This is a genomic window from Nodosilinea sp. FACHB-131, assembly GCF_014695395.1.
Lineage (GTDB): Bacteria > Cyanobacteriota > Cyanobacteriia > Phormidesmidales > Phormidesmidaceae > Nodosilinea.
Genome location: NZ_JACJOF010000033.1, coordinates 113,568 through 206,832, shown reverse-complemented (window position 1 = coordinate 206,832; position 93,265 = coordinate 113,568). Strand labels below are relative to the sequence as shown.

The window sequence follows — 93,265 nt, the reverse complement described above, 5'->3', positions numbered from 1 at the left end:
GGGTGGTTAAAGAGCCGGATTCGCAAACACCTCCCCCATGCCGACGGCTTACGTGCCGCTATTGAAGTCGTGCTCAAGCAAGCCGCGTCCTAACCTAGATGACCACAGCTATATCTTGAATATCTTATAGATAAGGTGAGTAAACATATCCTGTCACTCACCAAGCAGTAGGTTGAAAGGTAGTGTCGTTGGCAATCAGAACCATATCGCCAGTTTGTTTAATCACAAACAAGCCTCGCTGGTAAGCATAACGATCTACCCCTTCATCCACCTCAATACCCGCTACGGCTCCGTAGATGCGGTAGTCGCTGTAATGGGGAAACGCCTGCCTAAAGCAATCCAGCCGGGCCAGAAAATCGTCTATATCCTGACGAGAGAGCCGCGACTTCACCTCAATGGCGACAGCCACATCCCCATCGACCGCAAAAATGTCGATCTCCATCTCTGCACCCGGTCGTCGCGATCGCATGCGACGAGACGTTTCTTGTACCTGAATACCCCGCTCTTGAAACAGGCGCACCACCGAAGGCTCAACCAGGTTCTCGACAAACTGCCCCCAGCGGGTCGTTAGCCCGGCGACCTCTCGACTAGTATTGGCCGCAATGCGCTTTAGCTCTTGCAGCTGACGCTCAGATTCAGCAAAGCGGCGATCGGCCTCTGCCTGGGAGGCTTGAAATAGGGCATAAATATCGTCAATGGTGACGGGTTCAGCCACAGTCTGACTCCTGCCTTTGGACGTTTCCTTCCATTATGCGTTATGGCCAAAAAGTGCTAAAAGCAGCCCTTCTCCCGCCTGGGAAAGGGCTGCTTTTGTGCTGCTCTCCTAAGCAGGTCGACCGGGATCGAGGTGATCTAGCGCTTTTAATACTGCACCCACGTCCATCGATAGGTATTCGCCGAGACGGAGGATGTCGTTGACTTGGGCGCGGCTATCCTGGCCGAGGGGCTTCCTAGACACCGCTGCCTGCTTGAGCAGGGCAAACACCTGGCGGTTGAGGTGCTGGTAGTACAGCTCCTGGGGGCGTTCTAACGAAAGGCCCAAGTTGAGCTGCTGGCCCAGGTTAACCAGTCGCCCCAGCCAATCCACATCGGCGGCGAGGGATTCTGTGGGTTCCTGGTTGAGAATTTGCCAGACCGATCGCCCGATCAGCCGCTCCAGCATGGGCTTGGCTGCCGCTAACGACAGCGAGGCATTGCAGGTGCTGGCTTCGGTGGCGATCGCCTCCAGCTCATTCAAATAGTCTTCCCCCTGGCGTAAGGGGCTGGCAGTGGGGTCACTGGTCTCGCGTTCGAGCGACTGGAGTACTTCCATCGCTCTATGGCTGAGGGCAATATCTGCCGCCACTTGCAGTTCTTTCGGTACAGGCAGGCCGTCGCGGTGGAAGGCGCGCAGCACCCCGTAGTTGTCGCGGTAGACCTGGGCGTAGAGCTGGTCGAGGCGCAGCAGGGTGTCTTGGGAAAGCAGGCCCATCATGCGGTGGCGCTCTTCGGCAAACAGGTCTTGCAGGCCGTAGGTGTGGGGGCCAAAGGCGCTATTGATGGCGAGAATCACCTGGGCGGCGCTGGCCTGGCTGAGGCTCTCAAACACGGCGGCTTTAGCCTGGGTGTAGTCGAGGCGCGATCGCACCCCCTTGATCCCGCAGTGGAAATCCCAGCCGCCCAGGTGGACTACGGCAAAGGCGAGGCTGAGGCTTTCGCGGGTGATGGTGGAGGTGATTTCGACCAGGCCCACCGCGAGGGAAATCGGCCCCAGGCGCTGGCGGCGGTAATCGTGCTGCTCGACGGTGTAGCAGTAGACGGTCTGTTCGCGGTGGTAGTCGGTAAACAGCGACCCCATAGCGTAGTGGGCCACCACCTGCTCTAGCGAAATGCGAGAGGGCTTTACCAGAGCCTCGTAGACGCCAGATCCGTGGACAAATTCGCTAATATTGCTGGGCGCGAGACCGAGGCGCTTCACAAATTCAGCTTCCAGGGCGATCCCCGCGACTTCGCCAGCTAGCTCCATGGCGCGGGCGGCGTAGCGCAGAATCTGAGTGCCCTCGGGGCGAGAGAGTTCTTCAAAGAACCAGCCGCAGCTGGTGTACATGAACAGGGCGTGGCGCTGCATTTCGAGCAGTTGCAGGGCGGTAACTCGCTCGATCGCCGAGAGTTTGTGGGTTTGGTGGGTGGCAAAGAACGCGTCAAGACTCTCGGGGCTGCGATCGCCCATCACTGCCACGTAGGCATTGCGCGCCGCCCAGGGATCGCGCAGCAGGTCAGACCCATGCGTTTCGTAGACGGCAACTAGCTGATCGCGCAGCCAGTCGAGGGTGTCGCGCAGGGGGCGTCGCCACTGCTGGTGCCATTCGCCGCCGCCGCCACAGCCGCAGTCATCCTGCCAGCGATCGACGCCATGGGAGCAGCTCCAGGCGGTGACGGGTTTGAGTTCGGCTTCCCAAGTGGGCGGGTGAGTAGCCAAGTAGTGGGCGTAGTTGGTTACCGTCCAGCCCTGGCGGGGAAACTCGTCGGTGAGGGCGTAGGCCAGGGCTTTTTCGGCCCCGCCCCGGTGGTGGCCAAAGGTCTCGCCATCGGTGGCAACTGAGATCAGCTGAAAGGGCCGGTGATCCCCGTGGATAGCCTGGCCAATGCGCCCGACAAAGTGCTGGGATGAACTCAGCACGTCGTTAAAGCCCATGTCACGGGAAATCGGACCATCGTAGAAGAAAATGTCGATGTAGCGGCTGGGGTCGGGGCTGCCGTCGGCATGTTTGAGAAAGCAGCGGTAGGGACGGCTGGGGTCGATCTGGCCACCGCCCACCTCTTGCCAGGTGTCGCGTTCGCCGTTGTAGCTGACCATCGGGCGGCAGCGCTGCACCTGCGACGGCGCCAGAATGGTGAACTTGATCCCCTCAGCGTGAAGTACGTCTAGCGTGGGGTAATCAATGGCGGTTTCCGCCAGCCAAATGCCCTCAGGGTTGCGGCCAAAGCGGCGGCGAAAGTCTTCGATGCCCCAGTGCACCTGGGTGACTTTGTCACGCGAGTTGGCCAGAGGCAAAATGATGTGGTTGTAGACCTGGGCGATCGCATTGCCGTGGCCGCTCAGCCGCGCACAGCTGTTGCGATCGGCGTCGATGATCCGCTGGTAGGTTTCCAGGTCGTGGCGCTCCATCCAGCTCAGCAGGGTGGGGCCAATGTTGAAGCTGATGTATTCAAAGGTGTTGACGATGCGCACCACCTCGCCGCGCTCGTTGAGAATGCGGGCATAGGCATTGGGCCGGTAGCACTCATTGTGAATGCGTTCATTCCAGTTGTGGAAGGGGGCGGCGCTGGGCTGCTTCTCGATCGCATCTAGGTAAGGGTTTTCGCGAGGCGGCTGATAAAAGTGGCCATGCACGCAAACAAAAACCCCCGTGCTAACAGCGGGGATCAGTCCGTCGTTGGGTCTTTCATAGGCCGTGGGGGTCGCAGAATGAGCCTGCAATGCCGAATGCTGGAGTGAGTCAGCCATAGGAGAAAAATGAGTGAGGAATTGGGCAAAGTGGCCAGCCTAACCATGAGCTGTGCCACTACCGGGGAACGGGTTGGAAAAAACTTTGGCAGCCGGGGATCAAAGTCCAGAGAACAATGCGGCGGCGGGAAAGGTAAAAGACCGTGAGTGCCGTTAGGGTCACTTGGGGATCAACTAGGGACCGAGCTGGTCACACCGGGCACTGGGAGCAACTGACGTCATTGGGTTGTTTTTTTACCCAATATAACTTTGCTGATTTTAACTCTCTTTATGAAAATCAGCCGCTTGCGCTTAACCTCCGTTGATGTTTTTCAACAGAGTCAACGACCTAAACTCACCGTCTAAACTACGACAATCGGGCGGTTTGCCCATCCACCGTGGGAGAGAAGAAGGGCTGTAAAACTAGATGAGGCTCCTACCCGCCCACGCCTCCCTGGGGTAGCACGACGGTGACTGTGGTGCCCGCCTGGGGCTGGCTGTCGAGGTGAATGTGCCCTCGATGGGTATCGACGATTACCTTGGCGATCGCCAGCCCTAGCCCCGTGCCCTGCTCCCCGCTGCGCAACCGCGAGGGATCGGCTCGGTAAAAGCGATCGAAGGCATGGGCGATGGCCTCGCTATCCATGCCAATGCCTGTGTCCTGCACAGTTACTTGAACCGCTGGCTGCCCCTGGTGCTTAGTAGGCTTGACTTTGACCGTCACGGTGCCGCCACTGGGGGTGTACTGCACCGCATTGCTGATCAAGTTGGTAAATAGCCGGGTGAGCTGGCTGGGATCGCCCAAAATCCTGGAATTAGCGGTCGGGGGAGTCGCTAACAGGGCCGAGGATTTAGACCTTAGTTTGCCAGGAATGTCTTCCGCCACATTCACCCGCAGCGCGATTTGGCGCTCGGTGGCCATCACCTGCTGTTCCTCCAGCACATCCTCCAGCAGCCCCTCCAGACTGACGGAAGCGGGGGCTAGGGCAATCAGCCCGCTCTCCTGACGGGCCAAAAACAGCAGGTCATCCACCAGCCGCCCCAGCCGTCGGGTAAGCCGCTCGATCACCTGAAACTGCCTCTGCTGAATCTCTACATCGGGGTTAGGGTCCGACAGCGCCACCTGGGCATTGGTCTGAATCACGGCGATCGGGTTGCGCAACTCATGGGAGGCGTCGGCGGTAAACTGCTTGAGCTGCTGGTACGAGTCGCGCACGGGGGCCATAGCGATCCCCGACAGCAGCCAGCCAATCGCCGCCACCGCCCCCACCATTAGGCTGGTGCCCAGAGCTAAATCCACAATTAAGCGCCGGCTGGGTTTCGTCACCTCAAACCAGGGGTGGCTAACTCTCAGGTAGCCCAACACCTGGCCATCAGCCTGCACCCGCTCCGTGATTTGGCGAAAAAAGGTCTCTTGACCCACCCGCACCGTTTCACCTGCTGGGTTCACGTGCAGGGGCACGGGCTGTAGATCGGTGAAGGTAGACCACAGCAGCTGCCCACTGGGGCCAAACCACTCCAGGTCAATGTGGTCGTCTTCGACGGTGCGGGCGTTGTCGCGAAAACTAGCCTCTACGTTGACGCGTAACGGTGGGTCGTTGGTGTCAACGGTGGCGAAGATGTGGTCAGGACCGACGTCGGGCTCAATGACGAGCGATCGCTCCACAATTTCCACCACATGATTGAGCGTGTCATCCACTCGCTCAACTAGAGTGGTGCGCACGTAGAGATAAAAGCCGCTGGCAAATAGCAGCAGCAGCACCGCCGTTACCGCCGTATACCAGAGCGCCAGTCGCCGCCGAGTTGCCTGAAACATAGACATCTAGGTCAATTTTTGAGTGACAAAATTCAGAATTGCTGTGGCTAACTCTATGGCCTGTTGGGCATCTTTTTCTTCGGATTTGAGGCTGTGAGGGATAGCGAAACACTGTGGCGTAGGGAGTTAAGATATCCGCTGCATCATCTTGGTTAGCCATTTCTCGACCTCTGCACGCTTATCCTCAGCCATAAAGAACTTTGCCCTGTCGAAGCGCTTGACAGACTACGGAACTCACTACGTTCTTTTTGCGTTCGACCTCTTCGCGGGTCATTACCAAAATATCCTTGGGAATACCTAACCCTTGCAGTGCTCTGTAGACAACGCGCGCCTGTCGGTAGCGGGGCTCGTCTGACTGCGAAACAATCATGAGTAGGTCAATATCGCTATCTTCGTTGGGCTCGCCATAGGCATAGGAGCTAAACAAAATGATCTGCTCTGGCTGAAGGGCAGACACCAAACGCTGGGTGATTTGATCGAGCAGATCGGTGGTGAGTGGTGGCATGGGTTGCCTAGCCCTAGCAAGGTAGGGGGCGATCGCTGGTTCTATCCTAATCTAGCTGCCTGCGGTGGCAAACCTCCTGCTCTACCATGGGTAAGAATATGGAGAATTCCCCGATAGAAGCCTGACATTGTACTGAGGAGAGGATACGTGCTCAACCTTCTAGCTGCCACAAAACCCTTAAAACGCCTGGGCTTTATGGCCCTCGTTGCCACGGTGACCCTTGGCTTTTGCCTCTGGCTGGGCGGGCTCGGTGGGCAGCCTTCAACCGCTTTGGCCCAAGCTGAGCCTGCCGTAGAGCGGGCGACCCCCACCAACGCTGTGGTTTACCACTTCACCATTGGCGATGCTAAGGCGACAGTGATCAGCGACGGCACGCTGACTTTTCCTGTGGGGTTCTTGGTGCCCAATGCCGATCCTACTGATGCCGCTGCCGCGCTGGCGGACAACTTTTTGCCGACCGACAATGTCTTAGCCCATCTCAACGTTCTGTATCTAGAAACCGATGAGCACCGGGTGCTGATCGACGCCGGGGCGGGCAACACTTTTGGCCCCACGGTTGGCTATCTAGTGAACAATTTGCAGGCGGCGGGCATTGCCCCCGATACCATTGACACCGTTATTTTGACCCACGCCCACCCCGACCACATCGGCGGCATTCTCGACGACAGCGGCAATCCGGTATTTGTCAACGCCAGCTACTACATCTCTGCAACCGAGTGGGACTTCTGGACGGCACCAACGGTGGAAATGCCCAACTCGCTGGCGGATGCAGACACCCAGGCGAGTACGGTGGCTGTAGCGAAGGAATGGTTAGGGGCGATCGCCAGCCGCACCACCCGCTTTGCCCTCGGCGACGAGATTATCCCCGGCATTGTCTCGGTGCCTTCGGTAGGCCATACCCCTGGGCAATCCTCTTACCTGATCACCTCTGGCGACGACAGCCTGCTGGCCACGGGGGACGTGTTCTTTAGCGACCCCCTCAACCTGGAGAACCCCGATTGGGAAGTGGCCTTTGACACCGATCCCCAGGCCGGAGTGGAAACTCGAAAAGAACTGCTGAAAACCGTTGTGGGCGATCGCCGCCTGCTGCTGGTGCCCCACATGCCCTTCCCCGGCCTCGGCCACGTGCGTGCCCAGGGCGATGCCTATGGTTGGGAGCCGATCGTCTGGGATTTTGGGTTTGAGTCGTAACTAGGTTTGGAACTCTAGCCTCAAGAAAAGTAGTGAGCGGAATCCAGATGCTAGCTCTGGATTCCGCTCGTTGTGATGGAATGTGTGGCGATGGGGCGCATGCTGCTCAAAGCGTCTAGCTAGAGGCTACCCTGACAGTGCAAGCCCCATGGGATCGTGCTGTGGTAGATAATCCCCAGACTCAGGTAAAAGCGGCTCGACCCCGGCGGCGAGGCAAAGGCAAACAGGATAAGGCGGAGCAAGCTCCTGTTCTCACTCGTAAAGAGGAGCGAGCTAAAAAGCGCAAGGCCCAAAAGGCGCGCAAAGAATTGATTCAATACCTAGCAGCAACGTTGTTTGTCGCCGGGCTGATCGGGGTACTGCTAGCGCTGTTGGGGGAGCCTAAGCTGGCGTTGGCAGCGGTGGTGGCGATCGCCTGTCTCGCCCTCTCCTTCAAATATCCTCGCCAGGCCATCTATGGGCTGATTATCTACGTGCCCTTTAGCGGCACCGTTACCTACGCGCTCGGGGGCAGCGGCATTTTGCAGCTGGCTAAAGATGCGATCTACATCCCAGCGCTCCTCGGCGTGATTCAGTTTTGTCGTCGTACTCGGCAGCCTCTGATTATTCCTCAACTGATCAAAGTGCCGCTGCTGGTGCTGCTGGGGTTGTGTAGCCTGACTATGTTGGTGGTCAACGGCGGGCAGCAGCTCGATGCGGCCGGGGGCGAGGTGCCAATTTTGATTGGGGTGCTGGGCTTAAAGGTGCTAATCGGCTACGTGCTGATTATTCCGTGTATCTATTATTTACTGCGCGATCGCGAAGACGTCTACTTTCTGCTGCGCCTGCAAGTGGTGCTGATTTTGGTCTGCTGCGGCCTAGGCTTTATTCAATACATGATGCTGCGACTGGGCATTTGCCAGGGCACCATCGGCGAGGGCGAAGACCTGTTTAAGGCATCGCTAGAGTCGCGCTGTTTTGTTGGTGGGTCGCTGCTGTACACTCCAGCCCAGGGGCAAATTCGGCTGCCCGGCACCTTTAACGCGCCCTGGCAGTGGGGCTGGTTTTTGATTTCGAGCGGCTTCTTTGCCTTTGGCACGGCGTTTAGCGATCGCAGCCCGCTTTGGCGCATCGTGGGTTTGGGGTCACTGGCAGCGGTGGGGGTGATGGCGGTGGTCTCGGGGCAACGCATCGCCCTAGCCCTGGTTCCTGTCACCATTGTGGGCCTGCTGGTGCTGACGGGTCAGGTGGCCAACCTGAAGCGCTTTCTCCCAATTGGTATTGGTCTGGCGCTGATCTTGAGCGTGTTTATGCTCCAAAATCCAGCGGTGGTCAACGAACGGTGGGCAAGTTTCGAAAGCCGCTGGAGCGCCTCGCCGCCCCACGAGTTTATTGTGCAGCAGTTTGAGTGGGCTCAAAAGCAGCAGGAGGGTATCTTGGGCCGGGGGGTGGGCCGCGCCACCAACGCTGCCCGCATTTTCGGCAAAACCGAGCTGGTCGAAACCTACCACCCCAAGCTGATGTATGAAATCGGTCCCCTGGGGTTGCTGGCCACCCTGGCGGTATACCTCACGCTCACCGTCGCCACATTCAAAGCCTATCGGTCGATCAAAGACCCTAACCTGCGGGGCTACGGCGCTTCTATGTGGGTGTTTGTGCTGTTTATCAGCATTTTTCCCTACTATTACCCGCTGGATGTGGATCCGGTGAACGTGTATTACTGGCTAGCAGCGGGTATTGTGCTCAAACTGCCCGAAATTGACCAAAAAGAGCGGTTGCAGCAGCGTTTAGAGGAAACCAGTCGCCGCCGCAAACTCACCAAACGCGAGCGCAAGCAGCTCCAACAGCAGGAGACGATCGTGTTTGAGTAAAGGCATCTGCTCCAGAGGGATGCGTTGCCTCTAGAACTGCCTGTTCGTGCAACTTAACGTGCTCCAGAGGGGCGAGCGTGGTAAAACTCAGGGAAAGCAGTGAGTCATAGTCGTCGCTACGAAGGTTAGGAGGTTTTCATCGGTAGCTCGTAGGCGATGGCTATCCGTCAGTCCGCTGCCCTAGTATTGACTACAGGCGATCAGTACTGGCCTAAGCGAACTAGCCAATGTTATTCATAGTACGCTTGAACCAAGCTAGACTATACTCTCCCCATCCACGGTTTCTACGGAGACGGCTCAATGGCACAGGCAAAACGTAACGGCGCGATCGCAGAGTCAGACAGCGCCACTGTAGATTTAGACGCGGCGGCTCCAGTCGATGACGATGGCGAAGACACCGTTGTTGAAGCGGTCGATCATGATCAAATCGACGACCTGTTCAAGGACCTCAAGACCTTACTGAGCACCGTCGAAAAGCTGCAAAAAGCCCGGCAGGATGTGGGCGATATCAAGCCTTTAATTGTGCGGCTGCTCGATGGCGAACTGGTATCGGGAGACGATTTAGAAGAATTGCGCGGCGGCATTAGCGGTCTCTCTAAATTGCTGAAGCTCTACAGCGACTACCAAGGAGCACTGGAGCGCGCCCAACCGGCCCGAGCGATTTTAGATCAGCTGCTCAAGTCGTAATTATCCACAGGGTGTCTTTGGCCGTTCTGTGGTCAGATGGCTAGCGATTCAAATGCCGCTTCACCGTCATGCACTCCCCACGCCATCGGACTTTTAAGGTTGGGACTAGCTATGCTGCCACAAGATTTTGGGCGTTTAGCTAAAACACCAGACGCTGAAGTCTTGATCGACAGCATCCTCGTTCAACGGTTGCTGCACGACCAGCACCCCGATTTGGCGCACCTAGACATTGTGCCAGTCGATGCGGGTTGGGATAATGCCATGTTTCGTCTGGGCGATTCCGGGACGGATACTGGTTTCGAGTCGGTTCCCGTTTCTAGGATGCCGCAGGCTTTACGCTGCGCGAATCGCTTGTCTGTGCGGCTTCCCCGCCGCCAGATCGCCGCTGCCCTAATCGAGCATGAGCAAACCTGGCTGCCGCGCCTTGCCGCCCAACTGCCGATCGCCGTTCCTGTTCCCTTTCGCGTGGGCGTTCCGGCCTGCGGCTATCCCTGGCGGTGGAGCATTTTGCCCTGGCTCAGCGGCAGCCCCGCCGATCTAGAACCGCCCCATCCAGAGCAGGCCAGCCGCTTTGGGGAATTTCTCCGAGCCTTGCATACTCCCGCGCCAGCCAATGCGCCTAGGAATCCCTTTCGTGGCGTGCCGCTGAAAGACCGGGCAGCAGCAATTTCAGAGCGCCTGGCGCGCCTAGAACCCAAAACCAATTTGATTACGCCCACCCTCAAAGCGCTGTGGCAGACAGCTCTGAGTGCGCCGATCGATACCCCACCTACTTGGCTCCACGGCGATCTCCACCCTCGCAACATCCTGGTTGAAGACGGCGTGCTGACCGGTATTATCGACTGGGGCGACATCACCTCGGGTGATATCGCTACTGATTTAGCAGCGGTGTGGATGCTGTTTGAGGATGGGACGGCTAGGCGAGGGGCGATCGCCGCCTATGGTCCTATTTCTGAGGCCACCATACAGCGAGCCCTGGGATGGGCCATTTTCTTTGGTGTGGTGCTGCTGGATACTGGCCTAATGGATCATCCCAGGCATGCTGCGATCGGTGAGAAAACGCTGCAACGAATTGCCGAAGTTGGAGACAACGGAATTTAGCTGAGCTTTGGCAGAAGCATTCCCGCTCAGAGGCATCACTACCGAGCGTTCCACGCTGCTGCCGCATCACTAACTGCCTGGTCTACTGGTTTTTGGCCCAGCATTGCCGCTTGCAGGTTGTCGTAGATGATCGCTTGCAGTTCCTTAACCCCATCCATAGCGGGGATTAGCACCTCAGCCTGGTTCATCTGCTCGGTGCTGACCGATCGCGCCTTTTCCACGCCCTTGGTGCCCTCGGCGGCAAAGTAGCCATCCTCAAGCGCCCCGGTGGTAGAAGGCAGGACGTTGGCGGCTTTGGCAAAGCTGAGCTGGTTGGCGTCGTTGGTGACATACAGCGCAAAATCGAGCGCCGCATCGGGCACATCGGTCCCGGCCGGAATCACCACATTCATCACGGCGACGTTGGTTTTGCCGGTGTCGCCGGTGATCTGGGGGCCGCTGCCGGTGACGGCAGCAATGTCAGGGGCGTTGGCCTCAATGGTGGGGAAAAACTCGGCCCCGGTAGACAGCAGCGCCACTTCCCCTGCCTGGAACAGCTCGATCGCCCGGCGATGGCCCTGGGTCAGCACCTCCTGGGGCAGCAGTTCTTGCTGGTAGAGGTCCGTCCAGTATTGGAAGACGGCGCGGCCTTCGGCGGTGTCAAAGGCGGCCTGGCCCTGGTCATCCACCAGCTCGACCCCCATCTGCACAAAAGATTGCAGCACGTCGGCAGAATCTTCGGGCACAAAGGTGGTGAAGTAGGCGTATTTGCCGGTTTTTTCTTTCACCTCACGGGCCACTTCGGCTAGCTCAGCATAGGTGGTGGGCGGGGCCACCCCGGCCTCATCCAAGAGCGCCTGGTTGTGCAAGGTGACGTTGGTGGTCAGATACCAGGGAATGCCAAAGCTCTGGCCATTGAGAGTGTTAGCTTCCCAAATGTTGGGCAGATAGACCTGCTTGGCCTCGGCAGACACTTTTTCATCCAACGGCAGCCAGGCATTGCGGCTGGCTAGCTGGGCCGCAAAGTCGGGGTTGAGGTTGACCACGTCGGGAGCGGTGCCAGCCGTGACGGCAGTGAGAATTTTGCTCTGCATGTCGGCCCAGGGCACATCCACCCAGCGCACGGTGATGTCGGGGTTTTGCGCTTCGTAGTCGGCAATCAGCCCGTTGAAGTAGTCGGTAAAGTCGGGCTGAAGCTGCATGGTCCAAAACTCGACTTCTTGACTGCCACCCTCGGCGGGGGCGGTAGCGCTGGGCTGTCCGCCACCGCAGGCTACTAGCCAGCTCATCATCAGACCCAGCAGGGCAAACAGACCAAAGCGGGCGTAGGGGCGGAGTCTCATGGCGAAAAAAGAAGAAGGAAGAACGAAGCGGAAAAAGGGCGCACCCAGTCACGGTTGTTCATTTTCGCTTAATTTGTGCGGTTGTGGCGGGGGTTTTATAGAATCACCTGGACGGCGCTGGCGCTGGCGATCGCCCGCTCCTTGGCCTCTTCTACCGTATCTCCTAGGGCTAGAGCCACTCCCATGCGGCGGTTGGGATGGGCAGTGGGCTTACCAAACAGCCGCACTTTACTGGTGGGCACCTTCAGCGCCTCGTCCAGGCCGGCATACTGGGGATGGTCGCTGGCTCCACTGGCCAAAATCACCGCCGAGGCTCCCGGTTGCACCAAAGTGATTTCGCCAATGGGCAGGCCCATGATCGCCCGCACGTGCAGCTCAAACTCTGACTGGTGCTGGCTCACCATCGTCACCATGCCGGTGTCGTGGGGGCGAGGGCTGACCTCACTGAAGTACACGGTTTGAGGTTGATCTGCCGCTCCGGCGATGAATAGCTCGACTCCAAACAGACCCCAGCCGCCCAGGGCATCGGTGACCGCTTTGGCCATTTCCTGGCAGGCCGCCAGGGTATCAGGGTGCAGGGCGCAGGGCTGCCACGACTCGCGGTAGTCGCCCGCCTCCTGGCGGTGACCGATGGGGGGGCAAAAGTGGGTGCCGTCGATCGCCCGCACCGTCAGCAGCGTGATCTCGGTGTCAAAAGGCACGAAGCCCTCAACGATGACGCGATCGCTCTTGCCCCGACCCGCTTCCCCCGCATACGTCCAGGCAGGCAGCACCTCAGACTCTTGGCGCACGGTGCTCTGACCTTTGCCAGAAGAACTCATAATCGGCTTGACCACACAGGGCAGGCCGATCGCTGCGATCGCCTCTAAATACTCGGCCTCGGTACCGGCAAAGCGAAAGGGCGAGGTCTTCAGCCCCAGTTCCTCTGCCGCCAGCCGTCGAATGCCCTCGCGGTTCATGGTTAGCTGGGTGGCCCGAGCGGTAGGAATTACCCGCCAGCCTTCGGCTTCCAGTGCTACAAGGGTCTCGGTAGCGATCGCCTCCACCTCCGGCACGATCAGCCCTGGCTTCTCCTGCTCCACGACTTGGCGGAGCGCTCTGCCATCCAGCATGTCGATGACGTGGCGGCGGTGGGCCACGGTCATGGCCGGGGCATGGTCGTAGCGATCGACAGCAATTACCTCCAGACCCAGGCGCACCGCTTCAAGGGCCACCTCACGACCCAGCTCACCCGACCCTAGCAGCAGCAATCGCTGGGCATCGTTGTTTAAGGGGGTGCCCAGGGGTGCCAGGGGTGATGGAGGAGTAGTCATAACAAGTTGCTCCAGGCGGATAAAAAAGACAGCGCGTAAAGAAATACAGCGACAGGGCCATAGTTTCTCAATATTAGGTGCTCACTTTTCAGAATTGTGTGTAACATCGCTGGTGATACCAAGCTTTAGTTGGCTTGGCATTACCTCAGGATCAACGGCGAGACCATTGGGTGTGCGGGTAGGAGATACAGCATCGGCTGTCTCCCAACCCAGAAAATAGTGCTTAAAAAGAAAAGTGGAAAATCTGAATTAAATTGTGTACCATTCGTTAGCACTTTTCCCCCAGGGATAATTGCTGGGCCGCTGGATCTCTTCTTGAGTGCCTGAAAAAGGCTTTTTGGGAAGAAAGAAACGGACTCGTTTGGGTCTGCTTGGTTGTCACTTTAACCGGGCAGGTTTTCTATATACCCACCTGTTTTTCGGATACTACCGTGGATAGTCTCAAAGCCATTTTTAGTCGCAAGCCTCGGGGAGTTGGCATTGAGCTCACCCCTGAAAGAGTTAATTTGGCCCGCCTAAAAAAGCAGGGAGCCTCGCTTAAATTAGAAGCCCTGGCCTCGGTAGAACTGGCCGAGGGCATTTACGAGGAAGGCCAAATTTTAGACACCGCCGCCATGGCCGACGCCATTCAAACGGTGCTCGCTGAGAGCAAGCTCAAGGTCAGGCAGGCCACCACCGCGATTCCAGGGCGAGCGATTACCCGCGTCATTCCTGTGCCCGCCGAGCTCGACGACAACGAGCTGCGCGAAATGGTGCTCAACCAAGAGGCCAGTCTCTACCTGCCCTTCCCCCGCGAGGAGGCCGATGTTGACTATCAAAAGCTCGGCTACTTTGTCGACGAAGACGGCATTGAGAAAGTGCAGGTGCTGCTGGTGGCAGTGCGCAAAGACCTCACCGACCCCTACATTGAGGTGTTTCAGCAGGCGGGGCTGGCGCTCAACGTGCTCGAGACCTCCAGCTTTGCCCTGATTCGCACCATTCGTGAACAGCTGCGGCAGTTTACGCCCCAGGAGGCCGCCGCCGTAGTCGATATCGAGTTTGAAAACACCGAGATCTCCATTGTGGTTGACGGGGTGCCCCACTTCTCGCGCACCGTACCCATTGGCACCTTTCAAATTCAGAGCGCCCTCAGCCGCGCCATGAATTTGCCCCCCTCCCGCAACACTGAGCTGCTCCAGGGCATGACGGTACCGATTCAGACCATGGATACCGTGGGTGCGCCCCAGCTGGGCAATACCAACCCTGGCACCACCGCCATGCTGCGGGTGCTGGGTGAGCTGTCTGACGAACTGCGCCGCTCCATTGACTTTTACCTCAACCAGGGCGAAGACATGGAGGTGGCGCAGCTGCTGCTGGCCGGACCGGGAGCCTCCATTGGGCAGCTCGACGAGTTTCTGGCCCAGCGGCTGAGTCTGCCCGCCAGCCAAATCGACCCGATCTCAGCGCTGTCGTTGGAGGTGGCTGAAGATATTCCCGAGAGTCAGCGGGCGGGGTTGGCAACGGTAATTGGTCTTGGCATGCGGGAGGTGTAGCTATGTACGGTCTCGATATTAATTTTCTCAAGGACCGCGAGGTTCGCGTCTTTGAGGCCAAGCCCCGGGCTCGGGGTGGCGGGGTGGCCCCGGGCGATCGCAGACCGCTAGTTTTGGGGTTGGCGGCGGCGCTGGTGCCCCTAGCACTGGTGGGCGGCTACTGGGCGGTGACGCGCAGTCAGGTCAACCAGCTTCAAACCCGCAGTGCTGCACTGGACGCTGAGACGGCTCAGCTGCAGGGTCAGCTCCAGGAGATCAGCGGTATTCAGGGGCAGATCGACCTCATTCGGTCTGAGATTAACGCTTTCGTAACGGTCTTCAACGATATTCTGCCTTGGTCGGCGCTGCTGCAAGATATTCGCACCCGCACTCCGGCTCGCGTTCAAATCGTCGGCCTCAGTCAGACGACGACTACCCCCGAGGCAACTGATCCCAACGTTGTGCCGGAGTCATCTGAAGGAATTTCTATTAACGGTGTGGCCTGTTCCTACGACGAGATCAACGACTTTGCCCTGGTGTTACAGCGATCGCCCCTGCTGCAGTCCCAAACCGTGGCGATTAGTCAGGCCCAGCAGCAACCCACCCTGCTCGACCCCCAAACCCAAGGCCGCTGCCCAGGCACCCCTGTGGGTGACCCTGACTTTTTAATCGACTACACCATCGGGGCCAACATTACTGATACCCCAGCCTCCCAGCTGGTAGACGAGCTTGAGCGCCAGGGTACCGTCGGCTTAGTAACCCGTCTTCAGGCCCTGAGAGAAAAAGGAGTGATCGAATGACCGCATCGGGTGATTTCCTTCCCGCCGACGACCAGGCTTTAGACGTCGGCCCTACTTACCCCACAGCCTTTGGTATTGAGCTCACCCCCAAGGTGCAGGGCATTGGCCTGGCGGTACTCGGGCTGATTGGCGCATTTGCTCTGTACAACTTTGTAGTCAAGCCCGTGCAGGAGCAGAAAACTGCTCTAGAGGCCGAGGTTGCCCAAAAGCAGGCTCAGGTTGACCAGCAGCGGGCCAGTCTTCAGGATCGCGCTGCGCTGCAGGCTGAGCTGAACTCGGCCTTGGAGCAGCGGGTAGGCGTTTACAGCCTTTTAGGCGGTTCCCAAACCCTGGACACTCTGCTGCTCGACATCAACCAGCAGATTCAGAACAGCAACGCTGCGATCGCCGACGTGCTGCGGGCCGATCCGGCTCGCCTCGACAACGCTCAACTCGCTGCCCTAGGGCTGACCCGAGAACAAATTCAGCGGGTCAAGACTCAGTTTGCCGATACTCCTCAGGTGCAAAAGCAGCTCTTTTCTTCGGAGCTACTGCGGTTTAACCCCAGCCCGGCGGAGCCGGTCACTGACCTTGGCCCAGAACTAAGCGGCAAGCTAGAGCGCGTCACCGTCGATGTGTCGATGCAGGCGCTGTTCCCTCAGACGCTCAGCATCATGCGCAATATCGAGCGCTTAGAGCCGCTGATCATCATTAAAGATGTGCAGCAGAGTATTGCGCCGCCGCCGGCTGATACCACCGAAGAGGAACTGCTGGGCATTAGTCGACTGCTGCTCACCGACTACACCCTCGAAGTGCTCGTGCCCGTTGGCGACCCCAGCGTACCGCCCGAGCCGCCCCCGCCGCCCGCTCCTGCTGAGGGTGCAGCCCCCGCCGAGGGTGGAGCCCCCGTCGAAGGCACGCCTCCGCCTGAGGGTGGCTAAGCCAAACCTTCAAGCCCCGTTGCTACTGCCACCCCAGTGGCCCGATCTACCCACCTAGCCCAGTCAACCCCGCGCGGCCTGGCCGCATCTGTGATGGAGGAGTGAACCGTGAACCGTCTAATGAACCTGCAACCATTTTTACTTGGCAGCACCCTCGTTGCCCTAGCTGCCCAGCCTGGCCTGGCCTCAGTAACCAGCATTACCAATGTCCGTCTAAACCCCACCGCCACGGGGTTAGACCTGGTGTTTGAAACCCAGGGAGGCGATAACAGCAGCGTTTTTACAGTAAGCCAGGGCAACACCCTGCAAGCCGATATTACCCGTGCTCAGCTCAACCTGCCCGATGGGGGCAGCTTCAACCAGGCTAACCCCGCTCCCGGCATCAGTCAGGTATCCGTGGTCCCCCTCGATGCCAACAGCGTTCGCATCACCGTCAGTGGCACCAGCCAGCCCCCCACTGGGGAAGTGGAATCCAGCGACAATCAGGTGGTGCTGTCGATTCGCAACGATGGCGAGACCGCCCAAGCCCCTACCCCAGTGCCTGCTGAGATAGAGACCGTGCCTGCTCCAGCCGCTCCTCCCGCTGTGGCTCAAGCTGCCCCAGAGCCAGCTCCCGAAGCTAACCCAGAGCCGGCCCCAGAGGTGCCCACACCGGCCAGTCCCGATGTGCTGGTACCCAACCCTGAAGTCACTATCGACGGTGCTCCCGTACCTCGTCCCCAGGTGCAGCAAACGCCCCCCTTCTTGCCCCGTGCTGTAGCGCCTCCGATTGGCGATATTGCTGTAGCGGAGGGAGTGCCCTCCTTCAATAACATCAACTTAGGTAGCAACGAGCGGATTCCCAAACTGCTGCTGCGGGACGCTCCGGCCCGCGAGGTTTTGTCACTGCTGGCACGAGCTGCAGGCCTCAACCTAGTGTTTACTCCTGCCGGCGGGGGGGCTGAGGCTGGGGCTGGGGCAGAAGGCACCAGCGCCGATGGTCCACCCGTAAGTCTAGATATTGAAAACGAGTCTGTGCAGGATGTGTTTAACCACGTCCTGCGGGTGACTGGCTTGCAGGCTAACCGGGTAGGCCGCAGTGTCTACGTTGGCCCAACTCTGCCAGTCTCAGCCCAAAACGTCTCTGCTAGAACTCTACGGCTGAATCAAGTTGACGCCACTGTGGCCACCAACTTTCTGGTAGCCCTGGGAGCGGAGAGCGCCGTTAGCCGAGAGCGCTTGGTCACTAACGTCAATGCTGTGACCGTTGCAGAGGGAACCCCCCCCATCACCGAAACCCAGACTTCAACGGTTGATCAAATTGAGGTGAGCCGAGTTGACTATGAAGATAGCCAAGGGATTCTTCGCGGGTTGCAGGTAGTTGCCGACGAGCGCACTAACTCAGTAACGCTCGTCGGCCGAGCCGATCTGATCGCTATTGCCACCGAGCAGCTCACCCGCATTGACCTGCGGAGACGGCAGGTTGCCGTCAACGTCAGAGTTATTGATATCGATCTCAACTCTCTTGATGCTTTTGGTACCAGCTTCTCGTTCCAAAACGGGCTGTTTGGGGTGCTCAGCTCTGGCGGTCTCGGTATTCTCAACATTGGGGATGGTGGTACACCCAACCCGGCAAGCCAGGCAACTCCTACGGGTACGCCCATTCTGCCGCGTACATTGGGTGGCCCCGGTACCAATGCCACCTCCGGCAATTTCTTGGCTCAGCTGCTAGGGACGGTACAGAATGGCAACGGCAAGATTATTACTGACCCTACTTTGATTGTTCAAGAGGGGCAGACGGCTACGGTTCAGCTGACTCAAGATGTGGTAACTGAGTTGACACAGACCATCGAGGTGACTGAGACGGGAACCTTGACTACCCTGGATATTGAAACCGAGCCGGCTGGCTTAATTCTGCAAATTGACGTCGATCGCATCGATGACAATGGCTTTGTGTCGCTCTCGGTGGCTCCCAGTATTTCAGCCCCGACCGACAGCTTCACCAGTGATGCCGGTACGTTCTTCCTGCTGTCGGAGCGTCAAATTAGCTCCGGCCAGGTGAGAATTCGCGATGGTCAAACCCTGCTGCTTTCCGGCATTATCCAAGAGTCGGAGCGCAACAGCGTCAACAAGATTCCCATTCTGGGTGATATCCCAATTCTGGGGGCGTTGTTCCGCAGCACAGTTACCGACAATCAGCGCCGAGAGCTAATTGTGCTGCTGACGCCGCAGATTTTGGATGACTCAGACCAGTCAACCTTTGGGTATCAGTACACCCCCAGTGAGTCTGTGCAAGAGATTCTGGAAAATCGAGGGCGACAGGAGGAATAAGCTGGCTTCCTCCCGAGGACTGACTATTTCGGTGGGCAAAGGTTCACGGTTCTTCTGTAGAAGAGACCACTAATTCAAGGGGCAGAGGCGATAATGAAGCGCCTTTGCCCCAATTTTTTCTTCCGCTTCTGTAGCGATTGCCGGCTTGGTCGAGACCCTATGCATTGCCATCGATCGCGTTGCCTATTGGTCAGTGCGCCGCTCCGTTTTTGCTAGTGGTAGCAACTTGTGGCCTCAGCACCATGGCGATCGCTATACACAGAATCGGTGCCTACTCGGCAAAGTAGCCGCCATACATGACGTATTCGTCGCTCTGAAGTTGGTCAGCATTAGGGTAAAAGGCGACCTCAATGGAGTTGGCTGCGTTGGCATCGGATTTGGGAATGAGCTTGATGTAGCGGTTTTGGGTGTCGTAAAAGCTAGGGTTGGCCTCTAGCTCCAGTAGGTAGCCGCCTTCGGTGCTGATCAAGGTGTAGGAGCTGGTTTGGCCGCTGCCCCACTGCACCTGGTCGGGGGTTAAAGTCATAGGGCCAAAGGCAAGCAGCACGTCGCTGAGGGGCTGCCACTCTTTGACGAGGGCATTGGGCAGGGTGGCGGTAGGCGTAGTTGCCGGGGCGGCTGGGGTGGCTGTTGGAGCCTCAGTGGACGGCACGGCGGGCTCAGGGGCAGAGTCGGTAGGAGCTGCTGGAGCAGGGTTGACGGCTTCGGTTTGGGGAGGGGTGCTGGGGCGGCAGCCGGCGATCGCAACCCCAGCGGCGATCGCCATTGCCCACGCCAGGGTAGGGCGACGGCGCTGAAGCGGCGACTGGTCAAGTTTCGCGGGCATAACTGTACTCCCGAGCACTATTTGGTGCCATGGTAGCGTTTTGCTAGCTTGTCGATGCCGCCTTTTTGGCGGCTAAGATGCGGAATAATGGCTTTTTTGGGGCAGGATGCGTCTGCGATCGCCAAGGTGGGTAAAGTAGAGGCAGTGCTGCTCTGGCCTCGGTCTAAACTAGGGCGGTGGTTGTGATCGCAGCGATTTGTCTATCCCAGGGCGATCGCTACAGTTGGGGTGAACCCAGGAGACATGGCTATGGCTCAGACGGTGCGTTCTGCCGCAGTGACGGCAACACCAGCAACCCAGTCGGATGTCGAGTTGCGGCGGGTAGTGAAGGCCTTTGGGACAGAGGTAGCCGTTCGCGATCTTGACCTGACGGTGCACCAGGGCGAATTCTTTAGTATTTTGGGCCCTTCAGGCTGCGGCAAAACTACTACCCTGCGCCTGATTGCGGGTTTTGAAACTCCCACTGCTGGCGATGTGCTGATTCAAGGGGCTAACGTGAGCACCGTGCCCGCCCACCGCCGCCCCGTCAATACCGTCTTTCAAAGCTACGCCCTGTTTGACCATATGACGGTTAAAGACAACATTGCCTTTGGCCTCAAAATTCGCCGCATGGGGTCGCTCCAGGTGCGCGATCGCGTTGCCGAAGCCCTGCGCCTGGTGCGTATGGAAACCATGGCCGCCCGCTACCCAGCCCAGCTTTCTGGTGGGCAGCAGCAGCGGGTGGCCCTAGCCCGCGCTCTGGTTAACCATCCAGCGGTGATGCTGCTCGACGAGCCCCTTGGTGCTCTAGATCAAAAGCTGCGCAAGCAGATGCAGGTCGAGCTGGCCAACTTGCACCGGCAGCTAGGCATCACCTTTATTATGGTCACCCACGATCAAGAGGAGGCCCTGTCGCTCTCTGACCGCATCGCCGTGATGAACAACGGTCAGATTGAGCAGATCGGCACTCCCAGCGACATCTATGACCGTCCCCGCACCGCCTTTGTCGCTGATTTTATCGGCGATACCAATCTGCTGCCTGGGCGCATCGACCAGGCCTACCCCAGCCAGGTGCAGGTCACTACCGACAGTGGTTTGCGGGTGTTGGCCTGTACGGCCAGCAGCGGCGGTGCCCAGACCGTGGTGGTGAGCGTGCGACCCGAAAAAATCAACCTCAGCCTCAGTGCGCCGGCTGCCGCCAATAACTGCTACCAAGGGCACATTAGCCATCTGATGTACCTCGGCACGCACCTGCACTGCGTAGTGCGCCTAGGTTCAGGCGAGACCCTAATGGTGCGCCAGCCCAATCGGGCCGAATCGCTGGGAGTCGATACCGCTGTGTATGTGCACTGGGCCGCTGACGATTGCCTGGTGCTCGACCCGGCCTAAGGGCAGGTTGCTTCAGGTCGGCGATCGCGGCTATTGAGCGTTACCCTGGGCTGATCGCCATATACTTAGAAGCTAAAGATGAGGTCACTCCCTCTGAGCGCTAAAGTCGGCGCCGACCGCTGCTATTCCTAGCCCCCTTAGCCCCCCGGAGAATGCCTGTGCCTGGAACGCGACTACAAACTCCCTCCTTCTCGCGCCGTTCTGCCGTGAGCCGGCGGCGGTTTTTGCAGGGGTCAGCAGCGGTCGTGGCAAGCCTAGCGGCAACCAACTGTCGCCAAAACCTGGCAGGGCCGCCAGCGGGCGGGGGCGCAAACGACGGCACTCTGCGCATTTACACCTGGGCCAACTACACCGATGATGGCCTGGCCCAAGCTTTTACCGAACGCACGGGCATTCCGGTAGTAATTGATATTTACGATTCTAATGAGGTCATGCTAACCCGCCTGCAGGCAGGGGGCGGTGACGCCTACAGCATCATTTACCCCTCTGACTACATGGTGTCGGAAATGCTGGAGCTAGACCTGCTCACCGAACTCGACCAAAGCCTGCTCACCGGGCTAGAAAATCTCAGAGCCCAGTGGAGCAACCCCGCCTACGACCCCAACAACGCCCACAGCATACCCTTTTGTTGGGGCACCACCGGTCTGCTCTACAACCGCGAGGCTTCCCCCGGCGAACCCATCGACTGGAACTTTCTTTGGGATAACCAGGCTAAACTCTCCCGCCGCATCACCATGCTGGACGACATGCGCGAAACCTTGGGAGCTACCCTAAAGTCGATGGGCTACTCCTACAACTCCAACAATCCGGCGGAGATTGAAGCGGCCTACAACCGTCTGCTAGAGCTGAGGCCCCATATCGCTGCCTTTAAGACCACGGGCTTTGAGAATGAGCTGCTCAGTGGTGACCTGAGTGTGTCAATGGCCTACTCCAGCGATGCGATCGCCCTCACCCTCGAAGATGACCGCATGCAGTACATCATTCCCGCCAGCGGAGCGTCGCTGTGGACCGACACCCTGGCTATCCCCGCCACCGCTCCCAACGTCGACGCCGCCTACCAGTGGATTAACTTTCTGCTGGAGCCGGAGGTGGCCAGCGCCGCCGTGGAGCGCCTATTCTTTGCCACTGCCAACCAGGCCGCCTTTGACCTGCTGCCCGCCGACATTCAAAACAACGCCGACCTTTACCCCTCCGACGAGATTTTGGCTAAGAGCGAAGGCATTGTGGCCGTCGATACCGCCAGCACCGATCTGTTTGACCAGTTTTGGACTGAAGTGACCAGCGCTTAAGGAGGATATGGGTGGATGGGTAGACGGGTGGATGGGTGGGCTAACTAGATAGAGGAATGAAGCAGTAACAGCCCGTACTCCCTACCCACCCATCCACTCCCTATCCATCCATCCCCATTCCCCTATGACCCCTGCCCCCTCACCTACTCCCGCTGTAACCTGGACCGATCGCCTCGCTCCCCGGCGCTGGCTGGGACCGGTGACGCTGCTGGGGCCAGCGGGGGTGTGGCTGCTGGTGCTGCTGGTGCTGCCCACCCTGCTGATTCTTGAGATCAGCCTGGTGCCGGGGCTGCGGCTGGGGCAGCCCAGCGGTGGCTACGGCCTGGGTAACTACCTGCAAATTTTGCAGCCGGTGTATCTGCGGGTGATCGGGCGATCGGTGGCGTTTGCGGTCGGCTCCACGGCGCTGTGCCTGCTGCTGGGGTTTCCGGTGGCCTACTGGCTGGCGCTGATGTCGCCCCAGCGCTGGCGCAACCTACTATTGGTGGCCTTTATTCTGCCCCTGTGGACATCGTCGCTGCTGCGGGCCTACGCCTGGACGACCATTCTGCGCCCCAGCGGCGTGCTCAATGCGATGCTGGCGGCGATCGGGCTGCCCGCCCAAAACTGGCTAAACACACCTACGGCGGTGTTCATTGGCCTCACCTACAGCTTTTTGCCCTATATGGTGCTGATTCTCTACGCCTCGCTCGAAAAGCTCGACACGCGGTTGTTAGAAGCGGCTGCTGACCTGGGGGCTACCCCCCGCCAAAGCTTTTGGAAAATTACCGTACCCCAAACCCTACCCGGCATCGCCGCCGCCAGCCTGCTGGTGTTCATTAGCACCCTCAGCGATTTTGTAGTGCCCACGCTGCTTGGTGGCGCCTCGTCGATGAATATTTCGCGGCTAATTTACAACCAGTTTCTCGGTCCTACCCGCGCCTGGGGATTTGGCTCAGCCCTTAGCATGGTACTGATTTTGGCGGTGAGCCTAGCGATCGCTCTCCTAATTCGTTACGGCGATCGCAACACCATCACCGAAGCCTGAGGTTCGCCTCTAAAGGTGTTAATTCACAGCTCGCACCCAAGATTTGTCGAACTGTGATCGCTACCACGACTTAACCCACCCTCCACCCTCCTACCCATCCACCTCCCCATGCCCTCCCGCCCCGTCACCTGGCCTAGCCTCTTCACCGCGCTGATGTACGCCTTCATGTACTTCCCAATCATTGTGCTGGGGGCGTATAGCTTCAGTGACTCGCGCTACAGCGCGAGCTGGGGGGGCTTTAGCCTGCGGTGGTACCGGGCGCTGTTTAGCGATCGCCGTCTGCTGGCGGCCCTGCAGGACAGTTTGGTCATCGCGATCGTGGCCGTGGCGATTTCGGCGGTGCTGGGCACCCTGATGGCGATTGGTCTGGCCCGTCACCGGTTTCCGGGCAAAGGGCTATATCGAGGCATGTCGTATCTGCCGCTGATTATTCCTGACATTGCGATCGCGGTGGCAACCCTAGTTTTTTTGGCATCGGTAGCGGTGCCCCTCAGCCTGGGCACCATCATCGCCGCGCATATGGTATTTTGCCTGGCCTACATTGCGGTGGTGGTGTCTAGCCGCATCCAGCGCCTCGACCCCAACCTCGAAGAAGCTGCTCTAGATCTGGGGGCAACCCATACCCAGGCGATGCTCAAAGTGCTGCTACCCCAGCTAGCGCCCGGTATTCTGGCAGGCTGTCTGCTGGCCTTTGTGCTCAGCATGGACGACCTGCTGATCTCTAGCTTTACCGCTGGGGGCGGTGCTAACCCTCTGCCCATCGAAATCTTTAGCCGGGTACGCACTGGCGTCAAGCCCGACATCAACGCCCTGAGCGTGATGTTGATTTTGGGCTCGGCTCTGCTAGCTGGGCTAGCCGAATATGTGCGCTATTGGGGCGATCGCCAGCGCCAGAAAATCTAGGGCCACAATCGACCTGCCGGTCTGGGGAACCTGCTGGGAGGTTTGAGCTTCTATAGAGGAAATGCAATATTCAGGCCGCTCACCTCATTGGGCTTGATTAATTTGTGTCGCTCAATTCAGCAGTGGCTCGCTTACTGCATAGAAACTGTTTTGTGGTGATTTAAACCACAACCAGAGCTGCTTTCTATCACCGTTTGACCAGCTTAGGATCATGCTTGGCAAAAGGCTGTATCACTCTTTAATTGAGAGTTACAGGTGATATTGGGTATAGCCTCAATAGCTCAGGTCGTCACTATGCCTCAAACCACTAGCCAGTCGCTTAAAGCTCTCGTCGATCAAATCTTTGCCGAACGCCGCATAAGTCGCCAAGTGCAGCGAGAGTTGATGGAGATTCTGCTCAGCCAACCCACTCTGAGCAATCAAGACCATGCGACGGCCCAGCGGGTGTTTGATGCGATTCGTCAGGGACGACTGCGGGTGGTTGATTAATATTGTCTAGCTGATGACTTGCCCTACCAAAGGCAGGCCGCAACAAAAAAGTTAAAACAAACGCCGCCCAAGCTCGTAGCTCAGACGGCAGCGCGATCGCTAGAACGCCATCCCAAATGCCTCTAGCCTATGGTGAGGCCGAAGCTGTAGCGGTTTCGGATGGTCTAGACCTCTTTGCCTTCCTCTGCATCAACGGTAGGAACGAAGTCAGGCTTCTCTTTGTTTTCCCAACCTGCGGGGCGCTTGGAGTTATACCAGGCGACGGAGCCAAGGGTAACTGCGGCGATAAAGCCCACTACATACACCAGCACAAGAGATGAACCTGCACCAGCCTCACCTGCGGTCGCTGCGGTCGCAAAATAGAGTGACATAGCTAACTAAACTCCAAAATCAGTTGTGTATCATCCTACGACGGCAGGTTACTACCAGGGATCACCCCCAGGTCTGACCCTTGGGAGGTCTGTAGGCTTGTGTTAAACCCTAACTCTCTACCTCAAGGCCTATTCCCCACCGGCTGGCGGCGGCGCTTCGAGGGGCGGCGGCGGCGCCACAAGCGGCGGTGGGGCCGGAGCGGGAGCAGGAGCCGGTGGGGCGGGAGCTACCGGGGCGGGAGCCGGTGGGGCTGGGGCTGGGTTCACTGCTGCGGGGGGATCCTCCGTAACGACAGGGGCCGGGGCTGCCGGTTCGGGTGAGGCTGGTGGGCTGCTGCTGGAGCTATTGTTAGAGGCTCGTGCCGGAGGCGCTGCGGCTTCACCGCCACTGTTAGAACTACTCTCCGACCGTCGCGATCGCCGGCTTTCCCCGCCACCGGAGCTAGAGGCCGCCTCTGACGATCGCGACGGGCCATTTTCAGCCACCACGCGACCGGGTTTGACCGGGCTGAGGGTAATGGTGCCTTCACGCCCGCCCAGCCGAGGCAGGCTGGGAAACTCCTCGACGGGAATGTCGTCGGTGAGCTTAGCCATAAAGTTGCGCCACACCCCAGCGGCCATACTGCTAGCGCCGCTGGTAGGGGTGTTGTCGTCGTTACCCATCCACACGCCAGCCACCAGCTGAGGAATGTAGCCGACGAACCACAGGTCACGATACTCTTCGGAGGTGCCGGTTTTGCCCGCTACTGGCCGCCCTATGTAGGCATTGCTGCCGGTGCCGCCCTCCACAACACCGCGCAGCATCCAGGTCATAATGGCGGCGCTGTCGGCATCGATCGCTTGCTCCGACTCGTTAGGGCGCTCGTAGATCACCTCGCCGCTGCTGTTCAGCACCCGGCGAATGCCGTGGGCAGGGCGATGAATGCCTTTGTTGGCCAGGGTGCCATAGGCGCTGGTGAGCTCTAGCAGGTTGACCTCAGAGGTGCCCAGAGCGAGGGAGTAGGCGGGCAGCAGCGGCGACTCAATGCCCATGCGCTCCGCTAGTTTCACCACCGGGTCAAAGCCCACATCCACCAGCAGCTTCACCGCCACAATGTTGACCGAGTTGCGCAGGGCCTGGAGCAAATCCATGTTGCCGCTGTAGTTTTTGCCGTAGTTCTTAGGCTCGTAGCCGTCAACTACGTAGCGGGCATCCATGTAACTTCTGTAGGGCGATATGCCGCCGGCGATCGCCGCTGCGTACACAAAAGTCTTAAACGTAGAGCCCGGCTGTCGCTGCGCCTGGGTCACCCGGTTGAACTGGTTTTCACTGGTGAAGTCGGTGCCCCCCACCATGGCTTTGATCTCGCCGTTGCGGGGGTCCACCGCCACTAGAGATACCTGGCCCACATTCTGCCAACCGCTGTAGTCGGCGACGGCCTCCTCAACGGTTTCCTCAGCCCGACGCTGCCAAACTACGTTGAGGGTGGTTTCTACCGTCAGCCCTCCTGCTTCTAGCTGGTCAGGGGGCAGCAGCGCTTCCAATTGCTTTTGAATGTAAATCGTGAAGTAGGGAAACTCGCTGTAGAGAAACTTGGGCTGGTTGGGGGTGACCGCCACCTCTGCCGTGATCGCCTCTTCAGATTCAACGCCGCTGATGGCCTCGGTGGCCAACATGCGGCGAATAACCCGGTTGCGCTGGCTGCGGGCCGCATCGACATTCACCGTTGGTGAATACAGGCTGGGGGCTGGGGCCATACCGGCAATCATGGCGGCCTCGGCCACGGTGAGCTGGTCGATGGTTTTGCCGAAGTACACCCAGGAGGCGTCGGCTACACCATAGGCTCCAGAGCCCAAGTACACCAGGTTGAGGTAGCGCTCGATAATTTGCTCTTTGGTCAAGCTCTCTTCCAGCTTGGAGGCCATCATGGCTTCTTTGATCTTGCGCTGAAAGCTTCGCTCTTGGTCGAGAAAGACAATGCGAGCCAGCTGTTGGGTAATGGTGCTGGCCCCTTCCACTAAGTCTCGGTTCTGCACGTTAGCCCAGACGGCGCGGGCAATGCCTCGGTAGTCAACGCCGTTGTGCTCGTAGAAGCGCTGGTCTTCTGAAGCAATGAACGCCTGCACCAGGTGCTGGGGCATGGCGTCGTAGGTGATCGTTTCGCGGGTGGCGGGGCCAAGCTTTTGCAAAATCACCCCGTCTGCCGACGTCATGGTGATGGTGCCGTCGCGCTGGTAGGTGAGGGCCTGGTTGGGGTCGGGCAAATTGGCGTTCGTCGCCTCGATCACGCGGTAGGCGCGGGTGCCGCCTCCGGCTATGCCCGCCCCAGCCAGCAGCACCGCCCAAAACAGGGGGCGCAAAAACAGCGGCCGATAGCTGCGCGGTAACTCTGGCTTTTCGCCCGATGGCCCAGACTGGGGCTCTACCCGCTGGGGAGAAACCCGTGAGCCATTGACCACACCGCCCCTAGATCTGCTGCGCCCTGAGGGCCGCGACGATTTCCTCGAAAGAAACGGCAGCCGGGTTAACCAAGATCGAGCCATAGCAGCGTTGCCTTTCACATCCTCTGTGAACTGTATGGGGTTTCGGCCATTTCTTCAAGGGTACAGTCCGTGATTACGCGGATCCCTAAAGCGCCGTATGCCCCAAGGCCAGCCCTGTTACCAGCATACCTAACACCAAAAAAGGCTGGGCGCTGGCCTGATATTTGACGTCGTTTCCCAGAGGATCGCGCAGGAAATACATGTCTTGGAAGGTGATCTGGGGAATGATCAGCAGCACCAGCAGCACCGCGTAGAGGTTTTGGTGAATAGCCATCAGGTAGGCGGCAACGCCTCCTTGAAAAATATCGATCGCCAGTACGCAAATCCACGCGGCGGTGGTGACACCAAACATCACCGGCAGCGACTTGAGGCCCATCTGGCGATCGCCCTCTACGCTCTTAAAGTCGTTGACCACCGCAATGCCCAAGCCCGCTAGGCTATAGAACAGGGTGAGCACCACAATTTTCCAGGTCAGAGTGCCAAACAGGGCATGGCCCGCCCACCAGGGCAGCGCGATGTAGCTGGCCCCCAGAGCGTAGTTGCCCAGCCAGCCGTTCTGCTTCAGCTTCAACGGTGGGGCCGAGTAGATATACGACACGAACGAGCCGCCAATGGCCAGGGCGGTGATAATTGGAAAGCTGTGCCCCGCCCAGCGATCAAGGCTAAAGGCAATGGCGATACCGGCCACCAGCAGCACCAGAATCTGGGTCACCACCTGGGGAATGGAGATCGCCCCCGAGGGGATGGGTCGGTAGGGCTCGTTGATGGCATCGATCTCGCGATCGTAGAAGTCGTTGAGGGTTTGGGTGTAGCCGGTCAGCAGCGGCCCCGCAAACAGCATGCAGGCAGCAGCGATCAGCACGTGCTCCAAACTCCAACGATAGTTGCCGGAGGAGGCCGCTCCGCACACCACGCCCCAAATCAACGGGATCCAAGTGATCGGCTTCATCAGCTGGAGCCGAATCTTCCAAATCGAGGTCTCGCCCGACTTGGCACCCTTCATGCCTAAGAGCTGACGAGCGGCGTTGCCCTGGGCCTCGGGGGCGATTTCAGCAGCAATCTCAGCAGCAGGGGTCTGGTCTAGAGCGTCGTTGACCGGAGTGGAGGACGGTGGTTCAGCCATGGTGGTGGAATGCTACAGGTCGAAAACTAGGGTCACTCAACAATTAGGCGATCGCCCAGCCTTCCCTGGGGGAATCGCGATCACTACTCACGGTGCCACATTTTCCGGGTCAGAATCAAACCCCAATCGAAGTGGGGAAGATTTTCCTGCCAACCCGTGACATTGAGCCGTCATCAGCGATTCCCCTCTAAGGAGGCCGTGCGATCGCTTTAGCTGAAGGAAATTACCAGGTGCTGATCTTGAAACTTGGCTCCGGCTACCGCTTTGCCCTGCAGCCCTGGAGGCAGCAGCAGGTTGCGCCGCTGATCGCCCGCTTCAATCGTGACCTCGGGGCCATACTGCGTGAGCTTGACCTGAGTTTTGTCAAAGCTGGGTAAGAAGAGCCGCACGGTCTTAGCCGCCGCATCTATGCTAACCGGGCGAGGAGCTGCCGTCGCCCACTGGGCCGGGTCGGGCAGGGCGGCGATCGCGCTTTCCCAGCCCTGCTCTACTACCGAGGGCAGCGCCACCTGGGGCAGGGGAGCAAAGGCTGTCGCCTGCTCATCGTCTAGGGAGCCCCCATTCACCACCACGCCGCCTACGGTGAGGCCAATCTGCTGAGCGCTGCCCCACAGGTAGCGGGCCGTCGCCACCGACCCAGGGGTAGGCGTTGTGACTAAGAACGCGGCCATGCGGCTGGGGTCGGTGACTGCCTGGCGACCTTCCTCAAGCTGCGATCGCACCTGTCCGGTGGGCTGGTCGAGCACATCCCCTGACCAGTCGACCGCTAGCACCGCTGCGGCCATGGGCTGCAGAAAGGGCGACAACACCCGCCCCACATCGGACTGTTGAAACACGCCGCGAAACCGCCGCAGGTACCAATCTAAAATTTCGGGCATGCCCAGCATGCGCAGGGTCGCCAGGGCATCGCTGCCGTCGTAGATGATCACGTCGTAGCGATCGCTGGCGTTGAGCTGCCGTAGAGTGTTGAGAGCCAGGGCGCTGTCCATGCCCGGCATCACCCCCAGCTCTTGACCATAGACCGCCTTAAGAAAGGGCGTTCGCAGATACTGAGATTCCAGGGCTTTAACCTCATCCCAGCTTTGCTCCAGCAGCGCTGCGCTTTGAAACTGCATGACCCACAGATTGGGCTCTAGCTCCCCAGGCTCAACGGTCAGGGGCTGACCCAGCAGCAGCGCTGGAGCCGGCGTCACATCTTGAATGGCCAGCAGCACCCGCTGCCCGGCCCGTGCCCGCTGTTTTGCGGCGGCGATCGCTACAGTCGTACTGCCGCTGCCGCCCTTACCCAGATAGGTGAGAATTAATGCCATAGAAAAATGGGGCCTTTGCGTTAGTCAGGTCGTCGCTGCTCCCATGCTTTTGCCAAGGATGCACTAGAGCGGAGCTGCCCTGCATCCTAGACTAAGGGAATCAATACCGATCATCTCGGGGCCTGATGGCGCTGAAATCTTTCTAAAAGAGGAGATCGGCTCCAGGTTTTCCCTCTACTTCGCTTTCAAAACCCTAAATTTAAGAAGCCTATCGCCGCCTGCCCCCTCAATCAGAGAGGGCAAACGACATGATTCAGGGAGCCTAGCCGCTGTAAAAACCGCCTCAGTGCAACCGCCCGCTACTGAATTGCAGACAGCTCATCTTCAAAGAACCAGGTGGTGTAGTTGTCTTCAAACTCGACTACGACGCCAACGTCGCTGCCGTCCACCATTTTGAACTGGCTCACGACACCGCGCTTGCCGAGGTAAGCCGCTACATTCTTAGAAACCCGATCGCGAAGACGGGATACTTTCACCTTCTGGCCAATCTCTAAAGCCATGTCTACTAAGGGCTCCAACTGCGTTTCCAACGATAAACCAAGAGACAGTGTATCAGCGTCTTGGCCCCTGATGATCGTCATAATCCTCTATTGTGGAACCGGGGAAGGGGTTTAGTTGCCGTTGGGCAAGGAGAACGCAATGCTGGCCAAACGAATTGTGCCCTGTCTCGATGTAAAAGCCGGCCGGGTGGTGAAGGGGGTCAATTTTGTCGACCTGCGCGACGCGGGCGATCCGGTGGAACTCGCTCAGGCCTATAACCAGGCAGGAGCCGATGAACTGGTGTTTCTTGACATTACCGCCACCCACGAAGACCGCGACATCATCTACGACGTGGTGTACCGCACGGCGGAGCAGGTGTTCATTCCCCTCACGGTGGGGGGAGGCGTACAATCCTTAGAGACCATTAAAAAATTGTTACGGGCCGGAGCTGACAAGGTCAGCATTAACTCAGCGGCGGTGAAGCGGCCTGAGCTGATAAAGGCGGCCAGCGATCGCTTCGGCGCTCAGTGCATTGTGGTGGCGATCGACGCCCGTCGCCGCCCCGACCCTGGCAATCCAGGTTGGGATGTCTACGTGCGCGGCGGTCGCGAGAATACGGGGCTTGACGCTCTAGCTTGGGCCGAGGAAGTCGTTAACCAAGGAGCGGGCGAGCTGCTGGTCACCAGCATGGACGCCGATGGTACCCAGGCAGGCTACGACCTCGACCTCACCCGCGCTATTGCCGACCGAGTACCAGTGCCGGTGATTGCCTCCGGCGGGGCCGGCAACTGCGACCACATCCACCAGGCCCTCACCGAGGGAAAAGCCGAGGCGGCCCTACTGGCCTCGCTGCTACACTACGGGCAGCTAACGGTGCAGCAGGTGAAGGAGCATTTGCGCGATCGCCAGGTACCTGTGCGCTTGACCTAGTCTGGCCCCTCTGCTGGACAAACCTAAAGACATTCTGTGGATGCCACGCCAGTTTTATGAATGCCTGTTACGATGTGTAACATATAGACTCAGTCATTAATCTGACTATTCATATCGTTACAACAGTCATTGTTCCATGCTGCTGCTTATCCTGACTATTGTTATTGCCCTGGTGGCTTGGGCGCTCCGCCTAATGGAGCAGGCTGTCAAAGGTCAGGAATTTTCCCTGATGTTGGCGGGTTTTTTGGTGGCATCCTCTGCTGCTGCCCTAATGGGGGTTTACTTTCTCATGGGTAACTACATGATCTATATGGATCATGCTGGCCAGCAGATGTCCATTATGGAAGCTTCAGATATCCCCTATTTCACCTATGCCAGCGCTACCCTGCCTGAGTTAGCCAATGGTTTAAACGACTGGTTTGTTCAGCCAGACTAAGATTGCGCCTGCCAGAACTATGCTTAAGCCGCCTAGGAATTTACATCTTCGGCGGCTTTTTAGTGGCTGTTTGCGGCAGACAACCATTAGATGCAGCGGTTTTAGCACTGACCCATCGTGGTTTGGTGAAAAAAATAGAACTACTGCCCGCCACCTTGAAACTGCTGTGGCAGATTCTGGCCCGACTTTAAACTCGACAGCATTCTTCTAGTTGAGCGCTCGCCATGTGGCTGGGCCAACAATGCCGTCTACAGTTAGGTCATTGGCAGCTTGAGCAGCCCGCACGGCAGCCTCAGTTTGGCTGCCGAATACTCCATCGACGGCACCGCTGTAAAATTTCTTAGTGCGCAGGCGCTGCTGGAGCTGCCGCACGGCGTCTCCCTCCATGCCGGGGCGCAGCACGGGGAGAGCGGCTGGAGTACCGCTGCTAGGGGTTGCGGGCGTAGTCGTAGCTGGGGGCGTAGCCGCTGGGGGAGTAGTCGCTGGGGGAGTTGTACCGCTGGGGGTCGTAGTCGAGGGAGTGGTCGCTGGTGGGGTTGTACCGCTAGGGGCCGCAGCTGTCGGTGGGTTGGCCTCTCCTGGCGGAGTCGGGAACAGGCGGCTCCAGGTGGCAGGACCAACAATGCCATCGGCGGTAACGCCCGCAGCGGTTTGAAACCGGCGGGCGGCGGTGGCGGTGTCTTCTTGGTAGACACCAGTCACCGGACCGGGATAGTAGCCCAGCAGCATCAGCATAGACTGTAGTTCTCGTACTGACTCCCCTTGGCTACCCAACTGAAGAGTAGGCCTCACAATGCGACCGCCACTCACCGTGGGTGTAGCGGGTTGGCTAGCAGGGGGCTTCTCCTCCGTCGGGGTTTGAGCCCAGGTGACGGAAGTGGTCAGGCTCAGGCTCAAGGCGATCGCAGCGACTGCTCCCCAGACGCGCTGGCTGGCCCCCCCTGGAGTCATCCGTTGTATAAAAGGGGAGACGCAGAACATAGACTTGGCTCCAGGCAGGGTAACAGAACGCAAGAGAACCCCAAGGGCTTGACAGCAAGCATTATAGGATTGCTGTCAGCAAATAGACTACTACACCCCTTAAAATTCAACAGGGTCTTTATTGGATGGTTCAAATCGGTTCACAGCACGATCGCCTGGTAGCGGCTCTAGAAGCTGTAGTGATTAGCGATCGCAGCGCTGTCCGTCCCAGGGTTACCGAAGACCTGGGGTGGCAGGAGGGTCTCCTGCAAGCGGCTGCCGCTTGCGCCAGGGGAGAGCGACTGCTGTCACCGCGCTGGCAAGCCCATTTTCAATCGCTGTCCAGCGCGGCGGCGGCGATTAACGCCCTGCCCTATCTGTGGGTAATGGCCGATGTCCATGGCCACCACCGAAAAGCTGTGCACTGCTGGATAGAAGAGTCGGAGCTGTCCCCGGCGGCGGCGGTGGCCTGCGAGCAGATGTTTGCCGTCCTGTGTCAGCAGATGGGAGCCACCCACAGCCTCAGTGCTCTAGCCCGCGTCCTGCCCGGTGACGCAGGCCCGGTGGCGCAGGCCCTTAGCCTAGTGGTGCAGAGCCAGGGGCAGTTTGCGGTGGCTTTAGGCCTGGCTCGTCATCGAGAGTGGTCGGCAGAGGCGATTCCCCTCCGGGGAGGCTGCGCCATCGCCCTAGTGGGGTTGCTAGCGGGGCTGGCTAGCGGCCGCGCTGGGCTTGGTGCCGCACTTCGTCAGCGCTGGCTACTTGACTACCACCCCGCCCCGCCCGACCCCTGGCGGGGGGTAGACGCCGATGCCTTAGCAGCCCTGGCGGCAACGCTGCATCGCCGTTGGGCGGGAATAGCGCCCTCCACTCCATCCTCTACTTTGCCCCCGGGGTTGAGGGGCTGACTCGACGGGCGCGGGCGCTGGACCACAGCCGCCGCCTATAATAGCTTTTGAGAGGTCTTGGTTGAGCTCAAAGCCCTGACGGCTGCGGAGAAGCGGTGCTCTCACAGCTTTAGTCTGGGGTTCCCCAGCCTCTGCCCGCCCCCTTTAAATGTCTCAATTTATGAAGGCAATTCAGGACATTGTGGCTGCGGTCGAGCGCTGGTGGGCCCTAGAGCAGCAGGCTATGAAGCCGACTGCACCCCGTTCTACGCTGTCGCCACGATCGCTATCCCTGAATGTGGAGGCGGTGGATACGCAGGCGATCGCTACCTCAGCCCAACGCCGCACGGAAGGTTGGCCTCAGCCCTGTCGCCCGCTCCGGCGGCGCAAAAATATTCGCCATCCCCACTTTGCCTTTGCGATCGCCACGCTAGGGCTGACAGCCATTCTAGGGCAGCGTTTCTACAATCAGCCGGGGTTGCAGGTAGGCAGCATTGCCCCCAGTACCGTGCTGGCTCCAAGCACGGTACGAGTAGAAGATAAAGAAACCACCGAAGCGCGGCGTCGCGATGCCCGCAACGGTGCCCTGCAAGTGCTCCAGGTCGATCCCGCCGTCGATGACGCAGTGCTGCGATCGCTCAACGCTTTGATGGATCAGGTGGGCGATATCCGCCGCCAGGCTGGCGGAGTACCTTTTGTGGCGACTAGCAAACTGTCGACCCAGGTACAGGTTTACCTGCGCCGCTCCGACGATGCCACTTGGCTCAAGCTGCGCAGCCTCATCGACCCCCTGGCCGAAGACAGCGCCAGGGGTGAGCAGCTGCCTTTGGCAACGCTGCTGCGCAACCAAACCATTACCCCCGATCAGCAGACGGCCCTGGGGGAACTGTGGGCATACGGTCAGCGGTCTAGTAGTCAAGAACTGGCGAAACTGCTGACGGCGGTGGAAAAGTCTCGCCAGAGCTATCAAGAGGCGATGGCTAATTTAACGCTGCTGTCCGCCCAAGCCGAGGGCGTTGCCGAGGCTCCTCCCCTGTTCGATCTACCGCTGCAAGACTGGGTCAGTGCTCAAGTCGAGATTCGCAAAGCCGCAGAGCGTATGCTAGCCCAAGGCATTCATGCTGGACTGCCGCCCGAGATGCTCGACCGGGCGGCCTACCTTCAGCTCAAAGACACCCTGCCCCACCCAATTGAGCCCCTGGCTCGCCAGCTCTTGCTCTCGACCCTAGAGCCAAACCTGGTCGAAGATAGCGATCGCACTCGACAGCTGGCCGACATGGCCGCAGAGGCCGTGAAGCCGGTGATTATAGAGGCGCAGCAGGGTGAGCTCATTGTCTCGGCTGGAGAACCCATCAGCCAGGAACAGTTTGTGCTGCTCGACAGCTTTAATCTCAGCCAGCGCCGCTTCAACTACTGGGGGCTGGCTATGTTTGGCGGGCTAGTGGCAGGTGGGGTGGGTCTGTTTTTGCTGGTTGAGCACTGGGTACCCCAGCGGCTGCGCCAAAAAGACTATCTGCTGCTGTCGGCAATGGTGGTCAGCACCGGGGTGATGCAAATCTTTGGAGTAGCGGCCTACGGCTTACCGGCTATCGGTCTTTTGGCGGGCAGCTTCTACGGCCCGGTGCTGGGCGGCACGCTGGTGGTGCTGGTGGCGGTGCTGCTGCCGGTGGGTTCGGCCGTGAGCAGCATTTCGTTGATGGCGGGGGCGGCGGGGGCTCTGGTGTGCAGTCTGCTAGCCAGCCGCATGCGATCGCGCGAAGAGCTGGCCCTACTGGGCGGCGGTGTCGGTCTCACCCAGGGGGTGGTTTACCTGCTGCTGACCCTGGTGGTCAGCCCAGTGTCTCTGATTTCTGCCTGGTCGGGAATGCTGACTGGGGCTGCTCTCCAGGGCATCTACGGGGTGATCTCTAGCATCGCGGCCCAGGGCCTAAGCCCTTACCTAGAGCACCTGTTTGACCTGGTTACCCCAATTCGTCTGGCCGAGCTGTCGAGCCCCAACCGCCCTATGCTGAAGCGCTTGGCCTCTGAAGCGCCGGGCACCTTTCAGCACACGGTGTTTGTGTCGAGTCTGGCCGAGGCGGCTGCTCGCGCTCTGGGCTGCAACGTTGAGCTGGTGCGGGCTGGTACGCTCTACCACGACATTGGCAAAATGCATGACCCCCAGGGCTTTATCGAAAACCAGATGGGTGGCCCCAACAAGCACGACGAACTCAATGACCCCTGGCTCAGCGCCATCATTATTAAAAAGCACGTTACTGAGGGTATTGTGATGGCCCGCAAATGTCGGTTGCCCAAGGCGGTGCGATCGTTCATCCCCGAGCACCAGGGCACGATGTTGATCAGCTACTTCTACCACCAGGCCCAGGAGATGGCAAAAGCCGACCCCACCCTGACTGTCGAAGAAGCCGACTTTCGCTACGACGGCCCCATTCCCCAATCGCCGGAAACCGGGGTGGTCATGCTGGCCGACTCCTGCGAGGCGGCGCTGCGATCGCTCACCAACGCCACCCCCGACGAGGCCCTGGCCATGGTCAACCGTATTCTGCGCGCCCGCTGGAAAGACAACCAGCTGGTAGAATCGGGCCTCACCCGCGACCACATGACCCTAATTGCCGAGATTTTTGTGCAGGTGTGGCAGCAGTACAACCACAAGCGGATTGCCTACCCGAAGGCAGCGCTGGCGCCGAGGGCGGGGTAGGGGAGTGGGGAAGTGGATGGGTGGGAGAGTGGGAGGGTAGATGGGTGGATGCGTGGGGGGTGCAGGGGTGTAGATGAGCAGTGAGGTGAGCGATGGAAAGGTGAAGAGGCCATAATTCCCGTTCCAATCCCCTATCCCTTTACCCATTAACCCTCCCACCCATCCACCCGCCTACCCATCCACCCGCCTACCCATCCACCCTCCCACCCATCCACCCGCCAATGCTCGGCTACCTGCTCAAACGCCTGCTGATCGCTATTCCCACGCTGCTGGCCATTAGCGCGGTGATCTTTTTCATTCTGGCGATGGCGCCCAGTAATCCCCTGGGAGATCTGGCGACAAATCCGGCGATCACGCCGGAGGTGCGGGAGAATATTATGCGATCGCTTGGCCTTGACCAACCCATACCCATTCGCTATTTGAAATGGACAGTGGCGCTGTTTAGCGGTAATTTGGGCTACTCGTTTACTAGTCGCCTGCCGGTGGCGGAGTTAATCGCCCAGCGGTTGCCGGTCACTCTGTGGGTGATTGGGGTGGCCTACCTGCTGAGCGTGGCCCTGGCGCTGCCCCTAGGGATGGTGGCGGCGTTGCGGCACAATTCCTGGATTGACCGGGCGATTACGACGCTGGCATTTATGGGGTTTTCGACGCCGCCGTTTTTTTCGGGGCTGGTGCTGATCATTGTGCTGAGCGTGCGGCTGGGCTGGCTGCCCTTTATCTACGACAATCAGCTGGTGGTGAGCGATGCCGCGACCCTAGGACGGTGGCTGAAGCAGTCGATCATGCCGATCGCAACTTTGGTGCTGTTTCAAACGGCGGTGCTGCTGCGGTTTGTGCGGGCCGCCATGCTTGAAGAAATTCCGCAGAACTATGTGAAAACGGCGCGGGCGAAGGGCCTGGGCCGCTGGCGTATCGTCACGTTGCACATGCTGCGCAACGCGCTGATTCCGGTGGTGACGCTAGTGGCGCTGGATATTCCGACGATTTTTACGGGGGCGCTGGTGACAGAGCAGGTGTTTCGGGTGCCGGGAATTGGGGCGCTGCTGATCGAGTCGATCTACCGCAGCGATACGCCGGTGGTGATGGGGATTGCGTTTATCTACGCGGTGCTGGTGGTGGCGTTTAACCTGGTGGCTGACTTGCTCTATGGCATTATTGACCCTCGGGTGCGCTATGGCCATTAATACCGACCTTGCGCTTGGGCAAGTCGCGCCAGCGGGGAGCAAAAATCGGGTTTGGGAACGGCTATGGGGCGATCGCACTGCCCAGCTTGCCCTAGTAGTGCTGGGAATATTGATGCTGGCGATCGCCCTTGGCCCTCTCCTCTACTCCGGCTCTCCCAGCACCATTGACTTTGGCCGCGCCTTTTTGCCGCCCGGTATAGGACAGCCCCTGGGCACCAACGATCTGGGCCAAGACCAGCTGGCCCGACTGTTGATTGGCGGCCGCATTTCTCTGGCGGTGGGGCTGGCAGCTACCCTAGTGGGCATTAGTCTGGGGGTAGCTATCGGTGCTTTGGCCGGGTTCTGCGGCGGCTGGGTGGATGTTGTTTTAATGCGCGTTACCGACCTGTTTTTAGCGCTGCCGCAGCTGCCGCTAGTGCTGCTGGTGGTGTATTTACTGGGCGACCCGGTGCGCCGCGCCCTGGGGCCAGAGCGGGGCATTTTTCTGCTGATTGTGCTGCTGATTGGCGGGCTGAGCTGGATGTCGGTGGCGCGGCTGGTGCGGGCCGGGTTCTTAAGTCTCAAGCAGCGCACCTTTGTGCAGGCGGCAGTAGCTCTAGGGGCGCGACCCTGGGGCATTGTCAAAACTCACCTGCTACCCAATATTCTCGGCCCGGTGATTGTGGCGGCGACGATTGGGGTGGGCAATGCCCTCTTGGCGGAGTCTACCCTGAGCTTTCTCGGAGTTGGATTTCCGCCCGATGTGCCTACCTGGGGTCGCATGCTTTACGATGCCCAAAACTACATCGAAAGCGCTCCTTACCTGGTGCTGGCCCCCGGTGTGGCAATTTTTCTCACAGTACTCTGCATTAACACGTTGGGCGATCGCCTCCGCGATAGTCTAGATCCCACCAGCCGCTAACGCTATGGCTCCTCCCCATCACCAACTGCTGACCCAGGTCGCCCGGATGTTTCCGGATGCGCTGTTCTATGCGCCGACCAAGGCTCCCCTGGTGGCGCTGACCATCGATGACGTGCCGACGCCGGGCGATCGCGATGATGCCTCCACCCGGCTGATTCTCAACGCGTTAAATAACTACAACCGCACCGCTGAGCAGCCGGTACATGCCACGTTTTTTGTGATTACCGACCACCTCAACCCCGGCAGCACCATCCTGCAAGACATTCTCGCCAGCGGCCACGAAATCGCTAACCACGGCACCACCGACACCACCCCGGCCATCTTGCAGCCGGCCCAGTTTGCTCGCCACTTTCAAGAGGCCCACGATCGCATTACCGACCTGATTCAGCAGCCCCTGCGCTGGTATCGTCCTGGGCGCGGCCTCTACAACCGGGCCATGGTCGAGCATATCCGGCTCACTCCAGGTTACGAGTCGCTGGTGGCTTTGGCCTCCATGGTTCCCTTCGACACCATGCGGCGGCTGAGTACGCCCAACCTCAACACCTGGTACCTGGCGCAGTTTATTTTTCCGGGAGCAATTTTTGTTATGCACGGCGGCTCGATGGAGCGCTGCGTTCAGACCGCCCACGCCCTGCCCACCCTGCTGGCGCTGATCGATCGCCAGGGCTACCGCGTTGGCACCCTCTCGGAGCTGTACGATAGCCTGGCCAAGGAGTCTACAGCAGAAACTCCCGCAGCGCCGCCGCCACCCCATCCGCCTCAACCCCCGGTGCCACCCAGTCAGCCCCCTGCTTGACCGGCTCTGGGGCGTCGCCCATAGCCACGCCAATGCCCGCGTAGCGCAGCATTTCGAGGTCGTTGTAGTTGTCGCCCACGGTCATCACCTGGTCGGGCTTGAGGCCCAGCAGGTCTTCGGCCAAAAACCGCACCGCCTCGCCCTTATTGGCTTTGGGATGGGTGGCCTCGACAAAATATTCCACCGATCGCGTCAGATATACATCGTCGAGGGGGTAGCGCTGCCCCAGATCGCTGAGGATGTTGCTCAGTAGGTCCAGGTTTTCGCTCAGGGTCAGCAGCTTGGTGGTTTCGATGGCGACGTTGCCTGCCAGTAGAGCGGCTAAGTCCCCTACTGCGATTGGGTTAACGCCCGATCGCACGGCATAGGCCTTGGTGTCTTCAATAATCGCCCGCACGTGGAGCTGGTCATCGATGTAGAGGTGAATCGACAGGTCGTTGTTGGCCTCCATCGGGGCCAGGTAAGCGAGAATTCCGAGGGCCAGCTGTCGGGGCAGCGGCGTGTGGCGGTGCAGTTTCTGCGTGTTGGGGTCTTTGATGAACGCCCCCTGGTAGGCCATCAGCGGCAGGGTCGAGCCCACCACCTGGTAGAACCGCAGGGCCGATTGATACATGCGGCCGGTGGCGATCGCCACCGCAATCCCTCGCTGCTGCACCTCGTGTACCGCCTCCAGCACCGGCTCGCTAATCTCGTTAGACACGCCAGCTAAGGTGCCATCGATATCGAGCACGAGTAGACGAATGTCGGCAGTCATGGGTCAACCAGTAGAGGGTTCCGCGTCTATTATCCCTGGCCAAGGCGATTTCACCACTAGTGAATGGTGCCACAGCTACACTGAATAGCATCATCACAGTCCCAGAAGCCATTGGTGGCGGCATATTAATAGGGCGCTCGGTAATGAGTAGCTAAGTTTAGTCAGGACTGTAGTAGGAAATATGAATTCAGAAATTGAAACTCAAATTCGCGAGTGTGAAACGCGACTTTACACGGCAATGTCAGCCTCCGACGTATCTGAATTAACCTGAGTTCGGGTTAAGCCGATGGAGGAAGGGCGAAGTCAAGATTGAGGGAAGGCTTTTTGGGCTGATGGCAGTAGGCAATCAGCCCACAGATGACATTGACCATGAAGTTGACGGGGCTACGATGCCTGGAGTGCTCAATCTGAGAGATGTTCTTGAGCTGGTCAATAACGGTTTCGACAATAGCTCGTTTGCGGGCCAGTAACTTATCGGTGAGCCGCATCAAGTGGTTTTTCATGTTGCGCCTAGGTTTGGCGAAGAACTCGATGCCATAGGTTGCGAACAGCTGTTGTCTTAGCGCTTTAGAGACATAGCCCCGGTCAGCAAAGACCTTGCCATGGAGGTCTTTGAGCAAGTCTTCCACAGGCTTGCGGTCGTCGGTATTGCCCGGTGTGATCTGAATATCGAGCAACTCACCCTGGTCATTGACCACTAGATGGAGCTTGAATCCAAAGAACCAATCAACCGAGGTCTTGCCCCGCGCCGCCAGGCCTCGAAACACCTTGTGACGTTGAATCCGACGGTTATGGCACACCTTGAGACTGCTGCTATCGATGAAGCTGATGCCGGTACAGGTACCAAAGCAGTGCTTGAGATACACACACAAAGGCAACAGGGCAGACGGAATCCATTCCACAAAGCGGTTGTAGCTGACCAGTCCGGGAAACGCCTCTCGCCAGTGCGCGCAGACATGCTTGCAGTAAAACGCTTTGAAGTTTCGATAGTGCTGCTGGTGGAAGCACACCAAGAGTGTCATGATCTCGCTCAAACTCAGTGACCGCTGGCGCTGACGGTGTTGACTCCCTTCAGTCAGTAACAGGCGGTGCCATTTCGGCTCGAACTGCTGGCAGAAATCATCGATATGACAAAACAGCTCTTCTAGACTGTCCATAGGGGGGCCTGCTGAATCGTTTGGTTGATATCAGCTTACAAAGCCCCTCCTTTCCTTATCCCGAACTCAGGTTGAATTAGATGTGCTCATTGCTGACGATCTGCTTTTCGCTGGGCCAACTGGTGAACTGGCAACCAAAGCGATGGATTTAGACTTGCATCGTACTGGGGGTACTCAGTTTCACGAGTTTGTGCCCAAAGGGCTAGAGATACGAGTTTTGAGCGAACACTTTGTTCTGGCAGCGGCTCACATCTTCTTGAGCGGCACGTATTTAGGAAATGCCTTTGCAGGTGATTACCGCTACATGAGAGTTTGGCGCAGAGGCAAAAGCGGTTGGCAAATTGTTGGTGGCAGCGTTACCGCGATGGTTTGAAGGTCTAAACTTTCTGAAACTTGCCCGGTGGCGAACGTTAGAGTCGTTGAAAGCTATTACTTAAACAGCGATCGCTTGCACACAAAAACCTGGCAACTGGCGGAGACAGTCGACCTAACCATTCTCTACGATGCTGCTTTCTAGCTGTTGCCGAGTTGGAGCCCGCAGAATTTTGAACAGCTAATCAGCCGCTGATCAATAGGCTAAAACCCTTCCTAACCTACGTTTATCTCTTGAGCCACCCTTAAAGTCATTCTTTTGGTTGTAAGCTGCCCATCTGCCAAGCGGCTTCAAAAAAGGCAAGTTCGCACTCCATGGCGTAGCGGTAGGCGGACTGATTGCTGGGGTTATCTGCTGTCTGATCATCAATCAGCGCTTCGAGCTGGGCGGCCAGAGGTTCAAACTGGTCGCTGCTGTAGGTATCGATCCAGGGACTGTAGCGATGGGGCGACGGGTTGAGCTGCGCCAGGGATTGACCCAAAAAGGCATAGAGCCGCATGCAGGGGGCCATCGCTACCGCCGTTGCTCCGGGCGCTTGCCCCCAGGCCGTGCTGAGCAAAAAATCGGTATAGCGACGGGTGGCGGCACCGGGCGCTACCGTAGCCAGATCGACGCCCCATTCCTGAGCGTAGCCGCCGTGCAGATTGAGCTCAGCCAGCACCCCATCGGCCAGCTGGTGAAATACTTGAAAGGTTTCCCAAGTAGGCGCTTTGGCGGCGGCGATGCTGTAGGCGCGGGCAAAGGCTTCGAGAAAAAAGGCGTCTTGCCCCACGTAGTAGGCAAACTTTTCCACGGGCAGACTGCCATCGCCAATGCCCTGGACGAAGGGGTGGTGGAGGCAGGCTTGGGCCAGGTCATCGTTGGCGTGCCAGAGGGCTAGGGAGAGGGACATGGGGAGTAGATGGGTAGATGGGTGGATGGGTAGGGAGATTGCTGAAACACCTAAGGCAGGGGCGCATGGTGTGTGCCCTAGGGGAGACTTGCTAAAGAATTGTGGGTTGCAAAATCCTTACCCCTGGACTGCTGGAGGTGATAACAGCGCCTGGGCCAGATCCAGAGAGAAATAGTAGGCGTTGTTGGCCTTGCCCCAAAGGACTTCAAAGGGGAGGCTGGGTTCGCCCAGATGACTGATAACGAGGCGAGCGCCGGGCAGAGCATAGTTTCGGGTGTAGTCGTTGACGGTAACCACAGTGGGGAGCCTAGCGGCAGTCGCTGCTTCTAAGCCCTGTGGGCTGTCTTCAATCACCAAACAGGTGGCGGGGTTGAGATGCATCGCGTCGATCACCAGATTGTAGATGTCGGGGGCGGGTTTTTTGGCGGGCACCATGTCTCCGGCCGCGATCATCTCAAACCAGCTGGGTGAGTCTGGCCCCAACAGGTGTTCGAGCAAAGGCATGACGCTGTCTTTGGCGCTGGTGGTGGCGATCGCCAGCCGCACTCCCTCCCGCTGTGCCGCCTCAATCAATCGCCGCACCCCTGGCCGCAGCGGAATCACGTGGCTCTCGACCAGCGCCTGAAAGTGCTTAGCCTTGGCTTGGTGTAGGGCCACCACCAGTTCGTCGATATTCTCAGTTTCAAACTTAGGCTGATAGCGCTGAACGTAGTGGCGAATCCGCTCTTTGCCCCCCGCTACCCGCAGCAGCTGCCCGTAGAGACCCACGGGCCAGTGCCAGCGCAGACCAAACTCCTGAAACGCTTGATTAAAGGCGACGCGGTGGCCGTCGCGCTCGGTTTCGGCCAGGGTGCCATCGACATCAAAAATTAGCGCCTCAAGGGTTTTCATCGCGGCACAGAACAGGGGATAAAGATAATAGAGTAAGCGATCGCAACGATAACCCAAATCTATGCTCAGAAAGGCGAAGTCCAGCACGGGAATTTTGCCGGTCAGAAAACTCTACCTATAAGCTGAACTTGTCGACAAAACCCCAAAAACTGCCCAATTCTAGCCGTGAAGCCAGCCGTTTCACCGTAGGATGAAGAGGCGACCTGCGCTGGGGATATAGCCTTAGGCAGGCTCTAGGGTGGGCGATCGCCTGGCCCCGAACAGGCTGTTGTCAACGGTTACGGAAGGCATGGATATCAAACAAGGTTTTGTCGCCACAGTTGGCAACACTCCCCTCATTCGCCTCAACAGCGTCAGTGAGGCCACTGGCTGCGACATTTTGGGCAAAGCAGAGTTTCTCAACCCCGGTGGCTCGGTCAAAGATCGAGCTGCGCTCTACATTGTTGAAGACGCCGAGAGAAAGGGGCTGCTCAAGCCCGGTGGCACCGTAGTTGAGGGTACCGCTGGTAACACTGGCATTGGTATGGCCCACATCTGCAATGCCAAAGGCTACCGCTGCCTGATCGTCATCCCCGATACTCAGTCGCAGGAAAAAATTGACTTACTGCGCACCCTCGGCGCTGAGGTTCGCACCGTACCGGCTGTGCCCTATCGCGACCCCAACAACTATGTGAAGCTCTCAGGTCGCCTAGCGGCAGAGCTTGACAACGCCGTCTGGGCCAACCAGTTCGACAATTTGGCCAATCGCCTGGCTCACTACGAAACCACCGGCCCCGAGATCTGGGCGCAGACCGAGGGCACTGTCGACGGCTGGGTGTCAGCTACGGGTACCGGTGGCACCTACGCCGGCGTAGCCATGTTTCTCAAAGAGAAGAACCCCAGCATTCGCTGCGTGGTAGCTGACCCGATGGGCAGTGGCCTCTACAGCTACGTCAAGACCGGCGAAGTCCACATCGAGGGCAGCTCCATTACCGAGGGCATCGGCAACAGCCGCATCACCGCCAACATGGAGGGGGCGCCCATCGACGACGCCATCCAAATCGAAGACCCCGAGGCGCTGCGCACCATCTACCAACTGCTCTACAACGACGGGCTGTTTATGGGTGGCTCGGTGGGCATCAACGTGGCGGCGGCGGTAAAACTAGCTCAGCAGCTTGGCCCCGGCCACAAAATCGTCACTGTGCTGTGCGATGGCGGCTCCCGCTACCAGTCACGCATCTACAACCGTCCCTGGCTCGAAGAAAAGGGGTTGTGGTCTGAGGATTTAGCTCCCGCTACGCCATAGAGGAGAGTTCTGAAAATAGCTAAATCCGCTGTCTGTTATCTCTGTAACCAACCGTCTACCCGAAGCAGATGGTTGCAAAGTAGATCGACTACACTAGAACAGGCCTAGCGGGTACGTTTGGGGCGACTTTGCCCTAGAAGCTACTGGGGCTAATTTTTCTCTGTATCTTCGGGGACACACCTGTGACCGATCAGTCTAATAAATCTTCGCTGCCGCCCGAGTCCTCCCTAAAGCCAGGTCCGGCTCAAAAGCAGCAGGCACCCCAGCCTAATCCCTGGGTGGAAGGGCTGCAAACCATCGTGTTGAGCGTGTTCTTGGCCCTGGGTATCCGACATTTTGTGGCAGAGGCGCGCTACATTCCCTCAGGCTCAATGGAGCCCACGCTGCAAATTAACGATCGCCTCGTGATCGAAAAGATTAGCTATCACCTCAACCCTCCAGAACATGGGGATGTTGTCGTATTTTGGCCACCTGACAGCCTTACGGTTCCAGGGAAGCGCCGGGACGCGTTTATTAAGCGCATCATTGGTTTGCCGGGCGACGTGGTCGAGGTGCGCGATGGTGAGGTGATTCGCAATGGCGAAGTGCTGACTGAACCCTACATCAAAGCTGCGCCCGACTACCAATGGGGCCCGGAAGAAGTGCCCGAAGCTTCGTACCTGGTGCTAGGCGACAATCGCAACAGCAGCTACGATAGCCACGCCTGGGGCTTTGTGCCCCAAGAAAATATCATTGGCAAAGCAGTAGTGCGATTTTGGCCGCCCGATCGCCTGGGCCTGCTTGACGATTGATTGGCAGTTTTTAGGGTGAGGGGTAGCCAGATGCTTAAAACTTCTGGGGCTTATTCAGGGAACCTTAACATAGCAGTCTAGGATACTAGCTTGGGCTTTTGGGTTTGCAAGGGGCCTCGGTTTAGCTTTTTCCTGGCGCTGCTATCCTTAGTATTTGTCGGGTTTAGTCTACAGCCTTTTGTCTAGAGGCTAGCGTGCCGATTGTTGCAGTTATCTCATGGGCCTCTTAGTGGGCTGATGTTTCAGTTTTTGTATGACTTTTACCCCTGTAGACCAACCGCCCTTTGCCATTACTACGCCGCTGTATTACGTCAATGGCTTACCCCACATCGGCAGCGCCTACACCACCATTGCCGCCGACGTAGTGGCTCGATTCTATCGGCTGATGGGGCATCCGGTGCTAATGATTACCGGCACCGATGAACACGGCCAAAAAATTCAGCGCACCGCCGAAGAGCGCGGGGTCTCCCCCCAGGAGCATTGCGACGAGTTTGTAGCTGGGTTTGAGCGGCTGTGGGGTCTGCTAAATATCGACTGCGATCGCTTCATTCGCACCACTGCCCCTCGTCACAACACCATTGTCAACGAGTTTTTTCAGCGCCTGTGGGATCAGGGAGACATCTATAAGGGTCAGCAGCAGGGCTGGTACTGTGTGTCCTGCGAAGAGTTTAAAGAAGAGCGCGATCTGCTGCCCAACCAGCACTGCGCCATTCACACCAACAAGCCGGTAGAGTGGCGCGATGAGTCAAACTACTTTTTCAAACTATCGAAATATCAAGATCAGCTAGAGCACCTCTATGCTAGTCAGCCCGACTTTATTCAGCCCGAGGCCCGCCGCAACGAGGTGCTGGGCTTTGTGAAACAGGGGCTGCAAGACTTCTCAATTTCGCGCATCAACCTCGACTGGGGTTTTCCGGTGCCGACTGATCCTGACCAAACCCTCTACGTCTGGTTTGACGCATTGCTCGGCTACCTAACGGCTTTGCAAGACCCCAGCGAACCACCGAGCCTGGAGCGGGCAGTGGCCAAGTGGTGGCCCATTAATATCCATCTGACCGGAAAGGATATTCTGCGGTTTCACGCTATCTCCTGGCCAGCCATGCTGATGTCGGCGGGGCTACCGCTGCCAGGGCGGGTATTTAGCCACGGCTTTTTGACCAAAGACGGTCAAAAGATGGGTAAGAGCCAGGGCAACACCCTAGACCCGGTGGCGCTGGTAGAAACCTACGGCCCCGATGCGGTGCGCTACTACTTTCTGCGCGAAATCGAGTTTGGCAAGGACGGCGACTTTAACGAAACCCGCTTCATCAATGTGCTGAATGCTGATCTAGCCAACGATCTGGGCAATCTGCTCAACCGCACTCTGAAGATGGCCGGGCGCTACTGTAATGGCCATGTGCCTGAGGTTGACCCCCAGACCATTGCGGCTGACCATTCCCTGCGGGCGATCGGCACAGCGCTGCCTGAAACCGTCTTTGAGGCCTATACTCACCTGGCCTTTAGCCAGGCCTGCACCGCGATTTTGGCGCTAGTGCAGGCCAGCAACAAGTTCCTGGATGAGCAAGCTCCCTGGAGTCTCTACAAACAGGGCAAGCAGGCCGAAACCGAAGCCGTTTTATACGCCGTCTTGGAGTCGGTGCGGCAGGCCGCCTATCTGCTGTCGCCGGTGATTCCCGGCATTAGCAACCAAATTTATGCTCAGCTGGGCTTTGCCATAGATTTTGACGACAAAGCCATCGGTCAGCAGATTAGCTATGCCGACCATGCCGCCTGGGGTCAACTGCCCCCCGGTCAGCTATTGGGAGAAGCCTCCCCCGTATTTCAGCGCCTGGAGCTGCCTGAACCCGTAAGCAGCCCCTAGCCGAAAACCGCTCCAGCTCGTTTCATGTTTGTTTTTAGCTCGATTTAATACCCTAATAAAAACCCATGTTAGATACTCACAGCCATTCCTTAAACAACCACTCTTTATTGGGCGAAGACGCCGTCTTTACCCCTGAGCAAGTGCTCGACAATCGGGGCCGGGTAGCCATTTTTATTGATGGTTCAAATCTGTTCTACGCCGCTCTGCAGTTGGGCATCGAGATCGACTACACCAAGCTGCTGTGCAAGCTCACGGCTGGCTCGCGGCTGTTTCGCTCGTTTTTCTATACCGGGGTGGACCGCACTAACGAAAAGCAGCAGGGCTTTTTGCTGTGGATGCGGCGCAACGGCTATCGGGTGATTGCCAAAGACCTGGTGCAGCTGCCCGACGGCTCGAAAAAAGCCAATCTCGATGTCGAAATAGCGGTGGATTTGGTGGCCTTGGTCAATTACTACGACACCGCCGTGCTGGTCAGCGGCGATGGCGACTTGGCCTATGCTGCCGATGCCGCTAGCTATCGGGGGGCACGGGTTGAGGTGGTGAGTCTGCGATCGATGACCAGCGACAGCCTGATCAATGTGGCCGATCGCTACATCGACCTCGAAGGGGTCAAAGACGACATTAGAAAAATGCCCCGCACCTCTGCAAGTCACAGCTACACCTACCGCCCCCTATCTAATTTAGCGGCTGCCGACGATGCGGTAGACGACGGCCTGACAATTAGCGAGTAGTGTTTACAGGCGCAGCACCATGGCACGATGGCGGCGGTTGATGATTGGTGGGGCTGCGATCGCAGCTCTAGCCGTGGGGTTGTATAGCCTAATTGGTCCCGGATTTGGCCCCAAGCCGAGTGCTGAAGGCCCAGCCGCTGAAGACCCGGCACCGGGCCTGACCCTGCGGGATGTCACCCTGGAGCAGCCTGATGAACAGGGGCAACTGCTCTGGCGGGTTAAGGGTAAGGAGGTGACCTACAGCCCCGATCAGCAGGTGGCGTTCATCACCCGTCCCGACGGTGACCTGTTTCAGGATGGCGACGTAATCTACCAAGTGGTGGCCGACACCGGTGAGGTGCGCGAAAACGGCAGCGTAATTTTGCTGCGCGGCAACATTGTGGCCACTGGGGTCAAGAATGGCTCCGTGCTGCGGGGCAACGAAATGGAATGGCGTCCCCAGGATGACGTGCTGGTCATGCGCGACCAAATTACCGGTACCCACCCGCAGCTGCGGGCTGTGGCCGACGAGGCGCGGGTATTTAACCGCGAAAACCGCATGGAGTTAGCCGGCAATGTGGTGGCCAGTACGGTGGCCGATTCTAAAACCGAGCCCTGGCTGAAGCTTCAGGCCCAGGAGCTCGCCTGGTTTTGGGAGGAAGAACGCATCGACAGTGCCCAGCCCCTGCGGGTAGAGCAGTTTAAGCAAAACGCGATTACCGATGTGGTAGTGGGCCAGCGCGGCACGGTAAACCTGGCTACGCAGCTGGTGAACCTGCGCGGGCAGGTGGCCATGCAGATGCTAGATATTCCGCTCAACATGGCCAGCGAAGCTCTGGATTGGCAGGTGGCCGAAGAGCAGGTGACCGTCAACCAGCCCCTCACCCTAATCCATCCCGAAAACAAAATTAGAGTTACCGCCCGCCAGGGCCGCATGGATTTGGCGGCGCAGCAAATTTTTCTCTCCCAGGATGTGGTGGCCGTGGGTGAAGCTAACCAGGCCCGCATGACCAGCGATCGCCTCAACTGGAACGTAGACACCCAAACTCTGGTTGCTGAGGGTGGCGTCAACTATCGCCAGGCCAACCCCAACGTCAACCTCAACGGGGCGCGCGCCGTGGGGCGCCTCGACAACCAGACCGTGGTGGTTGACGGGGGCCGCGTCGTGACCGAGATCGTACCGAACTGAGAGATGGGAGGTGGGGTGCCAGGGGCAGGTGTAGGGTGTAGGGTGTGCGGTACAAGGTGTTAAGCCGAGTTGAAACCCGAGCCCCTATACCTACTCCCCAATCCCCCTCATTCCTAAGAAAACTTTCATGCCTCTGACCTGTCAATCTCTCTTGCAAGCCCACCCCACCGCCTGGCACAGCGCCACTACCCACCCGTTTCTAACCGGCTGCCAGAGCGGCACTCTGCACCCCGCTCAGTTCAACACCTGGCTGGTGCAGGATTTTTTATTTGTCAAAGACTTTACCCGCATGGTGGGGCGGGTGCTGGGGGCGGCCCCCGATGACCATATCGATGGGCTGCTGGCGGGGCTCGGTGCCCTTAAAGACGAGCTGCTGTGGTTTGAGGCCAAGGCCGCCGAGCGATCGCTCAACCTGTCTACCTCACCCCAGCCCACCTGCCAGCGCTACTGTGAGTTTATGGCCGGCCTGGCCCCGCAGCCCTACGCGGTGCAGGCTACCGCTTTGTGGGCCATTGAGTATGCCTACAATCAGGGCTGGCAGCTGCCTGGCCCCATGCCCGCGCCCTATACCGAGTTCGCCGATCGCTGGGGCAACCCCGGCTTTACCGACTACGTGCATCTGCTGGCTGCCCAGGCTGATGCCGTTCTAGCTACGGCTAGCCCAGCGGTTCAGGCCCAGGCTGAAGCCGCCTTTTTGCAGGTGGCTGACCTCGAAGCGGCCTTCTGGCAAATGGCCTTCACCGCTGACGAGTCTATTCAATAGGGCGTTTACTCCATGCCTAGGATGAGAGGTTCGCCCGCCGCGATCGCGCTCCTGACGGCGATCGCCTCAAACTGTGCCTAACTGAGGATGTTTTTAAGATAGATTGCGGTCGATCCTAGAGAGCGATATTACGCTGGGGAAGGCTGTGACCTACGACTTCGATTTACTGGTAATTGGTGGGGGCTCTGGCGGCATCGCGGCGGCGCGGCGGGCTGCCAGCCACGGTGCTCAGGTCGGCTTAGTGGAGGCAAGGCAGCTGGGCGGCACCTGCGTCAATCGCGGTTGCTTACCCAAAAAGCTGATGGTGTATGCCGCTCAGTTCACAGAACAGTCTGAGGTGGCCACCAGCTATGGCTGGACCGTTGGCGAGCGACAGTTTGATTGGCCTACCCTAATCGCCGCCGTCAATCAGGAAGTGGATCGCCTCAGGGGTGTCTATCAAGACCTGCTCGACAAATCAGGCGTAGAGATTTTTCGCTACCAGGCGCAGTTCGTTGACGAACACACCCTGGCCCTGGGCGAAACCACCGTCACCGCCGCGAAAATTTTGATTGCCGCTGGTGGTCAGCCCACCCGGCCCAACAATATTGACGGTATTGAGCACGCCATTACCTCCGACGATATTTTTCATCTGCCTCAGCAGCCAAAGCGCATGGTCATTATTGGCGGTGGCTATATCGGCTGCGAATTTGCCAGCATTCTCAATGGGTTGGGCACCGAAGTTACCCAGATCATTCAGGGCGACAAAATACTGAGCGGCTTTGATGATGACCTGCGCCGTGAAATTCACGGGGCGATGCAGCGGCAGGGCATCACCATGGTGACCAACAGCGATCAGATTGCGATCGCCCCCGGCGAGTCAGGCTTAACCCTGACCGTAACCACCGAGCAGGGGCAAAAGACCGTGCTTAGCGATGCGGTGAGTTTGGCGGCCACCGGACGCACCCCCAACGTGAAGGGCCTAGGGCTAGAGAATACCGGTGTCACCCTCAATCAGGGGGCGATCGCCGTCGACGCCCACTATCGCACCTCCGTCCCCCACATCTTCGCGATTGGAGACATCATCGATCGCGTCAGCCTCACCCCTGTAGCAATCAGGGAGGGGCGCCTATTCGCTGACGCCGAATTTGGTCACCAAGCCGTCACCCTCGACTACGACACCATTCCTACCGCTGTGTTTACCACGCCTGAGATGGGTACCGTTGGCTTTACCGAAGCAGAAGCCGCCAAAAAGTTTGGCAAAGACGACATTCAAACCTACTGCTCCCGCTTTCAGCCTCTGTACTACCGGCCCTCTGACCGAGAGACCCAGGGCTTGATTAAGCTAGTGGTGCAAAAATCTACCGACCGAGTGCTAGGGGCGCATATGGTGTGCAACCACGCCGCAGAGCTCATGCAGGGGGTTGCGATCGCCGTGACCATGGGTGCCACCAAAGCCGATTTTGATATCACCCTGCCAATTCACCCCAGCACCGCGGAGGAGCTGATCGGGTTGGGATAAGGCAGATAAGGGGGTGAGTAAGGTGAGGCGATAGGAGAATGAGGCCTATCCTCATCCCCTCATCTAATCGCCCTCCGCCTGCGTCCCCGCCCGATGCTGCACAACCGCTTGGCGAAACCCGAGCACCACAAGAATGTTTGACAGCGTTAAAAACGCCTCTGCGCTGCCGTGGAGCCAGTCCACGTTCGCCAGCTCTTCCCCAAGTCCCACCTTGGCATAGATACCTGCCGGAATAGTGACCGCCACAAATACCAGCAGCGCGTAGAAGCCAGTTAGGGCCAGCCGTGGCGTCTCCTGGGTGCGGGTCATAAACCAGAGAAACCCTAGGTAGGGGAAGAGGGACATGGCGAAGAGAGTGTTTTTGTCGAGCATGGGGGAGTGGGGAGTGGATGGGTAGGGGGTGGATGGGTAGGAGAGTGGGGGAGTGGATAGGTAGGAGAGTGGAGGAGTGGATAGGTAGGAGAGTGGAAGGAGGAGAATTTAGGCAGGCAATCTTTTATTCGAGCCCGCAGTTTTAAAATTCGCTAGTAGTTTGCTAAGCCGAAGTTAGTGGGGGTCTAAGGTTCACAGCAGTCCTTAAACCGTATACCTTAAACCCTGAACCCTAGACCGCTAGAGCTTGCCACGTTTAGCGTTCCCAGGTGTTAATTTTGGGTTCACTTAGGGCTGGCGGTCGAGATACTGCTTTGTCGCCAGATCCACCAGGCGGCGAGACAGAGGGTGCAGTTGCCGATCACGGTCATCGCGGCCTGTAGGGTGACGAGCCAGGCTAGCCCAGGGGCATTGTCGAATAGGTGCCAGGTGCAAGCGGCCATGGCGCTCACTAGGGCGGGAAGCATACCGATCGCCAACCAGCGCCACACTAGCCGCTGAGTCACAGTGGCAAACTGCCAAATAAACCACATCGCCGCCATCCACTCCAGCACACTTGAAATATGGATCATCCAGGTGGGCAGCGAGAGAGCGTGCATGGGGTTCAGGGCGTAACAACAGCCTCTATTGTAGAGAGGTCAGTGTATGGCGTATAGCGGTTTGACCTACGGGTTAGCTAGGGGCAGGTGAGCATGCGAGCGGTTTTGTGTGGCTACTATGGCATGGGCAACGGCGGCGACGAAGCCCTGCTAGCTACCCTGCTGCAAATGTTGCCTGCGGGGGTGACGCCCGTGGTGCTGTCGGGCAACCCTATCGAAACCGCTCAGCGCTACGGCGTAGAAACCGTGCCCCGCAAGGCCCTAGGGCCAGTCATTCGCGCGCTGCGGGGGGCTGAGGTGCTGATTTGGGGCGGCGGCAGTCTGCTACAAGATGCCACCAGTCTGCAAAACCCTGTTTACTATGGCGGGCTGATGGTGCTAGCTCAGTGGTTAGGGCTCAAAACCATCGCCTGGGGACAGGGCATTGGCCCCCTTAGCCACCCTCTCAGTCAGGGGCTGGGCCGCTACGCCCTGAGCCACTGCAACGCCGTCAGCGTCAGAGACAACGGGTCGGCGGCTTGGCTGGCTCGCTGGCAGGTGCCAGGCATGCAGGCCCCAGACCCGGTGTGGGCTTTGGAGGCTACACCAGTAGACAGACTCTGGGATCTGCCGGCCCCTCGGGTGGCCGTTGCCCTGCGACCCCATCCCTGGTTGACCGAAGGTCGCCTAGACCAGTTCACCCAGGCTCTGGCCTCGTTTCAAAAGGCGACCCAGACCTGCCTGCTGCTAGTGCCCTTTCAACCGATCAAAGACTTGCCCATTGCCGAATATATTCAGCCACGGCTGCCTGGCCCTAGCCACATCTATGCTTTAGATAACCCGCACCAGCTCAAGGGGCTGTTTCGCGGTGTCGAGATGACATTGGGCATGCGGCTGCACGCGCTAATTATGGCAGCGGCGGAGGGCTGCCGCTGCTTTGGGTTGAGCTACGACCCCAAGGTTAGTAACCTGATGGCTGACCTCGATCTGCCAGGGTTTGACCTTAACCCCCAGGCGGTGAGCCATCGCTGGCCGGACAGTCCCGAGCAAATGACCCAAACCTGGCTAGAGGTCTATGCCAACGGCGACCCGCTGTCGCCCGAACAAATCAGTTCGCGGGTGGATCGCGCCCTCATGCACCAAGACCTGCTGCGGGACGTACTGTCGTCGTGACTCTGGCCTCGGCGAAGGCTTGAGCCGATCGCAAAGCCCTGACTTTGCCGTTGAGATTCACAGGTTGAACCGCTCAAACGGTTCAACCTGTAAACCCGCGCTGAATTGTCTCGGCCTAGGAACGCTCGTTTGAATGCGATCGCACTCTAGCCCAACGCCTGCTCGATCGCAGCTTTGAGAGCCGGGTCGTTGGGAGGCGTTTGGGGCTCAAAGCGCTCGATCACCTGGCCGTCGCGACCGACCAAAAACTTGCCAAAGTTCCAGCCGATGTCGGGGCCGTCGCCAACAAGAAACTGGTAGAGGGGGCTGCGATCGGGGCCGTTAACATCCTGCTTTTCGAGCAGGGTAAAGTCGACGTCGTACTTGGTTTTGGCGAAGTCTTTGATTTCCTCAGGGGTGCCGGGCTCTTGCTTGCCAAACTGGTTGCAGGGTACGCCTACGATCACGAGGCCGCGATCGCCGTAGGCCTTATCCAGCTCTACCAGGCCGCTGTACTGGGGCGTCAGGCCGCACTTACTGGCCACGTTCACAAAGAGAATCACCTTGTCAGCTAGCACTTCGGGAGCTAAAGGGGCACCGTCTAGGGTGGCGAGGTTAGAAGGAAGAGACATAGGGGGTAACGGTCTGCACAACGTTGTTATTATCGATCATCCTCGCCCGGTTATCGGGCCAATCCCCCCAACCCTATCGGCAGGCTCCCTGTCCCTGGGGGTTGTCAGGAAGGCCACACCAACGACTCCGCTAGAACCAACTCTCACCCTTCACTCCCTACACTGTTCTCCGCCTGCCAAATCGCCTCTAACGTAAACGGCAGGGCCGCAGCTTCTACCGAAATAGAGTCAATTCCCCAGCCGACTAGATCGGCGATCAGTTCGGGGTGGCGGACCGGAGCCTGGCCGCAGATCGAGCAGAGCAAGCCGTTGCGGCGGGCCTCCTGCACTAGGTGGGCCATGGCTAGGCGCACGACCGGGTGGCGCTCGTCGTAGGCAGAAGCCATGGTGGGCTGGTCGCGATCGATGGCCAGCAGCAGTTGGGTAAGGTCGTTAGAGCCAATGGCAATGCCTTGAATACCGGCCTGGGCGTAGGCGGGCAGCAAAAACAACACCGAGGGAACCTCGGCCATAATCCACAGGGCAAAGCCCGTAACGTCGGTGAGGCCGGCCCGCTCAACCCGCTGGCGGCAGGCAATGGCTTCTTCAACGCTGCGGACAAAGGGCAAAATTAGCTGTAGGTTGTCATAGCCGGCCCGCTGCAGCGCGGCTAATGCCCCCAGCTCGACCTGAAACAGGCGGTCATCAATGTCGTAGCTCAGGGTGCCGCGTAGCCCCAGCATGGGATTGGGTTCTACCGGAGGGCTGCCTCGAAGGGCCTGCCATTCGTGCGATCGCAGATCGAGGCTGCGATAGCGCAGGGGTCTAGGCCCCAGGGTTTGCAAAATCGGCTCTAGCTGCTCCACCAGGCGATTTTGCAGCTCTGCTTCCTGGCCCTGGTTGGCCCAGTCCCACGGGTGGCGACCCTCTAGCACCTCCAGCAGTAGCCATTCCGATCGCAGTAAGCCAATCCCCGCTACATGGTTGAGAGAAAGGTTGGCTAAGCCCTGGCGCTGGCTGAGGTTGACCATGACCTGGGTGCGCAGTCGGTGGTAGCGGCCCGGTTGATTGGTGGGTAGCGGTTCGGGGACTGGGGCCACAGGGGGGCGAAACGAAGCCGCTGCCTCATCGGTGAGGCCGTAGACTACGCCGCGATCGCCGTCGAGCCAGAGCACCATGCCGTTGTCTAGCAGCTGGGTGGCCTGGGGCGCACCCACCACCGCCGGAATGCCTACCTCTCTTGCCAAAATAGCGGCGTGACAAGTGGCACCGCCGCGCTCGGTGACAATGCCCGCCACCGACGGCAGCTGAAAGAAGACATCGGGCTGCAGGTCGGGCAGCACCACGATGCAGCCCTCAGGCAGTGGTTTCGGCAAGTCTTGGGGGCGTTGGGCGACTACGGCGACCCCTTGAATGCACCCCGCTGCAGCCCCAATGCCGCGCACAACCGTGCTGGCCAAGGGCAGTAGCGGGGGCTGAGACCGAGCCCGGGTTGGGGCTGGTCGCTCTGGGGCGGGGGCCGTCACTGACGGGGCGGGCCAAGGGCCGGCTTCGGTGATGATCAAGGTAGGCTGGTCGGGGTTAGCACTGGGATGCAGCAGCCATTCTAGGCGCACCCCCGCTCCACCCAAGGCCGATTGAGCCCGTTCTGCCACCTGCACTAGACGGGCGAGCTGGTCTTGGGTGAGGGGAGCAATCAGCTCGGGGCGATCGCGATCGATCACCTGAATAGGTTGGGCACTGGCCAACGGGCGGGGGCGATATTTAGAGGCGGGTCTGAGCTGGTAAATGCGCTCCTGAAATCCTGGCAGCCAGGTAGCCTCAGCAACTTTGCCGGAGCTTGCCCAGCAGCAGGCTGGGATGGCTTCTCCCTGGGTAAGGGCCTTGCCTAGCCCCGCTACCGCAGTTACAGCAATTTGCTCCTGGCTGAGAATGAGTGTGCCTGACACCAGGGCTGGATACACCGGCATAATCAGCGTGGCCAGGCTGAGATCGCGCAGTCGCTGGCAGTGGAGATCCCAGACTGGCAGACAGCGAGCCGTCAGCGCCTGGCTCCAAAACTGTGGCAGCGCCCCGACTAGATTTGCCTGGTCAGCTTCAATTTGGGCCGGCAACAGGCCTGGGCTGAGCAATCTAGGAGTATCTGTTTGGTCTAAACCCAGCGGGTCTACCCAGAGCGATGCGCGCAGCATCCAAGCGGCGGGGATAAAGCCATCGGGTTCTGGACAATCTAATCCACTGCCTGCGATCGCCGCGATCGGAGGAATGTCTTGCAGGGCTTTTTGCCATTGCTGGCTGCTCTGCTGTAAGGTCCTAAACCCGCTTTGACACGCTGGAGCCAGCCGATCACCGTCGTCACTGGGCCAGGCCATCTGCTCTAGACCGTGGTGCCAGGCCGCTGCCGTCAATACGCAACCCTGAGCCACAGGCAGCCCCTGCTGTTTGAGCAAGCCCAGATAATATGCTTTCTGCCCGACGGCCTGCAGATCAGCGATGTCTAGCGTATGCAGTTGTCGAAGCCAGGTCATGCTGGGGTACAGGGCTAGCCCTCAGCTGTCACGTGAGGGAGGTGGCCAAGTTATTCGGTTTTATAACGCTAGAATCGCTGACCCTTGCGGCTGCTTAACCTGCCCCAACTCTAGGCTGGCGGTGCCAAGGGGCGATCGCAACGAAGCGCTTTATTTGAAGTCAATATCTTATATCTATGAGTTTACGCGATGGCCATCGTCTTCGCCCTCTACCCTGCTAGCGGGATAGGGTGCTTTCCTACCAGAGATCCCTATTTCTACCCTCGTTCCTGCCCGCTGTGGCTCTGACAATAGATCCAGCGCCATCTCGGCCATTAGCTATTAGGGCAGATCTCATGCACAGCCGCTCCTCTATCCAGACCTGGCTCGGCCAGGGCAAACGCCAGATGCTCAGCCTGTTTTTGGCGGAGCCTTGCCCCCTGTGTCAGCGATCAACATCCGCCGTGCTCTGCTCCGGCTGCTGCCGCCAGGTGCGTCAGTGCCAGGCTTCAACACCCTGCGATCGCAGTATTCCAGATCTGACAGTACTGAGCTGGGGGCGCTACGAAGACAGCCTGCGCCAAGCGATCGGCAGCCTCAAATACAGCGGCCACACTGGCCTGGCTCAGTTCTTGGGCACTGAGCTAGGGCAAACCTGGCTTGATCACAACCCTCGATCTAGGGCAGGGGCTGGTCCGGTGGCGATCGTCCCTATTCCCCTCCACCCCACCCGGTTGCAGCAGCGGGGCTTCAACCAAGCCGACCTGATCGGCCAATGGTTTTGTCGGCTGACTGGGCTGCCGCTACACAGCCGAAGCCTGTTGCGAGTGCAGGCCACCCAAGCTCAGCACAGCCTTGACCGTCTCAGCCGCCAGCAAAATCTGGCCCAAGCCTTTGCCGTCGCTCCGGCCCAGCTCAAGACTCTCCGGCAATCTACGGTGTGGCTGCTCGACGATATCTTCACCACCGGCGCCACGGCTCAATCGGCGGCCCTAGCCCTGCGACGCAGCGACATCGCCGTAGAGGGCATCTGCACTGTCGCCCGCCCTACGGTCTGGGAAACCTCCACCGCATCCAAGAAAACCTCGACCCTAGGGTAGATGGCTATAGTTTCCTTAGGAAATATTAATAATTTATTGACCCTGGTGCATCAGTGAGTCAATGCCCTAGTATAAATCTAAAGAAATTATTAAGAGCTGCTATGAACCCCCAGCTTCTAAGACACCTGTGGTCTTTGGTAGAACGGTCCCAAAGCAGTCATCTTTTAGCCCTAGATGACCACGGTTTAGTGTGCTGGCTGTTAGAGCAATTCGTTGGGCAGCAGCCGATTAATCAGGCCGAAACCGATCAGCTTCATCACTACATTCGCGACAAAATTCCTCTAATTCGCGACCTGGCACAGGAGCACTAAACCAACTTCATTAGGCGTAAGGTTGAGGCTCTCCTGGACCGTCAAGCAGATGGATCCGGATGGGTTTAGATTCCCTGCCAGGATATTGTTATCCTTGATGCAAAATGAAAACCCAAACCGTTGGAGTGTTAACCCAGTGCAACACTCCAACGGTTTGGGTGTAAATTTTGCAGTGTCTTTTGTGAGTGAGGATTGATTCATGCGCAAGTGGGGTTTACTCGCAGCTGCCCTCGGGCTAACGCTGGCCGCCTGTGGTGGCGGAACCACTACTACCACCAACGCTGATGGGGAAGCCGCTCCCGCTGGTGGTGGCCGTCTCGACGTTGTTAAAGAGCGTGGACAGCTGATCTGTGGCGTGGATGGTGGTATTCCGGGCTTTAGCTTCGTGGATGAAAGCGGCACCTACACCGGTCTCGATGTCGATATCTGTAAGGCCGTTGCCGCCGCCGTTTTGGGCGATGCCGAAGCCGTAGAATATCGCCGTTTAGACTCGACTGAGCGCTTTACGGCTCTCTCGGGGGGGGAAGTTGATATGCTCTCCCGCAACACCACCTGGACCATCAGCCGTGACACCAGCGTGGGCCTTGAGTTTGCGCCCACTACCTTCTTCGATGGTCAGGGAATGTTGGTGCGTACAGACAGCGGTATCGCTGGCTTGGAAGATTTCGCCGGCAAGGCCATTTGTGTGGAAACCGGTACCACCACTGAGCTCAACCTGACTGACCAAATGCGTCAGCTCGGTGTCGATTTTGAACCGGTGGTGTTTCAAGATGCTGATGCCGCCTATGCTGCCTATGATGAAGGTCGCTGCGAGGGCATGACCTCTGACAAATCGCAGCTGGTGGCTCGCCGCAGCACCCTGCCCAACCCCGACGAGCATACCCTGCTCGAAGTCACCATGTCTAAAGAGCCTCTGGGCCCTGTGACCACCAACAACGACTCCAGCTGGTACGACGTCGTCAAATGGGTCACCTATGGGTTGATTCAGGCTGAAGAGTTTGGCATTACCTCTGAGAATATTGCCACCTTTGAAGCCACCGAGAACCCTGACATCGCTCGCTTCCTGGGTCAGGAGGGCACTCTGGGCACCGATATGGGGCTGCCCAACGACTTCATGGTGAAGGTGATTACCCAGGTGGGCAACTACGGCGAAGTCTACGATCGCAACGTAGGGGCTGACTCTGAGTTTGCCCTAGAGCGCGGCCAAAACGCGCTGTGGAGCGAGGGTGGCCTGATGTACTCTCCCCCCTTCCGCTAGGGAAGGCCGGCTGATTGGTAGGAGGCTCTAGCCCTCACCGCAGCTTTCTCCCCCAAACTACCCGTTGAAAGGCGCAGCTAGACTGCGCCTTTTTCATAAATCCTTGTAACAAATTGAACTTTTCTTGACATCCCTCTTGGATTATTTTGCTTAAAGCTTTTGCACTGACTCAACGCAGGTGACGTAAATGGCCCACGATAGCGGTAGCAGATCCTTCGACTTGAAGGCGATGCTGCGGGATGAGCGCTTTTGGAAGATTGCCTTCCAGGTGATTACGCTGCTCGTTGTCCTGCTCTTGCTGAGCTTTTTCTTGGGCAATTTGAATCGCAACCTGATTCAGCAGGGGCGGGCCTTTGGGTTTAGCTTTTTGCGGAACCCGGCTGGCTTCAGCATTGGCGAAAGCTTGATTCAGTATCGCCCTAACGACCCCTACTGGCGGGCACTGATGGTGGGTTTGGGCAATACTTTGACCTTGGTAGTAGGCGGTATTGTTTTGACCACTTTGCTAGGCGTAGTAGCTGGAGTGGCAAGCTTTTCTAAGAACTGGCTGTTGCAAAAGCTCAGCCGTGTCTATGTGGGGCTGGTGCAAAACATTCCGCTGTTGTTGCAGCTGTTCTTTTGGTATTTCGCTATCTTTGGTGCCCTGCCCAACCCGGCTAACCAGATTGGGATACTGGGGCTGGCTTTTTTGAATAATCGGGGGGTTTATATTCCTTGGGCCAGTAGTGCGCTGCTGGCAATATTGGGCATTGCGGCTACGGTTGGGGCGGCGATCGCCGCCCTTTTCCTCTGGCGCTGGCGCACCAAAATTCGCATTGAAACTGGGGTCGGCGGCCAGGCTCAGTCCATTGCTCTGGCGGTAGTAGCGCTAGCCTGGCTGGCCATCATCACCCTGGGTATGAACTGGACTGTCCCGGCGGGTGTTGAAGGGGGTGGCGTAACTGGGGGCCTGCGTCTGTCGCGGGAGTATGTGGCCTCTCTGACGGCGCTGGTGTTCTACACCTCCGCCTTTGTGGCCGAGATTGTGCGGGCGGGCATTCAGTCGGTATCGAAGGGGCAGTGGGAAGCCGCCCGCACCCTGGGGCTAAATGCGGGCATGGTGATGCGGCTGGTGGTGTTTCCCCAGGCCCTGCGAGTGATTATTCCACCGATGAACAGTCAGTACATGAACCTGACTAAAAACTCCAGCCTGGCTTTTGCGATCGCCTTTCCTGAAATTTATTCGATCGCCACCACCACCTACAACCAAACTGGCCGACCGGTTGAAGTCTTCGTGGTCATGATGGCCACCTATTTAACCCTCTGTCTACTCATAACTGTGGTGATGAACCAGTTCAACCGATCTGTGCAGTTTAAGGAGCGCTAAGCTATGACCTCCGTAACGCCTGACTCTCTCTCCTCTGCACCCCCTGAGATATTGGCCCTGGGACCAGTGGCCTGGGCCAAAAAAAATCTGTTCAGCGACTGGTTCAACAGTCTCCTGACCGTCATTATTGTCGGTATCCTCGGCTGGGGTATTTTTCGCCTGGTTTCCTGGGCTTTGACCGCCGCCCAATGGCAGGTCATACCCAATAACTTCGGCCTGTTTATGACCGGAACCTTTCCCTCGGAGCTATATGCCCGCATTTGGGCCCTACTGGCCGTGGTTTGCGGTTTGGCAGGGCTGTCATGGGGCGTGCTGGGGCGCAATGTCTCTACCCTGTTTAGCCGCAGTGTGCTGATTGGCCTGGGGCTAGTGTGTGCCTTTATTGTGCTGTTTCCGCCAACTCGGCCCAGTTCCTTAAAGCTGCTGCCGATGGTGGCACTGGTGGCGATCGCAGCCGTAGCGGGTCGCCAAGTCGGGCGAAAGTTCCCCGGCATTGGCAAGTGGGTGTCCCTGGCCTGGTTTTTGTCGTACTTCGTGGCCCTGTGGCTAATTGGCGGTGGCCTCGGGCTCACCCCTGTGTCCACTAACGATTGGGGCGGGCTGGTGCTGACGCTGTTTACCGCCGTGAGTGGCATTGTGCTGTGCTTTCCGCTGGGGCTGCTGCTGGCCCTGGGGCGGCGCAGTGCGCTGCCGGTGGTGCGCTTGCTGTCTACCGTCTACATTGAGCTGGTGCGGGGTGTGCCCCTGGTGGCCTTTCTATTCATGGGCCAGGTGATGATTCCGCTGTTTTTGCCGATTGGGTCGCGGCCCGATCGCATTTTACGGGCGGTCATTGCCCTGGCTCTATTCAGCGCTGCCTATCTGGCCGAAAACGTGCGCGCCGGTTTGCAGGCGGTGCCTCGCGGCCAGCGCGAAGCCGCGATGTCCCTAGGGCTCAACACCCCCACCACCCTGGGCCTAATTATTCTGCCCCAGGCGCTCAAAATTGCGATTCCGGCGATCGTAGGGCAGTTCATCAGTTTGTTTCAAGACACGACGCTGCTATCGATTGTGGGTCTGGCAGAGCTGCTGGGCATTGGTAAATCAATCTTGGCCAACCCGGCCTACCTGGGGCGCTACGCCGAGGTCTACCTGTTCCTAGCGGTGATTTATTGGTTCTTTTGCTACGCCATGTCCTTGGCCAGCCGCAAAATTGAGGAGAAGCTCAACACCGAACACTAGATGCTCCCCGGCAAAATATCTCTCCGTGTAACAGTTGACAGTCTGGAATTCAGAAACCTCCTAGGGTTAAGGCAAAATAGCATTATCTTGCGCTAGCGCCCCGTTCTGTCGGGTCGAGCTATGTTGAGAACGTTCATTTCGTGAGTTGTTAGCAGCCCCGAGGGCGCGATAAAGAGGAAACCTTTCATGACACAGTCTCAGACGGAGCAACCATCGGCCCACGCTACCAGCACCGAGCCCGTGATTGTCGCTCGCGATGTGGAAAAGTGGTATGACAACGGCTTTCACGTGCTGAAAGGCGTCAGCATGACGGTCTATAAGGGCGAAGTGCTAGTGGTCATGGGGCCGTCTGGGTCAGGTAAGTCGACGTTTATTCGCACCTTCAATGCCCTAGAACCCTACCAGAAGGGCTCTATTGAGGTCGATGGCATCACCATTTCCCACGACCTCAAGAATATTGAGGCCATCCGCCGTGAGGTGGGCATGGTGTTTCAGCAATTCAACCTGTTCCCTCACCTGACAGTGCTGCAAAACGTGACGTTGGCCCCGATCTGGGTGCGCCGCTGGCCCAAGGCTAAGGCTCAAGAAGTCGCGATGCAGCTGCTAGAGCGGGTGGGTATTTTGGAGCAGGCCCATAAGTTCCCCGGTCAGCTGTCGGGTGGGCAGCAGCAGCGGGTGGCGATCGCCCGTTCCCTCGCCATGCAGCCCAAGGTCATGCTGTTCGACGAACCCACCTCCGCCCTCGACCCTGAGATGGTGCGGGAAGTGCTGGATGTGATGAGAGGTCTAGCCAAATCAGGCATGACCATGGTGTGTGTTACCCACGAAGTTGGCTTTGCCCGCGAGGTGGCCGATCGCGTGGTGCTGATGGATGGCGGTTACTTGGTTGAAGAAAATACGCCCCAAGAGTTCTTCAGCAACCCCCGCGAAGACCGCACCCAAAAATTCCTTTCTCAAATTTTGTAGATACAGAACAAAACCTTAGCCTCGGCGTAGCTGACAGTAGAATTTTGGCATCAGTGAGTCAAACTTAGGGTTAGGCTACGGCATTGCCCTGAGGCTTTAACGTCATGGATATTCTTGAACAAATTCGCTTGGACTACCAGCGGTTCCCCTGCGATCAGAGCTACCACCTCTACGCCGACGACGTGTACTTTGAGGATCCGTTGAATAAGTTTCGCGGCGTCGATCGCTATCGGCGCATGATTGGTTTTATCAGCCGCTGGTTCAAGGATGTCGACCTACAACTGCACGGGATAGAGTACTCCAGCCCCAGCCAAATTGACACTCGCTGGACGCTGAGTTGGATAGCCCCAGTACCTTGGCAGCCGCGCATGAGTATCCCCGGTCGCAGCGAGCTTGGGCTAGGGGAAGATGGCAAGGTAATATCCCATATTGACTATTGGGATTGTTCTCGATTGTCGGTGCTCAAGCAGTTGTTTGCTTTGCGAACCTAAGCCTTTAACTTCATTCAAGTTGTTGAACATCGAGTCAAGCAACCTGAATGGAGCTTAAACAGGCTGCATGTCTGCGGGTAAGCTAGGGACATTGATTGGCAAAATTACTGCCACATCGATCTGGATTCTGTAGAGGATACCTATGCGGCTGCTACAAAAGGTGCTGGCTGGGGTTTGTTTGTCCCTTGGGCTGTTCATTGTGCTTGCGTTAACAGCTGAGATCCTTAATCCTACCAACGATGCTGAGGATCGAGCGGACTCTGTCGCGGCGCTGCTGGTTGTTGGACTGCCGCCAACGGCCTTAGGAGGCTGGTTGGTCTGGAATTTGCGCCAGCAACACGAGCGATCGCTGGAAGACCTAGCCGATCAGCAAGAGCAGCGGTTTTTACAGCTTCTTCAAGACCACAAGGGCGACCTAACAGTGCTTCAGTTTGCCACCGCAACCCAACTGTCGCTGGAAGAATCCAAAGTTTACCTAGACGAAAAAGCGCAGCAGCTGAATGCCTCGTTCGACGTTTCAGACAATGGGGCCGTAGTTTACCGCTTTCCCCTATAGGTGTCTGCGAGCTAGATAGACGGGCCTGCCCACTGGAGTATCCGGTGGGATAGTCATAGCTTGCCACGGCAACTGAGTTGCTTCTTATTATATAGAGGGTTAGAAGTAGCCAATCTCCGTGGGCGAGCTGGAGAAACAATGGTTACGATAACCGTCAAAGTCGAGAGCGATCGGAAGAGGATACGGCTATGCGAATGCTACAGAAAGCTTTGGCCGGGACTTGTTTGCTGTTTGGACTATCTATTACGCTGCTGGCAACCGTCCAGATTGTCGACTCCGACGACGAGATGGACGATCTAGCTGACGGGGTTGCCTTAATGTTGTTTGGCGTTGCTCCCGCAGCGCTGGGCACCTGGCTGGCATGGAATCTGCGCCACAGTAACCAGCAAACATCCCAATCACTGTCACTACAGCAAGAGCAGATGTTTTTACAGCTGCTTCAAAACCAAGCGGGCGACCTCACCATTGTTCAGTTTGCGGCGGCTGCACAGATGCCAGTTGAGCAGGCCAAAGCGTTTCTCGACCAAAAAGCTCAGGTTCTCGATGCGTCTTTTGATGTCAAAGATACCGGGGCAATTGTCTATCGCTTTCCCCTGTAAGCGTCTACAGATACTCGCGGTTGAGGTAGGGTTGCAGCACCTCAGGTACTCGCACTGAGCCGTTGGCCTCCTGATAGTTTTCGAGAATAGCGGCCATGGTGCGGCCAATGGCTAGCCCCGAGCCATTGAGGGTATGTAGATATTGGGTGCCTTTTTGACCCGCTGATTTAAAGCGAATGTTGGCACGACGGGCCTGGAAGTCTAGGCAGTTTGAGCAGCTAGAGATCTCGCGATAGCTCTCAGAAGAGGGCATCCACACTTCGAGGTCGTAGGTTTTGCAGCTGGAGAAACCCAGATCGCCAGTACACAGCGCCAGCACGCGATAGGGCAGCTTGAGCTGTTGCAGAATGTCTTCGGCGTCGCCCACCAGCGCCTCTAGCTCGTCGAAGGAGATGTCGGGATGCACAAACTTGTACATCTCCACCTTGTTGAACTGGTGGAGGCGAATTAGCCCGCGCGTGTCTTTACCATAGCTGCCGGCCTCGCGGCGAAAGCAGGGGGTGTAGGCACAGTAGTGAATGGGTAACTGGTCAGCCGCAAGGATTTCGTCGCGGTGCAGGTTGGTAAGAGGCACCTCGGCGGTAGGCGTGAGCCACAGGTCATCGTTACGGCACTGAAAGCTTTCTTCGGCAAACTTAGGTAGCTGGCCTGAGGCAGTCAGCGCGGCCGAATTCACCAGATAGGGAGGAATAATTTCGTCGTAGCCCGCCTTGGTGTGGCGATCGAGCATGAAGGAGATCAGCGCTCGCTCTAGCGCGGCACCTGCACCCTTAAGGACGACAAAACGGCTCTGGGCAATTTTTTCGGCGGCGCGCTTAAAGTCGAGGATGCCTAGGGTTTCGCCAATTTCCCAGTGAGGCTTGGCGGGCTGCTTCGGTAAATACTCGTCGCCCCAGCGGCGCACCTCTACATTTTCAGTTTCGTCTTTGCCGACGGGGGTGGTGTCGCTGGGTAAGTTAGGCAGGCCGAGCAGAATAGCCTCAATCTGAGCTTTAATCTCGCGCTCCTGGGGTTCCAGGGTTTGCAGCTCAGCCTTGACCTGGTTGCCTTCGTCCTTGAGGGCGGTGACTTCGGGACCGCTGGGGGCGGCCCCAGCTTTGATGGTTTGGCCGACCTGCTTACCGATCTCGTTGCCGCGGGCCTGGAGCTGCGATCGCACCGTCTCTATCTGGCGCTGCTGCTGGTCTAGCTCTAGCAGCGGGGTCAAATCGTACTTGCCCCGCTTACCCAGAGCAGACTGCACCCGCTCCGGGTTTTCTCGTATTTGCTTTAGATCTAGCACAGCAGCCCTCTACAATCTGAAATCTGATTCTTTGACAGGAAACCCCTTGCCAATAGATCAGAATATCAGCATTCCTAAAATACCTGCTCAATCTCGGCAATTTCAGGAATAAACTCGCGCAGGCGACGCTCAATGCCCATGCGCAGCGTCATAGCAGAGCTGGGGCAAGAGCCGCAGGCTCCCTGGAGGCGGAGTTTGACCACTGGGCCATCAATTTCAACTAGCTCTACGTTGCCGCCATCGGCCAGCAGGTAAGGACGCAGTTCATCTAGAACCTGTTCCACGTTGGGAGGGGTAAGGGCAAGCGTTTCCATGGGCTATAGCTACCAAAAGTATTGAGAGGCCATCTCCATTCTAAGGATTTTGCCCCCAGATCAAAGCGCGCGATCGCATCGTTTCCGTTGAGCTTGCGGGAATAGACCTTGAATGTTAAGTTTTGTTAGGAAATGTTTCAAAACCTACATCATTTCACTCTGTAATCCTTAAGGAAGCTATAACATGCCGTTCACTCTCGATTCAGCACGCAATATCTTCCCCAGTACCCTGACTGCTGATGCGGTACCCGCTACTATTGCTCGCTTTACGCAGCTGAGTGCAGAAGACCAACTAGCCTTAATTTGGTTTGCCTACCTCGATATGGGCAAGGGCATCACCATTGCGGCTCCCGGCGCGGCTAGCATGCAGTTTGCTGAAGCCACCATGAACGAAATTAAAGCCATGTCGTTCCAGGAGCAGTCGCAGGTTATGTGCGACCTAGCCAACCGGGCCGACACCCCCATTGGCCGCACCTACTCCACTTGGTCGCCCAACATTAAGCTGGGGTTCTGGTACAAGCTGGGTCAGTGGATGGAGGAAGGCTTTGTCGCTCCCATTCCCGAAGGCTATCAGTTGTCGGCTAACGCCTCAGCGGTGCTGCAATCGATCCGCAACCTGGAGTCGGGGCAGCAGATTACGGTGCTGCGCAATGCCGTGGTTGACATGGGCTTTGACCCCAAGCAAATGGGCTCTTACACCCGCGTAGCCGAGCCTGTAGTGCCACCCCAGGATGTGGCCAAGCGCAGCCCAGTTTCCATTGAGGGGGTCACAAACCAAACGGTACTGGCCTACATGAACAACCTCAATGCCAACGATTTTACTGCCCTCATCGAGCTATTTACCGATGATGGTGCCCTGCAACCCCCCTTCCAGCGGCCCATCGTGGGCAAGGCCAACGTGCTGCGCTTCTTTCAGGAAGATTGCCAAAACCTCAAACTGATCCCTGAGCGCGGGGTTACCGAACCTGCCGCTGATGGCTTTACCCAAATTAAGGTGACTGGCAAGGTGCAAACCCCCTGGTTTGGCGCTGGTGTCGGTATGAATATTGCCTGGCGATTTTTGCTCAACCCTGAGGGCAAGATTTTCTTTGTGGCGATCGACCTACTGGCCTCTCCTAAAGAGCTGCTAAACCTAGTCCGCTAGAGTTTTGACGAGGCGTAGCCAGAAACCGGGTTTCTGAACTGCGATCGGCGGATACCCTCTAGCAAAGAGCCGGTTTCTGGTTTAGCTGCCTAGCTGGGCTTGCCTAAACCTAAACAGACTACAGGCCACCCTCAGTTGGGGGTGGCCTATGGTTTATGAGAGCTTGCAAAGCTCTGTAATATTCCTTAATATAGATAGATATCCATGGTTGCTACACAAATATAGACAGGGGCTGACCACCACTGAGGGTTCAGCCGCAGCCCTATCCAACTGAGGTGTCGCTTCAAGCACTGCGATGGTGCTGAGTGCATTCTCGGGAGTCATCTATGGCAGTTTTTCATCCTCTTTTTCAATCTTTGAATCATGCAGACTAGCGAACTCCAGTGGACAATACAGGAGCAGTCCATTGCTAAGGCCGCCTTTGACCAGGCGTACCAGCGAGAAATTCAGGCATTGGTGCAGGTGGTACGGGAACAGGCGAGTTCTATTGCTAGTACTGATGACGTTTGGCAACTGCACGACTTTCTCAGCGCCCGTCGGCACGAACTTGACGGCAAGTATGACGATCGAGAGTCAGCGCTGCTGTTTGTGTTTGCTGATTTGATTAAAGAAGGCTGGCTAAGCCTCGGTGACCTAGACGGGCTAAATGCTGTCAAGCTGTCTAAGATAACTGCGCTCACTCGCATGATGTAATACCTTGACCCTGGGGCCTAGGGGCTGTCGTTAATTAACCGCCAACGGACAAAAATCAGCGGTTACAGTCCCTACCCTATTTTTAGGTCGGGCGCGGCAATGCCTACGGGATAAGAATTTTGGTCCGAATTGATAACAACGCCCTAAACTCACGGTTGACAACGGAAAAGCGGAGAGTGAACTTCACTCTCCGCTTTTTTGCTATTTAATTGTCGAATTTGCAGATGGCTTACATCAACCCGATCTGAGACAGGATGCCTTGGCCGGTCAAGAACTCAGTGGCAACACCAATTACGAAACCCAGCATAGCCAAACGGCCGTTCCAGGTTTCTGCAAAGTCTACAAATCCGAACTTGGTCTGGTTGGCTTCCATGGTGGATATCTCCTAAATGATTAAAGGGCCAAAAATCAATATCCTGTTACTTAACGTAACACAAGTTTTTTGAAATATGGGTGTGGGAATGATGACTTTTTCGTTGGCAACAATTTAATTGCTCAAGGCGTTAGCGTTAGCCCAAACCCAGCAGAAGCTCTAGCTATAGATGAGTGAGCCAGGTGACAATGCCGTGGCCCGTTGCTGCTTCAAACAGCACCGCCGACACAAAGCCCAGCATTGCTAGGCGACCGTTGATTTTCTCAGCATATTCGTTGAAGCCGAACTGCTGGCTGTCATCGACGTAAACTTTTGGTTCAACGGCAAAGTTATTGAGACGACCGCCCTCTTCGGTGGTGTAACCACTAGTGGTCATGGGGTATTCTCCGTTGCTTCAGTGAGCCGATCGTAACACAATGTAAATAAATATTGCGAAATTGTTTACATTCTTGGGGAATTAAGCTGCGCTGTACATTGGCTATGGCTGTCCTGTCCTCCACAACCTGAGATGGGGCAGCGGCAAAACGCTGGGTGCTGAACTACTAACGCGGCAATGGCTATGACTTTGATTGATTTGCAGGGCAGCACGGTGTTGGTGACGGGAGCCTCGCGAGGGATTGGGGCAGCGATCGCTCGTACTCTACATGAGGCTGGAGCGGCGGTTATTCTTCACTACAGCCAGGGTGAAGCTGAGATCAGGCAGCTCGCCGCTGACCTCGGCAATGAGCGCACTCACCTGGTTCGTGCCGATTTAGCGGTGCCGGGGGCGGCTCTAGAGTTGTGGGCACAGTCCCTAGCTTGGCGAGGCAGCGTGAGTGCGGTGATCAACAATGCCGCGACTATGCCCGCCGCCTCAATTACGGCTGAGTGGGAGCAGTGGGCGACGGCCTGGCAAGAGACGCTTCAGGTCAACCTTGTTGCCATGGCCGATCTGTGTCGAGAGGCGATTAGCCATTTTCAGACCCGGGGGGGCGGCACATTAGTCAACTTGGCGAGCCGGGCGGCGTTTCGGGGTGATGGGCCAGAGTTTATGGCCTATGCGGCATCGAAGGGCGGGGTGATCGGGCTGACCCGCACGATCGCGAAGGGGTTTGCGACAGATGGGGTGCGGGCCTATGCGATCGCTCCGGGGTTTGTGCGTACCGATCGCATTGAGCAGGTGATGGCGGAGCGAGGAGCGGAGTATGTGACGCGGGACATTCCCATGGGAGCACCGGCGGAGCCGCAGGATATTGCCAATTTGGTGGCGTTTTTGGTGGCAGGATTAGCGCCCCATGCGACTGGGGCGACGTTTGATGTGAATGGGGCGTCTTATTTTCACTAAAGGAACGCGATGAATTGCTCCCCTCGCCCTCTGAGAGAGGGGTTGGGAGAGAGGGAAGGTTTCTCAGCTAAAGATCTGGGCTTGCGGCGCACAATTGGGGTGAAGGCCAGATCTGCTGCCGGGGCCATTTCGCTGGCCCCAGACCCCCATCGACAAGGACGTTCCGTCGTCCTTGACCTCACGGAAAGGAATAACTGATCATTGGTTTAAACCTCTGTTTTGCCAATGGGCCTATGGCCAACATTTACTCCTACTTCCCTACTCCCTCACCTTCCTCATCCCCTCAACGACCCATCCACCCATCCACCCCCTAACCCCCCACTCCTCACTACCTACTCCCACTTCACCTCTGCCGGCTTCGTCTGCACTAGCAGCTTGCCTTGGGAGAAGACGTGGGTGACGGTGGCGCGGCGGCAGATCGCGTCATAGGGGCTGTCGGCGTCAAGAACGATGAGGTTGGCGGGTTTGCCGACTTCGAGGCCGTAGGAATTGTTTAGGGCGAGGGTTTTAGCGCCGTTGGTAGTGATCATGTCGTAGCTGGCGGCGATTTCGTCCTGGCCGGTCATTTGGCAGACGTGGACGGCCATGGCGGCGACATCGAGCATGTTGCCGGTGCCCAGGTTGTACCAGGGGTCTTGCACGCAGTCGTGGCCTAGGCTGACGTTGATACCCTGCTGCCAGAGTTCTTTGACGCGGGTGACGCCGCGCCGTTTGGGGTAGGTGTCGGTGCGGCCCTGGAGGGTGATGTTGATTAGCGGGTTGGCGATGAAGTTGATTTGCGATCGCGCCAGCAGGCCCATGAGCTTGAAGGCATAGGCGTTGTTGTAGCTGGCAAAGGCGGTGGTGTGGCTGGCGGTGACTCGTGGCCCAAGGCCCGATCGCACGGCGCAGGCGGCGACCACTTCTAGAAAGCGCGACTGGTCGTCGTCGATTTCGTCGCAGTGGATGTCGATCAGGCGATCGTAGCGCTGGGCCAGCTCAAAAATGCGGTGTACCGACTGGACGCCGTCTTCGCGGGTCATTTCGTAGTGGGGAATGCCACCGACGGCGTCGGCCCCCAGTTTGAGGGATTCCTCCATTAATTCAAGATTGCCGGGGCTGCCGTAGAGGCCGTCTTGGGGAAAGGCAACGACTTGCACGGTGATCCAGTCCTTGACTGTGTCACGGACTTCGAGCAGGGCTTTGAGGGCGGTGAGGCTGGTTTCGCTGACGTCGGCGTGGGTGCGCACAAAGAGTACTCCCTGCTGAGCCTGGAGCTTGAGGGTGGCGATCGCCCGCGCTTTGACATCTTCTAGGGTGAGGGACTGTTTGCGATCGCGCCAGATCTCAATGCCTTCAAACAGGGTGCCACTTTGATTCCAGCGGGGCTGTCCCGCCGTCAGTGCCGAGTCAAGGTGAATGTGTGATTCTACAAAGGGCGGGCTGACCAGCCTGCCACCAAGGGCAAGTTCCTGAGCGGCTGAGATAGCTAAATTGGGTTCTATGGCCCCTATGCGGCCATCTTTAAGACCGATATCGACTGACTCACCGCTGGATAGCTTACCGTTTCGCAAAATCATGTCCATGGCTAGCCCCTTTGGCGCAGTTTGTCCTATCGTTACGGCCTCGACTATATCAACTTCGTCCCAGCCAGAGACATCCCCAGCGGCAATCCCCAATTAAAAATCCCCGACGCTGCCGCTAAGGCAAGGCCGGGGATAACAAATTTGCGATGACCTAAGGGGGAAGAACCTTAGGTGGATGCCGGTCGATTGGTCAAGCCTAGGCTAGCAAGCCGAAGCGGCGAATATACCCGGTGCGTGGGCCTCAATCACGTTGCCGGTGACGGCGCAGGTAATCATGAGGTAGTCACAAGCGGCGCACTGAGTTTGCACCTGCTGGTCGGGGTAAGTGTGGTGCCTTTCGGCTAGGTGTCCACAGTTAGGGCAGTGTACTTGTTGAGAATGACCAATCATTTTGTAACTCCGGCAGCTTTTTGACAGAACAATTAAGGGATATTATTGGGGTTAGATCTTATTAAAAAGAGTTCCCGCAATGGACAAAACATCACGGGAATTACTTGAGTGGCGCTCAAAAATGCAGACCAAAATCTCATCTTCCCTGGTGTTTATTATCGCCTCGTTTATTAGAGGTGTAAGTTTATTTTATAAATCCTTAATCTTGGGATCAAGCTCGGGGCAATGATCCCCGCCTTTAGATAGAGCTAGCAAGCCAAAAATTGATACGGCTGTTTACAATTCTGAGTCGACGGATGTCGACCGGTTATCGTGCTTACCTTTAATCTCCGAGTCCGGATCCCGCCTTTTTGTTCTGATTTCGGGGATCGCTAGTTTTTTGTTGACTCTTGTAGTTAGGCTCAGAAGCAGAAAACAAGTTTGCCTAGCTTGGTGTGACGTTATTGCCTGTCTGTGCTCTGCTAAGTTTCTGCTCAATTCTTATTTGGCTATGCGCTACCAAATTCGCCACCTAACCCGCTACTGCTATCAGCAGCCCGTCACCCTGCGGCCCCACACTCTGCGCCTGCGACCCCGTAGTGACGGTGCTCAGCAGCTGCGGCATTTTACCCTTGAGGTCACCCCAAAGCCAACTCAGCAGAGCGCGATCGCCGATACCGATGGCAACAGCACCGTAGGTCTGTGGTTTGCGCCTAACCCTGTAGAGCAGTTTGAAATTATCACCACTGCTGAGGTCGAAACCTATCGCACCAACCCCTTTGATTATTTGGCAGAGCCTTGGGCCACTACCCTACCCATCGACTATCCCACCAGCTTGGGAACCACATTAGCCCCCTACTTGGCTTCAGCCAGTGCCCCTGCCCTGGGGCCTGGAGTAGTTGACCTGGCCCAGACACTGGCTCACCAGGTAGAGGGCAACGTTGGGCTTTTTTTGACCGCTCTAGTGGGCCGCATCTACGAAGCCTGTGAGTACACCAACCGACCAACGGGCGCTCCCTGGCCAGGGGGCATCACCTGGGGCAAAAAGCTGGGCAGCTGCCGCGACTTTGCCGTGCTATTTATGGAGGCTTGCTGGGCGGTGGGGGTGGCGGCTCGCTTTGTCAGCGGTTATGAGGAGGGCGACAGCACAAGTCTCGATCGCGACCTGCACGCCTGGGCCGAGGCCTACCTGCCGGGTGGGGGCTGGCGCGCCTTTGACCCCACCCAGGGTCTAGCGGTCAGCGATCGCCATATTGCCCTAGCGGCCAGCCCCTTTCCGGCGCAAACTCTGCCCGTCAGCGGCACGACTCAAGAGGGGAGCCGGGTAGGGTCTAGTCTAGAGACCGAGATTCGGGTGGAGGTGCTGGGGAATTAGGCGGTAGGGCAGGTGAGGCGGGTGGGGAAGATGAGGAGGATGGGGAAGGTAAGGAGGGCGGAAGCATAAGACTGTCGCTTACCCAATCCCCCTCATCTCCCCTATTTTCCTCATCTCCCTCATCACCCTTACCTCCCTCATCACCCTTACCTCCCCAAAGTCTGCCGCGCCCGCTTGCGCAACTCCTTAGCCGGACCGTAGTCGGGGTCAATCTGCAGGGCTTTTTCGAGGGCAATGATCGACTGGTCGTAGCGTTGGAGGTCCCAGGTAGCTTCGCCGCGCACGGTCCAGGCTTCAGCTGACTCACGGTTGCGGGCGATCGCCTGGTCAATGGCACCAATGGCCTCGGCAGAGCGACCTAGCTTTTGCAGCACGCGGCCCCGGTCGAGCCAAGCCTCAAACATAGCGGGCATGAGGCGGTTGGTGCTCTCATACAGCTCTAGGGCGGCCAACAGCTTTCCCTGCTGTTCTTCTGCATTGCCCTTGCTGCGAACGGCCTCAGGGTAGTAGGTGCTGTAGGCCAAAGCGTCGTCGCAGGCAACTATGGCCTCCAGGGGGCGTTTGAGGGCAATCAGGGCTCGGCAGCGCCCTAGGTAGGCTGGCGCATAGTCTGGCTGACTCTCGACCGCTTGGTTATAGGTGACGAGGGCGTCGGGGTAACGGCCCTGGTAGCGCAGGCGATCGCCCTGGCGGGTGAGGTAGACCGCTTTTTCTTCGGGGGGCAGCAGCAGACCAAAATCAGTAGTCAGGGTAGGAATTGCCGCTGCCTGAAACGGTACGGCAGCCCCTGGGGTTGGTTCAAAGGCGATGGTGAGGCCGCTGCGCCAGAGCACTAGCAGGCTCAGCGCCCCGATCAGACTGCTGACCACCATCGAGCGGTGCCTATGGGACTTCAACTCCTCTACTGCCAGGTTTGAAGACACCAGCGGCACCGCTTCACTGGCCCCGTAGGCTAAATCGACTGGAAACAGTGAAGTGGGTTCTTGATCGTCGGCAAAGGCCGTGGGCTCCGAGGTTTCGGTGAGGCCTACGTCAGTGTCGCTGTCGTCTCCTGGAAATGTTGGCCCCCGACCGTTGGCTCCCTTCATCCAGGTCTGGTAGATTTGGGTGCCCAGCAAGCCATGCAGGGGGTTGGGCAGATTTTGCAGGGCTTCGAGGGCTTCTTGAGCTGTGGGGTAGCGATCGCGAAAGTCGTAGCGCACCATTTTGTCGATTACTGCCGCCAGCGACGATGACACCGTTGGGGCATGGTGGCGCCAGGACAGCTCACTGGTAATCGGGTCTTCTTCAATTTTTTGAGGATGGATGCCGGTCAAAGCCCGAATGCCGAGAATGCCCACAGCGTACACATCGCTGCTAAAACGGGGCTTGCCCGCATACTGCTCGTTGGGCATATAGCCGTGGGTACCGATGGCCACGGTGATGTTGGTGGCGCCGGTCTCGGCGTCTAGCAGCGGCGATGAGGTGACTTGCTTAACCGCCCCAAAGTCGATCAGCACCAGCTTGCCGTCGCGGTGGCGGCGGATCAGGTTGGAGGGCTTAACATCGCGGTGAATCACCTGCTGGCGGTGGACAAAGGAGAGAATCTCTAGCACCTCTTGAAGTAGCAGCACCACCCGCGTTTCTGACCAGGGTTTGCCCTCTTCGACCTGACGGTTGAGGCGGCTGCCCTCAATATATTCCTGAGCTAAATAAAACTCTTGGCCCTCTTCAAAGTGAGCCATCAGCGCCGGAATTTGGGGATGATTACCCAGCTGATAGAGCACCCGAGCTTCAGTGTCGAATAGCCGCCGGGCCATATCGAGGGTGCCGGTGTCTTTGTCCTGTACCTTGAGCTGCTTGATCACACACCGAGGGTGGTTTGGCAGGTGGATGTCGGTCACTAAAAAGGTACGGCTGAACCCCCCTGACCCCAGCCGTCGGACAACTTGGTACCGTCCTCCCAGTAGTGTTTGCTCCATGCTGCCCAGAATGTCTTTGTCAGCCTGGTCATTTAACCACAGACCTCATACCCCAATGCCCAGCGGCAGGCCAGCTGGCTTGGTTGCCCATAGCCGCAGCAGAGCCTTTGGCAATCTAGTCGGCTTCAGGATTTCTCTTCGGCTCTGAGGTCAGTCGGTTGTGTAGAACTGTCGGGTCAAATCTCTCCACCGATGCACCAGCTTTAGTTTAGGGCCTGACTGGCTTCCTTGAGCTGACCGCTGGGGCAGCCCCTGGCGACCTTACACATCCTTTACAGCACTTTATCTTAAGTTTCTCAAGCTAGGTCAGGGCTTTACGCTGAAGAGAGCGATCGCTTCAGGCGAGTCCACATCGGTATTTTGGGCAAGCTAAAGTTACCAGCTGCGATCGCCCCCATCGATAGACTGGCTCTGGATTTTTACGACCTCCCCTTCGTTCACCTCTGGCCCTATGTCACAGCCCTCTTGCCCCGATGCCGAGATGTACCTGGCCGTGCTGAGCGCCCTGCCCGACGCGGTCGTTGTCGTTGACCTAAATGGGTCATTGCTATTTTGTAATGCGGTGGCTGAGGCATTGCTGCCAGGGGGAATCGCTGGATTAGGGAGCAGCGGCGACCAGCCAGATTATCAGGTGCTCGATCCGCAGCAGCAGCCCCTGACCCGGTCTGAGCTACCCCTAAGCCGAGTGCTCGCTGGTCAGCACCTGCACAACGAAGAATTGATACTGACCGTGGGGCTGCCCCCCCGAACCCACTGGGTGGCCTGTAGCGGTAGCCTGTCTTCTGGTATGGCGCTGCTAACTCTGCGCGATATCTCCGCTGCCAAACAGCAGGAAGCCAGTCTGGTGCAGCAGGCCTTTTATGACCCGCTCACGGGGCTGCCCAACCGGCATCTGTTGGTCGATCGTCTGGGCCAGGCTCTAGCTTGGGCCCAGGATGACCCTCAGCGGGTGATGGCGCTGCTAGTCATCGGTCTGGAGCAGTTCAAGCGAATCAACGACAACCTGGGGCACCAGGTGGGCGACGAAATGTTGATCGAACTAGGGACTCGCCTCCAGACCCAGGTTGGCCCCAACGACATCGTTGCGCGGCTGGGGCGAGACGAGTTCGCCATCTTTCTAGACAAGTTGACTACTCCCGCTAGCGCGATCGCGCTAACTGAAACAATTCACGCGGCGGTGCAGCAACCCTTTGAGCTCCAGCCGCAGCAGGTTTATGTCAACGCCAGCATTGGAATTGCCTTTGGCTCCGAGACCTACCAAAACGCCTTTGACTGGCTGCGCGATGCCGATGCGGCTATGGAGCAGATTAAAGAGCATCCTGACCTGGGCTGGCAGGTGTTTGACAGTTCTCTCAGGGTGCAACAAGATCTGCGCCTGCAAACCGAAGTTGACCTCCACCAGGCTCTTGAGCGCAGCGAGCTACGGCTGCACTACCAGCCCATCGTCACCCTCAGCAACGAAGAAATTCGCGGCTTTGAGGCCCTGGTGCGGTGGCAGCATCCCACCCGAGGGCTGCTGCCACCGGGGGAATTTATTCACATTGCCGAGGCCAGCGGGCTGATTATTCCCCTAGGCTGGTGGGTGCTGACCGAAGCCTGTCGGCAGATGCAGGTGTGGACCGAGCAATACCCAGCTATGGCTGAGTTTACGGTGAGCGTCAACATGTCGAGTAAGCAGTTTTCGCAGCAGAACATTGTCGAAAGAATTCAGAAAATTTTGAACGACACCGGCTTTGCAGCCAATCGGCTCAAAATTGAACTGACCGAAGGGGTGCTGATCGACCACTCCGACAGCATTATTGCCACCCTGCAGCAGATCAAATCCCTAGGCATTAAGCTGCTGGTGGATGACTTTGGCACGGGCTATTCCTCCCTGAGCTATCTGCACCGCTTTCCCTTTGACTGCCTCAAAATCGATCGCTCCTTCATTGAGAACGCCGACCAAGATTTTGAAAAGCTGGAGATTTTGCAGTCGGTGGTGCGCTTGGCCTGGAACCTGGGCCTCGATGTGGTGGCTGAAGGGGTGGAGACACCGCGCCACCACGCCCAGCTCAAGGCGCTGCGGTGCGAGCTGGGTCAGGGTTATCTGTTCTCCCGTCCCCTAGCGCCCGCCGCCGTGGAGGTTATGATGGCGGAGAAAGCCGCCCTATTGTCCGACCTGCCCACTGTCACCCGCCCCACCTAGGAGGGCGCAGCTGGCAGAAGGGTGCCGTAACTGCCGCTGCCATGCTAATTCGTAAACTGCTTGACTGCCCTGAATTTGTTGCCGGTGACGGTACTCAGCTGCGAGAACTGTTGCACCCCGACAAGCAAGACCTCGCCCTGCGCTACAGTTTGGCCCATGCCATATTGCCGGTGGGGCAGGTGTCTACCCCCCACGCCCTCACCACTTCTGAGGTGTACTACATTCTGGCGGGTCAGGGGGAAATGACTATCGACGGCGAAACTAGCCCGGTCGAGCCGGGGGATGCCGTGTACATACCGCCCCACGCCCGCCAGCACATTCGCAACACGGGCGATCTCCCACTGGTGTTTATTTGCCTGGTTGACCCCGCCTGGCGACAGGAAGATGAGACAGTATTTGAGGCGGCTAACTAGTGTGGCCGTAGCCATCTAGGGAGCCGGACGGCTTTGCGAAGCGTAGTTTGGAGAAACTGCCAGCAGGCTTTGACCCGCTGCCCAAGATCGCGGCGGGGTGGCTTGATGCTACAGCGTTTGAGCTGCCCCAGCAGCTGGGCTAAGGCAGCGTCTCCCTCGGCTAGCTGGGCGGCTAAGCAATGGGGTTTGTTTTGGCAAGAGGTGCATAACATGAGGTGTTGAGTCACGCTGGACTCGAATACAGAACTTGGCGGGACGGCGTCAGCGGTGGTTGGGCCGCCTAAACCCTAACTATCTATATTTTGCGCCGCTAAAAATAAAAGCGGTTTGCAATTAGCTGAATCCAGTTTGAAGGTTTGCGATCGCACCTCTCTCCCCAGTCCAACTTCCAGCCAGTTCAATTTCTGGAAGGGGTAATGTTAAGGCCCATCAGCTTTAGGGCTAGCCTTGAGTCAGGCTGCGGTAGGATTACCGCAAGCTTTCTGAACTCTTGGTGGCCGCTATGCCCGGATCTACAACTGCATTGCAAGCGGTGCGACAGCGCGATCGCGCCTGCCTAGAAGCCCATAACCCCTACGAGCGGCTTCAGGCCCTGCACGAAATTTGGCCGATTGCGGCGGAGAAATACGGCGATACGGTGGCTCTCAACGACCCCCACTACAAGCCCGCCGCCACCCTCACCTACCGTCAACTGGCTGAGGCTATTCGCACCTTTGCCATCGGGTTGCAGGCCCTGGGGGTCGAAAATCGCGCCCATGTGGCCCTGTTTGCCGACAACAGCCACCGCTGGTTCATTGCCGACCAGGGCATTATGACCGCTGGCGGCATGAACGCCGTGCGCAGCGCCACCGCTGAAACCGAAGAGCTCGCCTACATTGCTGAGCACAGCGAGAGCACCGTGCTAGTGGTCGAGACCCTGGCGCTGCTGAAGCGACTGCGCGATCGCATCGAAACCCTGCCCATTTCCCTGGTGATTTTGCTGTCGGACGAAGAGCCGTCCGCGGACGATCGCCTCAAGCTGCTCAACTTTGGTCAGTTGATGGCCCTAGGGGGCGATCGCCCCTACACCCCGGTCGCCATTAAGCCCGAAGATCTGGCCACGCTGATCTATACCTCCGGCACTACCGGCCAGCCCAAGGGGGTGATGCTCAGCCATCGCAACCTGCTCCATCAGATCAACACTCTGGAGGCGGTGGTGCAGCCTCAACCGGGCGATCGCGTGGTGGGCATTTTGCCTTCCTGGCACAGCTTTGAGCGCACCGCCGAATACTTTTTGCTGTCGCGGGGCTGCACCCAAACCTACAGCAGCATTCGCCACCTTAAGGCCGACCTCAAGGCCACCAAACCCCAGTACATGGTCGGTGTGCCCCGCCTGTGGGAGTCGATTTACGAAGGGGCGCAAAAGCAGTTTCGCGAACAAACCCCCGGCAAGCAAAAGCTGATCTTCACCTTTTTTGGCCTGAGCCAGCGCTACGTCGAAAACCTCTGGCGCTACCAGGATATGAAAATTGACGAGCCTGACCTGCCGTCTCTCAAGCGATTGGGGTCGGGGGTGGCGGCCCTGGCCCTGTGGCCCCTGCATCAGCTGGGCAAAAAGCTGGTTTACGGCAAAGTCAGTGAAGCCACTGGGGGACAGGTCAAGCAGCTGATCAGCGGCGGCGGCTCGTTGGCCCGGCACATCGATATTTTCTTTGAAATTATTGGCGTACAGCTGATCGTAGGCTACGGCCTGACCGAAACCGCTCCCGTCCTCTCGGCCCGCAGGCCTTGGCGGAATTTGCGGGGGGCAGCAGGGCAGCCCATCCCCTTTACCGAAATCAAGGTGGTAGATCCTGAAACCCGCCAAGATCTGCCCCAAGGCGGCCAGGGACTGGTACTGGCGCGGGGGCCACAGATTATGGAGGGCTACTACCGCAACCCCGAGGCCACCCAGAAGGCGATCGACTCCGAGGGTTGGTTTGACACCGGTGACCTGGGCTGGATTAGCCGCGACGGCAATGTAGTGCTTACCGGACGAGCTAAAGACACCATCGTGCTGACCAACGGTGAAAACATTGAGCCGCAACCTATCGAAGACGCCTGCATTCGCAGCAAGTACATCGACCAGATTATGCTGGTGGGTCAAGATCAGCGATCGCTCGGTGCCTTGATCGTGCCTAATCTAGAGGCTTTGCAGGCCTGGGCAGCCACTCACTCTCTGTTTGTGGCGGTACCGGGCGACGATGCCCCAGCCCCCGCTGACTGCACCGTGATTACCCTCGACGACGAGCGGGTACAGAAGCTGTTTCGCGATGAGCTGGGCCGCGAAGTGAAAGATCGCCCTGGCTATCGTCCCGACGATCGCGTTGGCCCCTTTCGCCTAATCCTCGAACCCTTTTCCGTTGACAACGGCCTGCTGACCCAAACCTTAAAAGTCCGCCGTCCCGTGGTTACGGCACGGTATCGCGATATGATTGACGCGATGTTTGTCTAGCTGCGGTGGTGTAAAGACTTCACCAACCTGCGGCTGTGCCACGCAGAATAGTCCGGCCATGCCTGCTAGTGGTCGTAGTCCGTATTGGTAATTTCTTTATTGCGTCAAAGATTATGGATGAGAATCAAACGCTGCTGCTCAAGCGGGTGGTCAACATTAAAGCCATTGTGACCCCACTGTGGAAAGAAGAAGCCCAAAAGCAGCTGCAAGCTCAAATTAACCAGGTTGACGGTCGCCTGCAACAGCTTGAAATGCAGGGCCAGCGCATGGTAGCCGAACTGCAAAAACAGGCCGAAGGGCAGCCCGCCAGCGGCGCCATTCAGCAGCAGATGGGCAACATTCAAAACCAGCTCAACCAAGATAAGAGCAAACTGCTCCAGCAAAAAAACCAGAGTCTGCAACAGCTTCAGGAAGTGCAGACCCTCGCGGTAGATGCTGAAGTGGAGCAAGGGAAGGTCGAGAGCTTCTTTAATGTGTCGGTGGGTGACAACTTGGTGCGCAAGCTCCAGGTTGAAATTCTGATCAAGGACGGCATCATTCAAGAGATTCGCGGCGAGCTGTAGTTTAAGAGCGTTTTAGCGTTGGCACCTGCGTGGGTTTGAACGTTTAAACGCTCGAACGGTTCAGCCTTGGGGATAGAATAAATCCTTGGCATCTCTACTGCCCTGTCGTCTTAGCCCTGTTTCGGAAGCCACCTCCATGATTCGCGAAGTTTTCATGCCCGCCCTCAGCTCAACCATGACCGAAGGCAAGATTGTGTCTTGGGTGAAAGCCCCCGGCGACCGGGTAGAGAAGGGCGAAACGGTGGTGATTGTTGAGTCTGACAAGGCCGACATGGATGTGGAGTCCTTCCACGAGGGGATTTTGGCTGCCATTGTGGTGGAAGCGGGCGGCACGGCCCCGGTAGGTGAGGCGATCGCCCTGTTGGCCGAAACCGAATCTGAAGTTGAGGCCGCTAAACAACAGGCCGCTGCCAAAGCCGGTACCGCCGGGGGTGAGTCCAGCCCCAATCCGGAAGCCGCTGCCCCGGTGGCCGTGGTCGAAGCTCCGGCCCCGGCCACCCAAAACGGGGCCTCCTCCGGCAACCGTAGCGGCAGAGTGGTCATTTCTCCCCGCGCCCGCAAGCTGGCCAAAGACCTCAAGGTAGACCTCACCACTCTCCAGGGCAGCGGCCCCCACGGTCGCATTGTGGCCCAAGATGTGGAGCTGGCGGCGGGCAAAAATCCTACTGTTACCGGGCCGGTGGCAACGCCCCTGGCAGCGGTAGTGCCACCCGTGTCTGCTGCCCCTGTGGTTCCCGCTGCTGCTGCTGCCCCAGCCGCTCCGGCCCCCAGCGCCGCCCCCCTGGGACAGGTTGTGCCCTTCAATACCCTTCAGCAAGCCGTTATTCGCAACATGGTGGCTAGCCTGGCAGTACCCACTTACCACGTGGGCTACACCATCACCACCGACAGTTTGGATGCGCTCTACAAGCAAATCAAGTCTAAGGGAGTGACCATGACGGCGCTGCTGGCCAAGGCCGTAGCCGTCACCCTGCAAAAGCACCCATTACTCAATGCGGGCTTTACCGACCAGGGCGTCCAATACCACTCAGGCATCAATATTGCCGTAGCGGTGGCAATGGAAGGGGGCGGGCTGATTACCCCAGTGCTGAAGAATGCCGACCAGTACGATATCTATTCGCTGTCGCGCACCTGGGCCGATCTGGTGGCGCGATCGCGCTCCAAGCAGCTCCAGCCCGACGAGTACACCTCTGGCACCTTTACCCTGTCGAACCTGGGCATGTTTGGAGTCGATCGCTTCGACGCGATTTTGCCACCGGGGCAGGGGTCGATTTTGGCGATCGGGGCCTCTCGCCCCACGGTGGTCGCTACCCCTGACGGCATGATGGGCGTCAAGCGTCAGATGCAGGTCAATATTACCTGCGACCACCGCATCATCTATGGAGCCGATGCCGCCGCTTTTCTCAAGGATCTGGCCAACGTGATTGAAAACAATCCCCAGTCCTTAACCCTGTAGCTATGAATTCAGTCGATCTTGCCTTCTTGCCCGCCCTCGAACAAGCTCGGCTGATTCGCAACAAAGACATTTCGCCCCTGGAGCTAGCGGAAATTTATCTAGAGCGCATCGAGCGGCTCAACCCGTCTCTGGGGGCCTACGTGACGGTGATGGCAGAGCAGGCCCTGGCCGATGCTAGGGCTAAAACCGAGCACTTGGTCAGCAACCCTGAGAATTTGCCGCCGTTGTTTGGGGTGACAGTCTCAGTCAAAGATCTGAACCCGGTGGCGGGGGTAGCCTGCGCCTATGGGCTCAAGGCCGCCTGCAATCTCATCGCCCCTGAAGACGACTACATCGTCGGCAAGCTGCGCCAGGCGGGGATGATTATTTTGGGCAAAACCGCCACATCCCAGCTTGGTTCGCTGCCCTATACTGAGCCACCGGGCTTTCCGCCTGCCCGCAACCCGTGGAATTTGAACTACACACCGGGGGGCTCCAGCGGCGGGGCGGCGGCGGCCTTGGCGGCGGGACTGTGCGCAATTTCCCAAGGCTCGGATGGCGGCGGTTCGCTGCGTGGCCCGGCCTTTTGCTGCGGTCTCGTAGGCATGAAGGCCTCTCGGGGGCGAATTAGCTTTTCACCCGTGGGGGAGCGGCTCAACGGGCTGGCCGTCAACGGCCCCCTGGGGCGTACTGTGGCTGACACAGCCGCTCTGTTAGATATGCTGAGCGGCTATGAAGTGGGCGATCCCTACTGGCTGCCCGATCCAGAGCCCTCATTCTTGGCTGGGCTGGATGCGCCGCCCAAGCCGTTGCGGATTGGTTATGCTACCCGTCTTGACCCCATTGGCGAGGTTGACCCCATCTGCCGCCAGGCGATCTACGAAACTGTGCAGCAGGTCGAAGATCTGGGCCACAGAGCCGAAGAGGTGATCTTTCCCAACCTGGAAGACTTAATCGAGCCCTTTGTAGTGGTGTGGCAATCGGTGCTGACCGAGGTGGGCGTGCCCTGGGTGGTGATGGAGAAGATGAATCGCTGGCTCTACTGGCGGGCCTGGCGGATCAACAGCGGTGCCTACCTGCGATCGGTAGCCAAGCTCCAGCAGGTGGCTCGCCGGATTGTGAAATTTTGTCAGCCCTACGACGTGCTGATTTTGCCGGTGTATACGCACCCCACTATCAAAGTTGGCGAGTGGAAGGGGCTGCGATCGCCCAAAGTGCTCGAAAATGTCATCAACTGGGTGGCCCCTTGTCCACCCTTCAACGCCAGTGGCCAGCCCGCCCTGGCAATTCCCAGAGGCTTTGCCCCCAACGGCTTACCGATTGGCGTGCAGCTGGTGGGTCGCCCTGCCGACGAAGCCACCTTACTGACCCTGGCGGCGCAGCTTGAACAGGTTAGCCCCTGGAGTCACCAGCGGCCTACGTTTGCCACAATTGGCGACACCGAACCCAGAGATGCCGCCCCGATCGCGTAGAAGCAAGGTTTTGTGGTCGCTGTTGTTGCGATCGCTGCCTGGGACTAACGCCAAGCCAGGTTAATTCGCAGTGCTCTCGCTGTTAAGATGAATGGAGTGAGAACCTATTTCAATTCAAAATGAATTTCACGACAATTGTCCTCGTTTGAGATGGTTGCTCGGCAACTCCCTTTGCAGCGGCCATCGACTCAATTCGCCGATAGAGCGGCTAGCAGTTTCAGCGATCGAGCTGGCGCTGTAGCTGCATTTTTCCCTGTTTGGGTAGTATCCTCGGTTGGTTTTTTTATGGAATACGATCCCCTTCAGGACAGGCAGCGATACGATACGTTTTTGGTTGAAAAAACAGTTTACAAAGGTGTCTTTGTCGCTGCTTTGGTCATTGGATTGGCCATCGCTGTGGGGGGTGCTTTTGAACTAAAGCTGGTGTCGCTGCCGGAGCAGCTAACTTGGGGAGGCTGGTTAACGATTGGAGTGACGCTGGGCGCTTTTTTGCTCAATGCTCTGACCACCCTGCCAGCTGATGCTATTTTTTTGGCGGCCCTAGCCATCTTGTTGCTGACTGGGGTGCTCGATACGGCCACCGCCCTGGCTGGGTTTAGCAACCCCGGCATGATGACCGTAGGGGTGCTGTACGTCGTTGTGGCTGGGCTACAGCAGACTGGCGGGTTAGATATTATTTCGCGCGCGGTGTTGGGACTGCCTAAGGGGCAGACCACAGCGCTACTGCGGCTCATTCTGCCGGTGCTGGGTATGAGCGCCTTTCTCAACAACACGCCGGTTGTGGCGATGTTTATCCCGGTGGTCAGCGACTGGTGCCGCAAACTGCGCATCAGCCCTTCTAAGCTCATGATTCCGCTCAGCTACGCGGCCATTATGGGGGGCATGTGCACACTTATCGGTACCAGTACCAACCTGGTGGTCAACGGGCTGCTGGTGTCTGAAACCGACTACCCCGGCCTCAAGCTATTTGATCTAGTGCCGGTGGGGGTGCCCTGTGCGATCGCCGGTACCCTCATGCTAGTTTTAGCCCAGCGCTGGCTGCTGCCCCAGCGCAAACCCGCCATTACTGACACCGACGACCCACGAGAGTACACCGTCGAAATGGTGGTCGAAAACCACAGCCCCCTGGCGGGTAAAACCGTTGAACAGGCTGGGCTGCGCCATCTGCCAGGGCTGTACCTGACCGAAATTCAGCGAGGGGGGCGGCTGCTGACCGCTATTGGCCCCCAAGAGATGCTGCAAGAGCAAGATCAGCTGGTGTTTGTGGGCATGGTCGACTCGATTGTCGACCTCAATCAGATTCGAGGCTTACAGCCCGCCACCGACCAGGTATTTAAGCTCGATACCCCTCGTACCGAGCGCACTCTGGTAGAAGCGGTGGTGTCGAACACCTGTCCGCTGGTGGGCATTACCATTCGCCAAGGCAAGTTTCGCAGCCGCTATGGGGCGGTGGTGCTGGCGGTGGGTCGCAATGGTGAGCGCTTGTCGGGCAAAATTGGCGATATTCGGCTTCAGACCGGTGATACTTTGCTGTTGGAAGCCAATCCGTCGTTCTTGGAGGAGCGCCGGGCTTCCCGCGATTTTTACCTGGTCAGCGAGGTGCCCAACTCTGACCCGCTGCGCCACGATCGCGCCCCCATAGCCCTGGCGATTTTAGTACTCATGGTGGCCCTGGCCACCTTCGGTTGGATGGACATGCTCAATGCTGCTACCCTAGCGGCCCTACTGATTGTGGTCACCGGCTGCTGCTCGTTTCAGCAGGGCTTTCGCACCATCGACTGGTCGGTGGTGGTGGTGGTGGCGGCCGCCCTGGGTTTGGGCAAGGCGCTGGAGGTCACCGGTGCTGCCGCCGTGCTAGCGAGTGGGGTGCTGGGCCTGGCTGGCGACAACCCCTGGGTAGCCCTAGCCATTGTTTACGGCGTGACTACCGTCCTCACCGAGGTGATTACTAACAACGCGGCAGCGGCGGTGGTGTTTCCCATTGCGCTGTCGCTGTCGCAGAGTTTGGGGGTGAGCTTCATTCCCTTTGTGGTAGCTCTGATGATTGCCGCTTCGGCTAGCTTTAGCACCCCGATTGGCTACCAGACCAACCTCATGGTCTACGGCCCTGGTGGCTATAAGTTCACCGATTTCCTGCGGGTGGGCATTCCCTTTAACCTGGCCTTTTGGCTACTCACGGTGCTAATTGCTCCGCGGGTCTACCCCTTCTAGCCTTTAAAAATAAACTAGGGCCGCGATCGCACCAAGCTGGCTAGATCTGGCCCTGGTAAAAAAAGGGGACTAAAGCTGGGATTACTACCCTGGAAAACTTGCTACGCTTTGGGTGCCGGCTCAAACTTGTGAGCGTGGTCTTGCAGCAGCGAGCTGACTTGACTGAGCACGTTGTCGCCAGTTTTCTTCTGGATGATCTGGCGCTCGGGGTAGAAGTCGGGCTTGTCGAGGTTGCGGGAGATGGCCTGCTGCACCTGGTCGGCAATTAGGGCAGACAGCTCACCGCGAGCACTTTCCCGCTGAAAGTTAGCGCCTTCTTCAGTGGTGGCGTAGAGGGGCGGCAGCCTGTTGAGGGCGTAGGCGGCAATATCGCCTAAATCAAGGGTTTTGTCAGAGGTAGACTCGATCTCGGCCACCCGCGAAATCGCCTCGGTCAGCACCAGTTCTTCCATCACGTTGATGAACTGTTTGCGGGGCACGGCTACGACTTCGCCGGTCAGCAGGGCTCCCATCAGGCGATCGAGCGCCATATATTCTTCAATCGAAAGCTCAGCAGCGGTGTCGCAAATGCGACCTACTTCGGCCTCCATAGCGGGGGTAAGGTAGCCGTCTTGTAGGGCTTGTTCAACAATTTTTTCGATAGTCATTTGGCCAAAAGCTCCATGAAACTGGCGGATTAACGGCTTTTACTGGAAATTAGGGGACCGGAATATCAATAGGGGTAGGCATCCACCTGGGTTTAGTTTGCCCCAATCAATTCGGCAGACCACAGGAACGTGTGAAGACTGCTTGGGGGCACGGCGACGAATTAAGAATATTTTAGGAAGCCAATGGCCTGCTTCCAGATTTGGTGTTTGCTCTGGTCCTCGGTTTGTATGCAGATGCATTGGGGGTCTTGCCATACGACCCGACCCGTAATAACGTCGCCGGTGATGAGCTTGACCTCAATCGGGGCATGATCGCGAATTAGATTTTGAACCTGGCGCACGCTCGGCAACCCGGTGGCAAATTCTTGAGACATGGTGCTAGGCCACTGAACTTATGCTGGTCTTACGGTACCCCGTTTAGCAGGGCTAGGTGACAAGGGGAGGGAATTTGTTAAGGAAGGTGAGGCGATGAGAAAGGTGAGGGAGATGAGGAGTTGGGGAAGGTGATGGGAAGATCGAGGCTGCCTCGATCTCAATACAGGCTATTTCAAATTCAATTTTTCTATCCCCTTACCTCCCTTATCTCCCCTACCTCCCTCATCTCCCCACTTTGGCCGATAATTAAGTCTCACTCATTCAGCGGCGGCGCGTTATGGAATTTAGCAAGTACCACGGCTTGGGCAACGACTTTGTTTTGGTGGATAACCGTCACCAGGTGGAGCCTGTGATTAGCCCGGAGATGGCGGTGCAGTGGTGCGATCGCCATTTTGGCATTGGCGCTGACGGGGTGATCTTCGCGCTGCCGGGGCAGGGGGGCACTGATTACACCATGCGCATTTATAACTCCGACGGCTCGGAGCCGGAGATGTGCGGTAACGGCATTCGTTGTATGGCCAAGTTCCTAGAGACCTTAGAAACCGCCGATGGCAAAGCCCCCCAGGCACCCCACACCTACCGGATTCACACCCTAGCGGGGTTGATTTCGCCCACTCTGCAACCCGATGGCCAGGTGACGGTCGATATGGGGCCGCCCTATCTGCTAGCGCGGGAGATTCCGACTACTCTGGCGGCGGCAGAGGAGAAGGTAGTGGGTGTACCGCTGACGGTAGCCGAGCAAACTTGGGATGTGACCTGCGTCAGTATGGGCAACCCCCACTGCATTACGTTTGTGGAGGACGTGGAGGCGATCGCGCTGGAAAGCCTTGGTCCTCAGTTCGAGCACCACAGCGTATTTCCCCAGCGGATCAATACTGAGTTCATTCAAGTAGTGCGGCCCGACTATCTGAAAATGCGGGTGTGGGAGCGAGGGGCAGGCATTACCCTGGCCTGTGGCACCGGAGCCTGCGCTTCGTTGGTGGCAGGGGTGCTGAACGGGTTGTGCGATTGGGCCGCCACGGTCGAACTTCCCGGTGGCCCCCTCTACATCGAGTGGTCAGCCACCGACAATCGGGTCTATATGACTGGCCCTGCTGAGTTGGCCTTTAGGGGCACTAGAGCTTAGGACGCTGGTTGGTCGGTTGAGAGAAGTGGGTAGGTGACCTAGAGACTCCTACCCATTCACGGGTCGCTTGACTAAGATGCCGTGCAGCCCAGCGGCTTTGGCCCCTTCAAAATCCTCGGTTTTGCTGTCACCGACGTGCCAGGCTTGGCTGGCGTCGCAGCGGTGCTTTTGCAGAGCGGTGGCAAAAATGAGTGGGTCGGGCTTGGCGGCCCCGGCCTCAGACGAAAGCGTAACTGAGCTGAAATAAGGGGCTAGGTTGAGTTCTTCGAGCACTTGATATAGCCGGGTGTCGAAGTTTGAGATTACCCCCAGGGTGATGCCGCGCCGCCGCCAGCGATCGAGAGCCGGGGGCACGTCGGGGTAGAGTTCCCATGGGGCGGCGGTGGCAAAGTGGGCGTAGAGGTCGGCGAAAAAACTGTCGAAGTCCACGAAGCGATCGAGCACCCCGGCACTGCTAAAAGTCTGCTGGGCAACCACCCGCCACCAGCGATACTCCTGCTCGGGTACTGTGGCTGGGTCGCTGCCGGGGAAAGCCATTTCTGGGGCAGCTTTAAAGGCCCGGAAAAACGCCTGATTTAAGACTGCAGGGTCGACCTCAATGCCGTGGTGCTGGGCTAGGTCGGCGTAGACTGCGCCAACGCTGCCCGCCACCCCAAACAGTGTGCCAACCGCATCTAAAAAAATCACCCGAGGTTGCGGAGAATTAGCCATTACGTTGAACGTCTAGCAACTGAACAGCTTTAGCTTAAAGGCAAAGCTGCGGCTTGCAGCGAATTTGAAGAATTTCCAGGGCGAGAAACCCCCTAGGCTTCGCTGTAGGCATCCATGCCGATGCAGGAGCAAATCAGGTTGCGATCGCCGTAGGCCTGGTCGATGCGGTTCACTGCTGGCCAAAACTTGGCGCTGCGGGTGAACGGTGTCGGAAACACCGCCTGCTCTCGGCTATAGGGACGCTCCCAGTCAGACACCAGATCGATCGCCGTATGGGGCGCGTTTTTGAGCAGGTTGTTGTCACGATCGCTTTCCCCATTCTCAATGGCGCGAATTTCGTCGCGAATGGCGATCATCGCGTCGCAGAAGCGATCGAGCTCTGCCTTTGCTTCACTTTCGGTGGGCTCGACCATTAGCGTGCCCGCCACCGGCCACGACATCGTCGGTGGGTGGAAGCCATAGTCGATCAGCCGTTTGGCCACATCTTCTACCCCAATATCCGCCGACTTTTTAAAGGGCCGCAGGTCGAGAATGCATTCGTGGGCTACCCGCCCGTTCTGCCCGGTGTAGAGAATGTTGTAGTGCCCCGCCAATCTTTGGGCAATGTAGTTGGCATTGAGAATGGCAATTTCTGTGGCCCGTGTCAGCCCCGCACCGCCCATCATGGCAATGTACATCCACGAGATCGGCAGAATGCTGGCGCTGCCCCAAGGGGCTGACGTCACCGCGCCAATGCCCTGATTACCGCCAACTCCGCTCGTTAGGCTGTGTCCCGGCAGGTAGGGTACCAGGTGGCTTTTTACCCCAATTGGGCCGACCCCTGGCCCGCCGCCGCCGTGGGGAATGCAGAAGGTTTTGTGCAGGTTGAGGTGGCAGACATCGGCTCCAAAGTCAGCGGGGCGGCAGAGACCAACCTGGGCATTCATATTGGCCCCATCCATATAAACTTGGCCACCGTGGGTGTGGATGATGGCGCAGATTTCGGCAATACCTGCCTCAAATACCCCGTGGGTAGAGGGATAGGTGACCATCAGGGCTGACAGATTCTCACCGTGCTTTTCGGCCTTGGTTTGTAGGTCGGTCACATCGATGTTGCCATCTTCATCACAGGCGACGGGGACGACCTTCATGCCGGCCATAACGGCGCTAGCGGGGTTGGTGCCGTGGGCCGACTGGGGAATCAGGCAGACGTTGCGATGGTGGTCGCCTCGCCGTTGGTGATACTCACGAATTACCAGCAGACCGGCATATTCGCCCTGGGCACCGGCGTTGGGCTGGAGCGAAACGCCGTCAAACCCAGTAATTTCGGCCAGCCAGGTTTCTAAGTTGGCAAACAACTGCCGGTAGCCTGCGGTTTGCTCCGCGGGTGCAAAGGGGTGAATTTGGCCAAATTCGGGCCAGGTGATCGGCACCATCTCGGCGGTGGCGTTGAGCTTCATGGTGCATGACCCCAGCGGAATCATTGCCGTCGCTAGGGAGAGATCCTTGTTTTGCAGGCGATAGAGGTAGCGCAGCATCTCCGTTTCGGAGTGGTAGCGGTTGAAGGTGGGGTGGGCGAGGTAGGGGGAGGTGCGCTGGAGGGAGTGGGGGAGTGGGGGCGTTAGGGGGTGAGGGAGTTTTGAATTTTGAATTTTGAATTTTGAATTGGGCTCGCCGGTAAAGACGGTGACGAGGTCTTGAAGATCAGCGTCGGTAACGGTTTCGTCGAGGGCGACGATCAGGGTTTGGGCATCGAGCACGCGCAGATTGATGCGGTGGTCGGCGGCGCGGTCGAGGATGGCGGCCTGGGCATCGCTCACTGTCACCTGTAACGTATCGAACACCGGCTCTTTGCCCAGCTCAAAGCCAGCTTCGGCGAGGGCGGCAGCGAGGGTCTGGGTTTGGAAGTGGATGTGGGAGGCGATCGCCCGCAGCCCCTCCGGCCCGTGATACACCGCGTACATGCTGGCCATAATTGCCAGCAGCACCTGGGCGGTGCAGATATTGCTGGTAGCGGCGTCGCGGCGAATGTGCTGTTCGCGGGTTTGCAGGGTGAGGCGCAGGGCGGGGTTGCCGTAGGTGTCCTTAGAGACGCCTACCAAGCGACCGGGCAGCTTGCGGGCAAAGCTGTTGCGAGTGGCAAAGAAGGCAGCGTGGGGGCCACCAAAGCCCAGGGGTACGCCAAAGCGCTGGGTGTTGCCGACCACAATGTCAGCGCCAAATTCACCAGGCGGACGCAGTAGGGTAAGGCTAAGCAGATCGGCGGCAACGGTGACCAGGGCATGGTTGGCGTGGGCCTGGGTCACAAAGTCTTCGTAATTGTAAATGGCCCCATTGGTGGCGGGATATTGCAGCAGCACCCCAAACACCGGAGTGTCGAAGCTGAAGGTTTGGTGGTCGCCCACGACGACCTCAATGCCCAGGGGTAATGCGCGGGTTTTGACCACATCAATGGTCTGCGGATGGCAGGCGGCGGAAACCCAGAAGGTTTTGGCGTTTTTCTGTTTACGGGCGTTAAAGGCCAGGGTCATGGCCTCGGCGGCGGCAGTGCCTTCGTCTAGCAGAGAGGCATTGGCAATTTCCATAGCGGTCAGATCGACCACCATGGTTTGGAAATTGAGCAGGGCCTCTAGCCGCCCCTGGGAAATTTCGGGCTGGTAGGGGGTGTACTGGGTGTACCAGCCGGGGTTCTCAAGCACATTGCGCTGAACCACCGCTGGGGTGAAGGTGTTGGCGTAGCCCAGACCTAGGTACGACCGCCACACTTGATTCTGATTGGCGAGGGTTTTGAGCTGGGCCAGAGCTGTGGCCTCGTCTGCTCCCTGGGGCAGCTTGAGAGCCTGGGGTAGCCAAATTGCCGCAGGCACGGTGGCGTCGATCAGCTCATTCAACGTGGCGTAGCCCAGAGCCGCGAGCATCGCCTCAGTGTCGTCATCGGTTGGTCCCAAATGGCGGGCTGCAAAAGGGCTGAGGGGGGCAGCAGGGGCGGTGCCATTGGTCCCTGAAGTGTCGGTGTCGGCATCAATGGTGCTGGTCTGGGGAAAAAGTTGCGTCATACCCGTTTGCGGATGGCTCCAGAATGGTTAGGGTTGCCTCGATCGCGCCCAGGATCTAAGCGCCTCTTCATTCATATCTTGAAACATTGGCGGTAAATTTGCTGGCCGTTGGCACCCTCAAGGGACAAATTCAAGCGGTTGGGTCAGGCTGTGGGGGCGAGTTGGGCGACAAAGGGGGCGATCGCCGCCGCCGTCTCTTGGGGCTTTTCTAGGTGGGGCACATGGCCGCAGTTGGGAATCCAGACCAGCTTGCTGTTAGGAATCGCGCGCTCAAATCGCTGCGCGTCCTTCGTCCCCAAAATTTTGTCCTGCTCCCCCCAGAGCACCAGGGTCGGGGAAGTGATTTCAGGAATTTTAGTGGTCAAAAAGTTGTAGCCGCCGCTTTTGGTGAAGGCAATCAGAGCCTCCTGCCAACTGGGGCACTGGAGATGTAGGGCGGCGCACAGTTCCGCATCGGTGGTGACGAAGGCTTTGTCGAAGTAGGCCTGACGGCTAATGCCGCGCCGCACCCTGGGGTTGCGCAAAAAGGCGGTGGCCCAGCTATCCAGCGGTGGCACCATCAAATTGCCCATGGCGGGGCCAGCGGCAAAGCCAGCGGCGTCGATCAGCACCAGACCCGCTACGGCCTCGGGATAGGTTAAGGCAAAGTCGATAGCGGCTGCTCCGCCCATGGAGGCCCCTACCAGCACCACCGGACGGCCAATCTGCTGCTGCCAAAAGCTGTGCAGGTGCAGCTTGATAGCTCCGGGGGAGAGATTGGGGCTGAGGGTGCGATCGCTAAACCCAAACCCCAGCAGATCAACGGCCCAGGCCTGGGGGTTCAGCAGCGGCAGCAGCCGGCGAAACTCAAGCAGCGAGCTGTCAAACCCAGGGATCAGCAGCAGAGGCGGCGTGCTGCCGCTATCTGTTCCTGCCACATAGGCCGTGGGAATAGCGACGTCAGCGAGCGGTGTGTTGATTGCCGCCACCTGTACTTGAGCCGCCATTGCGATCGAGGTGGGTTCACTTAGCCCCGCAGCGGCGGCGGGCAATACAGAGACAGCCATAGGTGAAGATAGTGCAAAACCTGCTGCCTATTCTCACGCATTCTTAGGCTCCGGGCCAGGCTACTCCAAAAATTTGTTCTCACTGGTGCAGGTTGATCTGGTGAGATCCAATAGCGATGCCATAGTCACCGTAGACGTCCTGTCCTAACAGGCCGTGGCTGCCGCCGATGGCGACTATTACCTGTTCGCGGCGGAGGCCACCCAATTCAACGGCATTCACATAGCCAACGGGCAGGCTCACCACGCTGCCGTCAGCGATTCTGGCCTGGATTGTGCCCACAACGATGACCCCCACCGCTTGGGCCATCTCGGCGGTAATTAAGGTGCCGGTAGCTCCGGTGTCAAACAGCATGGGGAAGGTCTGAGCGCCGCTGCTGCCCTGTAGGGTGACGGCCACAATGGGTGTGCCCCCCTGCCGCCCCTGAATCGGGATTTGGGCTGCCAACCCAGCCGGTAAAACCGGCTTGGGGGCAGGGGCAAGGGCTGCCGCTGACACGATAGAACCCGTGGCCCGGTTCTGAGCCGCCGTCAGGTGTTGCTTATATTCCTGGGCCTTGGTTTGGGCCTGGGCGTGGTTGGGGCTGCTGCTGGGTACCTGCTCCATCAGGCCGATCGCCTGCTGCCAGCG

84 protein-coding genes (1 of these 84 running past the window's edge) are annotated in these 93,265 nt (G+C 58.1%); 50 read left to right on the top strand and 34 right to left on the bottom strand.

What is annotated here, in order from left to right:
• Positions 1 to 157: 157 nt before the first annotated feature.
• From H6F75_RS22970 to H6F75_RS22955, 4 genes are all read right to left on the bottom strand, one after another.
• Positions 158 to 715: a hypothetical protein gene (locus tag H6F75_RS22970; RefSeq protein ID WP_190754858.1), complete on the bottom strand. Its 558-nt coding sequence runs from the start codon at positions 713 to 715 to the stop codon at positions 158 to 160.
• A 108-nt stretch (positions 716 to 823) separates the two neighbouring features.
• Positions 824 to 3,487 carry a DUF3536 domain-containing protein gene (locus H6F75_RS22965; RefSeq protein ID WP_190754856.1) on the bottom strand — a complete coding sequence of 888 codons (2,664 nt, stop codon included), beginning with the start codon at positions 3,485 to 3,487 and terminating at the stop codon, positions 824 to 826.
• Positions 3,488 to 3,902: 415 nt separating this feature from the next.
• The gene (locus H6F75_RS22960) at positions 3,903 to 5,282 is read right to left on the bottom strand and encodes a HAMP domain-containing sensor histidine kinase (RefSeq protein WP_190754854.1); all 1,380 of its coding nucleotides are present in this window, start codon (positions 5,280 to 5,282) and stop codon (positions 3,903 to 3,905) included.
• Positions 5,283 to 5,466: 184 nt separating this feature from the next.
• Positions 5,467 to 5,787 carry a nucleotidyltransferase domain-containing protein gene (locus H6F75_RS22955; RefSeq protein WP_190754853.1) on the bottom strand — a complete coding sequence of 107 codons (321 nt, stop codon included), beginning with the start codon at positions 5,785 to 5,787 and terminating at the stop codon, positions 5,467 to 5,469.
• Between the two features lie 147 nt (positions 5,788 to 5,934).
• Between H6F75_RS22955 and H6F75_RS22950 the strand changes: the two genes are divergently transcribed.
• The 4 genes from H6F75_RS22950 (at position 5,935) to H6F75_RS22935 (ending at position 10,616) form a co-directional block, all read left to right on the top strand.
• A complete protein-coding gene (locus H6F75_RS22950; protein WP_347710695.1) occupies positions 5,935 to 6,978 on the top strand; it encodes an MBL fold metallo-hydrolase in 1,044 nt (347 codons plus the stop codon).
• A 161-nt stretch (positions 6,979 to 7,139) separates the two neighbouring features.
• Positions 7,140 to 8,828 (top strand): hormogonium polysaccharide biosynthesis protein HpsL, encoded by a 1,689-nt coding sequence (gene hpsL / locus H6F75_RS22945; RefSeq protein ID WP_190754851.1) that lies wholly within the window; start codon positions 7,140 to 7,142, stop codon positions 8,826 to 8,828.
• Positions 8,829 to 9,128: 300 nt separating this feature from the next.
• Complete coding sequence (locus H6F75_RS22940; RefSeq protein ID WP_190754849.1) at positions 9,129 to 9,515, top strand: hypothetical protein; 387 nt, start codon at positions 9,129 to 9,131, stop codon at positions 9,513 to 9,515.
• Between the two features lie 111 nt (positions 9,516 to 9,626).
• Positions 9,627 to 10,616, top strand: a complete 990-nt coding sequence (locus H6F75_RS22935; RefSeq protein ID WP_190754847.1) for an aminoglycoside phosphotransferase family protein — start codon at positions 9,627 to 9,629, stop codon at positions 10,614 to 10,616.
• Between the two features lie 38 nt (positions 10,617 to 10,654).
• On the opposite strand, the gene H6F75_RS22930 is transcribed toward H6F75_RS22935, so the two are convergent.
• Positions 10,655 to 11,938: a sugar ABC transporter substrate-binding protein gene (locus H6F75_RS22930; RefSeq protein WP_190754840.1), complete on the bottom strand. Its 1,284-nt coding sequence runs from the start codon at positions 11,936 to 11,938 to the stop codon at positions 10,655 to 10,657.
• 95 nt (positions 11,939 to 12,033) lie between these two features.
• The gene (purT, locus tag H6F75_RS22925) at positions 12,034 to 13,251 is read right to left on the bottom strand and encodes a formate-dependent phosphoribosylglycinamide formyltransferase (RefSeq protein WP_190754838.1); all 1,218 of its coding nucleotides are present in this window, start codon (positions 13,249 to 13,251) and stop codon (positions 12,034 to 12,036) included.
• 431 nt (positions 13,252 to 13,682) lie between these two features.
• Here purT and pilM point away from each other — a divergent pair, with 431 nt between their 5' ends.
• The 4 genes from pilM to H6F75_RS22900 all read left to right on the top strand — a co-directional run bounded on the left by pilM (position 13,683) and on the right by H6F75_RS22900 (position 18,792).
• Entirely contained in the window at positions 13,683 to 14,783 is a 1,101-nt protein-coding gene (gene pilM, locus H6F75_RS22920) for a type IV pilus assembly protein PilM (RefSeq protein WP_190754836.1), read from the top strand.
• Between the two features lie 2 nt (positions 14,784 to 14,785).
• Entirely contained in the window at positions 14,786 to 15,562 is a 777-nt protein-coding gene (locus H6F75_RS22915) for a PilN domain-containing protein (protein WP_190754835.1), read from the top strand.
• On the top strand, positions 15,559 to 16,482 hold the full coding sequence (locus H6F75_RS22910) for a hypothetical protein (protein ID WP_190754833.1): 924 nt from the start codon (positions 15,559 to 15,561) through the stop codon (positions 16,480 to 16,482). The genes H6F75_RS22915 and H6F75_RS22910 overlap by 4 nt, the downstream gene beginning before the upstream one ends.
• A 108-nt stretch (positions 16,483 to 16,590) precedes the next feature.
• The gene (locus tag H6F75_RS22900) at positions 16,591 to 18,792 is read left to right on the top strand and encodes an AMIN domain-containing protein (protein WP_347710694.1); all 2,202 of its coding nucleotides are present in this window, start codon (positions 16,591 to 16,593) and stop codon (positions 18,790 to 18,792) included.
• Between the two features lie 271 nt (positions 18,793 to 19,063).
• Here H6F75_RS22900 and H6F75_RS22895 read toward each other — a convergent pair whose 3' ends face one another.
• Positions 19,064 to 19,618 carry a hypothetical protein gene (locus H6F75_RS22895; RefSeq protein ID WP_190754831.1) on the bottom strand — a complete coding sequence of 185 codons (555 nt, stop codon included), beginning with the start codon at positions 19,616 to 19,618 and terminating at the stop codon, positions 19,064 to 19,066.
• 249 nt (positions 19,619 to 19,867) lie between these two features.
• On the opposite strand from H6F75_RS22895, the gene H6F75_RS22890 reads away from it, so the two are divergent.
• The 5 genes from H6F75_RS22890 (at position 19,868) to H6F75_RS22870 (ending at position 24,694) form a co-directional block, all read left to right on the top strand.
• Positions 19,868 to 20,986 carry an ABC transporter ATP-binding protein gene (locus tag H6F75_RS22890; RefSeq protein WP_190754829.1) on the top strand — a complete coding sequence of 373 codons (1,119 nt, stop codon included), beginning with the start codon at positions 19,868 to 19,870 and terminating at the stop codon, positions 20,984 to 20,986.
• A 158-nt stretch (positions 20,987 to 21,144) separates the two neighbouring features.
• A complete protein-coding gene (locus H6F75_RS22885; protein WP_347710693.1) occupies positions 21,145 to 22,275 on the top strand; it encodes a spermidine/putrescine ABC transporter substrate-binding protein in 1,131 nt (376 codons plus the stop codon).
• Positions 22,276 to 22,399: 124 nt separating this feature from the next.
• Complete coding sequence (locus tag H6F75_RS22880; protein ID WP_190754825.1) at positions 22,400 to 23,302, top strand: ABC transporter permease; 903 nt, start codon at positions 22,400 to 22,402, stop codon at positions 23,300 to 23,302.
• A gap of 108 nt (positions 23,303 to 23,410) precedes the next feature.
• The gene (locus H6F75_RS22875; RefSeq protein WP_190754823.1) at positions 23,411 to 24,205 is read left to right on the top strand and encodes an ABC transporter permease; all 795 of its coding nucleotides are present in this window, start codon (positions 23,411 to 23,413) and stop codon (positions 24,203 to 24,205) included.
• 294 nt (positions 24,206 to 24,499) lie between these two features.
• Entirely contained in the window at positions 24,500 to 24,694 is a 195-nt protein-coding gene (locus H6F75_RS22870; protein ID WP_190518210.1) for a hypothetical protein, read from the top strand.
• Positions 24,695 to 24,858: 164 nt separating this feature from the next.
• Here H6F75_RS22870 and H6F75_RS22865 read toward each other — a convergent pair whose 3' ends face one another.
• From H6F75_RS22865 to H6F75_RS22845, 5 genes are all read right to left on the bottom strand, one after another.
• Positions 24,859 to 25,065 (bottom strand): hypothetical protein, encoded by a 207-nt coding sequence (locus H6F75_RS22865; protein WP_190627752.1) that lies wholly within the window; start codon positions 25,063 to 25,065, stop codon positions 24,859 to 24,861.
• A gap of 129 nt (positions 25,066 to 25,194) precedes the next feature.
• On the bottom strand, positions 25,195 to 27,588 hold the full coding sequence (locus tag H6F75_RS22860; protein WP_190754821.1) for a PBP1A family penicillin-binding protein: 2,394 nt from the start codon (positions 27,586 to 27,588) through the stop codon (positions 25,195 to 25,197).
• Positions 27,589 to 27,673: 85 nt separating this feature from the next.
• Positions 27,674 to 28,711 (bottom strand): chlorophyll synthase ChlG, encoded by a 1,038-nt coding sequence (chlG, locus tag H6F75_RS22855; protein WP_190754819.1) that lies wholly within the window; start codon positions 28,709 to 28,711, stop codon positions 27,674 to 27,676.
• 209 nt (positions 28,712 to 28,920) lie between these two features.
• Positions 28,921 to 30,021, bottom strand: coding sequence for an ArsA family ATPase (locus tag H6F75_RS22850; protein ID WP_190754816.1), 1,101 nt, complete (start codon positions 30,019 to 30,021; stop codon positions 28,921 to 28,923).
• Between the two features lie 299 nt (positions 30,022 to 30,320).
• Positions 30,321 to 30,521: a DUF2862 domain-containing protein gene (locus H6F75_RS22845; RefSeq protein ID WP_190696832.1), complete on the bottom strand. Its 201-nt coding sequence runs from the start codon at positions 30,519 to 30,521 to the stop codon at positions 30,321 to 30,323.
• A gap of 139 nt (positions 30,522 to 30,660) precedes the next feature.
• On the opposite strand from H6F75_RS22845, the gene hisF reads away from it, so the two are divergent.
• Both hisF and H6F75_RS22835 read left to right on the top strand, forming a co-directional pair.
• Positions 30,661 to 31,431, top strand: coding sequence for an imidazole glycerol phosphate synthase subunit HisF (gene hisF, locus H6F75_RS22840; protein ID WP_190754814.1), 771 nt, complete (start codon positions 30,661 to 30,663; stop codon positions 31,429 to 31,431).
• A 136-nt stretch (positions 31,432 to 31,567) separates the two neighbouring features.
• Positions 31,568 to 31,867 carry a hypothetical protein gene (locus H6F75_RS22835; protein ID WP_190754812.1) on the top strand — a complete coding sequence of 100 codons (300 nt, stop codon included), beginning with the start codon at positions 31,568 to 31,570 and terminating at the stop codon, positions 31,865 to 31,867.
• A gap of 207 nt (positions 31,868 to 32,074) precedes the next feature.
• Here the strand turns inward: H6F75_RS22835 and H6F75_RS22830 are convergent, their stop codons facing one another.
• Positions 32,075 to 32,818: a peptidoglycan-binding protein gene (locus H6F75_RS22830; RefSeq protein WP_190754810.1), complete on the bottom strand. Its 744-nt coding sequence runs from the start codon at positions 32,816 to 32,818 to the stop codon at positions 32,075 to 32,077.
• Positions 32,819 to 32,973: 155 nt separating this feature from the next.
• Here H6F75_RS22830 and H6F75_RS22825 point away from each other — a divergent pair, with 155 nt between their 5' ends.
• From H6F75_RS22825 to H6F75_RS22805, 5 genes are all read left to right on the top strand, one after another.
• Positions 32,974 to 33,732, top strand: coding sequence for a hypothetical protein (locus tag H6F75_RS22825; protein WP_190754808.1), 759 nt, complete (start codon positions 32,974 to 32,976; stop codon positions 33,730 to 33,732).
• A 148-nt stretch (positions 33,733 to 33,880) separates the two neighbouring features.
• Positions 33,881 to 36,409 (top strand): HDIG domain-containing metalloprotein, encoded by a 2,529-nt coding sequence (locus tag H6F75_RS22820; RefSeq protein WP_242020294.1) that lies wholly within the window; start codon positions 33,881 to 33,883, stop codon positions 36,407 to 36,409.
• A 221-nt stretch (positions 36,410 to 36,630) separates the two neighbouring features.
• Complete coding sequence (locus H6F75_RS22815; RefSeq protein ID WP_190754806.1) at positions 36,631 to 37,593, top strand: ABC transporter permease; 963 nt, start codon at positions 36,631 to 36,633, stop codon at positions 37,591 to 37,593.
• Entirely contained in the window at positions 37,583 to 38,494 is a 912-nt protein-coding gene (locus tag H6F75_RS22810) for an ABC transporter permease (RefSeq protein WP_190754804.1), read from the top strand. Before H6F75_RS22815 ends, H6F75_RS22810 begins: the two co-directional genes overlap by 11 nt.
• Positions 38,495 to 38,498: 4 nt before the next feature.
• Positions 38,499 to 39,290 (top strand): polysaccharide deacetylase family protein, encoded by a 792-nt coding sequence (locus tag H6F75_RS22805; RefSeq protein ID WP_190754802.1) that lies wholly within the window; start codon positions 38,499 to 38,501, stop codon positions 39,288 to 39,290.
• On the opposite strand, the gene H6F75_RS22800 is transcribed toward H6F75_RS22805, so the two are convergent.
• Both H6F75_RS22800 and H6F75_RS22795 read right to left on the bottom strand, forming a co-directional pair.
• A complete protein-coding gene (locus H6F75_RS22800) occupies positions 39,211 to 40,044 on the bottom strand; it encodes a Cof-type HAD-IIB family hydrolase (protein ID WP_190754800.1) in 834 nt (277 codons plus the stop codon). The two genes, H6F75_RS22805 and H6F75_RS22800, sit on opposite strands and share 80 nt — an antisense overlap.
• 278 nt (positions 40,045 to 40,322) lie before the next feature.
• Positions 40,323 to 41,201: an IS982 family transposase gene (locus H6F75_RS22795; RefSeq protein WP_190754798.1), complete on the bottom strand. Its 879-nt coding sequence runs from the start codon at positions 41,199 to 41,201 to the stop codon at positions 40,323 to 40,325.
• Positions 41,202 to 41,283: 82 nt separating this feature from the next.
• On the opposite strand from H6F75_RS22795, the gene H6F75_RS22790 reads away from it, so the two are divergent.
• The gene (locus H6F75_RS22790) at positions 41,284 to 41,574 is read left to right on the top strand and encodes a DUF4440 domain-containing protein (RefSeq protein ID WP_190754797.1); all 291 of its coding nucleotides are present in this window, start codon (positions 41,284 to 41,286) and stop codon (positions 41,572 to 41,574) included.
• Positions 41,575 to 41,824: 250 nt separating this feature from the next.
• Here the strand turns inward: H6F75_RS22790 and H6F75_RS22785 are convergent, their stop codons facing one another.
• Positions 41,825 to 42,466 (bottom strand): TenA family protein, encoded by a 642-nt coding sequence (locus tag H6F75_RS22785; protein ID WP_190754795.1) that lies wholly within the window; start codon positions 42,464 to 42,466, stop codon positions 41,825 to 41,827.
• 117 nt (positions 42,467 to 42,583) lie between these two features.
• Positions 42,584 to 43,357, bottom strand: coding sequence for an HAD-IA family hydrolase (locus H6F75_RS22780; protein ID WP_190754793.1), 774 nt, complete (start codon positions 43,355 to 43,357; stop codon positions 42,584 to 42,586).
• Between the two features lie 289 nt (positions 43,358 to 43,646).
• Between H6F75_RS22780 and H6F75_RS22775 the strand changes: the two genes are divergently transcribed.
• The 7 genes from H6F75_RS22775 (at position 43,647) to gorA (ending at position 51,457) form a co-directional block, all read left to right on the top strand.
• The gene (locus H6F75_RS22775) at positions 43,647 to 44,642 is read left to right on the top strand and encodes a cysteine synthase A (RefSeq protein ID WP_190754791.1); all 996 of its coding nucleotides are present in this window, start codon (positions 43,647 to 43,649) and stop codon (positions 44,640 to 44,642) included.
• A gap of 209 nt (positions 44,643 to 44,851) precedes the next feature.
• Positions 44,852 to 45,433 (top strand): signal peptidase I, encoded by a 582-nt coding sequence (gene lepB / locus H6F75_RS22770; RefSeq protein ID WP_199304086.1) that lies wholly within the window; start codon positions 44,852 to 44,854, stop codon positions 45,431 to 45,433.
• A 253-nt stretch (positions 45,434 to 45,686) separates the two neighbouring features.
• Entirely contained in the window at positions 45,687 to 47,294 is a 1,608-nt protein-coding gene (gene metG, locus H6F75_RS22765) for a methionine--tRNA ligase (protein ID WP_190754787.1), read from the top strand.
• 65 nt (positions 47,295 to 47,359) lie between these two features.
• Positions 47,360 to 48,025 carry an NYN domain-containing protein gene (locus H6F75_RS22760; RefSeq protein ID WP_190754785.1) on the top strand — a complete coding sequence of 222 codons (666 nt, stop codon included), beginning with the start codon at positions 47,360 to 47,362 and terminating at the stop codon, positions 48,023 to 48,025.
• A gap of 19 nt (positions 48,026 to 48,044) precedes the next feature.
• A complete protein-coding gene (lptC, locus tag H6F75_RS22755; RefSeq protein WP_242020293.1) occupies positions 48,045 to 49,193 on the top strand; it encodes an LPS export ABC transporter periplasmic protein LptC in 1,149 nt (382 codons plus the stop codon).
• A 127-nt stretch (positions 49,194 to 49,320) separates the two neighbouring features.
• A complete protein-coding gene (locus H6F75_RS22750) occupies positions 49,321 to 49,956 on the top strand; it encodes a TenA family transcriptional regulator (protein WP_190754783.1) in 636 nt (211 codons plus the stop codon).
• Between the two features lie 145 nt (positions 49,957 to 50,101).
• Positions 50,102 to 51,457, top strand: coding sequence for a glutathione-disulfide reductase (gene gorA, locus H6F75_RS22745; protein WP_190754781.1), 1,356 nt, complete (start codon positions 50,102 to 50,104; stop codon positions 51,455 to 51,457).
• A 63-nt stretch (positions 51,458 to 51,520) separates the two neighbouring features.
• Here the strand turns inward: gorA and H6F75_RS22740 are convergent, their stop codons facing one another.
• Entirely contained in the window at positions 51,521 to 51,829 is a 309-nt protein-coding gene (locus tag H6F75_RS22740; RefSeq protein ID WP_190754779.1) for a DUF3593 domain-containing protein, read from the bottom strand.
• A gap of 284 nt (positions 51,830 to 52,113) precedes the next feature.
• Entirely contained in the window at positions 52,114 to 52,428 is a 315-nt protein-coding gene (locus H6F75_RS22735; protein WP_190754778.1) for a DUF2499 domain-containing protein, read from the bottom strand.
• 93 nt (positions 52,429 to 52,521) lie between these two features.
• Between H6F75_RS22735 and csaB the strand changes: the two genes are divergently transcribed.
• Positions 52,522 to 53,580: a polysaccharide pyruvyl transferase CsaB gene (gene csaB, locus H6F75_RS22730; RefSeq protein WP_190754777.1), complete on the top strand. Its 1,059-nt coding sequence runs from the start codon at positions 52,522 to 52,524 to the stop codon at positions 53,578 to 53,580.
• Positions 53,581 to 53,726: 146 nt separating this feature from the next.
• Here the strand turns inward: csaB and H6F75_RS22725 are convergent, their stop codons facing one another.
• On the bottom strand, positions 53,727 to 54,191 hold the full coding sequence (locus H6F75_RS22725; RefSeq protein ID WP_190754775.1) for a glutathione peroxidase: 465 nt from the start codon (positions 54,189 to 54,191) through the stop codon (positions 53,727 to 53,729).
• Between the two features lie 143 nt (positions 54,192 to 54,334).
• Positions 54,335 to 56,698 (bottom strand): putative PEP-binding protein, encoded by a 2,364-nt coding sequence (locus H6F75_RS22720; protein ID WP_190754773.1) that lies wholly within the window; start codon positions 56,696 to 56,698, stop codon positions 54,335 to 54,337.
• Positions 56,699 to 57,033: 335 nt separating this feature from the next.
• Between H6F75_RS22720 and H6F75_RS22715 the strand changes: the two genes are divergently transcribed.
• From H6F75_RS22715 to H6F75_RS22675, 9 genes are all read left to right on the top strand, one after another.
• A complete protein-coding gene (locus H6F75_RS22715; RefSeq protein WP_190754771.1) occupies positions 57,034 to 57,777 on the top strand; it encodes a ComF family protein in 744 nt (247 codons plus the stop codon).
• Between the two features lie 101 nt (positions 57,778 to 57,878).
• Positions 57,879 to 58,088: a hypothetical protein gene (locus H6F75_RS22710; RefSeq protein ID WP_190754769.1), complete on the top strand. Its 210-nt coding sequence runs from the start codon at positions 57,879 to 57,881 to the stop codon at positions 58,086 to 58,088.
• 199 nt (positions 58,089 to 58,287) lie between these two features.
• A complete protein-coding gene (locus H6F75_RS22705) occupies positions 58,288 to 59,346 on the top strand; it encodes an amino acid ABC transporter substrate-binding protein (RefSeq protein WP_190754767.1) in 1,059 nt (352 codons plus the stop codon).
• Positions 59,347 to 59,533: 187 nt separating this feature from the next.
• Positions 59,534 to 60,712 carry an ABC transporter permease subunit gene (locus tag H6F75_RS22700; RefSeq protein ID WP_190754765.1) on the top strand — a complete coding sequence of 393 codons (1,179 nt, stop codon included), beginning with the start codon at positions 59,534 to 59,536 and terminating at the stop codon, positions 60,710 to 60,712.
• 3 nt (positions 60,713 to 60,715) lie between these two features.
• Positions 60,716 to 61,933 carry an amino acid ABC transporter permease gene (locus H6F75_RS22695; RefSeq protein WP_190754764.1) on the top strand — a complete coding sequence of 406 codons (1,218 nt, stop codon included), beginning with the start codon at positions 60,716 to 60,718 and terminating at the stop codon, positions 61,931 to 61,933.
• A gap of 186 nt (positions 61,934 to 62,119) precedes the next feature.
• Positions 62,120 to 62,899: an amino acid ABC transporter ATP-binding protein gene (locus H6F75_RS22690; protein WP_190754762.1), complete on the top strand. Its 780-nt coding sequence runs from the start codon at positions 62,120 to 62,122 to the stop codon at positions 62,897 to 62,899.
• A gap of 104 nt (positions 62,900 to 63,003) precedes the next feature.
• Positions 63,004 to 63,390, top strand: coding sequence for a DUF2358 domain-containing protein (locus H6F75_RS22685; protein WP_190754760.1), 387 nt, complete (start codon positions 63,004 to 63,006; stop codon positions 63,388 to 63,390).
• A 142-nt stretch (positions 63,391 to 63,532) separates the two neighbouring features.
• Entirely contained in the window at positions 63,533 to 63,946 is a 414-nt protein-coding gene (locus tag H6F75_RS22680) for a hypothetical protein (RefSeq protein WP_190754758.1), read from the top strand.
• Positions 63,947 to 64,134: 188 nt separating this feature from the next.
• The gene (locus tag H6F75_RS22675; RefSeq protein WP_190754756.1) at positions 64,135 to 64,545 is read left to right on the top strand and encodes a hypothetical protein; all 411 of its coding nucleotides are present in this window, start codon (positions 64,135 to 64,137) and stop codon (positions 64,543 to 64,545) included.
• A gap of 4 nt (positions 64,546 to 64,549) precedes the next feature.
• On the opposite strand, the gene serS is transcribed toward H6F75_RS22675, so the two are convergent.
• On the bottom strand, positions 64,550 to 65,827 hold the full coding sequence (gene serS, locus H6F75_RS22670; RefSeq protein ID WP_190754754.1) for a serine--tRNA ligase: 1,278 nt from the start codon (positions 65,825 to 65,827) through the stop codon (positions 64,550 to 64,552).
• A gap of 74 nt (positions 65,828 to 65,901) precedes the next feature.
• Positions 65,902 to 66,141 (bottom strand): NifU family protein, encoded by a 240-nt coding sequence (locus H6F75_RS22665; protein WP_017299982.1) that lies wholly within the window; start codon positions 66,139 to 66,141, stop codon positions 65,902 to 65,904.
• Between the two features lie 184 nt (positions 66,142 to 66,325).
• Between H6F75_RS22665 and H6F75_RS22660 the strand changes: the two genes are divergently transcribed.
• Both H6F75_RS22660 and H6F75_RS22655 read left to right on the top strand, forming a co-directional pair.
• Positions 66,326 to 67,285: an orange carotenoid-binding protein gene (locus tag H6F75_RS22660; protein WP_190754752.1), complete on the top strand. Its 960-nt coding sequence runs from the start codon at positions 66,326 to 66,328 to the stop codon at positions 67,283 to 67,285.
• Positions 67,286 to 67,648: 363 nt separating this feature from the next.
• On the top strand, positions 67,649 to 67,978 hold the full coding sequence (locus H6F75_RS22655; RefSeq protein WP_199304073.1) for a hypothetical protein: 330 nt from the start codon (positions 67,649 to 67,651) through the stop codon (positions 67,976 to 67,978).
• Positions 67,979 to 68,207: 229 nt separating this feature from the next.
• Here H6F75_RS22655 and H6F75_RS22650 read toward each other — a convergent pair whose 3' ends face one another.
• Together H6F75_RS22650 and H6F75_RS22645 are read right to left on the bottom strand one after the other, a co-directional pair.
• Complete coding sequence (locus tag H6F75_RS22650; RefSeq protein ID WP_190754751.1) at positions 68,208 to 68,351, bottom strand: chlorophyll a/b-binding protein; 144 nt, start codon at positions 68,349 to 68,351, stop codon at positions 68,208 to 68,210.
• Positions 68,352 to 68,514: 163 nt separating this feature from the next.
• Positions 68,515 to 68,727, bottom strand: a complete 213-nt coding sequence (locus tag H6F75_RS22645) for a chlorophyll a/b-binding protein (RefSeq protein WP_190754749.1) — start codon at positions 68,725 to 68,727, stop codon at positions 68,515 to 68,517.
• Between the two features lie 183 nt (positions 68,728 to 68,910).
• Here H6F75_RS22645 and H6F75_RS22640 point away from each other — a divergent pair, with 183 nt between their 5' ends.
• The gene (locus H6F75_RS22640; RefSeq protein ID WP_190754748.1) at positions 68,911 to 69,675 is read left to right on the top strand and encodes an SDR family oxidoreductase; all 765 of its coding nucleotides are present in this window, start codon (positions 68,911 to 68,913) and stop codon (positions 69,673 to 69,675) included.
• Between the two features lie 332 nt (positions 69,676 to 70,007).
• Here H6F75_RS22640 and codA read toward each other — a convergent pair whose 3' ends face one another.
• Entirely contained in the window at positions 70,008 to 71,240 is a 1,233-nt protein-coding gene (codA, locus tag H6F75_RS22635) for a cytosine deaminase (protein WP_190754873.1), read from the bottom strand.
• A 201-nt stretch (positions 71,241 to 71,441) separates the two neighbouring features.
• Positions 71,442 to 71,630, bottom strand: coding sequence for a replication restart DNA helicase PriA (locus H6F75_RS22630; protein ID WP_190518145.1), 189 nt, complete (start codon positions 71,628 to 71,630; stop codon positions 71,442 to 71,444).
• 490 nt (positions 71,631 to 72,120) lie between these two features.
• On the opposite strand from H6F75_RS22630, the gene H6F75_RS22625 reads away from it, so the two are divergent.
• A complete protein-coding gene (locus H6F75_RS22625) occupies positions 72,121 to 72,984 on the top strand; it encodes a transglutaminase family protein (protein WP_190754746.1) in 864 nt (287 codons plus the stop codon).
• A gap of 146 nt (positions 72,985 to 73,130) precedes the next feature.
• On the opposite strand, the gene H6F75_RS22620 is transcribed toward H6F75_RS22625, so the two are convergent.
• Positions 73,131 to 74,945, bottom strand: coding sequence for a serine/threonine-protein kinase (locus tag H6F75_RS22620; protein ID WP_190754744.1), 1,815 nt, complete (start codon positions 74,943 to 74,945; stop codon positions 73,131 to 73,133).
• Between the two features lie 451 nt (positions 74,946 to 75,396).
• Between H6F75_RS22620 and H6F75_RS22615 the strand changes: the two genes are divergently transcribed.
• The 7 genes from H6F75_RS22615 (at position 75,397) to H6F75_RS22585 (ending at position 85,697) form a co-directional block, all read left to right on the top strand.
• Complete coding sequence (locus H6F75_RS22615; RefSeq protein ID WP_190754743.1) at positions 75,397 to 77,130, top strand: GGDEF and EAL domain-containing protein; 1,734 nt, start codon at positions 75,397 to 75,399, stop codon at positions 77,128 to 77,130.
• Positions 77,131 to 77,171: 41 nt separating this feature from the next.
• Positions 77,172 to 77,543, top strand: a complete 372-nt coding sequence (locus tag H6F75_RS22610) for a cupin domain-containing protein (protein WP_190754741.1) — start codon at positions 77,172 to 77,174, stop codon at positions 77,541 to 77,543.
• A 502-nt stretch (positions 77,544 to 78,045) separates the two neighbouring features.
• Positions 78,046 to 80,016 carry a long-chain fatty acid--CoA ligase gene (locus H6F75_RS22605; RefSeq protein ID WP_190754739.1) on the top strand — a complete coding sequence of 657 codons (1,971 nt, stop codon included), beginning with the start codon at positions 78,046 to 78,048 and terminating at the stop codon, positions 80,014 to 80,016.
• 113 nt (positions 80,017 to 80,129) lie between these two features.
• Positions 80,130 to 80,579: a YlqD family protein gene (locus H6F75_RS22600; protein WP_190754737.1), complete on the top strand. Its 450-nt coding sequence runs from the start codon at positions 80,130 to 80,132 to the stop codon at positions 80,577 to 80,579.
• Positions 80,580 to 80,715: 136 nt separating this feature from the next.
• The gene (locus tag H6F75_RS22595) at positions 80,716 to 82,035 is read left to right on the top strand and encodes a dihydrolipoamide acetyltransferase family protein (protein ID WP_190754735.1); all 1,320 of its coding nucleotides are present in this window, start codon (positions 80,716 to 80,718) and stop codon (positions 82,033 to 82,035) included.
• 2 nt (positions 82,036 to 82,037) lie between these two features.
• Entirely contained in the window at positions 82,038 to 83,486 is a 1,449-nt protein-coding gene (locus H6F75_RS22590) for an amidase (RefSeq protein ID WP_190754733.1), read from the top strand.
• A gap of 285 nt (positions 83,487 to 83,771) precedes the next feature.
• Entirely contained in the window at positions 83,772 to 85,697 is a 1,926-nt protein-coding gene (locus tag H6F75_RS22585) for an SLC13 family permease (protein ID WP_190754731.1), read from the top strand.
• A gap of 101 nt (positions 85,698 to 85,798) precedes the next feature.
• Here the strand turns inward: H6F75_RS22585 and H6F75_RS22580 are convergent, their stop codons facing one another.
• Both H6F75_RS22580 and H6F75_RS22575 read right to left on the bottom strand, forming a co-directional pair.
• On the bottom strand, positions 85,799 to 86,344 hold the full coding sequence (locus H6F75_RS22580; protein ID WP_073606617.1) for a late competence development ComFB family protein: 546 nt from the start codon (positions 86,342 to 86,344) through the stop codon (positions 85,799 to 85,801).
• Between the two features lie 161 nt (positions 86,345 to 86,505).
• On the bottom strand, positions 86,506 to 86,718 hold the full coding sequence (locus H6F75_RS22575) for an RNA-binding protein hfq (RefSeq protein ID WP_073606618.1): 213 nt from the start codon (positions 86,716 to 86,718) through the stop codon (positions 86,506 to 86,508).
• 278 nt (positions 86,719 to 86,996) lie between these two features.
• On the opposite strand from H6F75_RS22575, the gene dapF reads away from it, so the two are divergent.
• The gene (gene dapF, locus H6F75_RS22570; RefSeq protein ID WP_190754729.1) at positions 86,997 to 87,845 is read left to right on the top strand and encodes a diaminopimelate epimerase; all 849 of its coding nucleotides are present in this window, start codon (positions 86,997 to 86,999) and stop codon (positions 87,843 to 87,845) included.
• A 48-nt stretch (positions 87,846 to 87,893) separates the two neighbouring features.
• Here dapF and H6F75_RS22565 read toward each other — a convergent pair whose 3' ends face one another.
• From H6F75_RS22565 to H6F75_RS22550, 4 genes are all read right to left on the bottom strand, one after another.
• A complete protein-coding gene (locus tag H6F75_RS22565; RefSeq protein ID WP_190754727.1) occupies positions 87,894 to 88,556 on the bottom strand; it encodes an HAD family hydrolase in 663 nt (220 codons plus the stop codon).
• 92 nt (positions 88,557 to 88,648) lie between these two features.
• Complete coding sequence (gene gcvP, locus H6F75_RS22560; protein WP_190754725.1) at positions 88,649 to 91,591, bottom strand: aminomethyl-transferring glycine dehydrogenase; 2,943 nt, start codon at positions 91,589 to 91,591, stop codon at positions 88,649 to 88,651.
• A gap of 143 nt (positions 91,592 to 91,734) precedes the next feature.
• Positions 91,735 to 92,637 (bottom strand): alpha/beta hydrolase, encoded by a 903-nt coding sequence (locus H6F75_RS22555; protein ID WP_190754723.1) that lies wholly within the window; start codon positions 92,635 to 92,637, stop codon positions 91,735 to 91,737.
• A gap of 79 nt (positions 92,638 to 92,716) precedes the next feature.
• Positions 92,717 to 93,265, bottom strand: partial view of a retropepsin-like aspartic protease gene (locus tag H6F75_RS22550; RefSeq protein WP_242020290.1) — the 3' portion only. 300 nt of this gene lie beyond the right edge of the window; 549 of the gene's 849 nt are visible here — the last part of the coding sequence; the start codon falls outside the window, past its right edge; it ends in the stop codon at positions 92,717 to 92,719.

Bases quoted from the DNA above. Each gene is read 5' to 3' on its own strand.
- H6F75_RS22965 (WP_190754856.1), bottom strand. From the start codon at position 3,487: ATGGCTGACTCACTCCAGCATTCGGCATTGCAGGCTCATTCTGCGACC.
- H6F75_RS22960 (WP_190754854.1), bottom strand. From the start codon at position 5,282: ATGTTTCAGGCAACTCGGCGGCGACTGGCGCTCTGGTATACGGCGGTA.
- H6F75_RS22955 (WP_190754853.1), bottom strand. From the start codon at position 5,787: ATGCCACCACTCACCACCGATCTGCTCGATCAAATCACCCAGCGTTTG.
- H6F75_RS22940 (WP_190754849.1), top strand. From the start codon at position 9,129: ATGGCACAGGCAAAACGTAACGGCGCGATCGCAGAGTCAGACAGCGCC.
- H6F75_RS22935 (WP_190754847.1), top strand. From the start codon at position 9,627: ATGCTGCCACAAGATTTTGGGCGTTTAGCTAAAACACCAGACGCTGAA.
- H6F75_RS22930 (WP_190754840.1), bottom strand. From the start codon at position 11,938: ATGAGACTCCGCCCCTACGCCCGCTTTGGTCTGTTTGCCCTGCTGGGT.
- purT (WP_190754838.1), bottom strand. From the start codon at position 13,251: ATGACTACTCCTCCATCACCCCTGGCACCCCTGGGCACCCCCTTAAAC.
- H6F75_RS22915 (WP_190754835.1), top strand. From the start codon at position 14,786: ATGTACGGTCTCGATATTAATTTTCTCAAGGACCGCGAGGTTCGCGTC.
- H6F75_RS22910 (WP_190754833.1), top strand. From the start codon at position 15,559: ATGACCGCATCGGGTGATTTCCTTCCCGCCGACGACCAGGCTTTAGAC.
- H6F75_RS22895 (WP_190754831.1), bottom strand. From the start codon at position 19,618: ATGCCCGCGAAACTTGACCAGTCGCCGCTTCAGCGCCGTCGCCCTACC.
- H6F75_RS22890 (WP_190754829.1), top strand. From the start codon at position 19,868: ATGGCTCAGACGGTGCGTTCTGCCGCAGTGACGGCAACACCAGCAACC.
- H6F75_RS22880 (WP_190754825.1), top strand. From the start codon at position 22,400: ATGACCCCTGCCCCCTCACCTACTCCCGCTGTAACCTGGACCGATCGC.
- H6F75_RS22875 (WP_190754823.1), top strand. From the start codon at position 23,411: ATGCCCTCCCGCCCCGTCACCTGGCCTAGCCTCTTCACCGCGCTGATG.
- H6F75_RS22870 (WP_190518210.1), top strand. From the start codon at position 24,500: ATGCCTCAAACCACTAGCCAGTCGCTTAAAGCTCTCGTCGATCAAATC.
- H6F75_RS22865 (WP_190627752.1), bottom strand. From the start codon at position 25,065: ATGTCACTCTATTTTGCGACCGCAGCGACCGCAGGTGAGGCTGGTGCA.
- H6F75_RS22860 (WP_190754821.1), bottom strand. From the start codon at position 27,588: ATGGCTCGATCTTGGTTAACCCGGCTGCCGTTTCTTTCGAGGAAATCG.
- chlG (WP_190754819.1), bottom strand. From the start codon at position 28,711: ATGGCTGAACCACCGTCCTCCACTCCGGTCAACGACGCTCTAGACCAG.
- H6F75_RS22850 (WP_190754816.1), bottom strand. From the start codon at position 30,021: ATGGCATTAATTCTCACCTATCTGGGTAAGGGCGGCAGCGGCAGTACG.
- H6F75_RS22845 (WP_190696832.1), bottom strand. From the start codon at position 30,521: ATGGCTTTAGAGATTGGCCAGAAGGTGAAAGTATCCCGTCTTCGCGAT.
- hisF (WP_190754814.1), top strand. From the start codon at position 30,661: ATGCTGGCCAAACGAATTGTGCCCTGTCTCGATGTAAAAGCCGGCCGG.
- H6F75_RS22835 (WP_190754812.1), top strand. From the start codon at position 31,568: ATGCTGCTGCTTATCCTGACTATTGTTATTGCCCTGGTGGCTTGGGCG.
- H6F75_RS22830 (WP_190754810.1), bottom strand. From the start codon at position 32,818: ATGACTCCAGGGGGGGCCAGCCAGCGCGTCTGGGGAGCAGTCGCTGCG.
- H6F75_RS22825 (WP_190754808.1), top strand. From the start codon at position 32,974: ATGGTTCAAATCGGTTCACAGCACGATCGCCTGGTAGCGGCTCTAGAA.
- H6F75_RS22820 (WP_242020294.1), top strand. From the start codon at position 33,881: ATGTCTCAATTTATGAAGGCAATTCAGGACATTGTGGCTGCGGTCGAG.
- H6F75_RS22815 (WP_190754806.1), top strand. From the start codon at position 36,631: ATGCTCGGCTACCTGCTCAAACGCCTGCTGATCGCTATTCCCACGCTG.
- H6F75_RS22810 (WP_190754804.1), top strand. From the start codon at position 37,583: ATGGCCATTAATACCGACCTTGCGCTTGGGCAAGTCGCGCCAGCGGGG.
- H6F75_RS22805 (WP_190754802.1), top strand. From the start codon at position 38,499: ATGGCTCCTCCCCATCACCAACTGCTGACCCAGGTCGCCCGGATGTTT.
- H6F75_RS22800 (WP_190754800.1), bottom strand. From the start codon at position 40,044: ATGACTGCCGACATTCGTCTACTCGTGCTCGATATCGATGGCACCTTA.
- H6F75_RS22795 (WP_190754798.1), bottom strand. From the start codon at position 41,201: ATGGACAGTCTAGAAGAGCTGTTTTGTCATATCGATGATTTCTGCCAG.
- H6F75_RS22785 (WP_190754795.1), bottom strand. From the start codon at position 42,466: ATGTCCCTCTCCCTAGCCCTCTGGCACGCCAACGATGACCTGGCCCAA.
- H6F75_RS22780 (WP_190754793.1), bottom strand. From the start codon at position 43,357: ATGAAAACCCTTGAGGCGCTAATTTTTGATGTCGATGGCACCCTGGCC.
- H6F75_RS22775 (WP_190754791.1), top strand. From the start codon at position 43,647: ATGGATATCAAACAAGGTTTTGTCGCCACAGTTGGCAACACTCCCCTC.
- metG (WP_190754787.1), top strand. From the start codon at position 45,687: ATGACTTTTACCCCTGTAGACCAACCGCCCTTTGCCATTACTACGCCG.
- H6F75_RS22760 (WP_190754785.1), top strand. From the start codon at position 47,360: ATGTTAGATACTCACAGCCATTCCTTAAACAACCACTCTTTATTGGGC.
- lptC (WP_242020293.1), top strand. From the start codon at position 48,045: ATGGCACGATGGCGGCGGTTGATGATTGGTGGGGCTGCGATCGCAGCT.
- H6F75_RS22750 (WP_190754783.1), top strand. From the start codon at position 49,321: ATGCCTCTGACCTGTCAATCTCTCTTGCAAGCCCACCCCACCGCCTGG.
- H6F75_RS22740 (WP_190754779.1), bottom strand. From the start codon at position 51,829: ATGCTCGACAAAAACACTCTCTTCGCCATGTCCCTCTTCCCCTACCTA.
- H6F75_RS22735 (WP_190754778.1), bottom strand. From the start codon at position 52,428: ATGCACGCTCTCTCGCTGCCCACCTGGATGATCCATATTTCAAGTGTG.
- csaB (WP_190754777.1), top strand. From the start codon at position 52,522: ATGCGAGCGGTTTTGTGTGGCTACTATGGCATGGGCAACGGCGGCGAC.
- H6F75_RS22725 (WP_190754775.1), bottom strand. From the start codon at position 54,191: ATGTCTCTTCCTTCTAACCTCGCCACCCTAGACGGTGCCCCTTTAGCT.
- H6F75_RS22720 (WP_190754773.1), bottom strand. From the start codon at position 56,698: ATGACCTGGCTTCGACAACTGCATACGCTAGACATCGCTGATCTGCAG.
- H6F75_RS22715 (WP_190754771.1), top strand. From the start codon at position 57,034: ATGCACAGCCGCTCCTCTATCCAGACCTGGCTCGGCCAGGGCAAACGC.
- H6F75_RS22710 (WP_190754769.1), top strand. From the start codon at position 57,879: ATGAACCCCCAGCTTCTAAGACACCTGTGGTCTTTGGTAGAACGGTCC.
- H6F75_RS22705 (WP_190754767.1), top strand. From the start codon at position 58,288: ATGCGCAAGTGGGGTTTACTCGCAGCTGCCCTCGGGCTAACGCTGGCC.
- H6F75_RS22700 (WP_190754765.1), top strand. From the start codon at position 59,534: ATGGCCCACGATAGCGGTAGCAGATCCTTCGACTTGAAGGCGATGCTG.
- H6F75_RS22695 (WP_190754764.1), top strand. From the start codon at position 60,716: ATGACCTCCGTAACGCCTGACTCTCTCTCCTCTGCACCCCCTGAGATA.
- H6F75_RS22690 (WP_190754762.1), top strand. From the start codon at position 62,120: ATGACACAGTCTCAGACGGAGCAACCATCGGCCCACGCTACCAGCACC.
- H6F75_RS22685 (WP_190754760.1), top strand. From the start codon at position 63,004: ATGGATATTCTTGAACAAATTCGCTTGGACTACCAGCGGTTCCCCTGC.
- H6F75_RS22680 (WP_190754758.1), top strand. From the start codon at position 63,533: ATGCGGCTGCTACAAAAGGTGCTGGCTGGGGTTTGTTTGTCCCTTGGG.
- H6F75_RS22675 (WP_190754756.1), top strand. From the start codon at position 64,135: ATGCGAATGCTACAGAAAGCTTTGGCCGGGACTTGTTTGCTGTTTGGA.
- H6F75_RS22665 (WP_017299982.1), bottom strand. From the start codon at position 66,141: ATGGAAACGCTTGCCCTTACCCCTCCCAACGTGGAACAGGTTCTAGAT.
- H6F75_RS22660 (WP_190754752.1), top strand. From the start codon at position 66,326: ATGCCGTTCACTCTCGATTCAGCACGCAATATCTTCCCCAGTACCCTG.
- H6F75_RS22655 (WP_199304073.1), top strand. From the start codon at position 67,649: ATGCAGACTAGCGAACTCCAGTGGACAATACAGGAGCAGTCCATTGCT.
- H6F75_RS22650 (WP_190754751.1), bottom strand. From the start codon at position 68,351: ATGGAAGCCAACCAGACCAAGTTCGGATTTGTAGACTTTGCAGAAACC.
- H6F75_RS22645 (WP_190754749.1), bottom strand. From the start codon at position 68,727: ATGACCACTAGTGGTTACACCACCGAAGAGGGCGGTCGTCTCAATAAC.
- H6F75_RS22640 (WP_190754748.1), top strand. From the start codon at position 68,911: ATGACTTTGATTGATTTGCAGGGCAGCACGGTGTTGGTGACGGGAGCC.
- codA (WP_190754873.1), bottom strand. From the start codon at position 71,240: ATGGACATGATTTTGCGAAACGGTAAGCTATCCAGCGGTGAGTCAGTC.
- H6F75_RS22630 (WP_190518145.1), bottom strand. From the start codon at position 71,630: ATGATTGGTCATTCTCAACAAGTACACTGCCCTAACTGTGGACACCTA.
- H6F75_RS22625 (WP_190754746.1), top strand. From the start codon at position 72,121: ATGCGCTACCAAATTCGCCACCTAACCCGCTACTGCTATCAGCAGCCC.
- H6F75_RS22620 (WP_190754744.1), bottom strand. From the start codon at position 74,945: ATGGAGCAAACACTACTGGGAGGACGGTACCAAGTTGTCCGACGGCTG.
- H6F75_RS22615 (WP_190754743.1), top strand. From the start codon at position 75,397: ATGTCACAGCCCTCTTGCCCCGATGCCGAGATGTACCTGGCCGTGCTG.
- H6F75_RS22610 (WP_190754741.1), top strand. From the start codon at position 77,172: ATGCTAATTCGTAAACTGCTTGACTGCCCTGAATTTGTTGCCGGTGAC.
- H6F75_RS22605 (WP_190754739.1), top strand. From the start codon at position 78,046: ATGCCCGGATCTACAACTGCATTGCAAGCGGTGCGACAGCGCGATCGC.
- H6F75_RS22600 (WP_190754737.1), top strand. From the start codon at position 80,130: ATGGATGAGAATCAAACGCTGCTGCTCAAGCGGGTGGTCAACATTAAA.
- H6F75_RS22595 (WP_190754735.1), top strand. From the start codon at position 80,716: ATGATTCGCGAAGTTTTCATGCCCGCCCTCAGCTCAACCATGACCGAA.
- H6F75_RS22590 (WP_190754733.1), top strand. From the start codon at position 82,038: ATGAATTCAGTCGATCTTGCCTTCTTGCCCGCCCTCGAACAAGCTCGG.
- H6F75_RS22585 (WP_190754731.1), top strand. From the start codon at position 83,772: ATGGAATACGATCCCCTTCAGGACAGGCAGCGATACGATACGTTTTTG.
- H6F75_RS22580 (WP_073606617.1), bottom strand. From the start codon at position 86,344: ATGACTATCGAAAAAATTGTTGAACAAGCCCTACAAGACGGCTACCTT.
- H6F75_RS22575 (WP_073606618.1), bottom strand. From the start codon at position 86,718: ATGTCTCAAGAATTTGCCACCGGGTTGCCGAGCGTGCGCCAGGTTCAA.
- dapF (WP_190754729.1), top strand. From the start codon at position 86,997: ATGGAATTTAGCAAGTACCACGGCTTGGGCAACGACTTTGTTTTGGTG.
- H6F75_RS22565 (WP_190754727.1), bottom strand. From the start codon at position 88,556: ATGGCTAATTCTCCGCAACCTCGGGTGATTTTTTTAGATGCGGTTGGC.
- gcvP (WP_190754725.1), bottom strand. From the start codon at position 91,591: ATGACGCAACTTTTTCCCCAGACCAGCACCATTGATGCCGACACCGAC.
- H6F75_RS22555 (WP_190754723.1), bottom strand. From the start codon at position 92,637: ATGGCTGTCTCTGTATTGCCCGCCGCCGCTGCGGGGCTAAGTGAACCC.